The following is a 115,343-nucleotide window of genomic DNA, read 5'->3' as shown; positions in this document are numbered from 1 at the left end:
CACCGTTTTGGCGTAGCACAACGGGCAAAATTATGGCGAAAAAATAAGGTGCCACCACATATTTTAGTGATGACGGCAACACCCATTCCTCGAACCCTGGCAATGAGTCTTTATGGCGATTTAGATATTTCGGTAATCGATGAATTACCTCCCGGCAGAAAACCTATAAAAACCGTGCATCGTTACGATAGCAACCGACTTAAAGTTTTTGCATTTATTAGGGATGAAATAAAAAAAGGTCGGCAGGTTTATATCGTGTATCCGTTGATCCAGGAGTCCGAAAAAATGGATTATAAAGATTTAATGGATGGTTATGAAAGTATTGCACGGGAGTTTCCAGATAAACAAATTTCTATAGTTCACGGCCAGATGAAATCTGACGCTAAAGATTATGAAATGGAGCGTTTTGTAAAGGGCGAAACTCAAATTATGGTCGCCACCACCGTTATTGAAGTTGGCGTGAATGTGCCAAACGCGAGTGTTATGATTATTGAAAGTGCCGAACGTTTTGGGCTTTCTCAACTTCACCAGCTAAGAGGCCGTGTAGGTCGTGGCGCCGAACAGAGTTTTTGTATTTTAATGACGGGTCACAAACTATCAAACGACAGTAAAACCCGGTTAGAAACTATGACCGCCACTAACGATGGTTTTGAAATCGCCGAAGTTGATTTGAAATTACGTGGCCCTGGCGATATTATGGGAACCCAACAAAGCGGTGTTTTAAACTTAAAAATCGCCGATATTGTAAAAGATAACGATATCCTAAAATTGGCACGACATCATGCGATGAGAATTTTAAAAGAAGATCCCAGCCTCTCCCTGGAAAAAAATAAAGTACTTCGGTTTACTTATGGGCAATTGGCAAAGCATAAAAACATCTGGAATTATATTAGTTAAGGTTGAAATTCTCTAAAATATGATGGATTTCCTTGTCAATTCTTTTATTCCCAAATTACTTAAAATAAGGTGTAAAATTAAAATTTGAAATTATGCTAAAACTATTCGTAATACTATCTTTGCCAACTGAAAATATTTAGAGATGAAAATTTCATATAACTGGCTTAAGCAATTTATTAAACTTCCAGAGACTCCAGAAGCAACAGGAGAATTACTCACCGATCTTGGACTCGAGGTAGAAGGTTTACAGAGTTTTCAAAGTGTAAAAGGTGGTCTTGAAGGGATTGTAGTTGGTCACGTACTGGAATGTAAAAGTCATCCTAACGCCGATAAATTACAACTTACCAGCATAGACCTGGGTAATGGGGAACAGGTACAAATTGTTTGCGGCGCACCAAATATTGCCGCAGGACAAAAAGTGCCCGTAGCGACAATTGGAACTACCCTTTATGATGAAAAGGGTGAAGCCTGGCCCATCAAGAAGGGAAAGATTAGAGGTGAAGCCAGTTACGGAATGATCTGTTCTGAAAAAGAGCTTGGTCTTGGCCAAAGCCACGAAGGAATTATGGTGATGAAAGATGACCTTATTCCCGGAACTCCCGTAGCCGAAATTTTTGAAGTAGAAAACGATCAGGTTTTTGAAATTGGACTAACACCAAACCGTGCTGATGCTATGAGCCACTGGGGTGTTGCCAGGGATCTTAAAGCTGGTTATACTCAACAAGGCAAGAACCTGGAACTTATTACGCCATCAGTTAGTAGTTTTCACGTAGATAATAGAAGTCTTAAAATTCAGATACAGGTTAAAGATTCAGCGCTTGCACCACGATATTGCGGGGTAACCATTTCAGGACTTAAAGTTCAAGAATCCCCAAAATGGCTTCAGAATAGATTAAAAGCAATTGGCCTTGGCCCAAAAAATAATGTGGTAGATGCTACTAATTATGTAATGCACGAGCTTGGGCAACCGCTACACGCATTTGATGCCGCTAAAATTGCCGGGAATGAAATCAACGTAAAGACATTAGAAAAAGGAACAAAATTCACAACCTTAGATGATGTGGAAAGAGAGCTTCACGAAGAAGATCTTATGATCTGTGACGCAAATAATCCGCTTTGTGTCGCCGGTGTATTTGGTGGAGCAACCAGCGGAGTATCCCAGACTACAACCCAGATTTTCCTGGAAAGCGCATATTTTAACCCAGTGAGTGTTAGAAAAACAGCAAAAAGACACGGATTAAACACCGATGCTTCTTTTAGATTTGAACGCGGAATTGATCCAAACATTACAGAATATGCTTTAAAACGTGCCGTACTTTTAATTACCGAAATTGCCGGCGGTGAGGTAACCAGCGATATTGATGATCTCTATCCTAAGAAAATTGAAGATTTCCAGGTTTTCTTAACTTTTGATAAGGTAAATAAACTCATTGGAGAGAACCTACAGGAAGAAACCATTAAATCTATTCTTGCCTCGCTGGAAATTAGGGTAAACAATGTTACTGAAACCGGGATGGGGCTCACCATTCCTTCTTATCGCGTAGATGTGCAGCGGGAAGCCGATGTGATCGAGGAGATTTTAAGAGTTTATGGTTACAACAATATTAAGTTTGGTGAAAAGCTGAATGCTTCGGTAGCCAATTCTTCTAAATTTGAAGATTACAAGCTTCAAAATATAATTGCCAACCAGTTGGTGGGACAGGGTTTTTATGAGACTATGGCAAATTCGTTAACCACCCCTAATTATACCAATTTAAGCGAGCAAATTAAAGAATCTCAGAATGTGAAAATGCTAAATCCGTTAAGTCAGGATTTATCTGTTTTGAGACAATCTATGTTGTATTCTGGGCTGGAATCTGTGAGTTATAATATTAACAGAAAGCACAGCGATCTTAAATTATTTGAATTCGGAAAAACTTATCACGATTTTAGCGGAAGTCGCGTAGAAAATAAACACCTGTCAATCTTTATTAGTGGAAACCGAAATGCCGAACGTTGGAATGCAGCTTCAGCCAGAACAGATTTCTTTTTATTGAAAGGAATAATTCAGTCCATTTTTCAAAGATTTGGGATTGAGAATTTAAAGCCTTCCGCAGTTAAATCTGATGTATTTTCTGAAGGGCTTATATTTTCTTCGGCAAAAAACAACTTGGTTTCTTTTGGAGTAATTCGCAAAAAGGTTTTAAAGCATTTTGACATTGACCAGGAAGTACTTTATGCCGATATTAACTGGGATGCTTTACTGGAAGTAGTAAAAACCAGGAAAACCAATTTTAGCGCAATTCCTAAATATCCGGCTGTTAGACGTGATTTTGCTTTATTGCTGAATAATAATATTTCTTACGAGCAAATTGAGGAAATCGCCCAGAAAACAGAAAAGAAACTTTTAAAAGAAGTTGATCTTTTTGATGTTTACCAGGGAAAAAATCTTCCCGAAGGCAAGAAAAGCTACGCGGTGAGTTTTAAGTTTCAGGATGAAAATAAAACCCTAACCGATAAGCAGGTAGATAAGATGATGAAAAAGCTTCAGCACAGGTTTGAAGAAGAACTTCAAGCTGAATTGAGGTAATTATATAAAATTGGCTGTTTAAATAATCCTAACGTCACTCTGAACTTGTTTCAGAGTCTAAGCTAAATCGAACTTAGCTCCAGTTAGAACCTGAAATAAATTCAGGTTGACGTAAAATGGAAGTTTAAACAGCCAATTTTTATTTTTATCAAAGAAAATTATGGGAATTTCTTAAAAATCTCATTCACATAATCTCTTATATCTCTTTCTAATCTTTTTGAACCAATTTCCTCATCGGCGGTTCCACGCCATAAAATTTGATTGGTTCTTCTATCTATTAAATCTATAACAATAGATTTTTCTTTATAAGGAAGTTGCTGAACCTTCTCTGCTGCCGTAATTCGCTGTACGGTAAAATAATTTTCATAAGTATAATCCTCATAATACGGGCCAATATAAAGTCCGGGACGATAATATGAAAAGTTAGTATAAACAGGATCGGCATTTACATCTACTATCCTTTCATCAAACATTGCGTGAATGTACACTAACACATCTGGCCTGCTATTATCTATCGCATAACCTTCGCTAGACATATTATCGTTTATGGTAGTTATAATAAGCTCGTTTATACGATTATTATCATACCCAGTATCTTTAATTGTATCCTTATTAGGCAAATAAGAATAGGTATTGTAGTTCTTTAATTTTTTGGCAGATTCCTTAGAAATATTACTTCCAGAGCCGCAAGACATAATAAAGGCACCTACCATAATTAGTGTAATACATAGTTTTAATTTCTTCATAGTTTTCAATTTTAAATCAAAATAGGCCTTCTTAGGGTATTAAAAAAAAGATAGACTCCATTTGATATTTAATTAACAAAATAAGAGCGGCCATATAGACCGCTCTTAAGCTTTTCTTTTTCAATAGCAATTTATTTCCCTGGCAATACTACGGTATCAATAACGTGAATCACACCGTTTGACTGATTTACATCTGCCTTAGTAACTGTTGCTACATTTCCAGAGGCATCTTTAAGCTTTACTTTACCATCTTCCATCATAGCGTAAATTTTTCCACCTTGAACGGTTTCAAAAGTAGCTTTACCGTCGCCTTCCTTAATTGCGGCAACAACATCTTTTGCTCCAAAATTACCGGCAATTACGTGATAAGTAAGAACAGCCTGCAGTTTTTCTTTGTTCTCTGGCTTCAAAAGGCTCTCTACTGTTCCCGATGGTAATTTTTCGAAAGCTGCATTTGTTGGAGCAAACACGGTGAAGGGACCATCGCCCTGTAAAGTTTCCACCAACCCCGCAGCCTTTACTGCAGCTACCAAAGTGGTATGATCATTAGATCGTGAAGCATTTTCCACAATATTTTTGTTGGGGTACATTTCTGCGCCACCAACCATCGTTGATCCATTTTGGGCCATTAAAGTCCCACCAATAAACAGGAAACAAAGAATTCCTAAATGTTTTAATTTTCTCATAACAATAATTTTTAAGTGTTTTATTAAATAAAAAGATATCTCATATTATTAATTCAGAATATCTGATGACCTAATTTTTGTCTAATTTAATTCTATTTTAGTTAAACACTTTTTAAATTTATCCAATTATGATAGCTTTAACATGAAGTACACCAAAAAAATGGATTGCAGGAATCATTCTAATTACTTAATTTAGTGATAGATGCTAAAGAAAAAGAAAATGAAGTTGAAGTTAGGCTTACGCCGCACTAATCTGGAAGAGAAATTATATAAATCCCGAAAACAAAGAATCTCTTCTGAAAATATTCTGCAACAGGTTCAAGAAATCTTTGAACAGGAAACTACTAAGGACAATAATATTCTAAAAGAGGTTCAAGGTGGAAATTCTGGAAATAATCATTTTAATATTGATTTATTAGAAAGCAATAGAATTTTTCATCTCTCAGATATTGAAAAATTATGTATTGATTATCGCCTACGTTTCTTAGACAGCAATTATTTTAAAGGTAAAATTCCTTATGAAGCAGTGAGTAGAATTAAGGCTATAGAAAAAGAACAACAAATCTCGCTGACAGGTTTTAAAATAGTTGCGCCATCTAAACTCTTTAAACTGGAAAATGCCGACGACCCCTTACTTTTTTCTCCTATGGGGAACGATTATTTTTACCTAATACACAAATGGGGCAACGACCTACATCCCTTGAGAAAATTATTAATGTGGCCATTTAGACATCTCGAAAACTTTATTGGTTTCTTGCTTGTGCTTAGCTTTATAATTGCGCTGCTAATTCCTGACGGACTTTTCTCACCACAGCAAACCACCACCCAATTTTTTATGATCTTTTTCTTTGTATTTAAATGGGTTGCAGGGCTTTCTATTTTCTACGGATTTAAAAAAGGAAAGAATTTTAGTTCGGCTATTTGGCGTAGTAAATATTATAATGCCTAGTGCTGTGTTAAGCCCATTATAGCCACCCTCCCGAATTTTTGGGATTCATTTTCAACTGTCTTGCATTACAAATACTTCCGTGGCTATGTTTTTTCCCCTGGTCAAATAAAAAATAATCGCCGCTTAACCAACACAATAAACTAACACAGCACTATAACGTTAAACTCAGTATAAAATTCCCTTTAAGCTATATTGTTCTTCGTATTTTAGATAGTACTAAAAACTATTAATTATGAGTTCAGACGAATCTTACGAAAGAGTATATACGGGTTCGGAACCCAACGTGCAATACTTGCAGGAGTTATTTGATAAAGCCAATATTTCTTCCCGGGTTAGAAACGATTTTGATTCAGGTTTACGCGCAGGGTTTGGCGGAGGTTTACGAGGGCAGGTGCAGCTTTTTGTAATCAAAAATCATTACGATGAAGCTTTAAAAATTGCTAAAACCACCTTCCCAAAAGACTATACAGATGAGTAACCTCAACGAAGGAGGAAGACGCAATAAATGGTATTTAATACTGGGAATTCTTTTCCTGGTATACGGAGTTTACAGGCTTTACAGCCATTTAACCGCCGAAGAAACCGATAATTTTGGATCAATACTCGCGGTTGGTTTTATAGTTTTTGGACTTTATGATCTATTTCGATATTTCAGAAAAGTTTGATTAATAAATTGGTGGTAGCAATACAAAAATTGCGCCTATCACATTTTGTACATATATTTGTACTTTATAAAATACAATATTATGCAAATAACAACTGTTTCTGATTTTAGAAAAGATATTAAAACTTACTTAGACCGGGTTGTAAAGAACTTTGAGACGTTAATAATAAATCGTGGAAAAGACTCTGCAATTGTAGTTATGTCTCTTCAAGAATACAATTCTTTAATGGCTACAAATTACGAATTGTCTTCTCGAAAGAATGAACTAAGGTTAGATTCTGCAATAGACAAACTAAAAAGTGGAACAACTTTCAACAAAGATTTAATCGAAAATTAAGTGAAGTATATATTCGTTGACGAGTCCTGGGAGGATTATTTGTATTGGCAAAAAACTGACAGGAAAAAGTTGAAGAAAATAAATGAACTTCTGAAAGACATCTCTCGAAACCCTTTTGATGGAATTGGAAAACCTGAACCTTTAAAACATAAATACGCCGGATTTTGGTCAAGACGAATTGATAGCGAACATAGACTGATTTACCAATATAAAGAAGGAGAAATATTAATTGCGAAATGCCGATTTCATTATGACTGAAGAAAGTGCTCCTGCCAACAAAATATAAAAACAGTACTTAAGCCTCTCTCGAATTGAAATTCCGTGCCCACTTGCTGCCCCCGAAGCTTCGGGACAGTTTCACGAAATTATATTTTCTTCAAACAGCTTCTTTTATTTTATTAATTCCTTTACCAGCTAATTACGGCACTTGCCCAGGTAAATCCGCTACCAAAAGCTGCCAGCACCACTATATCTTCATTTTTAATTTTACCCTGTTCCCAGGCTTCGCATAAAGCGATAGGAATAGACGCCGCTGTAGTATTACCAAATTTCTGAATATTATTATGTACCTGCTCGTCACTCAATTTAAATTTTTGCTGAACATATTGTGAAATACGCAAATTCGCCTGGTGCGGAATTAACATATCAATATCTTTCACTTCAAGTCCGTTTGCTTTTAGACCTTCCATAATAACTTCAGAAAAACGCTGAATCGCATTTTTAAAAACAAATTGCCCATTCATATAAGGATAATAAGGAATATCATCTCCCTGCGGGTTTTCTGCAATAATTTCTGGAACCCAATGCTCTGTACTTGGGCCTTTTAAAGAAAGTTCTAATGCGTGTTTCCCTTCAGAATGTAAATGTGTAGAAAGTATACCTTCGTCGTTATGGTCACTTCGGGTTAAAACCACTGCTCCCGCTCCATCTCCAAAAATCACAGAAACCGAACGGCCACGGGTTGTAAAATCGAGTCCGCCGCTATGGTTTTCACTTCCAATAACCAATACGTTCTTATACATTCCGGTTTTAATAAATTGATCGGCCGTAGAAAGTGCATAGATAAATCCGCTACACTGGTTTCTTACATCTAAAGCTGGGCAGGTATCAATGCTAAGCATTTCCTGTACCTGTACACCACAACCGGGGAAATAATAATCTGGGCTCAGGGTTGCAAAAACAATCAGGTCTATATCGTCTTTATCAATTTTAGCACGTTCAATAGCAATTTTAGCAGCTTTTACACCCATAATTGCGGTAGAATTTCCATCACCTTTTTTAATATGCCTGCGTTCTTTGATGCCGGTTCTTTCCTGGATCCATTCGTCGTTGGTATCCATTCTTTTGGCCAAATCATCATTAGTAACAACATTTTCTGGCACGTAACTGCCAACTCCGGCTATTTTAGATTGATACATATTCTATTGTTTAGTATATTTAGACCTTATTCATTTTCAATTTAAGCATTTAATAAAAAATGGGTCCGCAATATACTAAAGATTAGCATGACTGCGATTAAGACGCATTTTTATTTTCATATCCTAAAACCACATTTTTATAATTGAGATTATTTTTAGATAATTGCTGTCCGTAGTTAGCTACTATTATAAAAATAGGAAAAGCGCCATTACCATAGGGACGGTAACAACGCTCTTCCACAACCTAACCAATAAATAAAACCAACAATTATGACATGTAATCGCGGAATTTGTTAACCTCAATTTTCGCTTTGAGATCGTGTAATAAATTATATAACCCAAAAAATGTTCGGTTAATATACAGGAAGTGCTTGCTTCCACGGTTGCCGTTCATCTTTCTTAACTCTGTATCTTTACTGTATTTTTCACTTAAATCAGTTATTGAACTCCAGAATGTTTCATCGGCAAAATCAAAAGTTTCTTCGTGAAACGGGCTGGTAAATAAATTAAGCATTTGATAAAATAATTCTGAGAAATACTTGATTTCTCTTTCGGTATCATCTTCCCTTAAAATTTCAAGTTCGAATAATTTCTCGTTGAAAAATTCAGGATCATTGATATTTTCTTTCTTCGCCAATTCAAAATAAGGCACATAAAAATCGTCAGGAACCTTCTTAACACAACCAAAATCTATCGCGATAAGATTTGCATCTTTATCAATTAGGAAATTTCCTGGATGTGGGTCGGCGTGTACTTCTTTTAGCACGTGCATTTGGTACATGTAAAAATCCCAAAGCGCCTGCCCTACTTTATGTGCCTTTTCCTGACTGGTATTTTCTTTAGCAAATTCACTTAAATGTTTGCCGTCCATCCAATCCATTGTGATAATTCGCTCACTGGACAAGTCTTCATAGTATTTCGGAAAATTTAAGTTTGGAATATGCGCACAAGCTTCAGAAATTTCTTTACTCTGCTTTACTTCCAGTATATAATCTGTTTCTTCCAATAATTTCCCTTCAACTTCCTTAAAGTATTTTTCGGAATCCTTCCCCTGAAGATTAAACATCCTGGTGGCAATGGGCTTTACCATCGCCAAATCTGAACTTATACTATCTGCAACGCCGGGATATTGAATTTTCACAGCAAGTTTTTTCCCATCTTTTTCGGCTCTATGAACCTGGCCAATACTGGCCGCATTCACAGATTGAGAAGCAAATTTATCGTACAAGTCTTCAGGGTAGGCTCCGTTATATTTTTTAAAAGTTTTTCTAACCAAAGGTGCAGAAAGTGGGGGCACACTAAATTGCGCCAGGCTAAATTTTTCTACGTAGGCATTTGGCAAAAGGCTCTTTTCCATAGAAAGCATTTGTGCTACTTTAAGCGCGCTTCCCTTTAAGCTTTTAAGACTATCGTAAATATCATCGGCATTGCTTTGGTCTAATTCATCGCGTGTAAGTTCAGAATTAAAAGCTTTTTTGCTGTAATATTTAAGGTAATTGCCTCCTAACTTCACACCGGTTTGCATCAGTTTTGAAGTTCGGCCAATTTTACCTGTTGGTATTTTATCTATTGTTGAACGAATCCTCCCTATCGGTCGGAAGCCCTACCCGCCTGAACAGCCCAGATAAGATATTCATTTTGTAAAAGTAATAGATTTATTAATTTGTAGCTAAATTTTAAATCTAATCTCATGTTTAAAAAAAAGTAAAACCATTGCTGAACGCGCTTTTGAGGAGGTAGCGGGTTTCAGTACACTTCAAAACAAATTGGAGCAGAGCTTTTCTATTAACGGCAAAGCAAAAAGCACCTTAAACAATTACCTCCGATGTCTGGCACATCTTACTTTGCACTATAAAGAAAGCCCAGAAACGCTCTCGGTGGAAAACATTGAGGCTTACCTTTATTATTGCCAAAAACTTCACAAAACCCCTTCTGAAAGTTTTTTTAAGCACACCATTTTTGGCCTCAGGGCTGCTTACAAAGTAATGGGTATGGAGGCCAAACGCGTAGCCTTGCCCCAGATCAAACGGGACCTTAAACTGCCAACCGTCTTGAGCAAGGAGGAAGTCAGGCGTCTTTTAAAAGCGCCGAAGTACCTTAAACACCGCTTGATCATAGGAATGCTATATGGCTGTGGACTTCGCAGCTACGAACTGTGCAATCTAAAATTGGCTGACATCGATTTTGATCGCAAAACAGTTTTTATTCCCAAGAAAAAAGGTAAGATCGACCGCTACGTCCCTTTGAGTAAACATTTGACCAGAGGACTAAAAAAGTATATCAAAACGGAAAACCCCCAAGTATATCTTTTTAACAGCCAGGTATCCAAAGATGGAGAAGCGCGGGGACTGACTACCAACGGAGTGCGTTGGGTGATCAAAGAGAACCGAAGTAAGATAGGCAGTTCTAAAAAAATAACCGCCCACACGCTGCGGCACAGCTTTGCTACGCATTTGTTGGAATATGGCGTTGACATTGTCAGTTTAAAGGAACTTTTGGGCCATGCCCACATCGAAATGACTTTGACTTATTTGCATGTAGCCAATTTACCTAGTTGTTCGAAGTTTTCTCCTCTAGACAAGCTCTACGATTAATGCGGCCCCAACATAAGGTAGCTGACATTTTAGAGATGGAACAGCTACAGCTCAAAAGCTTGAGCCTAACCTCATGGCATTACCGTGCATTGCAGGCCATAAGGAGGTGCCGAACAGAAGCTATGGGCGGACACATTGATAAATGCGATTGTTGCCACGAGCTGCACATCAGTTACAACAGTTGCAGGAACAGGCATTGTCCAACATGCCAGGGGCACAAACGTGAAGAATGGATTAGGGCAAGGGAAAACGAACTCTTGAACGTTCCCTATTTTCATTTGGTGTTTACCCTTCCAAGTGAATTTAACAGCTATGCCTTGAGCCACGGCAAAATAGTGTACGGCAGTTTGTTCAGGGCCGCCTGGCAGACCTTGCAGCAATTTGGGGAAAACCCCAAACACTTGGGTGGCAGAATGGGCATGATTGCGGTGCTCCATACTTGGGGCCAGAATATGAGTTTGCATCCTCACTTACATTGCATTGTACCAGGAGGTGGTTTGAACAAATCAGGAACATGGAAAAAAGCAAAGAACAATGGAAAATACTTGTTTAATGTAAAATCCATGAGCCAAGTGTTTAGGGCAAAATATATAGCTGAGCTAAGAAAGAGTGAGTTGAAAATTCCTCAAAAAGTTTACGATAAGGTATTCAGTAAAAAGTGGGTGGTATATGCCAAACAACCTTTTAGAAGTCCAAAATATGTCATTGAATACCTGGGCAGATATACCCATAAAATAGCCATTAGCAATCATCGGATTACGGATGTAGATCGCAAAAACAGAAAGGTGACTTTTACTGCAAAAGATTATCGTCGTGCAGGAAAGAAAGTCAACTTAACCTTATCGGGCCAAGAGTTTATCAGGCGGTTTGCCCTGCATATTTTACCCAAGGGATTTACTCGAATACGACATTATGGTATTTTGAGTAGCAGTTGGAAAAAGGAGAAGTTGCCAAAACTACAAGCTGAACTGGCTACGGTAAAGATGGAACCTGTCAGAACCATCCAGCCACTTTTGCACCGCAGATGTTCTACCTGTAAAAAAGGAAGACTGCATACCATTCTGTTGTTTGATGCACGTGGGCCTCCCGCAAATTGGAGAGTTCTATTAAAAGATAAAAAATTAAATAGGAGCAACTAAAAATTAATCTGCAAAGGCGGGCAGACTCTGCTATGCCTTAACTTTAAAATTAAACGATAAAAACCAACTATTGTAAATTGAAACCACTAAAAAAGTCCAGATGACGTTATAAAATAAGTAGGTTCTATACATTTTAGCCACGTAAAGACAGCTTAACCTCCAATTATCCTTCCCTCAATTCATCGTTTTACCCATAGACGGCAAATCAACCGGATTCGTCAACAAAATATTCAGCTCTTGCCTATCGGCGAGCCGAATACTTAGTTATTTTCATTTGTAATTGGGGTAGACTTTATTAAGCCATTCTTTCTTTCCAGAGGAATTTTCCTAAATCTATAACCCGTTCCAACGGGGTATTATCAAACACATCAAAAACAGTGTTTACAGATTTCTCTATTGCAACATCGGTGCTTTCAAATTGGGCAGAATTATCGTCCATCCAAAATTTCATCAGGAACATTAGTTGTACCCAGGCCGCTTCAGAAAATATTCTTTCAGATTGTTGTAAAGCTGAAATCGCTTTTTCTGAATTTTCATCCTGAATAAGATCTCTGGCAAAAGATTTTACTCTTTTTCTTAAACCTTTTAACTGCTCCAAATTTTTCATTTGGCTTTCGTGTTCCTTAAGAGAAAAAAGCACGTAACTTCTATTTGCGGTAAGCATTTCAAAAAAGGTGTAATAAAACGTGAGCATTTTTTCACGATTGGTAAAGGTTTCAAATTCGGGACTTTTATTTAGCATATTAATAGTATGCTCGTAAAATCGCTCCCAAATTCCTTTTTGCAGGCCTTCAAAACTTCCGTAGAAATTATAGAATTCCTCCTCTTTAATTTTATTCTCTTTACAAAACTTATATACGGTTTTAGGTCTCTGCTCATGCTCTAACACATAATCCATATACATTGCAATAAGTTTGTCTTTATCTAAAACCTTTTTTGTGGTTGTTTTCTTAGTTGTAGCCATAATTGTTATTTCTTTTTCAAAGATACAGTTTTGTTTAAGCTTTAATTCATAATATTAAACAAAATGTTTGTTAAAAATATTCAGTGGTTAAATTGTGTTTCAGAAACTTAGACGGGAAACTGTTTTATTAATTACAAGCTATGTCAGTTTGTCAGCAGAGTTTTAATGGTATTTTTTTTGACTGTAGGTAAGCAACATTAAATAGTATTAAAAACAAAAATATATGGCAACCGGAAAAATTAATGTCTCTGTAGAGAACATTTTCCCACTGATAAAGAAATTTCTTTACAGTGATCACGAAATCTTTCTAAGGGAATTGATTTCTAACGCAACAGATGCGACTTTAAAATTAAAACACCTTACCGATATTGGAGAGACAGATGTGAAATACGGCAATCCTGTAATTGAGGTAAAGGTAGATAAGGAAGGAAAAAAACTTCACGTTATAGACCAGGGCGTGGGGATGACCAAAGAAGAAGTTGAAAAGTACATTAACGAAGTAGCTTTTTCTGGCGCTGAAGAATTCCTTGAAAAATATAAAGATTCTGCTAAAGACAGCGGAATTATTGGGCATTTTGGTCTTGGCTTCTATTCTGCCTTTATGGTAGCGAATAAAGTAGAAATAATTACCAAATCTTATAAAGATGACCAGGCTGCACATTGGGTTTGCGAAGGAACAACTGAGTTCACTCTTGGAGACGCCGACAAAAAAGAACGCGGTACCGAAATTATTCTTCATATAAATGAAGAGGATGAGGAGTTTTTAGAAGAAAACAGGATCCAGGAATTATTGGTGAAGTATAACAAGTTTATGCCTATTCCAATTAAGTTTGGAACCAAGGAAGAAACTTTACCACTTCCGGAAGATGCTCCAGAAGATGCCGAGGCTGAAACCAAAACGGTAGATAACATAATCAATAATCCTGAACCGGCTTGGACCAAACAACCAACCGATTTAGAAGATAAAGATTACAAAAGTTTTTACCGCGAATTGTATCCAATGCAATTTGAGGATCCATTATTCCATATTCACCTTAATGTAGATTATCCTTTTAATCTTACCGGAATTCTTTATTTCCCTAAGATGACACAGGATATGAATATTCAGAAAGATAAAATTCAACTGTATCAAAACCAGGTTTATGTAACTGATAATGTTGAAGGTATTGTTCCTGAATTTTTAACCATGCTTCGCGGGGTAATTGATTCTCCAGATATTCCGTTAAACGTTTCCCGTTCTTACCTTCAGGCAGATGGCGCTGTGAAAAAGATTTCCAGCTATATTACCCGAAAAGTAGCCGATAAGCTGAAATCTCTTTTCAACAATAATCGTGAGGATTTTGAGCAAAAATGGAACGATATTAAAATCGTTATTGAATACGGAATGCTTTCTGAAGATAAATTTTTCGAAAAAGCTCAGAAATTCGCACTTTACCCAACGGTAGAGAACGAGTATTATACTTTTGATGAACTTCAGGAGAAAATAAAGGATAACCAAACCGATAAAGATGGAAACCTGGTTGTGCTTTATGCTTCTAATCAAGACGAGCAACACAGTTATATTGAAGCTGCTAAGACCAAAGGTTACAAAGTCCTGTTATTAGATTCTCCGATTATTTCCCACTTACTTCAGAAGATGGAAAGTGAAAAAGAAAAGATCACTTTTGTTCGGGTAGATTCAGATCAGGTAGATAACCTTATCAAAAAAGACGAAGAGAAGATTTCAAAACTTTCTGAAGAGGAAAAAGAGAAATTAAAAGGAGATTTCGAAAAAGTTATTCCGAAGGAAAAATATACCGTACAACTAGAAGCGATGGATAGCGATGCAGCGCCATTGTTAATCACGCAACCGGAATTTATGCGACGAATGAAGGAAATGCAGCAAACCGGTGGCGGCGGAATGTTTGGAATGGGCAATATGCCAGAGATGTATAACCTGGTGGTAAATACCAATCATCCGCTAATTTCTGATATTCTAAATACCAAAACCGAGAAGAAACAGGAGCGCTTAATTAAGCATTCTTTAGATCTTGCGAGATTATCTCAAAACCTGCTTAAAGGGGAAGAGCTAACCAATTTCGTAAAACGCAGTTTTGATATGGTAAAATAATTTCCTTGAAAAGGAAAATTTAGAAAAGGTCTGGAAAGTTGTTTTAATCGTTATCCTGAACTTGTTTCAGGATCTAAGATGTTAGAAGCTGAAACAAGTTCAGCTTGACGGTAACAAGACTTTCCAGGCCTTTTTATTTTATATGATTAAGCTTTAATGCAAAGGGAAAGTTTGCCAACAGACTTTAATTCCTGGAGCTTGTTTCTAAATTTGAACTTAGATTACGTTTTATAATTTGATAGAAACGCTCCACGTCATAGGGTTTTACAATAATATCGTTCATTCCTGCTGCGAAGATTTCATTTCTTACTTCTTCAATTTCTACTGCTGTTAAAGCAACTACCGGAACATCTTTATTGAGATTTCTTATACGTTTTGTGGTTTCCATACCATTAATCCCCGGCATATTTAGATCCATTAAAATAAGTCCAAAATCTTCAGCGGTCACTTTTTCAATGGCTTCCACACCGTTGCCAACAACCACGCATTCAAAGTTTTGCTTTTCCAGGATTCTTCTCGTTACTACCTGGTTAATTCTATTATCGTCTACAATGAGGATTTTTTGTTTTTCCTTTAGATTATCTAAATATACATCGTGAGCAAAGCCCGCTTTTTTACCTGGAGATTTATCTTCTTTAAGACTTAAATTAAAACAAAACACTGAGCCTTCTCCTTCTTTACTTTTTAAATGAATTTGAGATTCAAATAATTGCAGTAAGCGTTTAACTATAGGGAGACCCAAGCCGGTTCCCTGATAATTATAATTGGAAGATTTAAGCTGAGAAAATTCTTCAAAAATTAATTTTTGTTTGCTTTTGGGGATACCAATTCCATTGTCTTTTACTTCAAAATAAATCACCGCTCTATCCTCTACTTCCGCCCGTAATTCAACATTTATATAAATATCACCATTTTCGGTAAACTTCACCGCGTTCCCTACAAGGTTCATGAGAATTTGCGAAAGCCTTACTGGATCACCAATAAGATTTTTGGGTATTTTCTCATCTATACTATAATGTACTTTGTTTTTGTTCTGCAAGCGGGTAAATTCAAACGTGTTTACTATGCTGAGTATTAATTCCTGGATATTAAAAGAAACATTTTCCAGTTTCACCTGGTTAGATTCCATTTTGTTCATTTGCAGCACATCATTAATAAGCGCCAAAAGATAATCGGCTGAGAACTTTAAGGATTTTAGATCGCTTTCGTGCTTCTTCAGGCTTTTATCATCCAGCAATAGCGAAGTAAGCCCTACCACTCCATAAAGTGGCGTTCGTAACTCATGGCTAACAGTAGAGAAAAACTGGCTTTTCAGCATAGATAAACGTTCCGCTTCTTCTTTGGCTGTTAGTAATTCGCTGTTTTTATTTTTCAACTGGGAGATCAGTTTTTTCCTGGTGCCGTTATTTTTAACAAGCAGAATTATAAAAAACAACATCACGATTAATGAAATAATCATGATTATAGAATTCTGCTGAGATTTGGCGATCACCTCATCTTTATACTTCTGCTCTCTTTTAGCTATTTCAAGATTTTCACGATAGCGTTTGGTTTCAAAACGAGCCTGTGCAGCTTCCATTTGTTCCAGCTTTTCTTTTTCATAAAGTTTAGCATCGTATTCTATGTATTTATCTAAAGCATTATAAGCTTCTTCAAATTCTTCGTTTGCAAACAACACTTCAGCATAACCGTCATAACCAGTTACAGCCTCATAATACATGGAATCTTTTTCAGCAATTTTAATAGCTTCTTCGTAATACTCTTTAGATTCTTCGTAATTTTTTTTCCCAAAATGATAGTTTCCAAAAAGGGCAGCAATTTGACTTTGAATGTAAGGATCCTCAAATTCTTCTATAAGTTTCTCCACTTCTATTAGGTATGGATAGGCTTCATCATACTCCTCCATATAAAGATGTGTCCATCCTTTATTAATAAGCGGGGTAGCTTTGCTATCGGGATCGTCCAGGTTGGAGGCTGCTTTTATCGCTTTATCATAATATGCAAAACCCTGATCAATAGTTTCCTTGTTGGCAGTAAACATATTACCCAGGTTGTTGTAGGCCCACCAAAGTAGCGTGTCGTTCTTAACAATTTTAGCATACTTAAGGGCATTTTCATAACTGTCTTTAGCCCTTATGGTATCGTATAATTCGTCATAGGTTATTCCCAGGTTGTTATAACCGTGGTAGAGGTGGTAGTAATCTTTTTCTTCTTCTGCAAGCTCGATTAAATTGAGGGAGTAATCAATCGCTTTATTATAATCATAGGAATACATGGCCTCGGTAGACAAATCCAGGAGTTCTTTAATGCTATCGCAGGATTCACTTTCTTCAGACTGTGAAAAAGCAAGGCCGGATACCAGAAAAACCAATAAAATGGAAACGTTTTTTGTACTCAATCCTATTCCATGTTAAGTTCTAACCTATGGGACAAAAGGTTATGTTAAATTAACTTTTTTTTAATATTTCAGCAATAAATATTTCCTTTAATTCTATTATTCTTCTTAAAACGGTAAAAGTTTTTTAAATTAGGATATTTTCTGAGCTTCTTAAATACTTCGTTTAGAGAATCCTTCAATAAACTTAAGTATCCATCTTTTCAGACTGATATCCAATCAACTTTTCGATAAAAGATTCTCGATTTATTTAGCCTTACTTTTTTAAAACTGAAACTGAGGTGAGTTAATTCAAAATCCACTTTCTTGAGCCGAAAGAAAATTTTGAGCTATATAATATAGAAAATTTGTAGGTAATTATGTTTCAATATCTATTAAGTTAGGCTGTAGATTGGGATGCGAAAATTACTCTATTTTAGTGAATTACACAAGATTATTAGAATTAGACAGTAATATTATTATAATTTTTACCTCTCATGAAAATATATTTTTATCTTTAAATTATGCAATATCCCTGGCACCTTTACCTAATGGGCGCGATGTACATCGTCGCCGGTATAATTCACTTTATAAAACCTAAAATGTATATGCGCATTATGCCGCGTTATTTACCCGCGCATAAAGCCCTGGTTTTTTTAAGCGGACTAACAGAAATCTTCCTGGGATTTTTACTCTTTTTCCCTGAAACCATAGATTTGGCGATCTACGGTATAATCCTAATGCTAACTGTTTTTCTCCTGGTACATTTTTATATGCTTTCTTCTCAAAAAGCCGGTGCGGGAATCCCAAAATGGGCATTAATTTTAAGAATTCCGCTTCAATTTTTTCTAATGTACTGGGCCTGGTTTTATTTACAGTTTTGAAGATGAAGTCTGAAAATTTTAGCTTACCCGATGCAGAATTACAGTATTTCCCAGATTTCCTTAGTAATGAAAAAGCTGATTTTTTATTCGAAAAATTGCTGAAGGAAATTCCATGGCAACAACAAAATATAAAACTCTTCGGAAATGAAATTCCGCAGCCGCGTTTAACCGCTTTTTATGCTGAAAAAGGAATTTCTTATACCTATTCTGGTCTCCAGTTACAACCTGAAACTTTTTCAACTGAAATATTAGGTCTAAAACAACAAACCGAAGAATTAACAAGTATAGACTTTAATACCTGCCTTGTAAATCTTTACCGTGATGGGCGCGACAGTATGGGCTGGCACGCCGATAATGAAAAGGTTTTAGGTAAAAATCCCGTAATTGCCTCTATAAGCTTAGGTGGCGTTCGTAGTTTTCAGTTTAAACATAAAAACAATAAAAATCTGAAGGAAAAAATTGAACTTCAACACGGTAGCCTCCTAATTATGAAAGGCAGTATGCAACATTTTTGGAAACACCAATTGCCAAAAACCAAAAAAGAAGTTTCACCAAGAATAAATCTAACTTTTAGAAAAATTCAATAAAAAAAGCCATTGTGAAGGTTTATCCACAATGGCTTTTTTTTTATATTTACAATCAATTTATCCGTAAATCTCATTAAGTATTTTCGCCAAACGAATGCCGCCCTTTTGCAATTGCTTTAGCACCGTTGGTAAATGATGGTACATATATTCATAACCTAACTTCTCCCCTGTTTCAACAGAATCATATAATTGGTTAGCCATCGCCCCAGATTCGTAAACCCAATCTATAACTTCTCCCGCTTCAATAGCTTTAATTTGGGCTCTGGTTAATTGTTTGGTATTTGCTGCAAGCTCCGTATAGCTCATTTGGTAAGAATCTATCATTTGGCTATCCCAAACACGGTGAATGTTAGACCCTTCGTTATACCATCGCACCTGCACATCATTCCCACCCTTATCGGCTGCTCTTCCCACGTGGAAAGGTTGGTGAAGATCACCCACAAAATGCACTAACATTTTCAGGTAAAACTGCTTTTCTTCTTTTGAAGCATTTTCATCTTTCAAAACCTCTTTAGATTTTAAAATTGCCTGGTAAAGATCACCTTTTGGGTTAGCAGTTTCCTCGTTATATTCGGCTTCACCTTCAGCCAGATTTACATAATGCCAGGGACCGTATTGTCTAAAATCTGGATCACTTTTAATATCATCGGCATAATTTGCCACAAAGGCTAAACCCTGACCGTTTAAAATTTTATCTATCGCTTTTTTAGCTTTTTTATTTAAATAACTCTCGGCGATTTCCCCAGTGGCACGGTGCCCTGTTTTCCCCCAATCATTATCATTCGAAAAACCGGTGTTTCCCATTAACACAACTAAAGTAAGTAGCAATAATTTTTTCATTTATAGAAATTTTAAAGATTAAGAAGATAAAAGTGAATCTCCTTTAGATTTCCGGCAAATATAGTGAAGCCCATATTTTTAATATGTTAAATTTTTCTCTGGTTTAAATTAATGCAATATATTTATGATATCATTTTAATATCAACCAATTTTAAATATTATGACTCAGGAAAAAGATCTCAAAGCTTCAAACGGTTATATCATGCTGTTTGTTTTCTTATTATTATTCTTCGGAAGCATTATTGGGTTTATTGTTTTAAATAATGCGTGGTTTATTTTAGGAATTATTATCGCCCTGTTTATCCTTCCTGGATTAATCCTTGTAAACCCCAATGGATCAAGAGTGCTTTTACTATTTGGAGATTACAAGGGCACTGTGAAAAAGAACGGGCTTTTTTGGGTTAACCCATTTTACACCAAAAAGAAAATTTCATTACGGGCCAGAAACTTTGACAGCGAACGCCTAAAAGTGAACGATAAGCTTGGGAATCCGGTAATGATAAGTACCATCCTGGTTTGGCGGGTGCGCGACACCTACAAAGCTTCTTTTGATGTGGATAATTTTGAAAATTTTGTCGTGGTACAAACCGATGCCGCGGTAAGAAAACTTGCCAGTCTCTATCCTTATGATAATTTTGCCGACGAAGGTTTAGATGAGGATATTACTTTGCGTTCCAGCGTAAACGAAGTAAGCGACGCCCTGGAAAAAGAGCTGGAAGAACGTTTGCATATCGCCGGAATTGAAGTTTTGGAAGCCAGGATTGGATATCTGGCCTACGCCAATGAGATTGCCAGTGCAATGCTTAAACGCCAGCAGGCCACTGCCATTGTTGCCGCCCGTCATAAAATTGTTGAAGGCGCTGTAAGCATGGTAGAAATGGCCCTTCACCAGCTAAGCGAAAAAGACCTGGTAAATCTTGATGATGAAAAACGAGCCGCCATGGTTAGCAATCTAATGGTGGTACTTTGTAGCGACAAAGATGCTACACCCGTTGTAAACGCCGGAACTTTAAATCACTAAGAGCAACTTTATGAGAAATTTAAAGCTCAGCTTATTCTTAATTTTCTTCGGAAGTTTTATCGCTTTTTCACAAGAGCGGGCATTTACTGAAGAAGAAATTGCTGTAGATAAATTTACCGACGGTACGCTCGTTCTTCCATCTAACGCAGACAAACCCCCGTTGGTGATTTTTACTCAGGGTTCCGGGCCTACCAATAGGGACGGGAATCAAAACTCATTAAACAGTGATTTTGCAAAAAAAATCGCTCATAAACTAGCCAATGAAGGCATTGCAAGTTTCAGGTTTGATAAACGCAGCATTAAGAAAAAAGAATTGAATTTAGAAACAATTTCGTTTGATGATTTTGTAACTGATGTTGAAAATATCTTAAGTCATTTTAAGGAAGAAGGGAGCTTCAGCAATTTAATTATCGCCGGGCACAGCCAGGGTTCTTTAATAGGAATTTTGGCGACAAAAGATAATGCCGATGCCTTTATTTCTATTGCCGGCGCAGGAGAAAGTATAAACCATATTCTGGCCGCGCAACTTTCGGCACAATTACCTCAGCTTAAAGATGAAATAAAAACAAGCCTTCAGGAAATTAAAGAAAACGGAAGTACTACTGAATATCCCAAAATATTAGGTTCACTTTTTAGTCCCCAAAATCAGGCTTTTTTAGCTACGTGGATGAAGTATGATCCTTCCCGGGAGATTGCAAAACTGGAAATCCCCGTTTTAATTATAAATGGAACAAATGATGCTCAGGTAAAAGAAGAACAGGCTGAAATGTTGCATAACGCAACTTCTAATTCAGATTTAGTTTTATTGAAAGATATGAACCACGTTTTTAGAGAAATAAGCTCTAAGGATTTGACTAAAAATTATCAGACTTATAACAATCCTGAATTGCCATTACATCCCGAAATAATTCCGGTTTTGACCGATTTTATTAAGAATTTGGAAAATAAATAAAATGAGTAATAAAAAAGCATTCGCCCTTAGAGTCGATGAGAAGATGCTGAAAGCCATTGAAAAATGGGCTGCTGATGAATTCAGGAGTACCAATGGGCAGATCGAGTGGATGCTAAATAAAGCCCTAAAAGAAGCAAACCGCCACCCAAAAAATAAAAAAGAAGAATAATGTATAAGATCGTTTTTTCAGATATAGATGGAACTTTATTAAACCATGACAGGGAATTATCTCCCACAACAATTTCAACAATAAAAAATCTCAAAAATAAGTTGCCTTTTATACTTATTTCAGCCCGAATGCCGGCCGCGATGCGGCACCTGCAAGCCGATCTTGAAATAAATGAGCAACCAATTATTTGCTATAATGGCGGATTAATCCTGGTGAATGGGGGAGCAATAAATTCTACCGAAATTCCTTTAAATACACTTGAAGATCTTTGTGAGTTCAATCAAAAAATGAATTGCCATTTAAGTTTATATAATAGTGACGAGTGGTACGTTCCGCAATACGACCAATGGGCCGCCAGAGAAGAAAACAACACTAAAGTAAAGCCTGAAATCAAGTCGAATAACGAAGTGCTTTCAGCCTGGAAAAAAGACAATAAAGGAGCTCATAAAATTATGGCCATGGGAGACGAAGCCCATATTGATAAAATTAAAGATTATTTATCAGAAAATTTTCCCGGCCAACTTCATTTATACCGCTCTAAACCCACCTATCTGGAAATTGCTAATAAAGAAATTTCAAAACTTACGGCGATTAAATTTTTATTGAAAAATCATTTTAATTTAACTCCGGAACAAAGCATTGCTTTTGGAGATAATTACAATGATGTAGAAATGATAAAAGGCGTGGGAATGGGCGTTGCTGTAGGAAATGCGAGAAAAGAAGTACTGGAAGTTGCAAATATTGTAACCCAAAGTGGTAAAGAAGATGGCGTAGCCAAGAGCTTAAAAGAATTGTTTAAAATCTAATAGAAGGATTCCACTAATTCTTTAAGAAGAGTTTAAGAAAAATTGTATTTTGGCGCCGCTTATAAAATTTTTCTATGGAAGATACTCCCGTTTTTACCAATGATGCTATAGTCTTTGGCCTTTTAATGCTTGCGTTGGGTTTTGTGTTTTATACTTCTTCTAAAGAAGAAGGTTTCTGGAAAAAATTCTACGGCATTGTACCGGCACTTTTAATGTGCTATTTAATTCCAGCAATCTTTAATTCCCTGGGACTAATAGACGATGGTACTTCTCAACTTTATTTTGTAGCAAGTAGATTTCTATTACCGGCTGCCCTGGTTTTAATGACATTAAGTATAGACTTAAAAGCAATTTTCAACCTTGGGCCAAAAGCCCTGATCATGTTTTTTGCCGGTACTGTAGGAATTATTATTGGAGGCCCTTTAGCTGTAATTATTGTTTCTGCTATTTCTCCCGAAACCGTTGGGGGCGTTGGCCCCGATGCTATTTGGCGTGGTCTTTCTACCATTGCCGGTAGCTGGATTGGCGGTGGAGCCAACCAGGCTGCTATGTTGGAAATTTACGAATACAACCCCGATCTTTACGGCGGAATGGTTTTGGTAGATATTGTAGTGGCTAACCTGCTTATGGCGGGACTTTTAATGGGAATTGGTAAAACCGAAAAAATTGACAAATGGCTAAAAGCTGATAATTCAGCTATTACAGAACTTAAAAATAAAGTTTCAAATTACGCTGATAGTGTAACCAGGAACCCCAACCTACCTGATTATATGATCATGCTTACCCTGGCGTTTGTAACCGTGGGAATTGCACATTGGGGAGCCGATGAAATTTCGGTATATCTGTCTTCTAATTTTGAGATTTTTAATGATAGTAAAAGTGCGCTTTCATCCTTTTCATCATCCTTCTTCTGGATGATCACCATCGCTACCGCAATTGGAATAGGACTTTCGTTTACACGATTCAAAACTTACGAAGGTGCGGGAGCCAGTAAATTGGGCAGTATCTTCATTTATATTCTGGTGGCAACCATAGGTATGAAAATGGACCTTGGGATGGTTTTCGATAATCCGGGCCTTATTGGCATCGGACTTATTTGGATGTCTATTCACGTTATTTTCCTATTTGGCACAGCAAAACTTATTAAAGCTCCTTATTTCTTCCTCGCGGTGGGAAGTCAGGCCAATGTGGGCGGAGCGGCTTCGGCACCTGTTGTAGCTGCGGCATTTCATCCTTCTCTGGCTACCGTTGGTGTATTGCTTGCTGTGTTTGGATATGTAGTTGGAACCTATGGCGCAATTCTTACTACTATTTTAATGCAAATCGCAGCCGGGAGTTAGTTTAAAATAGAAAATTATAAGATATTTGCCGCCTAAATCAGAAACCTGAAACCAGCAAGTTGCTGGAGACTAAATATGGGAGTTCACAGTATGAATTATTAGCTTGTGATAAATTCCCGCTACCAGAGAAAATTATAAAACAAATGAAAAAAATTAGCATTCTTTTACTGGCCATTATCGCCCTTACTTCCTGTAATAATAAAGAAAGCAACTTAATAGTAAATGCCAATATTGACGGACTAAAAAAGGGAACTGTTTATCTTCAAAAGATAGATGATACCCTTATGGTAGATCTGGATTCAGTAGAGGTTAATGGTAATGCCAATATTAGCCTGGAAGCTTTTATTGAAAGTCCCCAGGTTATGTATCTCTACCTTAAAAAAGTTGATAATTCTCAGTACGACGATCGTATAGATTTCTTTGCTGAAGAAGGAGAAGTAACCATCAATACAACGTTAGAGAATTTTGTAACAGATGCAAAAATAACCGGAGCCAGAAATCAGGAAAAATTAGAAGAATATCGCAAAATGATGCAACGCTTCAACGATAAGAACCTGGAACTTATTCAGCAAAATTTTGAAGCACAACGGGATGAAAACGAGGAGCAATTGATAGATGTGAATAAGCAATATGAAAGCTTACTTAAAAGAAAATATCTTTATACTGTTAATTTCGCTATTAACAATAAAGACCTGGAAGTAGCACCTTACCTCGCGCTTTCTGAAGTTTTTGATGCAAATATCAAATATTTAGATACCATCTATAATTCTTTAGAGCCAAAGGTGAAAAAATCGATGTACGGAAAAGAGCTGAAAGATTTCTTAAAAGAAAGAAGGGATGAAGAAGAAGCCAGCGAAAATATTGAGCCCGTAGAAACTAAGGAAAATGATGAAGATATAAGTTAATTCAGAATTATCCTGGACAATCTTAGAGCCCGAAATTAATATTTCGGGCTTTTTTTTATTACCTCATTTATAATACTACAGGCATTTCATTTATATTTCCGTAATAAAAACTTATACTTGTTGTTCTATTCAATTTAATAGTCTTACAAACTTGCAAAATCCTTTATAAATGAGTGCTCCAAACAAAAACCGATGGCTTATTGCCGCTTCGGCAGTTTTTATTCATATTTCAATAGGTGCCGCCTATGCCTATAGTGTTTATACCCAACCTCTTGTTGAAACAAAGGGCTGGTCTATGGCTTCTGTTACCACGGCATTTACAATAATGATGGTCCTCGGTGGAGGTTCTGCAGCCTTATTCGGAAAATTTGTAGAGAGAAGCGGCCCAAAGAAATCGGCTATGCTGGCTGCAGTTTTATTTGGTTTAGGCCAGGCCGGCTCAGGATTTGCCATTTCAATGGATTCGTTAACAGGATTCCTACTCTCCTACGGGTTATTAAGCGGGCTGGGGCTGGGAATTGGTTATATAGCTCCCGTTTCAACTTTGGTAAAATGGTTTCCAGACAAGCGAGGTTTAGCTACAGGAATGGCTGTACTGGGATTTGGCACCGGTGCTTTACTCACTGCACCAGTGGCCGCAAGTTTAATAGAATCTATCGGCATCAGTACTACTTTTTATATTTTAGGAGCCTCGTATTTTGTTTTAATGATGCTTGGCGCTTCTTACATCGCACCACCGCCAAAAAACTGGATGCCAGCAGGAATGGAAGCAGCGGTAAAAGCGGGTACAAAAAAAATAAAAAGAGACTTATCTCAAGCTACATCTGGTGAAGCTGTTAGAACCAAGCATTTCTGGATGCTCTGGACAATGATGCTAATAAATACAAGCGCAGGAATTATGATGATTTCTGTAGCTTCCCCAATGGCACAAAACATCGTTGGACTCTCGGCAGGTGCAGCAGCTACTATGGTGGGACTCATGGGAATTTTTAATGGTGGCGGAAGATTAGGCTGGGCTGCGGCTTCAGATTATATTTCACGTCCAAAAGTATTTATTATTTTCTTCATAATTCAGCTTATTGCTTTTATTACCTTACCAATTATTAGCAGTGCTATTATTTTTCAAATCTTTATTTTTCTGGTAGTAAGTTGTTACGGCGGTGGGTTTTCTAACCTTCCGGCTTTTATAGGCGATCTTTTTGGCACAAAAGAACTTGGAGCAATTCACGGATATTTATTAACTACCTGGTCTCTGGGCGGACTTATTGGTCCTACCCTGGTCTCGCAAATCTATACCCGAACCGGAAGTTATATTCCCGTTTTCTACGTTTTTACCGGGCTAATTATCGTTGCATTAATTATTAGTTTACTGCTAAACAGAAGTGTAAAGAAAGTTAGAACCGAGCATAAGGAATTGCAGTATGAAACCTCAACTTCAGATTAAAAAATAGTTAGAGGTTAAATAAATCTTATCAGGTTTAATATTTTATTGGCTAAGATTGGGTTTGTATTTTTCTAAGTTTGAGAAAAACCAGGCTATGAATCAAAAAGTACGCGAAGAAAATAACTACGATCTTATTTGCGTGGGAGGCGGCATAATGAGTGCTACACTCGCATTAATGCTGAAGTTAATAGATCCTAAGATCAAAATAATCATTTTTGAAAAGCTGGGAGAAGTAGCTAAAGAAAGTTCTGGTGCGTGGAATAATGCCGGTACCGGGCATTCGGCACTTTGCGAACTTAACTATACCCCTGAAAATTCTGATGGTAGTATAGATATTAGTAAAGCAATCGAAATTTTTAGTCAGTTTGAAACCAGTAAACAATTCTGGGCCTATCTGGTAGACCAAAAACTTATAAAAGAGCCTCAGAATTTTATTCATTCAGTTCCCCATCACAGCTGGGTTAATGGTGAAGATAATATCAATTTTCTTAAAAGTCGATTTAAAGCGCTTACCCAAACGCCAATGTTTGAAGAAATGAAATTTTCTGAAAACCCAAATAAATTAAAAGAATGGATCCCGTTAATCGCTAAAGGCCGCGAGAATGAGAAAATGGCTGCCACACGAATGGAAATTGGGACCGAGGTTAATTTTGAAGAACTCTCACAACAATATTTTAAAGTCCTGGAAGAACAATTTAATGTTCCCGTTTTAAGAAACACCGATGTTTTAGATGTAGATCCAGATGAAACTCTGGAATGGACAGTAGAAGCTCAAAATTTAGATTCTGGCAAAGTCACTTATTATGATGCTGAACACGTTTTTATTGGTGCCGGGGGCGGTGCCCTACCTTTACTTCAAAAAGTAGAGATAGAAGAAAAGGACGGCTATGGCGGATTTCCTGTAGATGGCCAATGGTTGGTTTGTAAAAACCGTAAAGTTATAGAGCAACATTGGGCTAAAGTCTACAGTAAAGCCGGGCCAGATGCTCCCCCCATGTCTACCCCACACCTGGATACCAGATATATAAACGGCAAAAAAGAATTGCTATTTGGCCCCTTTGCAGGATTTACTACTAAATTTCTAAAAGAAGGTTCAAAAATGGATTTGCCAAAAAGTATAAATAAAGAAAATATCCCTTCTATGTGGGGCGTTTTCTGGCATAATTTACCACTTACGAAATACCTGATGCAGCAGGTAACTATGGATCATTCTGACCGAATGGAAGATCTTAGCGTATTTATTAAAGATGCAAAGCCAGAAGACTGGGAATTAAAAGTAGCCGGAAAACGGGTTCAAATCATTAAAAAAGATGAAGAACAAGGCGGGATTTTAGAATTTGGAACCGATGTAGTTCACAGTAAAGATGGTAGTATCACCGCTTTATTAGGTGCATCGCCAGGAGCTTCAGTTGCGGTTTCTATTATGTTGAATGTAATTAATATTGCTTTTCCTGAAAAAATAGAATCTAAAAAATGGCAACAAAAACTTTCAAAAATGATTCCTTTCTGGAATAAAAAAATCGAAGAAAATATAACTGAATTCAAGGAAATTCAGGCGAATTCTTCTAAAAAACTGGAGTTGGAGGTTTTGCATTAATAGACACAAGTTCAATACAACCCATAATCTTTCACTATAAAAGAGGCTGTATGAAAAACCTTGTTGCGTCAAGCTGAACTTTTTCAGCTTCTAACATGTTTTGATTAGCTACAACCTAGATCCTGAAATAAATTCAGGATGACATTTAAAGGATTCCATGAAAAAACCCACTCCGAAAAGGAATGGGTCTTTACAAAGAGCCGATGGAGGGACTCGAACCCACGACCTGCTGATTACAAATCAGCTGCTCTAGCCAGCTGAGCTACATCGGCAACTAATTTCTATAAAGCGTTTATCTTCACGATTAGGGCTTCAGCTTTTGCTTCCAACTCTTTTTCTATCGCTTTAAAATGTTGCTTTTTATTTTCTACATCTTTTTGATTGATCTTAGTGATCAATTCATCAAATTCTGCAATGGCTTCGTCTACAATCGCTTCAGTTTTAGATGCGTCGTCAGGGTTAGCCATTTGATGTATGTATGCTGCATCAATAATGTCTCCCATTACGTAATTCACATCTCTTTTTAATAATCTCTTACTTGCCATATCACTTAAATTTCGGCTGCGAATTTAGACTATTTTTTAATACAAATTACAGCAGAACTAAAATTATTTTTCCTGAATTTTCTTAAGGGAATTAAGCGCTTCGGGAATATGCTGTGAAGCTCCCATACTATTAAATCTATGTATCAATTTTTTATCTTTATCAAATACAAAAGTTTCCCTTCCCGGAAGTAAACCCAGTAAACCCGGTTTCACGCCAAAAGCCTGACGGGCACGCTTTTCTTTATCTGAAAGTAGCACAAAGGGAAGTTGGTGTTTAGAGGCAAATTTTTTATGAGAACTTTCATTATCGGTACTTATCCCAATTACTTCGGCACCTAAATCCTGGAATTCTTCATAATGATCTCTAAAACTACAAGCTTCTTTGGTACAGCCGGGAGTAAAATCTTTTGGGTAGAAAAAGATTACCAAAGCTTTATCTTCTACTCTAGAAAAATGGTAGTTCTCCCCATCTTGATCTTTTAAAGTTAATCTCGGTAATTTATCGCCAATTTTAAGTGCCATCTATTCTCCTTTATAGGTTACGTAATTTCTAGGAGTTTCATATAAAGTGATCTCCAAATCGAGTTCAGCTTTTAATTTTTCCCTGATTTTATTCCAAATTACTACCGCGATATTTTCAGCTGTAGGATTAAGTTCGTTAAAAGGCGGCACCTCTTCATTCAAGTTCTTATGGTCAAAAGGCACTTCAACTTCTTCGTATATTAGATCTTTGAGTCGTTTTAAATCCATTACAAATCCGGTTTCCGGGTCTATCTCACCGGTAACCTTTACAATAAGATCATAATTATGCCCGTGATAGTGCGGATTGCTGCATTTTCCAAAAACCCGCAGGTTCTTCTCATCACTCCAATCTTTGCGATACAAGCGATGCGCCGCATTGAAATGAGCTTTTCTATGTACACTTAATCTCATTTTTGAATACTTAAATAATATTTATCAAAAATAATCTTGAACCACTCGGTATATACGCCAGGGTTCACTTCCATATCAGATTTTATTGCTTCCAGGCTCATCCATTTCCAATTAGCCACTTCATCGGGATTGGGATTGGGATCATCTTCATAATTTCCAATCATAATATAGTCAAATTCGTGTTCAGTAAGTCCGTTATCAAAAGGAGCTTTGTAAATAAAATTCATAACTTCCTTTAAATCGGTACTAAAGCCCATTTCCTCCTGAAGCCTTCTTTTCCCGGCAGCAACATTGCTTTCTCCTTCGCGCTGATGACTACAACAAGTGTTGGTCCACAATCCCGGAGAATGGTATTTAGAATGTGCTCGCTGCTGGATCATTAACTCGCCTTTCTCATTAAAAACAAAGACTGAAAATGCCCGATGCAGTAAAGCTTTCTCGTGAGCCTCTATCTTCTCCATCACGCCAATTTGCTCGTCGTTTTCGTTTACTAATATTACCTTATCTGTTCCCATTTTTTTCTTTGAGTGCCAAATGTACGAAATGAAGAGGGGGTTTTACAAGTCTACATTTCCTAAAATTATGTTGCATTTCTACCAGGAGAGCAAGAAAACCTTTAAAATTCATTTTTCGAATAAATGTCACAATCTATAGCCAGAATAAATTCTGATCGCCTGTTTTCTTCGTGCCCGGCTTCAGTGCATTTATAGTTATTACCGCAATTATTTAGCAGCTCCGTTTCGCCATAACCTCTCCCGGTAATTCGGGCTTCAGATATTCCTTTTGCTATTAAATACTTAATTGTTGCTTCAACCCTTCTTTCTGAAAGTTGCATATTATAAGCATCATTTGCCCGGCTATCGGTGTGCGACCTTATATCAAGCAATAATGCCGGATGAATTTTCATAAAAGTGACAATACTATCCAATGCCGGTTTATCTCCTGGCCTAATTTCAGATTTATCCAAATCAAAATGAATAGGCTTTAAGCGCAGTATTCCCGTAAGGTCATCACCAACTTTAGCATCGAGCACAGGTTGACCATTCAAATTTCCAAATTCCAGTGCATTCTTTCTTCGTTTAATTTCTGTAGCATAAAAACTCCAGTTAAAAAAAGCTCGCAATGCTGCTATATTTGAAGGTTCTTTGCCGTAAATGCTATGCCCCGCCTGGTACATCACCAATCCATTTTCAGGATTTCCATAAGCGTGGCCGTAAGCGGTCACCACCGCGGTATCCTCAGCAATTTCAGGAATATCTGGCGCATCTTCATCTATCACAATTTTCCTTGTTTCTTTTCGCCACCTATTTATTTTCTTCGGAAGAAAAATTCTTTCAGAACCGTTTAAATGTGCTTTATCTGGCCTACCCATATACTGTGCTACAGGATCGGCAGGTAATAAGTTTTGATAAGGTGGCGTACCGTGCCGATGGTTTTTATAGTGAATTAAACCCGCACTCTGTGCCCCGGGAAAACCTGAACTCAAAAAATTTAACTGAATAAATTCGGTGCTATCTTTATCTTGAAATTTAATATTTCCCGACAGGTTTTCCAGTTTACTTACCGCGTGACAACCGGCCCAAATCGCCCCTTTATATTTACTATTCCAGGTATAAAGATTTTTGTGAGTTGTAAAACCGGGATCGGCATGGGGCATTACAAAAATATCATCGCAAACTCCAAGATTTTCGGGTGACTTCCAGTTTTTACTGCTATTGCCTCCATAAGCTTCTTCAGGAATTGCAGCCGCTTTAAAAAATGGCAAGGCTATGTAACCGTTTTCCCGATCTAAAGTCCAGCGTGGCGCTACCGATAAACTCGAGAAAACCGGAACGCGAATGGATGCTTCTAAATAAAGCCCTACAACTCCTTTTTCCTCCCAGGACGTAATTATTTTTTTAATATCCCCGGTGATATAAGAAACCGGGATAATAAAAGCACTCCCTTTAAAAGCAGTTTCCTTATAGGTGAAATCTGTCCCGTCTTTTTCTTTCTCTGGGCTTATTACCCACTTTACTTCAATCTTCTCATCTTTCAATAAATTATAAATCAAACCATAAGCTTGTAAGGAATTTTCTGCGGTTTGAGGATTCGAGCCCATATTAATTACATAAGCACCGGGAGCAATCACCTGCTCATTTATTTGCCCAACGCAGTTATAGCCGGCACATAGCAAACTCAAAAAAACTATCGATCTTATTAAATACTGCCCCATAATTGTAAAATTAATGAATGTTTTTAAAGCCGAAGATTTTTAACAGGTTTTTGCTAAAATCCTGAAGGAAGTCTAACAAAGGAGCAAATAAATTATCCTTAATTTTCCTCAAAATAATAGTACTTTTGCAGCTCTAAATTATCCGGCATAAAAGCTTGTAATTATCATTTACCATAGAGGGCTTTGTCTCGTAGTAACCGAAGCAAACTACCCAATTAATATTTTTATAGATGAAAAGTTTTCAGAAAGAACTAAAACGAAGAAGAACTTTTGGGATTATCTCTCACCCCGATGCGGGTAAAACAACGCTTACTGAGAAATTGCTGCTTTTTGGGGGCGCAATTCAGGAGGCCGGGGCGGTAAAATCTAACAAGATCAAAAAAGGCGCGACCAGTGACTTTATGGAGATTGAACGCCAAAGGGGAATTTCGGTAGCGACTTCGGTTTTAGCTTTTGAATATAAAGATATTAAAATCAATATCCTGGATACTCCGGGTCACAAGGACTTTGCTGAAGATACTTTTAGAACCTTAACTGCTGTAGATAGCGTTATTGTGGTAATAGATGTTGCAAAAGGTGTAGAGGAACAAACCGAAAAACTGGTAGAAGTTTGTAGGATGCGAAACATCCCAATGATCGTTTTTATTAATAAAATGGACCGGGAAGGGAAAGATGCCTTTGAATTACTTGATGAAATTGAACAAAAATTAAACCTTACCGTAACGCCTTTAAGTTTCCCTATTGGAATGGGCTACGACTTTAAAGGGATTTATAATATTTGGGAAAAGAATGTAAACCTCTTTACCGGCGATCCTAAAAAAGACATTGAGGATACTATTGAAATTTCTGATCTAACTTCTAATAAATTAGATGAATTAATTGGCAATACTGCAGCAAATAATTTAAGGGAAGAACTGGAACTCGCACAAGGCGTTTATCCAGAATTTGATAAAGATGCTTACCTGGAAGGCCGCTTACAACCCGTGTTCTTTGGTTCGGCCTTAAATAATTTTGGAGTTCGGGAATTATTAGATTGCTTTATAAACATTGCACCTACGCCAAGACCTAAAGAAAGTGAAGAACGCCTGGTAAAACCCGATGAAGATAAATTTACCGGTTTTGTTTTTAAGATCCACGCCAATATGGATCCCAAACACCGCGATCGCCTGGCATTTATAAAAATCGTTTCAGGAAAGTTTGAACGTAATAAAGCCTATTTACACGTTAGACACAATAAAAACCTGAAATTTTCCAGTCCTAATGCATTTTTTGCTGAAAAGAAAGAAATTGTAGATGTTTCTTATGCCGGTGATATTGTAGGCTTACACGATACGGGAAATTTTAAAATTGGAGATACCCTTACCGAAGGTGAAAATTTAAATTACCGCGGAATTCCAAGTTTTTCCCCAGAACATTTTAGATATATCAACAACGCCGACCCAATGAAATCGAAACAACTCGCTAAAGGAGTTGACCAGTTGATGGATGAAGGTGTAGCGCAGCTTTTTACATTAGAACTCAACGGACGAAAGATTATTGGAACCGTGGGAGCGCTTCAGTTTGAAGTTATTCAGTACAGGTTGGAACACGAATACGGCGCGAAATGCACCTACGAAAACCTAAACGTTTACAAAGCCACCTGGGTAGAGGCTGAAGATGAAAAAAGCGAAGAATTCAAAGATTTTAAACGATTAAAAGCTAAATTTCTGGCTAAGGATAAAAAAGGACAATTGGTATTTTTAGCAGATTCCCAATTTTCATTACAAATGACGCAGGATAAGTATCGTTCGATTAAATTCCATTTTACTTCAGAATTTTAAGTTTCTGATTCTAAACCAGTAATGCTTAGATTGAAAGAAACCTATTAGTACGCTGTGTTTAATAGGACTTAATTTCATATATTTTCAGCATAATTGAGGTTTTATGAATGAATTAGATGAATTTGTTTCCCAATTTGCTTCGGCGGTTTGGGGACTTCCTTTAGTAATTTTATTAATTGGCGGCGGATTTTACCTGCTTATTTTATCTAATTTTCTTCCATTTCGATACTTAGGTCATTCCTTAGATCTCTTACGCGGAAAATATAATAACCCCAACGATCCCGGGGAAATAAACCATTTCCAATCACTTTCTACTGCCCTCTCCTCTACCGTGGGAATGGGAAATATTGCCGGGGTTGCCGTAGCTATTGCTTTAGGCGGGCCGGGTGCTATTTTTTGGCTTTGGGTAAGTGCGGTTGTTGGTATGGCCACTAAATTTTTTACCAACACCCTTGCCGTAATGTACAGAGGTAAAGATACCCAGGGAAATATTCAGGGTGGAGTGATGTATTTTATTGAAGAAGGCCTTGGCAAAAAATGGAAGTTTATGGCCGTCTTTTTTAGTGTAGCCGGGCTTATTGGAGCCTTACCGGTTTTCAATGTAAATCAACTTACACAGGCTATAAATTTTATTCTTCTAGAACCTAATAATATTCCTACCGGTTTTGGAACAAACCTTATTATTGGGATTATTTTAGTCATTCTCACTTCAATAGTGATCCTTGGGGGATTACAACGCATAAGTAAAACCGTCTCAAAATTAGTACCGGCAATGGTGGCCCTCTATTTTGTGTCGGTAATTATTATTTTAATTGTTAATTACGATGTGGTGCCTTATTATTTTTCCACAATTTTTACCGATGCTTTTGCTGCAGAAAACTATAAAGGCGAACCAATGCTTGGCGGCGTGCTGGGTGGTTTAATTATTCTTGGAGTAAGAAGAGGCGCTTTTTCTAACGAAGCAGGCATAGGGACCGCAACAATGGCTCACGGGGCCAGTAAAACTTCAGAACCTGTTCGGGAAGGATTGGTGGCGATGTTGGGGCCTGCGATTGATACTTTAGTGGTTTGTACACTTACGGCACTATGTATACTGGTAACGGGAATTTGGCAAACTTCAGATGTAAATGGAGTAAGCTTAACCGCAGCCGCTTTTGAAGATTCTATTCCCTATGTTGGAGATTATCTTTTATTACTTTGTATTGCGGCCTTTAGTATTTCCTCTTTGTTTTCATTCTCCTACTACGGAACAAAATGTCTTTCTTACCTGGCAGGCGCAGAAAACAAACATTATTACAACTACTTTTATATTATTAGTATTCTTTTGGGAGCAACGACTTCTCTAAGTATGATGATTAATTTAATCGACGGTTTTTTTGCTTTAATGGCGATCCCAACAATGATCTCTACTTTAATTCTTGCGCCAAGAGTAATGAAAGCAGCACGCATTTATTTTAAGAAGTACAAAGATTAGCTTTTAATTAGCTGAATTACTTTTTTTCATTATCAACTACGTGAAAAACTTCCAGCTTCTTATCGGTTAATTTTTCTAATAAGTCACCTTTTCTTAAAGTTCCCCAAATTTCGAGTTCTGGATCACTATGAGTAGTAATAATTAGTTGAATTTTATTCTTCTTATTGTTGATTTCCAGTTTTTCTACATTTTGATAATGACTTCTATCGAGACCATCGGCAACCCTTAATAATGCAGAAAGTTTCTTAACCCTCTTTCGTGTTTTTTTATTTAACTGCTTGTAATGCTCGTGGCGTTTAGCAGGTGTAGATTTTCTATGATACCTGGCCACATTTGCCATAATATTTATTTCATCTTCCTTAAAACCTAATAAATCTGAATATCGAATAAGGTATAAGGCGTGTTTATGATGTTTTCTATAAGAAATATAATAACCTATATCGTGCATTAAACTCGCGTACTCCAGCAATTCCCTGTCTGATTCTTTTAATTTTAATTCTTCCTTGAATTCATCAAAAAGCTGCAATGCAAAGTTTGAAACGTGCCGGGAATGCTTCTCGGGCCAATTGCATTTTCTTAGCAACTCATAAATACTTCTGCGACGAGGATCTTTAAAATTAGCTACAAGATCCAGGTTAAGTTGTTCTTTTTGATTATTGATATAATTAAGGATCATACCTTCCCGAAGCGCAGCTTCAGAAATTTTAATACTTTCAATCTTAAATTTATCTACGAGAAATTTCACTAAAACCATTCCCGGGTTAATAATATCCACTCGCTTTTCTTCCAGCCCTTTTTCTTTGAGCCGCTCTTTTTTATCTAGTTTAATAAAATCCTTGTATAAATCTTTAAAGTCGGCTGCGCTAAATTCTAATTCGTTAAGGCTTCTTTTGGCAGTTATAGAATTTCTATTTGCTACCATTTCGCCTATATTTTCCATAGTTCCCGAAGAACCAATAATGGTTTTAACCTTATGCTTTTTGGCCAGTTTCAAAACTTCTTCCAGTTCTTTGGCAAAATGTTTTTGTAGCCTTTTAATGTCTTTTTCTTCAATAGGGTCTGAATCTACAAATGCCGCGGCCATTCTCGCCACACCTAGTTTTAAACTATTGTAGTAGATAAATTCTTTTTCGTTACCAATAATGAATTCAACGCTACCACCGCCAATATCGGCCATAAGCACCATTTCTTCTCCTAAAACGATACTATGCCTAATGGCTAAACCAATCATTTCGGCTTCCATTTTTCCTGAAATGGCACGCACTCTTATCCCCACATGCTCTCCCACTTCTTTAATAAAATCACCTCCATTTTTAGCTTCCCGAATAGCACTGGTTGCAAAGGCAAGAATGTTTTCTACCTTATGGCTATCACATAAAAATTTTATTCTTTTTAGAGCTTCCAGACCGCGGTCCAAAGCATCCCGGCTTAAGGTATCTTCCAATCCTTTTTCAGCGAGGATAACCATTTCTTTTAATTTATTTACCGTACGAAAACTGCCGTCGGGATAAATATCCACTAAAACAGCGTGGAATGAATTGGTACCAAGGTCTATTGCGGCGATGCGTTTTTTGGGTTTAGAATTGGAAGCTTTTTTTACCATTGTTTGCTTATTTTAAACTGAAGAATCTTTTCAAGTTGCTATACTTCTAAGTTAGGTAATATTTACTAAAATCTTTTTCGTTATTTTAGGTTCATAAAAAACCCACAGAATTGATTGTTCTGTGGGTTTCAAAAGATATTTTAAGCTGAATTATGCCTGACCGGTTGGTCCAAAATTTAATGGCATTGGGGCCTTTTCGTAATCTCTAATTTCGCCATGGGCTTTTTCAAAACGCTGAATATTATCGTTTAAAGCTTTCAATAACCGCTTCGCATGTTGTGGCGTTAAAATAATTCTCGATTTCACTTTACTCTTAGGCCTTCCCGGCATAATATTCACAAAATCTACCACAAATTCTGAAACTGAATGATTGATAATAGCTAAATTGGAATAAGTTCCTTCGGCTATAGCTTCATCAAGTTCTATGTTTATCTGACCCTTTTTAGGTTTCTTTTTTTCTTCACTCATAATATTAAATTGAATTTTATTTAAAAGATTCCGAAGAAATCATCGGAGCGCTCTATTTATCGCGTAATATAAAAGTACAAAAAATCCCGACTTTAGATCGGGATTCCTCATTTTATAAAAAGAAAAGAGCCGCGTTTGCGGCTCTTTTTATAGGCATTAGTTATAATTAACTTCTTGCTTATGTTCCATCATTTCGTCAAATTCTTCTTTAGAACCAACGATAATGCTATCGTACTCACGCATACCTGTACCTGCAGGAATTCTATGTCCTACAATTACATTTTCTTTCAATCCTTCAAGTTTATCGATCTTACCGCTTACGGCAGCCTCGTTCAATACTTTGGTAGTTTCCTGGAAGGAAGCCGCAGAAATAAACGATTTTGTTTGTAGCGATGCTCGAGTAATACCCTGAAGAACCGGTGTTGCGGTTGCAGCAGTTACGTCTCTTGCCGTTGCAAGGTTCTTATCTTCACGTCTTAACAACGAGTTCTCATCCCTAAGCTCTCTTGGTGAAAGGATTTGACCTGGTTTTAAGTTTTCAGAATCTCCTGCATCTTCAACCACTTTCATTCCGAAAACTTTATCGTTCTCCTCGATGAAATCTGATTTATGAACAAGCTGGTTTTCAAGGAAAATAGTATCTCCCGGATCCTGAATTCTAACCTTACGCATCATTTGTCTTACAACAACTTCAAAGTGCTTATCGTTAATCTTCACACCCTGCAGTCGGTAAACTTCCTGAACTTCGTTAACAAGATATTGTTGTACCGCGTTTGGCCCCTTGATATTAAGAATATCTTCTGGAGTAACAGATCCATCAGAAAGTGGCATCCCAGCACGAACATAATCGTTTTCCTGAACAAGAATTTGGTTAGATAACTTCACTAAGTATTTCTTAACCTCTCCTAATTTAGACTCTACGATAATCTCACGGTTACCTCTTTTGATTTTTCCGAAGGAAACAACACCATCAATCTCACTAACAACAGCTGGATTAGATGGGTTACGAGCTTCAAACAACTCGGTTACCCTTGGAAGACCACCGGTAATATCCCCTGCTTTAGAAGATTTACGCGGAATTTTAACCAAAATCTTACCAACACTAATCTTTTCTTCGTTGTCTACCATAAGGTGGGCACCTACCGGAAGGTTATAAGAACGAATTACTTCATCCTTTTTACCTAAAATATGTAAAGTTGGAATAAGCTTTTTGTTACGGGATTCAGAAATTACTTTTTCCTGGAATCCTGTTTGCTCATCTATTTCTACCTGGTAAGTTACACCCTGTTCAACGTTTTCATATTTAATCTTACCGGCAAATTCTGAAATAATAACCCCGTTATAAGGATCCCACTGGCAAACTACATCACCCGCGGAAACTTCAGCACCGTTATCGATAAAGATTTGAGAACCATAAGGAATATTATTGTTACTCAATACTACCCCGGTTTTCTTGTCTTTTACTTTAAGCTCGGCAGTTCGTGAAATCACAATTTCAGACTGGCTGCCATCTGGAGCTTCTCCTTTTACAACTTTAAGGTCTTCAATTTCGGCAATACCGTCAAATTTAACCTCAACTTTGTTATCTTCTGAAATGTTACCTGCAATACCTCCCACGTGGAATGTACGTAGTGTTAACTGTGTACCTGGCTCTCCAATAGATTGCGCGGCAACAACACCTACAGCTTCACCTCTTTGTACCAATTTATTGGTAGAAAGATTTCTTCCGTAACATTTTACACAAATTCCTTTTTTAGCTTCACAAGTTAGCGGAGATCTTACTTCTACACTTTCAATTGGAGCATTTTCAATTTTCGTAACTATTTCTGAAGTAATTTCTTCGCCTGAAGCTACTAAAAGTTCGTTATCTGAAGGATTAAGAACATCGTGAAGAGAAATACGTCCTAAAATACGTTCCCCCAGAGATTCTACAATTTCTTCATTCTTTTTAAGTGGTCTAACTTCTACTCCTCTTAAAGTTCCGCAGTCTTCTTCATTTACAATAACATCTTGCGAAACATCTACCAATCTACGGGTTAAGTAACCTGCATCGGCAGTTTTAAGTGCGGTATCGGCAAGTCCTTTACGTGCACCGTGAGTAGAGATAAAGTATTCAAGAATTGAAAGCCCTTCTTTAAAGTTAGAAAGAATTGGGTTTTCAATAATTTCACCTCCACCAGAGTTAGATTTTTTAGGCTTGGCCATAAGACCACGCATACCGGTTAGCTGACGAATCTGTTCTTTAGATCCACGAGCACCAGAATCAAGCATCATAAACACAGAGTTGAAACCTTGCTTATCTTCACGAATACGCTTCATCGCCAATTCGGTTAGACCGGCATTGGTAGACGTCCAGATATCAATTACCTGGTTGTAACGCTCGTTGTTGGTAATTAGCCCCATATTATAGTTGCCTACAATACCTTCAACCTGTTCGTTAGCTTCATCTATCATAGATTGTTTCTCTTCAGGGATAATAATATCACCTAAACTGAAGGAAAGTCCACCACGGAAAGCGTACCCATAACCCATTTCCTTAATAGCATCAAGGAATTCACCGGTTTCTGGAACACTGGTTTTAGCCAATACATCACCAATAATATCCCTAAGGTTTTTCTTGGTTAATACTGTATTCACATACCCCACTTTTTCTGGTACAGCCTGGTTAAACAGTACTCTACCAACCGTAGTTTCTATAATTTGGTAAGTTAACTCACCTACTTCATTAAAATCTTTAGCGCGAATCTTGATTTCGGCATTAAGGTCTACTCTCTTCTGGTTGTAAGCGATTACCACTTCTTCATCAGAATAGAAAGTAAGCCCTTCTCCTTTAACCTTTACCTCGTCTGTAGATTTTCTAGATTTGGTCATATAATAAAGACCAAGAATCATATCCTGAGACGGTACTGTAATAGGTGAACCGTTTGCAGGGTTAAGGATATTATGAGAAGCAAGCATTAATAGCTGAGCTTCTAAAATAGCCTCTGGCCCAAGCGGTAAGTGAACCGCCATCTGGTCACCATCAAAGTCGGCGTTAAATGCCGTACAGGCTAATGGGTGTAATTGTATCGCTTTACCTTCAATAAGTTTTGGCTGGAATGCCTGTATACCTAAACGGTGAAGCGTAGGAGCACGGTTAAGCAATACCGGGTGTCCTTTAAGAACATTCTCAAGGATATCCCAAACTACCGGCTCTTTCTTATCTATTATTTTCTTGGCAGATTTTACTGTTTTTACAATTCCTCTTTCAATTAGTTTTCTAATTACGAAAGGCTTGTAAAGTTCAGCTGCCATATTCTTTGGAATACCACATTCGTGCATTTTCAATTCTGGTCCAACAACAATTACCGAACGTGCTGAATAATCTACACGTTTACCAAGTAAGTTTTGACGAAAACGTCCCTGCTTACCTTTAAGAGAATCTGAAAGCGATTTTAACGGACGGTTTGAGTCTGTTTTTACCGCTGAAGATTTTCTTGTGTTGTCAAACAATGAATCTACAGATTCCTGAAGCATACGTTTTTCGTTACGTAAAATCACTTCAGGAGCTTTGATCTCCATTAATCTTTTTAGACGGTTGTTACGAATAATCACCCTTCTATAAAGATCATTTAAATCTGAAGTCGCGAAACGTCCACCATCAAGCGGCACAAGAGGTCGTAATTCTGGCGGAATTACGGGAACCACTTTCATAATCATCCATTCAGGAAGATTTTCACGATTGTTATTGGCATCACGGAAAGCCTCTACAACCTGAAGACGCTTAAGCGCTTCAGTTTTACGTTGTTTTGAAGTTTCGTTATTTGCCTTGTGCCTTAACTCGTAAGAAAGTTCGTTAAGGTCTATTCTTCTTAATATTTCAATAAGACATTCGGCACCCATTTTAGCGATAAACTTATTTGGGTCGCTGTCTTCTAAATACATATTTTCCTGCGGAAGGCTGTCTAAAACGTTTAGATATTCTTCTTCAGTAAGGAAATCCATTTTCTTTATTGGTTCCCCATCTTCGTTTTTAGCAATACCTGCCTGAATTACTACATAACGCTCGTAGTAAATGATCATATCTAATTTCTTAGATGGAAGACCAAGCAAGTATCCAATTTTATTGGGTAAAGAACGGAAATACCAGATATGTGCTACAGGAACTACCAAATTAATGTGCCCAACACGGTCTCTACGTACTTGTTTTTCGGTTACTTCTACCCCACAACGGTCACAAACAATTCCTTTGTAACGTATTCTTTTATATTTACCGCAGGCACATTCGTAATCCTTTACAGGACCAAAAATACGCTCACAAAACAAACCGTCACGTTCGGGTTTGTGCGTACGATAATTGATAGTTTCCGGTTTTAGAACTTCACCACGAGATTCTGCGAGGATAGATTCCGGGGAAGCCAAACCGATAGAGATTTTATCGAATCTCTTTACTGTATTCTTATCATTATTTCTAGCCATAATAACTCTGCTGCTATAATTATTGTGAAAAACCTGTTATTGGGGTGCCGAAACACCCCGTTATAAACAGTATTTTATTCTTCTAATTTAATATCCAAACCAAGACCTTTCAATTCGTGCATAAGTACGTTAAAAGATTCTGGCAGGCCGGGTTCTGGCATAGGCTCTCCTTTTACGATAGATTCGTAAGTTTTAGCCCTTCCTATCACGTCATCTGACTTCACTGTTAAGATTTCACGCAGGGTGCTTGATGCTCCATAGGCCTCAAGTGCCCAAACTTCCATCTCACCAAATCGCTGTCCACCAAATTGTGCTTTACCACCAAGTGGTTGCTGTGTAATAAGCGAGTATGGTCCAATAGATCTAGCGTGCATCTTATCTTCAATCATATGTCCTAGTTTCAACATATAGATTACCCCTACTGTTGCAGGTTGGTCAAAACGATCTCCGGTTCCACCATCATAAAGATAAGTGTGCCCGTATCTTGGAATTCCGGCTTCATCGGTAAGCTCGTTAATTTGGTCTATGGTCGCTCCGTCAAAAATTGGAGTTGCATATTTGTTACCAAGCTTTTGTCCTGCCCATCCAAGTACAGTTTCGTAAATCTGACCAATGTTCATACGTGAAGGCACCCCAAGTGGGTTCAACACGATATCAACCGGTGTACCATCATCAAGGAATGGCATATCTTCCTGACGAACGATTCTTGCAACAATACCTTTGTTACCGTGACGTCCCGCCATTTTATCACCTACTTTTAATTTACGTTTCTTAGCGATGTAAACCTTAGCAAGTTTAAGGATTCCTGAAGGAAGCTCATCTCCAACAGAGATGGTAAACTTCTCTCTTCTTAGGTTACCCTGAAGATCGTTTTCCTTAATCTTATAATTATGAATAAGATCTGCTACCAAAGTATTCAAGTGATCGTCTGTAGTCCAGGTACCGTAAGTTAAGTGCGTATAATCGTCTACTGCGTTAAGCATTTTCAACGTATACTTCTTCCCTTTTGGCATTACCTCTTCTCCAAGATCGTTTTGAACTCCCTGAGCAGTTTTTCCGCCTATAATAGTGAATAACTTATCTACAAGTTCAGCTTTTAAATTGGCAAATTTAGCATCGTACTTTTTCTCAAGTGCTGCAACATCTTCCTTATCCTGAGCTCTCTTACGCTTATCTTTAATGGCACGGGCAAAGAGTTTCTTCTCTATTACCACTCCATTTAAAGATGGAGAAGCTTTAAGCGATGCATCTTTAACATCACCGGCTTTATCTCCAAAGATGGCACGAAGTAATTTTTCTTCTGGTGTTGGATCACTTTCTCCTTTTGGAGTAATCTTACCAATAAGAATGTCTCCAGGTTTAACCTCGGCACCAATTCTAATCATACCGTGTTCATCAAGGTCTTTAGTGGCCTCTTCTGAAACGTTAGGAATATCATTAGTTAATTCTTCGTTACCTAATTTAGTGTCACGAACTTCAAGAGAATACTCATCTACGTGGATAGAAGTAAAAATATCTTCCCTAACCACTTTTTCTGAAATTACAATCGCATCCTCAAAGTTGTAACCTTTCCAGGGCATAAAGGCCACCTTCATATTACGACCAAGAGCAAGCTCCCCTGCTTCGGTAGCGTAACCCTGACATAAAACCTGTCCTTTAGTAACTCTATCTCCAACCCTAACAATTGGCTTAAGGTTGATAGAAGATCCCTGGTTGGTTTTACGGAATTTTATAAGATCATAGCTTTTTGAATCACTATCAAAGCTCACCATTCTATCTTCATCAGACCTATCATACTTAATGATGATCTTTCTTGCATCGACATATTCTACTTCACCCTCACCTTCAGCATTAATCAATACACGAGAATCTGTAGCTACCTGGCGCTCCAATCCGGTTCCAACAATTGGTGAATCGGCTTGTAACAATGGTAATGCCTGGCGCATCATGTTAGATCCCATCAAAGCACGGTTCGCATCATCGTGTTCCAGGAACGGAATTAACGAAGCCGAAATAGACGAAATCTGGTTTGGTGCAACATCGGTATAATTAACCTCCTTGGGGTCTACAACCGGGAAGTCACCTTCCATACGGGCAATTACCCTTTCAGAATCAATGGTTCCATCTTCTTTAAGCGGAATGTTAGCCTGGGCAATTTTCTTGTCCTCTTCCTCTTCAGCACTTAAATAAATAGGTTCTTCTGAAAAATCTAATTTTCCATTTTCAACTTTACGATATGGCGTTTCAATGAAGCCCATTCCGTTCACTTTAGCATAAACTGAAAGTGAAGAAATAAGTCCAATGTTTGGACCTTCAGGAGTTTCAATCGGGCAAAGTCTTCCGTAGTGTGTATAGTGAACATCACGTACCTCAAAACCTGCTCTTTCTCTTGATAAACCACCTGGCCCTAATGCTGAAAGTCTACGCTTATGGGTGATTTCTGCAAGCGGGTTGGTTTGATCCATAAACTGAGACAACTGGTTGGTACCAAAGAAAGAGTTGATCACAGAAGATAAGGTCTTCGCGTTAATCAAATCTATAGGAGTAAATACCTCGTTGTCACGAACGTTCATTCTTTCACGAATGGTACGTGCCATACGAGCAAGACCAACACCAAATTGCTGAGACAATTGCTCACCTACAGTTCTAACACGACGGTTAGATAAGTGGTCAATATCATCAATCTCAGCTTTAGAGTTAATAAGCTCGATTAAATATTTAATTATGGTAATAATGTCTTCTTTGGTAAGCACTTGCTTATCCATAGCCACATCAAGACCTAATTTTTTATTCATTCTATATCGACCAACTTCTCCAAGGCTGTAACGCTGATCTGAGAAGAATAATTTATCGATAATTCCACGTGCAGTTTCCTCATCTGGCGGTTCTGCATTACGTAGTTGACGATAAATATGTTCTACCGCTTCTTTTTCAGAGTTGGTAGGGTCTTTTTGTAATGTATTATGAATAATAGCATAATCTCCGGTAGAATTATCTTCTTTGTGAAGAAGAATAGTTTTGCTTCCGGTTTCCAGAATTTCTTCTATATGCTCTTTTTCAAGTTCTGTATCACGATCTAAAACGATCTCATTACGTTCTATTGAAACTACCTCTCCTGTATCTTCATCTACAAAATCTTCATACCAGGTATTCAATACACGGGCCGCAAGTTTACGACCTAATACTTTTTTAAGTCCTGTTTTTGAAACTTTCACCTCTTCTGCAAGGTCAAAAATTTCTAAAATATCTTTATCGCGCTCAAAACCAATGGCACGGAAAAGTGTGGTAACAGGTAATTTTTTCTTTCTATCGATATAAGCGTACATAACGCTATTGATATCGGTAGCAAATTCTATCCAGGAACCTTTAAAAGGAATTACACGGGCAGAATAAAGTTTTGTTCCGTTTGCGTGGAACGATTGTCCAAAGAAAACTCCTGGTGAACGGTGAAGCTGAGAAACTACCACACGCTCGGCCCCGTTGATACAAAAAGTACCACTTGGAGTCATATAAGGTATAGTTCCTAAGTAAACGTCCTGTACGATGGTTTCAAAATCTTCGTGTTCAGGGTCGGTACAGTATAGTTTTAATCTTGCTTTAAGAGGCACACTATACGTTAAACCACGCTCTATACACTCCTGAATGGAATATCTTGGCGGGTCCACAAAATAATCTAAAAATTCTAGTACAAATTGGTTACGGGTGTCCGTAATTGGGAAGTTTTCCAGGAAGGTATTATAGAGACCTTCATTTCCCCGCTCTTCTGATTTGGTTTCTAATTGAAAGAAATCCTGAAAAGACTTGATCTGGATATCCAGGAAGTCCGGGTAATCAGGTCTGTTCTTTACAGAAGAGAAACTCACTCTTTCAGTTTGCTTTGCTAACATCAATGGACGGATTATAATTTATAAAAAAACGGGCGCGCAAGGAGTTATCCCCTATATACGCAAAAGGGTTTAGACCTTCAGGAACGAATCCTGAGGTCTAAACCTAAATAATATTGCTGCTGGCAAGCTTATTTAAGCTCAACCTCAGCTCCTGCTTCTTCTAGCTGTGCTTTAAGTGCTTCTGCTTCGTCTTTAGCTACTCCTTCTTTAACTGGAGCTGGTGCGCCATCTACTAATGCTTTAGCATCTTTAAGACCAAGACCTGTAAGTTCTTTTACAAGTTTAACAACTGCTAGTTTAGATCCACCTGGAGCATTAAGAATTACGTCGAATTCAGTTTGCTCTTCAACTTCTTCACCACCGGCAGCAGCACCACCAGCAACAGCTACTGCAGCAGCTGCAGGCTCTATACCATATTCTTCTTTTAATATCTCAGCTAACTCGTTTACTTCTTTTACAGTTAAGTTAACTAATTGTTCTGCGAATTCTTTTAAATCTGCCATTTTCTATCGTTTTTAAAAAGTTCTTTAATTATAATTGTTAAAAAGTGCGTACTATTTTATCCTTCCTTTTCAGAAAGTGTTTTAAGGATTCCAGATATTTTACCGCCACCAGACTTAAGTGCTGAAATAACATTCTTAGCAGGTGATTGTAATAGTCCAACGATATCCCCAATAACTTCTTCTTTAGACTTGATGTTAACCAAGGTGTCAAGGTAGTCATCGCCTACATATATTCCCTCATCAACAAACGCGCCTTTAAGAAGTGGCTTTTCGTTTTTCTTTCTGAATTCTTTAATTACTTTGGCCGGTGCATTACCAACCTCAGAAAACATTATGGAAGTGTTGCCTTTTAATACTGAAGGAAGGTCTCCAAATTCTTTATCTGAAGCATCCATCGCTTTAGCAAGCAACGTATTCTTAACTACAGCCAGCTTTACGTTAGCCTTAAAACAAGCTCTACGCAAGTTTGAAGTCGTTCCGGCATCAAGGCCAGATATATCTGCTAAATAAACCACAGAATTATCTGTTAACTGGGCAGTTAAATCTTCAATTACTATTGATTTTTCTTCTCTTGTCATAATCTATACTATTATTGCTCAGTGAACCTTTTAGTATCAACCAGAACGCTCGGGCTCATTGTAGAAGACATGTGTATACTCTTAATATACACACCCTTAGATGCCTGAGGTTTCAACTTCACTAAAGTAGTTAATAATTCTCTCGCGTTTCCAGCAATTTTTTCAGCTTCAAAAGATGCTTTTCCAATTCCAGCGTGAACAATACCGGTTTTATCAACTTTAAAGTCAATTTTACCAGCTTTAACATCAGATACTGCTTTTGCAACATCCATAGTTACTGTTCCTGTTTTTGGGTTAGGCATTAATCCTCTTGGTCCAAGTACTCGTCCCAAAGGTCCTAATTTTCCCATCACGCTAGGCATAGTGATAATTACATCAACATCTGTCCATCCACCTTTTATTTTGTCAAGATATTCATCAAGACCAACATAATCGGCTCCGGCTTCTTTAGCCTCTTCTTCCTTATCTGGAGTAACTAACGCAAGTACTTTTACATCTTTACCTGTACCGTGTGGAAGGGTAACAACACCTCTTACCATTTGGTTGGCTTTTCTTGGATCTACATTCAAACGAACCGCTAAATCCACAGATGCATCGAAGTTTTCGTTAGCAACTTCTTTAATTAAAGCTGAAGCTTCTGCAACCGAGTATGCTTTATTGCTCTCGATCTTAGATTGGGCTTCTTTTTGCTTTTTAGTTAATTTTGCCATTTTTAATTTCTTTTTGGATTAAAACGGTGCATCACCTTTTACAGTTATTCCCATTGAACGAGCTGTTCCAGCAACCATTTTCATTGCAGATTCTACGGTGAAGGCATTTAAATCCTGCATCTTATCTTCTGCAATAGTTCTAACCTGATCCCAAGAAACACTTGCTATTTTCTTTCTGTTTGGTTCTCCTGAACCCTTTTTGTTCTTAGATGCTTCCAACAATTGTACTGCAGCTGGAGGGGTTTTAATCACAAAGTCAAAAGACTTGTCTTTATAAACCGTAATCGCAACCGGCAATACTTTACCTTGTTTATCCTGGGTTCTACCATTGAATTGCTTACAGAATTCCATGATATTTACCCCGGCAGCACCCAAAGCAGGTCCAACTGGTGGTGATGGGTTAGCAGCACCTCCGCGAACTTGTAGTTTTACAACTTTACTTACTTCTTTTGCCATTTTCTAAATTTTTAAGGTGATAGTTTATTAGAGTGGAAGCTTTAAAAAACCATCAAAAAATATGTAACTAAAAATCTTTATACTTTTTCTACTTGCATATAGCTTAACTCTAATGGTGTTTTTCTTCCGAAAATCTTAACCATTACTTCAAGCTTACGCTTTTCTTCATTTATCTTTTCTACTGTACCATTAAAGCCATTAAACGGACCGTCTATAACTTTTATGGTTTCTCCAATAGTAAAAGGTATTGCAACATTATCGGTTTTTACTGAAAGTTCATCTACTTTACCAAGCATTCTGTTAACTTCAGATTTTCTAAGCGGAACAGGATCTCCTCCTTTTGTTTCTCCTAAAAATCCAATAACGCCATTAATATTTTTAATAACGTGTGGCATCTCTCCATCAAGACTAGCCTGAATCATCACATACCCGGGAAAATAAACACGTTCTTTGTTTACTTTTTTCCCATTTCTAATTTGGATAACTTTTTCGGTAGGAACTAAAACCTGATCAAGATAGTCTTCCATCCCAAGATGGTTAACCTCTTTTTCAATATAGTCTTTAACCTTGTTTTCCTGACCGCTAACGGCACGAACTACATACCACTTTTTTTCCTTTCCTTCTGCCATCCTACTATCTTTAAGATTTAATCCATTTGAAATATTCTTCGATAGCCGAGCTAAATACGGTATCTACACCCCAAATAGCCAATGAAAAAATTATAGAAAAAACGGCTACAAGGATGGTTAGCCTCTGTGCTTCGGGCCAGCTTGTCCAGGTAACGTGGTTTTTTAATTCGTTATAAGATTCTGATATATAATTGCCAATTCCTGCCATGTGATTCTTAAGGTATTTGCACGGGTTGAGAGGCTCGAACTCCCGACACCTGGTTTTGGAGACCAGTGCTCTACCAACTGAGCTAAACCCGTAAATATAATATAAAGGAAGGTTTCCCGCCCTGGCGGGAAACCTTTTTATATATAAACTGTAATTAGTCTAAAATTTCAGTAACCTGTCCAGCACCTACTGTTCTACCACCTTCACGGATAGCGAAACGTAGACCAACATTCATTGCAATTGTCTGGATAAGTTCAACAGTAATTGTAAGGTTATCACCAGGCATTACCATTTCAACTCCATCAGGAAGACTAATTGTTCCTGTTACGTCAGTTGTACGTACGTAGAACTGAGGACGGTAGTTGTTATGGAATGGAGTGTGGCGTCCACCTTCTTCTTTTTTAAGGATATAAACCTCTGCCTTAAACTTAGCGTGAGGAGTTACAGATCCAGGCTTAGTAATTACCATACCTCTAGAGATCTGAGCTTTTTCAATACCTCTTAACAAGATACCTACGTTATCTCCAGCTTCACCTCTATCAAGGATCTTACGGAACATCTCAACACCAGTAATAGTAGAAGTAAGTTTTTCAGCACCCATACCAATAATCTCTACAGAATCTCCAGTGTTAGCAACACCAGTCTCGATACGACCAGTTGCAACAGTACCACGACCTGTAATAGAAAATACATCTTCAATAGGCATCAAGAAAGGCTTATCTACATCACGTTCTGGCAATTCAATCCAGCTATCTACAGCTTCCATCAAATCAAGAACGGTTTTAGACCATTTCTCATCACCTTCAAGAGCTCCAAGCGCAGAACCTGAAATTACAGGACCGTTATCACCATCATACTCATAGAAAGAAAGAAGATCTCTAACTTCCATCTCAACTAATTCTAAAAGCTCCTCATCATCAACAAGGTCAACTTTATTCAAGAATACAACGATTCTTGGGATACCAACCTGGCGTCCAAGAAGGATGTGCTCACGAGTTTGTGGCATAGGCCCATCAGTCGCAGCAACTACAAGAATTGCACCGTCCATTTGAGCAGCACCAGTAACCATGTTCTTTACATAATCGGCGTGACCAGGACAGTCAACGTGAGCGTAGTGACGGTTAGCAGTTTGATACTCTACGTGAGAAGAGTTAATTGTAATACCTCTTTCTTTTTCTTCAGGAGCATTATCAATTTGATCAAAAGCACTAGCTTCTGAATATCCAGCATCAGCCATTACTTTAGTAATCGCTGCTGTTAAAGTCGTTTTTCCGTGATCTACGTGTCCAATTGTACCTATGTTAAGGTGCGGTTTGGAACGATCGTATGTTTCCTTTGCCATAATTAATACTTATTTAATCTTAGTTATATATTAGTGTTCAATTTAATACAATCTAGAGCCAACGACGAGAATTGAACTCGTGACCTCTTCCTTACCAAGGAAACGCTCTACCCCTGAGCTACGTCGGCAAGCCGAAAGTTTCTACTTTCAAGGTTCACCGGTTCAAACAAGAATAACCATAAACCAGCAATGGCTTATGGATGTTTAACTTTACTTAAACCGGAAAAATAAATTTAGAAAACAAGAAGATAAACTTCCTGTTCTCTAATTAAGAGCGGGAGACCGGGTTCGAACCGGCGACATTCAGCTTGGAAGGCTGACGCTCTACCAACTGAGCTACTCCCGCATTATCGACTCAGGGCTTATAAATTTAAAGTTCCTGGATTTTCACATCCCTGAATCTTGAACTCTAAACAATTGTTGTGGGGAGAGCAGGATTCGAACCTGCGAAGACGTAGTCAGCAGATTTACAGTCTGCCCTCGTTGGCCGCTTGAGTATCTCCCCAAATTTATTTTTCCACTATTTCATAGAACCGTAGCTGGCGTGCCAGCTAAGCTTTATGACGGTTTGTTTTTTTAACGGCTGCAAATAAACATAATTTTACAGCACCGTCCAAAGCATTTTTTAAAATTTTTCTATAAATTTTTTACTCGTTTAATCTTCAATAGATTAAACTTAAAATACTTTACTTCAAAATTTCAAGAGCCGATGGAGGGACTCCCTTCGACTATCGCTCAAGATAAACTTCTCGTCCCATTTTTCGAAAACCAAAAAAGATTTTCATCCTAAACAATTCACATTTTCAAGAGCCGATGGAGGGACTCGAACCCACGACCTGCTGATTACAAATCAGCTGCTCTAGCCAGCTGAGCTACATCGGCCTTTACGCTACTTTTTCAGCATAAAAAAGTCCGCTATTTCTAACGGACTGCAAATGTATATAAATTATTTCTTTCACAAAACAATTCTGCAAAAAAATAATTAAACGTGAGTACTTAATTTTTCCTTGCGTTTAATTAACTGTCTTTGTAGTGATGAGGCACATTCGTCTACGCATTCTTCAAATTTCTTACATGTTTTTTTAACCATAATATCTCCACCAGGAATACTCAATAAAATTTCAGTTATCTTATTATCCTTTCCGCTGGTATTTTGAACTTTTAGAAAAACATCAGCATAGATAATTTTATCGTAATAATTTTCAAGCCTATCCAATTTACGCTGGATGAAATCAATTAATTTTTGATCGGCGTTGAAGTTAACAGACTGCACATTTACTTTCATCTTCTGTAGAATTTAATTAAACATTATTTTAATTGGTCTTTTTGTTCCTGGGGTGCGCCATTTGATGAACCTTACTGAGCTCTGAAATACTATTATGGGTATATACCTGCGTTGCAGCAAGACTGGAATGCCCAAGCAATTCTTTTACAGCATTTAGGTTGGCGCCCTGGTTCAATAAATGTGTTGCAAATGAATGCCGCAAAATATGCGGACTCCTTTTTATTTTGCCAGACACCTTACTAAAATAATTATTAATAATTCTATAAACAAGGCTTTCGTATAATTTAACCCCTTTTTGAGTAACAAATAGACAAGGTGTCTCCTGTCCTTTCAAAATATCTGCTCGTTTGCTTATATAGATTTCCATATTAGAAATCACTCCAGGCAATAGCGGTATAATTCTCTCCTTTTGTCTTTTTCCAAGTACCTTCACGTACTTCCCGCCCAAATCTACATCCTGAAGTTTAATTTCAATAAGCTCTATTCGCCTCATTCCCGTGGTATAAAAAAGCTCTACAATTAACCGGTCGCGTAAACCTTCAAAATCTGAAGTATCTATTTGTTCTAATACCATGGTTATTTCAGCTTCAGAAAATGGAACCTGAATTTTAGAAGCAGTTTTTAAAGCTTTATGTTTTGCAAGAGGAGAAAATTCTATATCGCCGGTTTTTTGCAGAAAACGATAATAAGCCTTTAAAGAAGAAATCTTTCTATTTATGCTTCTATTAGATACCCCCTGATCTACCAAAGCAACAATCCAGTTTCTTATTTGGGAGTAATGCACCTGACTGAGCTCCTTTTCTTCAAACTCAAATAAAAGAAATTCTGAAAAATATTTTAAATCGGTTTTATAAGCAGTTAGCGTATTGGGAGAATATTTTTTCTCCAACTGCAGGTAATCTAAAAACTGGGAAAAGGGCATAAAAAAACTGTTGATAGACAAAGTTAGCAAACTTTAATCTATCAACAGTTATATTTGTTTTTCCGAATAGCTTCGGAAAAATTCGATTATCCTTTTACTAGATATCTTCCTGATCTCTCAAATGCTGAATGTACTCGGCTTTTTGAACCTGAGCTCTCTTCGCAACAGAAGGTTTCGTGAAATGCTGGCGGCTTCTCAGCTGGCGCATTGTTCCGGTTTTATCGAATTTTCGCTTAAAACGCTTTAGCGCTCTATCTATATTTTCTCCGTCTTTTACTGGTATTATTAACATAGTGTCATCACCCCCTTTCTTTAGGCTGCAAAGATAAATTAAATCTTAGAACCTACAATTAATATTTTAATTATTTCTTTTAAACTACCTTGCTGCAGGTTTATACTCTTTTTTATCAATAATCATTTTAGCGATAATCTCTCTCAAGATTTCAGAAGTTCCACCTCCAATTGGTCCTAAACGGCTGTCTCGAAACATTCTCGCCAAAGGATAATCTTCCATATAACCGTAACCTCCCAGCATCTGCAAACAGTCGTAAATAACTTTATCGGCCATTTTTGTGGAAAGTAATTTAGACATGCTGGCTTCTTTCACCACATACTGTCCGTCGTCCAGGCGCTTAGCGATAGAATAATTGAATTCCTTATTCATTTCTACTTCGCTGGCCATATCGGCTACTGAATGTCTTAAAGCCTGAAATTTATCTATGGTTCTGCCAAAAGCTTCTCTTTCTGACATATAGTTAATTGCATAATCTAAAGCAAATTCAGCACGCGCGTGGGCGTTAATTCCCATAATTAAACGCTCTAAAGCGAAATGCTGCATGATATAAGAAAAACCTTTTCCTTCTTCACCCATAAGGTTTTCAGCAGGAATCTCTACATCGTCAAAGGCAATCTCTGCAGTATCTGAAGCTCTCCAACCTAATTTATCTAATTTTGAAGCCGAAATCCCAGGAGTTTCCCTATCTACAATAAAAATACTCATTCCTTTATTTCCTTTATCAGGATCGGTTTTAGCGGCCACCACTAAATAATCTGAATAAACCCCATTTGTAATAAAGGTTTTAGATCCGTTTAAAATATATTTATCTCCCTTCTTAATCGCGGTACTGCGCATACCGGCAACATCAGAGCCTCCAAAAGGCTCGGTAATGCAGAGGCAACCTATTTTATAACCTTCAATACTTGGCGTTAAATATTTTTTCTTGATCGTATCGTCACCTTCTTTGTTTACGTGCGTCATGGCTAAATAAGCGTGTGCCCACATAGCAGCTGCAAAACCACCGCTGTTTATCTTTTGAAGCTCCTCCAGAAAGATTACGGTGTAGAAAATATCCAGATCCATCCCGCCGTATTCTTCCGGTTGATTAAGGCCAAAATAGCCCATCTCACCAAATTTCTTCCAGATAAAGCGGTCTATAGTTCCGCTTTTTTCCCATTTATCAATATGCGGCACCACTTCTTTCTGCAAAAAGTCCTGAAAACTTTTTCTAAAAAGTTCATGTTCCTCTGTAAAATACAATGTATTCATGCTAATTTCTTTTTTTATTTAGAAAGGAAGCAAACTTCCGGGGCACTAAAATAAAATCAATTTTTATTATAGTAATTAATCCGGCAATAAAAATTTAAGTATGCTATAATTCCGAATATTCAATTTAAGCTCAAATATAATTGAATTCTATCGATTTTATCTGAAGGAAAACTTTCTATTTTTGATAATTCTTCAAAAGAATTGATTTCTTCGTGCAGTTGGCGGTAATCTATAATTTCGCGGGCAAGCTCATATTTAATATAAGGAACCGCTACCAGGTCTAAAACTTTCGCTTTATTAATATTTATTAAGCCCAATTCTTCATCTTTAAAAACCTTAAACTGCTGCTGCAACTTCTCTCGGGTTTCATAATTTAAACCATAAATATCTTTTAACTGAATCTCGCCTCTAAAACCTCCAATTTTAGTCCGGTAATTTACAATTCTATTGGCCAGCACCTCGCCTATGCCACTTATCTTTTGTAAATCTTCTGCTTCTGCTTTATTTAAATCTGAAACCTCGAATCTGGTTTTAGGTTGAGCAATAGTTTTCTTCTTTTCAGCTTCAATCACCCAATCGGGGAATTTAAAATACGGAGAGATTGCTTCTAAAAGAGAATCTGAAACTCCTGTGACCCTTTGAAAATCTTCTGCAGAATTAATCCATTTATTTTCTTCTCTAAATTGTTGGAGTTTATCTATTTCTGCGACACTCATTCCTAAAGTATAGCCTTTAAAATCGGTTATATAATTTGGGTTAAAAGGAAAAATCTTAACCGAATCTGCTTCTGCCCTGGCCTGTTTTATGGAATCTATTTGCGCTTGAAAAGCTTCTATTTCTTCCTGGGATAAAGCTTCAGAATTAGTTTCCGAAGAAAAATCAGCAAAAAAATAAATCGCCTGGAGAATAATTATAATTAGCACCAAAAGAAAAATCCCATTTTGTTGGCTCTTTGTGAACACAAAATGGGATTTTATCGATTTCATATTATTATAAGATTAGCTGGCTTTTGCCTCTCGTTGTTTCTTAAATAATTCCCCTGCTTTTAGCTTTCGGGAATATTCGTTAAGATCTTTTCTCACTTCACCAGACATAATATAGAGTCCTATAATATTAGGGAAGGACATCGCCAGGATCATCATATCAGAGAAGTCTAACACCGCTCCTAAACTAATGGAAGCTCCAACTACAACAAATACAAGGAATAATATTTTATACGCTAATTCTGTTTTTTTACTTTTTCCAAATAGGTAAGTCCATGAACGCATCCCGTAATAAGACCAGGAAATCATTGTAGAAAATGCAAATAAGAAAACTGCCATTGCCAACACATAAGGGAACCAGGAAACTACACTTGCAAAAGCATCTGAGGTTAATTGTACCCCACCTACTCCTTCAACTTCGTGCATTCCGGTAAAAATCAATACTAATGCGGTTAAAGTACAAACCACTACGGTATCTATAAAAGGTTCTAATAAAGCTACAAAACCTTCAGATGGCGGATGATTTGTTTTCGCTGCCGAGTGGGCGATTGCTGCAGAGCCCACACCAGCTTCGTTAGAGAATGCAGCACGTTGGAATCCAACAATAAGCACTCCTATAATTCCACCTTTCATAGCGGTGGCGTTAAAAGCACCATCGTATATAGCTCCAAAAGCAGGACCAATATTTTCTATATTTATTCCTATTACCGTTAATGCACCAAGTACATAAACAATTGCCATAAATGGTACAACTTTACCGGTTACTTTAGCAATACTTTGAATACCGCCAATAATTACAATTCCTACAAGTACTGCTACCCCAATACCAAACCAGAAACCATTACCGATTAAGAAAGAAAACTGTCCGGAAAGGATTTCAAAAGATTGATTGGCCTGGAACATATTTCCTCCACCAAAAGATGCACCGATACCTAAGATAGCGAAAAAGGCAGCAAGGAATTTCCCTAAACCACGCATATTCCTTTTTTCAAGTCCGTAGCGTAAATAGTTCATTGGACCTCCAAAGATTCTACCTTCAGAGTTTATAAAACGATATTTCACCCCAAGGGTACATTCCACAAATTTTGATGCCATACCCAATAAACCGGCAATAATCATCCAGAAAGTTGCTCCTGCTCCACCAAGGGAAATTGCAACGGCAACCCCGGCAATATTACCAAGACCTACCGTGGCAGAAACTGCGGTAGCCAACGCCTGAAAGTGGGTAATACTACCTGGCGCATTAGGCTCGTCATATTTCCCTCTGGCAAGGTCTATAGAATGTCTAAATCCTTTAAAGTTGATGAAGCCCATTCTTATAGTAAAGAATGCTGCTCCAAAAATTAACCAAACTACAATAAAAGGAATATTATGTTTTTGGGGAGTTCCGTTAGGATTAGTTAACATCTGCGGCTCATCATATTGAATTTGAGCCAGCATATGGGCGTTTGTTTCAATAAGGTCTGAACTGTTTTGGTAATCCCATATTGTTCCGCCTTCTTCTACTAGGTAATCTACTGTCCCGGTAGCATTAGCCATAACTTCTAGATCACCACTATTTTGAGAACCTACAATAGCAATAAGGTCACCTTCTTCTACGTGAGTTCCTTCTTCTACTGTCCATTCTTTTAAAGTGAATTTATCTTCTGCATCAGCGCTCCAGCCTGGAGTGGGAACATTCCTTAATTCGGCATATACCTTAGGATCGTAAACACCCATTGCGGTAAATGGATCCCAAAACAGAATAGCAGTCATCGCTTCTACCACAGGAACAAAAGTCCCGTTAAAATGTTCGGTAATGGCTTCGGCCTTAATTTGAAAACTTTTTGTTACAGAATTACCTTCACTGTCGGTTACAGTAACTTCATAAGGAACGCCCTCGGTAAGACCTTCGGCCCTGGATGATTCTAATGAGGTTTCAGGGTCTGACCATTCGTACTTGTAAGGAGGTTCCCCACCTGTTACTTCTAGATCAATAAAACCGTTATTGATAATGTTGGAAGGATTGCCAACTTTGGCCTGTACATCCAGTTCTTGTGCATTAATTGCTAAAATTGAAAACAAAAAGAACATTGAAAGCAGATACTTTCTCATATAGAATATTGGTTGTTTAATTTAGAATGAATATTTCCGCGAAGCAAGATGCTAAAAAAATGGGCCTTTTCAAATTTTTGGGAGTTAAAATGTAAAGGTATTGTTAAATTTAATTTGATTAAATGATGAAGAACCCTAAATCCATTGAAAAAAATGCAGTTAAACCGCGTTTATAAATCAAAAACTGAAGTTCTTTTAGTGTACACCAAATCCTTAAGTTTTAGCCAAAAAGCCAATACTAAATAAACCACAAACCAGGAACCCAGGGTTACAAACGACGCATAGATAAAAAACAAGCGTACACTCTTGGCGCGCATTCCCATTTTATCGGCTACTCGTGAGGATACATAAAAACCACGTCTCTCAAAAAAATAACGAATATTGTGAACCATTTTTGTCATCGTTACAAATATAAGATTTTAAGTCTTTTGTTGCAGTAATTTTACACCAATAGCACAATCAAGGCATTTATTGGTTTCACAATAATTCTTTTTTAATTGCACCATAGCCTGGGAATGCAAAGCATTTTCTGCACTCTCTTTGCTCAGTTTAGTGAAATTTTGAACAATTTTATTATTTTCTGCAGGTATCTTTTCTATTAAATCGAGCAAATCTTCTATTTCATCATAACCTCGAGATCGGGAATAACAAAATCGTAGCGGAATAATAGTATTGATAAGCACTAAATCTTTAAAAGCTATACTTAGTTTTTTCTCTCTTTCTTTATGTTTCTTCGGAAATGAATAATACTCCCGCCAAAATTCAGAGGTTTCTACATCTAAAATTTTATAGATAGATTCTAAAGATTTTGAAGCGATTAATTCTGAAAACAAATTCTTTTGAGTAAAATAAAGAGAAGCTAACTGAGACAGCCTGATATTCGGGAAATTATCGGGCCTTAACCTGAAATATTTAGGAGGAATCACCCCAGAATTTGATAATTTGTATTTATGTTTTAGATATGTATATTCCTGTTGCAAGGTTTTATAATATGGTATTTTTAATTGCAACTTCAACAAACCAGCCTGTCCAAAAAATAAAGCCTCCAACTGTAATTTATTCTGAGAGACTTTTTGAACTACTGAAAAATCCAGGCTTTGTGCCATACTTAAAAGCGCATCGCCGTTAAGATTTAATCCAAAGTTTTTAGCTAGCATCTGGAATAAGACCGCTTCCCAATTATTACCAGACTTTTCTAATAAATCTAGAATAAGTATAGATTTTTCTTCTAAACGCTCTAAATACAGTCGCTCCTGCCAGTGACGCAAGGTAAAATTGTCTATTTCTCTAAAATTCTTCTCGCAATTAATCCAGTTATCAGGAGATGCAAAAAGTTGACGGTAGCCATTAATTAAATCTTTATCTACTAGCTTTTTTAAGCTTAAGGCAGGTATGGAGGTTTTATTATGCCGTTGCACCTCAATATCGTCTTCCCAAACTACGTGTAGAATAACATTATCGTAATTCCTGTCTTTTTCATGTTGATGAAAATACCAATCTGAAGCTTTGATATGCAACTCCACATTTCCGGCCCAAAGCTGGTCTCCAATTTTTAAGCGTGCATTAAAGAAATCGGGGCCCGAATTAAAATTATGAGTTCCGCTATCTATAAGAAGCACTTTTTCTCCCCGCGTTGTTTCAGCATTGGTGAAATCGAATTTCTTGTATTTCCAGAGATAATGTAAAAAGTCTTCGCGCATCTTTTAAAATTAAAAAAATGCGGTTCAAACTTAAGATTTTAGGCTATTGGGGTAACATTTGGGGGATTTCATCTATAATTTCCTCTACCCAATACCGGTACATCAGTCCGCTGGGGTGCAAACCATCTTCGGCAATAAGGGCAGCATCTCTTTCAGCTTCACGTGAAATTGGGGTAATATTATAAAAATCGACTTCAAATTCTAAAGCAACCTGTCTAAAAACTGCATTAAATTCATCTATTTCTTCCCCAATAGTTTCCGCATTTTCCTGTCCAAATGGCGTAACTCCATAATCTGGAATACTTAAAGCAAAAACTCCTTTTTCCCTGCGTTTAGAATGATTTAGTGCCAGCTTAAAAATTTCACGCAGTTCTTCTTCATAATCTTCAATACTTTGTCCCTGGTATTGATTATTAACACCAATTAAAATAGAAACTAAATCAAATTCGCGGGTATAATTCAATTCAGAACGCATTGCCGCTAGTAGGTTTCCCGAGGTCCAACCGGTTTTAGCAATAATTTTAGGCGGGGCAACTTTATAACCTCTCTCGTTAAGTTGAGCCACTAATTGTACCGGCCAGCGTTTATTTTCAGGAACACTTTCACCAATCGTATAAGAATCACCCAATGCGAGGTAACTAAAATCCATTGCAGATGGGTCGTTGGTTTCACTATTTTGGGTCACAGAATTGGAAGTGTTGCAACCAATTACTAAAAATGCTAAAAATATGAAGTAGAAATTTTTCATTCAGAATCTGTTTAAGGCTTTGAATAGTGTATTTTGCAGCAATTTAAAACATTTAGCCCATTTGTAATATGAAATTATACTTCATTTTATTCTTTTTAAGCAGCGCATTGTTCGCCCAGGAAACACCGGCAGAAAGCTTTTGGAACCAACTTAAGCAACACTGCGGAAAATCGTATGAAGGCACTATAACCCAGGGAATGGGCAACGATGATTTTGATGACAAGAAATTACTGATGCACGTGAGATCCTGTGAAGAAAATGAAATTAAAATCCCATTTTTCGTAGGAGAAAATAAATCCCGCACCTGGATTTTAAGATTAAAGGATGGTAAAATTCAACTGAAACACGATCACCGCAAATCCGATGGAAGTGAAGATGAAATAACTCAATATGGCGGCACGGCCTCTAATAGCGGTTTAGCAAATATCCAGGTATTCCCTGCTGATGCGGAAACCGCCGAATTGATTCCCGCCGCGGCAACAAACGTTTGGTGGATTAGTCTTGATAGCGAAATATTTAGTTACAATTTAAAAAGAATAGGCGCTAAAAGTAATTTTACGGTAGAATTTGATCTTTCTAAACCTGTTAAAACTCCCGATGCTCCATGGGGTTGGGAAAAATAATCTTTTAAGATTATTTTATAGGCAATACCTAAATTCCGGTTAAACCCTGCGGAAATAATTCCATTTTGAAAATTTTGTTTATCTTTTTTAGCAAAGTAAACTACCTCGAAGCATCAAATCTCGATTATCGAGTGAACCAGCAACTCATTTATGGAATCTAATCAAACAAATAACAAAAACACTTCTACAAACATAGCTTCAAAGCCAGCGCAGGAAAATGAAGAACCTAAAACCGGTTTTGGGCGTTTCTTTTCTAAAGTTGGATATTCAATTTGGATAGCGGTTATGGTAGTGGGCGGTATAATTGCTTTTTTGGTTTCCCTGTTGGTCTTATGAAAAGTCTAAAAATAGTATTTCTTATATTTTGTTTTCTTTTCGCAATTCTTCAAACGCTTTATTTTTTAGAAATTCCCCTCCCCGATTTTATTAAATTCTACCTGGCAAATTTTCTTTGTATGCCTATTGTATTAAGCATATGTCTTTTCACAGTACAGTATTTAAAAAAAGACAAAAGCTTGCGTTTAGATCTTATAACCGTACTCTCAGTTTTTGTGATGTATGCTATTTATTTTGAAATTATACTCCCACCCTTGCACTGGCGATATACCGCGGATATTATTGATGTTCTTCTCTATTTAACTGGCAGTTTTCTATTTTATTTTCTGCAGAAATCACCTTAGGTAAACTACCTCGTAGCGAGCTCACAAGGCATTCAAAGAGAATAATATTTTTAATTTCGAGACAAGCCTCGTAGCATTAAATCTCGATTATCGAGGCAATTTGTTTCACCTAAGCTGCTTTCCTAAATTTTTCACTTATATAAATTTCTCCCGCTTTAAGCTTATCCAGGTAAATCTTCATATCCTGCCGCACTTCAGAAGACATTATATATAATCCTATGATATTAGGAAAAGACATGGCTAAAATCATCATATCAGAGAAACTAAGTACGGCTCCCAGACTTGTAGAAGCACCAAGAACAACAAATAGCAAGAACATAATTTTATAGACCGTTTCAGATTTTACACTTTTCCCAAAAAGATAAGTCCAAGATCTCATTCCGTAGTAAGACCAGGATACCATAGTTGAAAATGCAAATAGAAAAACGGCAAAAGCGAGAACAGCAGGAAACCAGGATATTACACTACCAAACGCATCTGATGTTAATTCAACACCTCCAAGTCCGTCCACTTCGTGCATACCGGTAAAAATAAGCACAAGAGCCGTCATAGTACAAACTACCATAGTATCTATAAACGGTTCTACTAAAGAGGTGAAACCATCAGCGATAGGATTATTGGTTTTTGAAGCACTGTGTGCAATTGCCGCTGAACCAACCCCAGCTTCACTGGAAAAAGCAGCCCGCTGTAAACCAATAATTAACACTCCGATAAATCCACCTTTAAGTGCATCAGCAGAAAGCGCGCCGTTAAAAATTGCGGAAAAAGCACCTCCTATATTTTCTATGTGGGTACCAATTACAATAGCACATCCAAGGATATATACCATAGCCATAAAAGGAACTACTCTCCCGGTAACTTTAGCAATACTATTAATACCACCAATTATTACCACCCCAACTAATATAGCGAAGCCTACACCAAACCAAAAACCGTGACCCTGTAAAAAAGGCAATTGTTCAGAAACAATTTTAAACGCCTGGTTAGATTGCAGCATATTTCCGCCCCCAAATGAAGCTCCAACTCCAAGAACGGCAAACAGGCCGGCAAGGAATTTCCCTAGACCTTTCATTTTTCTTTTTTCGAGACCATATCGCAAATAGTTCATTGGTCCCCCAAAAATTCTGCCTTCACTATTTATAAATCGGTATTTTACTCCTAAAGTACACTCTACGAATTTTAAGGACATTGCAAAAAATCCTGCTAAAAACATCCAAAAGGTGGCGCCCGCTCCACCTAAAGAAATGGCCACTGCCACCCCGGCGATATTTCCTAAACCAACAGTTGCTGAAACTGCAGTTGCCATAGCCTGAAAGTGAGTAATAGTACCCGGCGCATTTGGGTCATCATACTTTCCCCGGGCCAGGTCTATTGAATGTTTGAACCCGCTAATATTTATAAAACCAAGGCGGAATGTAAAAAAGATACTTCCAATTATTAGCCACATTACAATAAAGGGAATCGCATTCATCTTCACATCTCCATTTGGATGCAATAATGGTTGTGGTTCGGCATAAATTACTTCGGCGAAAATGTGTGCATCTTGTTCTACAACATCACTGGTGCTATTAGGGTCAAAAATTACGTGTCCTTCTTTAATGAGGTAATTTAGTTTTCCTTTTACCGGCGAAAAAACTTCAATATTTTCACCTGTATTGCTTTGGATTATGGCAATTTTATCGCCTTCACTTACCTCGGCATCTTTCGCTATTAACCATTCTTTTATAGTATAAGAATTGTCGCTGGTAGCATCCCAATTGGGAATGGGAATTTGTTTGCTGGATGTATACACTACAGGATCAAATAGCCCTAAAGAAGCAAATGGATCCCAAAATAAAATCCCGCCAAGAAAATCTACGGCGGGTTGCACATTACTATTAAAAATTTCAGTAATAGACTCTGCAGGAATTGTAAAAGATTTAGAAACAGAATTGTTATTCACATCGGTCACCTTAATGGTATGCTCCATTCCTTCAATTAAACCAGTAGATTTACTGGCGTCTAAGGCAGTAGATTGATTGGTCCATTTATACTGATATGGTTTTTCTCCCCCGGAAACAATAACTTCGGCTATCCCATCGTTAATTTCACGCGACGGATTTGAAAGATTTACCTCTACCTGTAGATTAGAATTATGCTGTATATTTTCTTGTGCACCGGTAATGGCTGTTAGTATTAAAAATATACCTGTAAAAAGCCATAAATTCCTCATAAACTAGATTTCTTTTACTATTTAATCTTGTAAATTATTTTCTAAATAAGAAAATGAAAGTATCAAAAATTAAAATAGCTCACCACCATCATAAATCTTTAAACTTTCATCTAAAATATCTCCTGAACCTACAATTGAAAATTCAGAATTGATATAAAACTAATCGATAAAACCTTGTTTTTTCATCCATTCATCGTTAAATATCTTACCAACATAGCGACTACCGTGATCGTGAAATAAAACTACTACCACATCGTCTTTGGTAAAGTGTTCTTTTAGCTGAAGCAAACCTTTTGCAGCTGCTCCTGCCGAATTCCCTAAGAAAAAGCCTTCTTCTTCAGCCAGTTTTCGGGTATAAATCGCCGCATCTTTATCGGTTACTTTCGTAAATCCGTCAATTACGCTAAAATCTACATTTTTTGGAAGGATGTCTTCTCCAATTCCTTCGGTGATGTAAGGATAGATCTCTTTTTTATCAAATTCCCCGGTTTCATGGTATTTTTTAAAAACCGATCCGTAGGTATCAATTCCCCAAACTTTAATATTAGGATTTTTTTCTTTTAAATATTTACCAACCCCAGAAATGGTGCCGCCGGTTCCAACGCCAACTACAAAATGGGTTATTTTCCCATCGGTTTGCTCCCAAATTTCTGGCCCGGTACTTTCGTAATGCGCTTTGGTATTTGCCAGATTATCATATTGATTCACATACCAGGAATTTGGTGTTTCCTCGGCCATTCTTTTAGAAGTCGAATAATAAGATTGGGGGTCTTCTGGGGCCACATCGGTTGGGCAAACTACCACTTTGCAACCTACCGCCTTTAAAATATCTATTTTCTCCTTGCTCTGCTTATCAGAAAGCACGCAAACCATTTTATAACCTTTTACAATGGCAACAAGTGCAAGGCCCATCCCTGTATTTCCAGAAGTTCCTTCAATAATAGTTCCGCCGGGTTTTAAGAGTCCGCTGGCTTCAGCTTCTTCTACCATTTTAACCGCCATACGATCTTTCACCGAATTTCCCGGGTTAAAAGTTTCATATTTAGCGAGCACTAACGCGTCAATTTCACTCGTAATTTTATTCATTTTCACCATTGGCGTATTCCCAATAGTGCCCAGTATATTTTCTACGTAATCCATAGTTTTCATTTTTGAAGTTGCAAAGGTAGAAAATTGAATCTATTTCAACAGAAATACCAAAAACTCCTGATATTTTAAAATTTACTCGATAATCGAGATTTAAATCCTTGAGACTGGTACCTAAATCAAAATGTTTTGGTATAATATCTCGTGAAACAGTTCTAGGGTAGTTTATTCAAATTTAATTGCTCGAGACGGAGAAATCTTTGAAATGATTACTGAAGGAATTATCAGCATCAACATACAAAGAGTCAAAGTACCCAGGTTTACCGCAAGGATATAGTCCCAACTAAGATAAACGGGAACTTCAGTCACATAATAGGTTTCAGGATTTAATGGAATCAGTTTAAAGTACTTCTGAAGCAGCAAAATTCCGAGCCCGATAAAATTTCCCCAAAAAAGTCCTTTAATAATAAGGTAACCGGCATTGTAAAGAAAAATTTTTCTAATACTCCAGTCGTTTCCGCCAAGGGCCTTTAAAATCCCAATCATTTGGGTGCGTTCCAGAATTAAAACTAGCAAAGCGGTAATCATATTAATACCGGCAACCAGGATCATAATTCCTATAATAAGCGCGATATTAAAATCGAAAAGCGCCAGCCATTCAAAAATAGAATAGTATTTCTGGTTTATAGTTTGAGTATCTAAAAACGAACCGGTGTTCTCATAAACTTCCTGCCCTTTTTTATCAATTTCATTAAAATCGTTTAAAAAAACTTCAAAATTTCCTACTTCATTTTCTTCCCAGCGATTAAGGCGCTGAATGTGCCGAATATCGGCCAGCACATATAGCTTATCAAATTCCATAAATCCAGAATCATAGATCCCGGTGACTACAAAACCTCGGGTTAATGGCCTCTCGCTGCCGTCGCGCAGAAAATAAGTTGGTACTTTATCACCCACGTTTAACTGAAGCCTGTTAGCCAAATATGCTGAAATTAAAACCTCATCATTCAGTTTATTATCAAAATCGGGAAGATGGCCTTCAACCAGGAATTCTTCAAAATAGCTCCAGTCATAATCTGTTCCCACCCCTTTTACCACAACACCTTCAAAATCGGTTTCAGTTCTAATAATCCCGAATTTTGTCGCCACTGCCTGCACGTGAGAAACTCCTTCTACCGAATTGAATTCCGGATAAAACTCCTGGTCTTTATCAACCGGTGTAAGCGTGACCTGTGAGCTATTATTATCGTAGTTAGAAATATTAATATGCCCGTTAAAGGCTGCAATTTTATCTCTAATTTTCTCTTGCAAACCAAGACCGGTAGCAAAAGAAACCAACATCATAACCACTCCAATCGCAATTGCTGCAATCGCTATTTTTATAATAGGTGCAGAAATACTACTTTTATGGCTTTTACCGCCTATTAGGCGTTTAACAACAAAAAATTCGAAATTCAAATTATCACGATGCTTAAAAGGTTATTCAAAAGTACATTTTTATTCGCTTTTATAGGTATTCTTTCCTGCGGAAACCAAAATAAGAAAGCGCAATCTTCAGAAGAAATTGCAGTAAATAATCAGGAAGAAAGGCAAGTTGAAGACATTATTCTCGCCGCCAATCGCACTGAAGCTTACCTACCAATGCTTAAAGGTAAAAAAGTAGGCCTTGTAGGAAACCAGACTTCTATTATGAAGAATGAAGCTGGAGAATTTACCCACGTGGTAGATTCTTTGTTGGCATTAAATGTAAACCTGGTAAAAGGCTTTGCTCCCGAACACGGATTTCGTGGCACGGCTGATGCGGGAGAAGCAGTAAAAGATGGTAAAGATGCACAAACCGGATTACCGGTAATTTCACTTTACGGCGATAACAAAAAACCAAAAGAAGCTCAACTCGAAGATCTTGATGTATTGATTTTTGATCTACAAGACGTAGGAACAAGATTTTACACCTACATTTCTTCGCTACATTATGTAATGGAAGCCTGTGCTGAAAATAATGTAAAACTTATTGTTTTTGATCGGCCAAATCCAAACGGGCATTATATAGACGGCCCAATTTTGGAAACTGAATTTAAAAGTTTTGTTGGGATGCATCCAATTCCCACGGTGCATGGATTAACGATGGGGGAATACGCCAAAATGATCAATGGTGAAAAATGGTTAAAAGACGGCATTCAATGCGATTTGGAAGTAATTGAAATGGAAAATTACGATCACTCCAAAACTTATGATCTTCCGGTAAAACCTTCACCAAATTTACCTAATGCGCAGGCTATAAATTTATACCCAAGTTTATGTTTCTTTGAAGGAACCAATGTAAACGCAGGTAGAGGAACCGATAAACAATTCCAGGTTTTTGGCTCACCTTTTTTAGATAAAGATTATTTCGATTTTACTTATACTCCCCAATCCAAAGCTGGAGCAAAAAATCCGAAACATTTAGGTAAAGAATGTTATGGACGGGATCTTAGTGAAATAGATCGCGTAGGGCAAATAAATTTAGAGTGGCTCATTGAAGCCTACCAAAACACCGATAATGAAGATGAATTTTTTAATGCCTTTTTCACAAAACTTGCCGGCACCAAAAAATTACAATCCCAAATAGAAAAAGGTTTATCTGCTAAAGAAATAAGGGATAGTTGGCAGCAAGGTTTGGAAGGTTTTGAGAGGAAGAGGGAGACTTACTTGATTTATTAGTTGTTCTGAGTTTCGGGTTGCGGGATTCGGGTTACGAGTTTCGAAATATTAATTTTTCCAGTTCAATTCTACATATTGAATGAATTTATTAATTTTTGCTCCCAGAATTTCGTAGTCTTCAATTAGGTCTTGATGAGGTCCTATTATAGAAGGATAAAGGTGTAACAACTTATTAAAATGTAAAATGGTTTCATCATTACTGGCGTGAGAATAAGTTAAGAACCTAATGAAATCAGCTTTGTACCGTTTTCATCCATAACCTTCAACAATATTTGTAACTACAGAATCTGCAGATCTTCTTATCTGACTCCCCAATTCTTACAATTCATATTTTGGAAGTTTTAAACTTAGAGAATGAATTTTAAAGAATAAATTCAGGGAAGAATTATAAATATCAAGATCACGGTAACTCGAGCTCATATTATTCGCATTAAAAGTAATTCTCTAATTTAGAAATTTTATTATTATTTAATAAAATCGTGAAACGCGCAACTCCTAACGCGCAACAGTAAAAGAACAATCCAGAAGAGTAACTACACACTTAAAGCCATAACATAAAACACAAGCATTCTAAGCCTTAACACGCCTTTTCATTTCCTCCACGATATTATATGCAGCAGGGCAAATCGCTGTATTTTTAATGGTGATATTAGAGATCTTATGAAAATCCTTCCTATCGGTATGAGGGAATTCACGGCAGGCCTTTGGACGCACATCGTAAATTAAGCAATAATTATCGGCAGCTAAAAAAGTACAGGGCACTTGTTGCAGCACATAATCCTTATCCTCATCTATTCGCAAATACTGCTCAATAAACTGTTGCGGCTTCAGTTTTAAATGTTTACTAATGCGCTCTATATCTTTATTAGTAAAAAGCGGTCCGGTAGTTTTACAGCAATTTGCACAATCCAGGCAATTGGTTCTGGAAAATTCTTCTTCGTGCATTTCCTGCATTTGCCTATCCAGGTCCTTAGGCGGCTTTTTTCTTAGCTTCGCAAAAAACTTTTTATTTTCCTTATGCTTATCTTTGGCCTTTTCAGGGAGATTTTTCAGAATTTCTTCCATTTAGCAAAGATATAAAACCAACCTACACCGCGTTAATGAATCAGCAAACTTCAGTAAAAGACATTTTTGGAAAAGCGATTTCAGCTTACTACCACGAAAAGAACACTACCGATATCCAGGTGCATTCCCCCGATTTTGATGACGATGTAATTCCTATCAATTATTTGTTCCGAAATTATCCTGAAATGCCTCCTTTAGAGCAAAAAGCTTTGCAACTTGCTACAGGCCGGGTTTTAGATGTTGGCTGCGGCGCGGGCAGTCATTCCCTTTATCTTCAGCAAGAAAAAAAACTGGAAGTTACCGCTATTGATACTTCTAAAGGTGCTGCAGAAATTTCCCGGCTACGCGGAATTAAGGATGCTCGAAACATTAATTTTTTCGAATTAAAAGACGAAAAATTCGACACGATCCTAATGTTAATGAATGGTAGTGGAATTATTGGAAAACTTAAAAACCTTGACAAATTTTTTAAAAAAGCTAAAGAACTTCTAAACCCCGGCGGAAAAATACTCCTGGATTCTTCCGATCTAAGCTATTTATTTGATCGCGATGAAGATGGCGGAATTTGGGTAGACTCTGAAGCCGCATATTACGGTGAACTGGAATTTAAAGTGAGTTATAAAGGAGAGAGTTCCGATTATTTTGACTGGCTTTATATAGATTTTCAAACCCTTAAATTTGCTGCTGAAACTAATAATTTCAGTTGTAAACGTATAAAAGAGGGAGAGCACTACGATTATTTAGCTGAACTACAAGCTTTAAAACAATAAATTTATATTTTTACAAAAAATGCTTTTCAATGTTTAAATATAAATACCGTCTTCTACTTCTTTTAATTACTATGTTTAGTTTTTCCTGTTCTTCAGATTCAGATGAAAATGATGATGACGGAATTGCGGGAATAGATAAAACAGCCAATTTGCAAGGCCTGGGCGATTCAGCTCCACATCTTTTAAGCGATGCTGAATTCACTTCTATGAATATTGAAATTGTTTACGTAAACGGATTTGCTCCTAACGAAGCAGCCCTGGCAAATTTCAAAAAATTTCTTGAAGAGCGCACTTTTAAACCCAACGGTATCAATATTAGCTTAAGAGCGGTTTCTTCTTCAGGAAAAGCACCTTTTTCTATAGAAGAAATTGTGGAAATAGAAAAAGAAACCCGTACCCTTTATAACGAGGGCGATGAAATTGCTGTCTATATTTATTTTGCTGACGGAAAAAGCGAAAAAGACGAAGAAAATAAATTCACCCTGGGTTCAGCATTTAGAAATACCTCTATGGTTATTTTCGGCGGAACTATTGAAGATTTTGCTTCACGACCTAATGCGCCTACTGAAAGTGATATTGAAGCCGCAGTTTTGAACCACGAATTTGGGCATTTATTTGGCCTGGTAGATATTGGCACCGAGCCACAATCTGATCATAAAGATGATGATAACGAAGGGCACTGCAATGTTCCCGATTGTCTCATGAGAGCTTCTATAGAATTTGGAAGCGGAATTATTGATGAAATTGAAGGAGGCCGGGTTCCACAATTAGGAATGCACTGCATTAGAGACTTACAAGCTGCAGGAGGTCGATAATTTTCTAAGTTGGAGAGACGGAAAAAAATCTAAAATCGTAACATTTCACTATCAGCCGAAAAAACCTGTTTTAAACGTCATCCTGAACTGGTTTCAGGATCTAAGATGTATTTAATAAAACATGTTAGAAGCTGAAACCAGTTCAGCTTGACGGAAACCATTATTCTTCACCTCAAACTTCTAAAACTTAATTCGCTACTTCACTTATAAATTTGATACGGTATAACCTAAGTTCTTCATCGTCATAATCGCCGTCAAATTCCTGAATAGCCTCATCAATTTTATCTGTTTCAGCTTCCAGGAAATATTCGTGAATTTCTTCCTGTTGGTCTTCGTCTAAAACATCGTCTATCCAGTAATTTATATTCAGTTTGGTTCCGCTGTAAACAATCGCTTCCATTTCCTTAATGAATTCTTTCATCTCCATTCCCTTAGCAGAAGCAATATCATCTAAAGGTAATTTTCGGTCTACATTCTGGATTATATATAATTTTAAAGCCGAATTTGCACCTGTAGATTTCACGACCAGATCGTCTGGCCTTATAATTTCATTTTCATCTACATAACGCTGAATAAGTTCAACAAACTCCTTCCCAAACTTTTTGGCTTTATTTTCCCCTACCCCATAAATATTAGTAAGTTCTTCAATATTCACCGGGTATTTTATAGCCATATCTTCCAGCGAGGGATCCTGAAAAACCACGAAAGGCGGTACTTCGTTCTTTACCCCTACCTTTCTCCTAAGATCTTTTAGCATTTTTACCAGCGTTTTATCTATCCCAGCGCCTCCAGATTGGCTTGCAGTTGGAACAGCTTCAGTAGTACTGTCAAAAATATGATCGTCGGTCATCATAAATGAGGTGGGATTCTTCAAGAAATCCTCTCCTTTAGGAGTAAGTTTTATTACTCCGTAGGTTTCAATGTCTTTTTTCAATAAACCAGCCACCAACGCCTGTCTAATTAAAGCCATCCAATATTTTCCATCTCTGTCTTTACCTTTTCCAAAGAGTGGATGGGCATCGGTTTTATGCGATAAAATAACCGCATTAGATTTACCTACAATTGTTTTTACAACTTCTTTAGATTTATATAATTGCTTGGTTTCTTTTATGGTTCTTAAAAGTAATTTTACCTCTTCGCCGGCTTCGTGCTGCTTTTTAGGATATCTAACATTGTCGTCCATAGAAGCACCTTCCCCGGTTTCGCTGTCAAATTCTTCACCAAAATAATGCAGAATAAACTTTCTACGGGAAACCGAAGTTTCAGCATAGGCAACTACTTCCTGTAATAGCGCATGCCCAATTTCCTGCTCGGCCACAGGTTTTCCGCTCATAAACTTTTCGAGCTTTTCTATATCTTTATAGGAATAAAAAGCAAGGCAATGCCCTTCGCCTCCATCCCTGCCGGCTCTACCGGTTTCCTGGTAATAACTTTCTATACTTTTTGGAATATCATGGTGAATCACAAACCGAACATCGGGTTTATCTATCCCCATCCCAAAGGCTATGGTCGCCACCACCACGTCAATTTCTTCCATAAGAAACTGATCCTGATGTTTACTTCGGGTTTTCGCATCAAGCCCAGCGTGGTAAGGCACGGCGTTTATCCCGTTCACCTGTAAGGTTTGCGCGAGCTCTTCAACTTTTTTTCTACTTAAGCAATAGATAATTCCAGATTTATCGCGATTTTGTTTTATAAAACGAATAATATCTGCATTTACATTTTTTGTTTTTGGCCGTACCTCGTAATATAAATTCGGTCGGTTAAAACTCGCTTTAAATGTATTGGCATCTGGAATTCCAAGATTCTTTAAAATATCTTCCTGAACTTTGGGAGTCGCTGTAGCAGTAAGCGCTATAATAGGAATATTATCTCCTATTCGCTTAATGATACTTCGCAAATTCCGGTATTCCGGTCTAAAATCGTGTCCCCATTCACTTATACAATGCGCCTCGTCTATAGCCAGAAAAGAAATTGTTTGCTGTTTTAAAAATTCAACATGATCTTCCTTAGTAAGCGATTCGGGCGCTACATAAAGCAACTTGGTGACACCGTTAGCGATGTCTTCTTTCACCTGCTTTACTTCGGTTTTATTCAAAGAGGAATTTAGCACATGCGCAACGCCGTACTCTGCCGAAATACTACGAATAGCATCTACCTGGTTTTTCATTAACGCGATAAGGGGCGAAACCACAATTGCCGTTCCTTCTTCAATCAACGCAGGGAGTTGGTAACATAGGGATTTCCCTCCTCCGGTAGGCATTACCACAAAAGAATTATTCTTATTCACTATACTGGTAATCACCTCTTCCTGAAGGCCTTTGAATTGACTAAACCCAAAGTACTTCTTTAGCTGTTGGTGTAAATCAATTTCCGTCAAACTCATTCAATTGTGTTACAATTTTACATACATTTGCATAACTAAAGATACATATTTCTTTAAACTCACAATCCTTAATTTTATCTAAATTTGAAACTGAAGGAAAAAATTCTTATTGCTGCAAAAGAAACGATTTCCATTGAGGCCAAAGCGATTGCAAACCTGGAAAATTTTATTGATAGTGAGTTTGCTGAAGCCGTAGAAAAAATTTACGAAGCAAAAGGAAGGGTAATTGTTACCGGCATTGGAAAAAGCGCCGTTATTGCCACAAAAATTGTAGCTACGCTAAATTCTACAGGTACTCCCGCAATTTTTATGCATGCTGCAGATGCTATTCACGGCGACCTTGGGACCATACAAAAAGACGATGTTGTAATTTGTATTTCCAAAAGCGGCAATAGTCCCGAAATAAAGGTTTTAGTACCTTATATTAAAGATTTTAATAATCTCTTAATAGGCATTACAGCTGACAAAGAATCTTTCCTGGGAAGAGAAGCCGATTTTGTATTGAATTCTTATGTTGAAAAGGAAGCCTGTCCCAATAATTTAGCGCCAACAACAAGTACTACCGCACAAATGGTGATGGGAGATGCTTTGGCCATTTGTCTTTTAAAATTAAAAGGATTTTCACGAAAAGATTTCGCAAAATATCATCCCGGTGGTTCTCTTGGTAAAAAACTTTACCTAAGAGTGAGCGATATTACCGCTCAAAATATGAAACCACAGGTTGCTCCAGAAACTTCGGTTACAGACGCGATTATTGAGATTTCAGAAAAAATGCTTGGAGTAACTGCAGTAATTGAAAATAATGCGATTATAGGTATTATCACCGATGGAGATATTAGGCGAATGCTTAAAAATAATACCGAATTTAAAAATCTTACAGCAAGAGATATTATGAGTCCCAGCCCAAAAACAATAGACCAGGACTCCCTGGCGGTAGACGCTTTAGAAATGCTGGAAGAAAATAAAATCTCCCAGTTACTGGCATTGGAAAACCAAACCTATGCGGGTGTAGTACATTTACATAACCTAATTCGAGAAGGAATTTTATAATGAAGCAAATTGGCACCCCTGAACCAGAGATGTCCTTTTTGGACCACTTAGAAGATTTAAGATGGCACTTAATAAAGGCGGTTATCGCAATAGTTGTTGCCGGTTCCATAGCCTTTTTTTTAAAAGGCTTCATCTTTGACGTATTACTTTTTGGCCCGAGTAGAGGCGATTTTTTCTCGTATGATATTCTCTGTAGAATTTCCACTTCGCTGGGAATGGATGCCGGATTTTGTTTTGACGAGATGCCGTTTAGAATTCAAAGTAGAACAATGGGTGGACAATTTTCTGCTCACGTCTGGACCTCCATAACGGCCGGTTTTATAATTGCATTTCCTTACGTAATTTACCAGTTCTGGCAATTTGTGGCTCCCGCAATGCACGATAACGAGCGTAAACACGCAAAAGGATTTATTTTTATAACCTCACTCCTGTTTTTTATTGGGGTAATTTTTGGTTATTACGTTGTAACACCTTTATCCATAAATTTCCTTGGAAAATATCAGGTAAGTGAAGCAGTTTTTAATGATTTTGACCTGGGTAGTTATATAGGTTTGGTTAGAGCTTCAGTGCTAGCCAGCGGACTTATTTTTGAATTGCCCATCGTTATTTATTTCCTTACCAGGGTTGGTGTAGTAACTCCGCAATTCTTAAAGAAATATAGAAAATACGCCTTAGTGATTGTACTGATTCTTTCAGCTATAATAACACCTCCGGATATTGTTAGCCAGATTATTGTGGCTATTCCGGTATTGATACTTTATGAAGTAAGTATTATTATTTCAAAAGTGATCTATAAACAAGAACAAAGAAAAATTAATAAAAGATAGCTATGATCAACAAAGTTGACGAATTCAATGCTTACCGTCAGCAGATGAACGATAAAATTCTTGGTGAGAACAATAAAGTTCTCAAAAGGATTTTTAATTTAGATACCAACGCCTTTGCAGAAGGTGCTGTAGATAAGAAAACCAAAGAATTACTTGGGTTAGTAGCCTCGCTGGTTTTACGTTGTGACGATTGTGTAAAATACCATTTAGAATCCAGTTTTAAAGAAGGTTTAAGCCGGGAACAGGTTATGGAAACGCTAAGTATTGGCACTTTAATTGGCGGAACTATCGTAATCCCTCACCTTCGCCGTGCCCACGAATACTGGGAAGCTTTAGAGAATGCCAACGAATAGCAGGATGGCATAAAAAATGTAACTTAGCTCTAAAATGCTTGTTGAATGAAATTACGCGCCGAGAATTTAGTTAAAGCCTATAAAGGAAAAGAAGTTGTAAAAGGAATTTCCCTGGAAGTAAACCAGGGAGAGATCGTTGGTTTATTGGGGCCAAATGGTGCCGGGAAAACCACTTCTTTTTATATGATTGTGGGACTTATTAAGCCAAATTCCGGGAAGATCGTTTTAGACCAAGTAAATATTACCAAGTACCCGATGTACAAAAGGGCTCAGCATGGTATTGGATATCTTGCCCAGGAAGCATCGGTTTTCAGAAAACTTAGTATTGAAGACAATATTATGAGCGTACTGGAACTCACCGATCTTTCTAAAGAAGAACGCCACCATAAAATGGAAACCCTTATAGAAGAATTTGGTTTAAGCCATATTCGCAAAAACCGTGGAGACCTTTTAAGTGGTGGGGAAAGAAGACGTACTGAAATTGCCCGCGCTCTAGCTACCGACCCCAATTTTATTCTTCTCGATGAACCTTTTGCCGGTGTAGATCCAGTAGCCGTAGAAGATATTCAAAGAATTGTAGCTCAGCTAAAAGATAAAAATATCGGAATTCTTATTACCGATCACAACGTACAGGAAACACTGGCCATTACCGATAGAACTTACCTAATGTTTGAAGGAAGTATCCTAAAACACGGTCAACCCGAAGAACTCGCTGAAGACGAAATGGTAAGAAAAGTTTACCTGGGACAGAATTTTGAGCTTAGAAAAAAGAAGTTGTTTAGGTAATAAAGTGCAGAAGATAAATGCTGAACTCGATTCAGACTTTATCCCGAATTCCTTTCGGAATCTAACTTAAAACAACTTAGACCCTGAAACCAGTTCAGGGTGACGATATATCCTGAATTAATAATTTCAGAAGGCAATAGCTATTTATATTCTAAGCTAAATCCTCAACCTCACAGGTTTTGAAAACCTGTGAGGCTTTTTTAATGCACATTCTCTACTTCCTCTTTCTTCGGAAAAACTACCGATAAAACCACATAAGAAAAAATAATAAGGGGCACAGCTACAAACTGAAACACCAGGATTAATACCAAACATAATAAAAGAAAGAAATAGCGTAATTTATTATCGGCAAAACCCCAATTCTTAAATTTCAAGGCAAAAAGTTTTATTTCGGCATTTAAGAGATAACAACTTATTAGCGTGATTGCAATTAGAAACCATTCATTTAAAATTAAACCGGTTAAGAAACTTTCTGGTTGATAGTTTAAAATAAGCGGAAAACTCAAAATTAGCAATGCATTTGCAGGAGTAGGAACACCTATAAAAGAGTCGGTTTGGCGATCGTCTACATTAAATTTTGCCAATCTATAAGCCGAGGCTAAGCTAATAAGCAAGCCAATTAAAGCAATGGTATTGAAATTCCAATCCCACCAACCGGGATTAACTTCCCAGCCAGTATTTTCTACTCCCGAATTTCCGGGTAGTGCATTATCCAGCAATTGATACATCACAATTCCAGGCACTACGCCACTAGTTACCACATCAGCCAAAGAATCGAGTTGTAACCCAATATCACTGGAGACTTTTAGGCTTCTGGCGGCAAGTCCATCAAAAAAATCGAAGAAAATTCCGCCGGCTACAAAAATTGCGGCCATAATGAGATTACCCTGCACTGCAAACATTACCGCGATGGTCCCGCAGAGAAGGTTTAAAAGTGTAATTAAATTCGGAATATGTCTTTTTATACTCATAGATTGGTTTTCTGAAATACTAAACTAATCAATTGCGGCCTGTTTCTACAAGTTTTTTCACTTTCTGAAGTAACAATTACAAAAGCTTTAACTTCAAAGAAGTTACCGAAACCTCTTTAAAAAAGAATAGTTTGTTATTTTTGAACAGAATTTCCTAAGTATGAAAAACCTTCTTTATGCAATTTCAAGCGGAGTTTTATTAGCACTTGCCTGGCCAACTTATGGTTTTCCTTTGCTTTTATTTTTTGCCTTTGTGCCGCTACTCTATGCAGAATTTAAAGTTAGAAATTCTGAAAAAAAATATATAAAATGGAAGGTTTTTGCAATGGCTTATTTAAGCTTTTTTCTCTGGAACCTCATCACTACTTACTGGCTCTATTTTTCTACCGCATTTGGTGGTGCTTTTGCCGTCCTGGTAAATTCCCTGTTAATGGCGCTGGTATTTTTGCTTTATCATATTGTAGCAAAACGCACCGGATTTAGCGCTGCATCGGCATTTTTGGTTAGTATTTGGATGGTTTTTGAAAAACTGCATCTCGCCTGGGAATTTTCCTGGCCCTGGTTAAACCTGGGAAATGCTTTTTCTGAATTCCAAAACTGGGTGCAGTGGTACGAATATACCGGCACATTTGGTGGCACACTTTGGGTTTGGCTTGTCAACATTGCTTGTTTTAAAGCCGTATTGCTTTACAAAGAATTCAAGGATAAAGATTTTATTTACCGCGGCATCTTCAAAATCGCAGTATTGATTTTAATTCCGATTGGAATTTCCTATTTCCTGTTAAGCCAAATTGAGGAAAAAGGAGAAACGATGGAAGTGGTAATCCTGCAACCCAACATTAATCCGTATATCGAAAAATATAACACCAACGATACCCGAATTGGAGAATTATTACTGAAACTAAGTGAAGAGAAAGTCAATGAAAATACTAAGCTTATTCTAGCTCCTGAAACCGTTTTTGCCGATGGAACCGTGCTTCCAAATTTTGAACAATCTGAAGCGGCTTTTTTCTCAAGGCAATTAATAAATCGATATCCCCAAACTAATTTTCTTAGTGGGATTTCTTTTTATGAAAGATTCCGGGATCCTGCAAAAGTTCGGGAACAAAGCAATCAATTAGGGCCAAACGATTGGTACGACGATTATAATTCGGCATTTTTAATGAATTCGGAAGATATTCCGCAGCTTTATCATAAATCTAAACTCGTGGTTGGCGTAGAGAACTTTCCTTACCAGGAAATCCTGAAACCTATTTTAGGTGATGTTATGATAGATCTTGGTGGCACCGTAGCGATGAAAACCACACAGGAAGACCGGGAAGCTTTTGCTCTAAATAATAATTCGGCTACAGGCCCAATAATTTGTTACGAATCTGTTTATGGAGAGTATGTAACCGGTTATATAGAAAACGGCGCTGATTTTCTTAGTATTATCACCAATGATGCCTGGTGGGGAAATTCCCAGGGCCATAAGCAGCATCTTAGTTATGCTAAATTACGTGCAATAGAAACCCGACGCGATGTAGTGCGAAGTGCAAATACTGGAATCTCAGCATTTATCAATCAAAAAGGAGAAATTACAAAAAGTCTGGGTTATGAGAAACAAGGCAGCATCAAGGCTAATATTCACCTTAATTCAGAAAAAACTTTCTACGTAGAATATGGAGATTATTTAGCGAGAGTAGCCCAATTTCTGGCTTTATTTATTTTCCTCTTCGCAATAGTGAAGTATAAACGAAACAGGCCTTCATAAAGCTTTTCCTGCTTACTGCTACTGCGCACTGCCAACTGAGAACTGAACTATTGCCCTCGAAAGAAAATAACGGTGCTTAGAGTTTTCAGGATAATATTCAGGTCAAGGAAAATTCCTCGGTGTTTTATGTAATAGAGATCATACTGAAGTTTTACCAGGCTATCGGTATGGCAATTCCCATAATCTGCTTTTACTTGCGCCCAACCGGTTAAACCTGGTTTTACCACGTGTCGTGTTTCGTAAAAGGGAATCACCTCAGATAATTCACGGACAAAAACCGGCCTTTCCGGTCTTGGCCCTATCAGGCTCATTTCACCTTTTAAAACATTATAAAACTGCGGGATTTCATCGAGACGGGACCTTCTCAAAAACTTTCCGAAGCGAGTAGTACGTAAATCGTTCTTTTGGGCATATTGAGGGCCATTGGGCTCAGCATCTTTTACCATAGTCCTCAATTTTAAAATCCTAAAAACTTCTCCATACTTACCAATTCTTTCCTGCCGGTAAAAAAGGGAACCACGGTTGCCAAGGAAGTTGGCTATTAAAATAATAGGCAGCATTAGTATCAAAAAAGTCAATCCTATTAACGCGATAATAATATCAAATATTCTAAAGAAAAATTGATAAAATTTATTCTGATTGCTTCGGCTAAAAGGAAAATATCGGTAAAAATCTTTATCTACGTGCTGCACGGGAATTCGCTGGGTAATTTCCTCATAAACCTGGGTATAATCTTTAATAGGAAAACCTGCTTTCAGCAACACACTAAGTTGATTGTAGAGAGCCAGCATCAAACCTTCTTTGTAACCACTCGCCACCACAATTTCGTTTATATGGTGCTCTTTAATAGCTTCCGTAAGGTCTTTAACCTCAAACCTAATTAGCTTATCTTCATCTATTTCTGAAGAAATACGGTCTTCGGTTTTAATATAACCCACCACCACATAATTGGGATCTGATTTTTGAAGATCGGAACTAATAAGGTTTATATCAAAAGAATTCCCTACCACCAAAACCCTTTTATAAAATCTCGGGGAAGAAATTAAAGTGATATACACAAGACGCCATAAAAGCAGCGGAATTAAAATAGCAAGAAAGAAAAAGAGAATTTGCAACCGATTTTCGGGCAGACTGGGTGTTAAAAAAGGCGTCAGCATATAAAATAAAACTGTAGCCCCGGAGCTTAACATCGAATTTTGTAAAACACTGTCAAAATTTGAAGCTTTTTGAAGATCATAGAGTTCAAAAATACTGGCAAAAAGGTTAAAATAGAGAAGTAATACCAGTGTCCAATACCAGTTTTGGGAAGTTATTCTAAAATAATCGAAATCAAAGATAATTCCTATCAGGCTAAGGCAGGTTAAAATACAAAGCGAGTCTAATAAACGCAGTAATACCTTGCGCTCAGAGATTTCAAAATGTACAAGTGGCCGTTGGGACATAGCTTACTTACTTACGGGTTAAAGATAGAATTTTTTTGATTTCTGCCACTTTTATTACAGGAAAATGAAACAAAAGCATCTCGGCCTCGAATGCACTAATATTTTTCTAAAAAACCCTTAAACTTTCACCCTCTCGCGCAAAATTTAGCATGACGTAAAACATAATTCTACTTCATCTTGAATACAATTCTCAATTTACCGTCCCCTTGAACTTGTTTCAAAGCCTGCTCCGGAATTTATTCGGAGGTCTAAGTTGAAGTGGAATTACTTTCATATTAGATTCCCGAAGTAAATTCAGCATGACCACAAAAGGTCTTTAATTAAAAACCTCAGCGAGGCGGTATGTTTATCGTAAAATTTCTTTCCAATCCTTCTTTACTATCTCCCAATCGAAATTCTCTGCCTGGCGTCGGGCGTTTTGACTTAAACTTTCAGCTAAATTAGGATTTTGAAGAAGTTCCTTAATTGCATTTAGCATTGCTGTTTTTTCATTTAATGGCACCAACAAACCTGTTTTCTTATTCTGAAGTAAATAAGGAATTCCGCCAACATTTGTAGAGACAATTGGGAAACCCAGAGCCATTGCTTCTATTAAACTTACCGGGGTGTTATCTACATTGGTTGTGTTAAGAAAAATGTCGTAATCTTTTGAAAGGGCGGTCCATTCAGATTTAGTCAATTTCCCTGTGAATTTAACCGGCAACTTATTTTTTTCGGCGTAATTCACGCATTCCTTATAAGATTTATCTTTTTCCGGACCAACCATACAAAGTTCGGCATCGGGATAATCAATTAATAAAGCTTCCAGAACTTTTATCGCAAGCATTGGGTTGTAGATTTCAGCAAAAGCACGTACCCAAAACAGTTTTGGTTTTAAATTTTTTCTAAGTTTAAATGGATAATCTTGCAGAAAAATAGAATTTGGAATGTATTTTAAATTAGTAAATCCTGCTTGTTGAAATACTTCAAAAAGATAGCGTGAAGGCACAATATTCAGTTTAGCATTTTTAAATAAAGAGGCTGATAACTGAGGATTTTTTTTTAATCTCCTGGGAAGACCACCACCGTGAAGTAGTAGAATATAATCAAGTTGTAAATTTTCACAAAGTTGGGCCGTTAGCACTGCATACCAGAAATTTCTTGTGCTATATGTATCTATCAACACATAATTTGTCCAGGATTTATTCTTAATTATAGAAGTTAGCATTTCAGATAACCTCAACGCCTGGTTTTTATGAGAGGAAGATGTTTTCACCTCAAAACCTTCATTTCTCAATAAGGGTGATAATTGATCTATAGATGTGGGCGCCCCGCCCCGATCTTCCAATTCATTGCCAATATAAAGCAGTTTTTTCATCTGTTTATATTTTTAACCATAAGGTTGGAATTAGGAACAAATTTATAATTATACTTCGGCTTGTGGCCAATCTCTGGGTCCAGCATCGTGCTGGTTTCATGAATTGAGCACCCTATTCCAGTCGGTCTTTACTTTCTCCCAGGCAAAGTCCTCAACTTTATTTCGGGCATTTTCGGTAAGAGTCCTGGCTTTTCCAGGATCTTCAATAAGTTTAGTAATTTCCGCAGCCATAGTTTTGGCATCGTTTACCGGCACGAGGACACCATCAGAATTATTATTGATTAGCATGGGCATTCCTCCTACGTTGGTAGAAACCACTGCAAGTCCCAGGCTCATGGCTTCTATAACGCTAATTGGCGTATTATCTATGTTTGTGGTGTTAATGAAAAAATCGTAGTCTTTTGATAGTTTTGCCCAGGCTTTTTTCTTTAGTTTCCCCGGAAATTCAATATTAAGCCCATGGTTTACAGCAAACTTTTTACAGGTTTTCATCGTCCCATCTTTATCAGGGCCTACCATGCAAAGTTTAGCATTTGGGTAGTCTTTTTTAAGCAATAAAAGAACTTCCAAAGCCATGACAGGATTATAGCGTTTCTGAAATCGTCTTACCCACAATAATTTCGGCTGAAAATTCTCCCGCTTCTTAAAGGGGTAATTCTCCATCTGGATTGCATTGGGAATAATCTTAGTATTATGAAAACCTTCAGCTTTAAAAATATCATATAAAAATTTAGAGGGCGCTATATTGATCTTCGCTTTTCCGAAAAGACTCTGACTATATTTTTTTGTAGCGCTTAAACGTTCGGGCAGATTTCCGCCGTGAAGAATGGGAATATAATCTACATTATAGGCCTGGCAGGTTTTAGCCACCAGGTAGGCGTAATAAAAATTCATGGCCCCGTAAGTATCGATAAGTACAATATCGGTAGTTTTATGGTAGCGAACAATAAGTCCGAGCATTTCGATTAAGCGTAACGCCTTATTGCTCCGGGTAGAAGCCGTTTTTACCTTGTAGCCTTCCTTTCGCAGCATTTTGCTGAAAAAAGAAATGTAGGTAGCCGTAAAGCTATTAATCTGTAAGTCGTTTCCTATGTACAGGATGCTTTTTGTCATCTACTATATATAATAAGGCCAATCCGTAAACGAAGCCCGGTAAGGCAATTCGCATAGCCGAATGATTAATGGTTAAGAACCAAAATGCTAAGAACGCCAAAAAATAATAATTGTTCTTAAACTTAGTCCAGAAAATTATGGGAACTAAGATAAGAATTAGAATCGCAACCAATCCTAGAAGTCCATGTTCTGAGAGTAACCTGCTAATTTCATTATGGGAAGCAGTGGCTGTTCCCGTCATTTCGCTTCGCATCCCTTTTCCCTTCCCCACACCAATACCAATTACCGGATTATAATAAAAACCCTGCAACTCGGTAATAATAAGTTCTGTTCTTCCTGTGGTAATATCATCTTCCAATCTTCCAGCTGCGTCCCTGTTAGTATATCTATTTACAATGAGCCCTTCAGTTTTAAAAGCTGTAAACAGCCATATCATAACACCTATAATTCCAAAGACTCCCATTTTAAAAACAATCTTGCTTTGCTCTCTACTATCTTGCTTATAAAAATAAACCAATACAAAAGCCATGATGCAAATAACTGCCGTTAAAACCCCACCCCTGGAAAAAGTTATAATTGCTCGATAAGTCATTAAGGCAAGTAATCCCAGGTCAATAAAATTTATTGTTTTATTCTTAATTAGAAAAAAACGGGTAAATAAAATTATCGCGCCCATTCCCATAACTGTAGAAATTTGATTAGGGCCATAACCACCCGAGGTAGCATAATTTGAATTTGTTCCACTCATTAAAGCTTCCCCAATACTTGGGGTGTATAAAAACAAATAAATCATATTAGCTACAAGTGGTAATAAAAGCATCAGCAGCACATAGTTAAATTGTGTTTTTGTTATTTTCTTATAGTAGCAATACAATGCAGAAACCCCTAAAGTCACGGGACCGCTAAGGTTAAAAGCAACAGCTTTTCTAAACACCACATCATAATCTAAAGTAAACGAAGCGACTACCACCCCGGGAAATAGAATAAGTAGGTAAAACCAATAGGAAACAGTTTTTGAAGAAGTTCCTTTATAAAACATTCCGATAAGAAGAAATAAAATAACCGAATACTTACCGGTTTCGTAAAAAACCATCGAACCCGTCATCCGATATAAAACTTCTGCTCCGGAAATATAAGCAGCTGCCATTAATGCTTCGTTGTTTTTATTTTCTTTTAAAATAACATACACCAGCCAGAAACCCAGGGTGCCAAATAATAAAAATTGCCCAGCAGGTCTATATATATATACCACCACCGCTATCAAAAGATGAAGCAATAGTAATTTTAGATAGTTTATGTATTCTAGCTTTTTAATAGGGTTCCTTTTATATATAACTAAGTTTAATAAATCCTAAAACCTCTTCATTTCTTAACTTGTTCCAAAAAGATTTTGCTTGAATAAACTCAAATTCTATTGTAGAATTCCAGTAAATCTAATCTATAGGAATTTTCTCCAAATCGAGAACTTATCCTACTTTTTAGTTCTGCTCCTTTAAGTAAGCAAAGTTCATTATTTTCGGCAAAACTTAAAATTGCCTGAGCAAGTTCTTCGGAGTTGTTCCGTTCCACCAAAATTCCGGCGCTTCCGACTACTTCTGGAATCTGCCCAATATTTGTGCATACAACAGGCAGAGTTGCCATTCCATATTCCAGTAAGGCCAAAGGCATACCTTCTGAACGAGATGATAAAATTCCCAGGTTCGCCTGCTCCAATATTTTAGGGATATTCTTTTGGGTTCCATAGAAAAAGATTCTATCAGCGGCTGCCGATGAAGAAATTTGTTCCAGCACAGCTTTAGAGTGTGCAGTGCCAGGATCTTCCCCTACTAAATGTAAACTAATCATCCGGTTAGAAGCCGCCGCTATTTCGAAAGCCCTCAAGAGATTGAGATGATCTTTTTGCGGTCTTATATTTCCAACACAAATAATCTTAAAACTGCCAATTTCTCCTTTTAATTTTGGAAATGAACTTCTTATTCCATTTTCAGAAATAAAGTTATTTAAATGAATCACTGATTCAGTCTTCAGTGTTTTTTCAGCCCATCTTTTTAGAACTTTATTTACAGATATAATTCCATCAAAATATCCTGAAAGTGGCTTAAGAACTTTTATGCTTCTAGCTTCCAAATTTTCACTTTCTCCATAATGATCGTGCCATACGAGTTTTACTTTACTCGATATCTTCATCAACACTCCCAAAAACCAGGAGGTTCCATGAGCATGAATAATGTCAATTTTATTCTCACGAATATAATTCGTTAGTTTTATAATCGCTTTTGGATCAAGACTGGATTTTTTATTCAAAAACAGATATCCCACCTCAGGTTTTAATTCTTCTTTTAGTAAACCTTCCTGTCGTGTACAACATAAGAAAGATCCTTTCACAAATGGCTCTAACGAATTAGCGGTATTTATCGCCATCCGTTCTGCACCACCGGGTCGTAAACTATCTATTAATTGCAGTATTCTTAAAGGTTCCTGGTTTGGGGTTTGTTGTTCACAGTTGTCGGTTGTGGGTTTTGGGTTTTCAGTTGTGGGTTGTGGGTTTTCGGTTCTCTGTTTGTTTAGAGTTTGTTGTATAGAGTTATCGGTTATAGCTTCTCGGTTGTGAGTTGTCGGTTTTGGGTAACCGGTTGCTGGAATGGATTTTATATTTTGGGATCTGTAGTTTATAGGTGTTTTTCCTAAAATTTCCTGGATTGCCTTTTCAAACCTCTCTAACGTATATTGCTGACTCCATTTCTGAGCCGCAAAAGACATTTGCTTCAATTTTTCGGGATTTTCTAAAAGTCCTGTTATTCTTGAAATCTGCTCTTCCAAAACAAGTGATCTCTCCCCTTTATTTTCGTTTACCCTTTCTGCATTGGGAATTAATATACCACGATCGCCATAATTTACCATCCACGGCACACAAGAAACAGGCGTAGCGACGGGAATACAGCCAAACCACATCCCTTCCGCCAAGGCTTTAGGCCAGCCCTCACTATTTGAGAGTAAAACAACAAAATGTGCTTTTTTATAAGCCTGCTTTAATTCTTCCAGACTTTTACGGCCTCTTAGTTTTACGAGATTTTGGAGTTCTTTCTTTTGAATATACGATCTTAAAGAATTATCCAGTACTCCGTCACCATAGATATCAAGTTCTGAAATCACTCCCTTATTTTTAAGACTTTCAATAAGGTCAATAGCTTCAAAAATTCCCTTGCCATTTACCAGGTTTCCCGTAAAGATGAATTTATAGGGCTGTTCGAAATCTTTTACAATAGATTCCCTTTGCTTTTCTGAAAAACTCGCGGTAAAAAAAGAAATTATATTATCTGACTGGTTTAGGCAATCGCCATACACCAACACTTTGATGTTCCTACTCAAGAACTTATTACCTAAAATCCATTTCTGCAGCCTGTAAGTCCAGGGCTGTTTGGCCTCGGGATCCCAGTTTCCTGCATATTTTACAGATTTAGGTTTGTTTGGAAAAAAGACCTGGGCTATACAACCTAGTAAGCTGATATTGCCAGGGCATCTTAAATGAATATGATCGGCACAACGCATTGTACCCAGTATTCTAAAGAAAATAAACGGAATCTTTATAATCGAATCTAATACCCCCGAAAAATTCAATAAATGAAAAGATGGAACTGTCGTAAAGCTAAGACATACATGCTCATAAGCTTCACCAGAAAAACTCCCCCTCCGGGGGCTGGGGGGATTGGGGGCCAGGGGGGCCACTATTTCAACCTCTCCTACATGCTTAAACCACATATTCATCTCCCTAATATAAGGCGCATAGCTGTAGTATCTATTATTTTGAATTGAGTGTGGAATATATGTGATTACAGCGAAACGCATTTATTGAAAAAGATTATAGATATCTATAAAATTAAATTTTAAAGTTCTCTTATATTGAAATGTCTTTTCTCCAGTTGTATTTCTATCACCATCATATACCATATAATATCCCTTTTCGTTTGACTGTACATCCAGGTGATGCATCCCACGATTAAACCAGGGAATTTCTAGTTGAGGACCGAGATACATGTGGTGGGCTAAAGTTAACTCTAATTGTCCAGAATTACTCTCCAGTTTATGTATTGAAATACCGGTTCCATATCCCAGTGTTCTGTTTTGAACAGGCAAATACCATTCTTCATTTACTTTGAAAAATCGCCCTCCTGGTCTACTCTCATCCCCCCATCTCGATTTATAATTTGGATGTTCTTTCCATTTTCCTTCTAAAGAATCAGCGGTAAAGAAAAATTGTTCAAGATTATCATTTACCCCCACTATAAGGTTCAGTTCTTCACTTAATAAAATAGAAGGGTCTTTAATTAAAGTTTCATGAAGCAGGGTATCTTCAATCTTCCATTCGAATGGAAAATTTCTTGCTTTATATAATAAAACATTTCCGCTTCCCTTAGTTTCCGGGAGCATATAATATTCATGCTTATATTTAAAGACTTGCGGATAAGAAAGATGAAAATCTTCATCCAGAACGATTCCCTGGTATTGATAATTCTTTCCATCCTCTGATGAGAACAAAGCAATATTGGCATTCCCTCTTCCCTTTAACTCGGTAAAGAGATAAAATTTCGACCTATCCTGAATAAAAAAAGGGTCAGCTATATAACAGATATCTTCGGGAATTAAAGCATCAATTTCTTTGTAACTAAAAATGTTTTTTTCGTCCAATTTTGGTGCAGGAAACAACTTTTGGGTTTGCATATAACCAACTGACCAATTTCCGATTGCTGGAGTTATAAAAGGATATCTATAGTTAAAGATCATGAGAACGATCAATCCAAGACAAAATGCGATAACAGCAAACTTAATTATAGGTTTTCTCATTTATCACTTTTCGGTTTATTCCAGAGTAAACTCCACCATCCTGCCACTCGCCCCAGACTCTCGGTCAAAGCCTTTTTTCTTTGTGAAGTTGTAAATACATTACTGAATCGAACTAAAGTTAATAAAAAAGCAGTAGCGTGCCATTTTATCCTCGACTTTAAATCTGGTGAAGGATATTTTACTCGCCATACATACCAACCATTCCTTAATACCATTTTACCGTATTTAAACTGATTGGGACGGCCAGATTCATTGTGATGATGATAAAGTTGTGCTGAGGTATTAACGTATAACTGACCTAATTTTGAAGCTCTCAGGCAAAAATCCATGTCTTCATAAAGGCCATAGCCTTCAAAATAAGATGAAAAATTAATTTTATCAAAAATTCCTTTTCGGTAGGAAGCCACACCCCCCATAAAACTTTCTACTTTATAGCTTTTCCCGGTCGGAGGTAGAAATCCTATGGCATAGCCATTTGAAAAATCGGGCATGTAACCAGGTGGAACATCTGGCTGTAAGCCTAGTTTCTTTCTAAGTAAGTGCCTGCTCGCCAATTTTCTTGAAAATCCATCATATTCAAATTCATCAAATTTTATAACCTCCTTATCTTTTATCCAATCTATTTCATTTTTAATATAACCCCCAACTCCCAGGGCATCAGGAAATTTTCGGTAAGTATTTAAAAGATTTTGGAAATATGTTGGAGTAAGCACAATATCATCATCCAGGAAACAAACAACTTCAGAAGAAGTGGCTACTCTTTCTATACCGAAATTTCTTTGTTTGGTTAACCCTCTATTTTTAGGCTTAACCTTAAAATATTCTAAATTCCTAAAGCTTTCTTTCTTTAGAAGATCTTCGGTTTTAGCATCTGGTGAGCCGTCAATAATTAGTATTTTATTAGGATAAACAGTTTGATTCTCTAAAGATTTTAGCAGCTTAAAAAGCGATTCATGTCTCTTGTAGGTGCAAACTACAAGGCTAAAATTCAATGTTTCAGGGATTTTTTCCATTCTTCAGTTTCTAATAGAATCCTTTATTTCCTGACTCAGTGTTTCGCTTAAACTCCATCGACCTTGCATTGATTTGTAATATGTAAATGGATTTTTGATAGGTTGTTTCTTATAAAATTTAAGAAATAAGTTCATCTTATATCCTTTCTCCATTTTTTCATTAAAATGTTTTTTCACCAATAGCATCATGGTTGGCGAAGGTTTTGGCTGCTTTAAATGACTTTGTTGATTATTTAACTGATGCACCTTCCTAAATCCACCGCGGGAAGCCTTAAGGTGTCTAATCGCTATATCTGGATGATAAATAATATCACATCCAGAATTTCTTAAGCTTATACCATAATCGGTATCTTCTCCAAAACCATTCTCAAATTCTCTGGAAAAACGACAGTTCTTTGCAATATCCGCTTTTACTATTGAGGTTCCTGAGCCAAAAGCACCCCATTGTTTAATTTTCGAAAATACAAGCTTTTCTCCTGGCTGAAGGCAATTTATATTTAGTGCATTTACTTTTAGACGATCTAATTCCCTCAATGCATCACGAAGAACCGCATCTTCAAACCTTATATCATCATCCGCAAAAAATACCCAATGAGATTTTACCTGATCCAGCGCAATATTTCTGGCATTACACGCTCCTAATTGATGGGTGAAATGGTGAACAATCTCAAAAGGCCAGGTTTCAGATTTTAAATAGTCTAATGCTGACTCTGAGTTTACCTCAGGATTTTGCTCTACAATTATGACCCTGGCAGGTAGTAATTTTTGATTTTTCAAATCTATTAAAACATTCTTTAAATATTTCGGCCTACCTAGGGTTGGAATAATAACGTCAATGCTTTCATTATTGATCCATTCCAGGCTTTTCTCTAATTCAGGAAGCTCCACCTGAAACTGAAAAAATGATTTTTTAAAAATACTGGTAAGGAAAGACCAAATCGGGAATTTTTTTTCATATCGAATAAAGCAAAATAATAATATAAGTAATCTTACTTTTTTGTAATGTTGAGCAACAAAGGAAAAGAGATCTTTTGTCTCTGCTTTAACTATACTCAATTTCCTGTTGCTTTTTTTCAACAAAGCCGGATGGCTATAGCAAAATAGGGAGTTCTGTTGCCCTACCTTGGCGATACTATTAATTAGAACACCGAAATTATTGATCCCTTTCAAAGGAGATTTTAATCTTAGTGCAGTTTCCCCATACACGCCCCCAATAGCCACACTCATCCTCCAGGTAGGATATTTCACGTTTTTACTGGGATTAACAAAAGGCAGCTGATCTACATAACCAATAGTATCAGGAATAAAGTATTCCTTAACCGAATAAGAGGCCATAACTAATGAGTGTTGAAATACCTCATCAATAGATTCGGTATTGATCTCTATACCTTTTTCCTTCCATAAAATTAGATCTTTTGGATATTTTTCGCATACCTCCCAAAATGCTTTTACGAGTGATTCAGAAAATCCGGTCTGTGGGTTATCATTCCTAATAACCTGCACTTGCTTTTTTGCATTTATATGAGAAATAATAATCAATTCGAATCAGGTTTTAATACAGAATTATAGAACTTAATATTCTGATCTACCACTACTTCTGTAGAAAATTTCTTTTTTACTCTATTTCTAGCCGCCTTAGCCATTTCAGCCGCCTCACAAGTATTATCTAACAAGTAAAGGATTTTTTCTGCGTAAGCTTTATGATCTTTAGGATCTTCAGTAAATCCAGTTACCCCGTTAAGCATTACTTCTTTTGCCCAACCAATGTTTGAGGTAACCAGTGGCTTTTCCATTGCCATTGCTTCCAGCCAGGTCATCGGCAAAGCCTCAGCAAAACTCGGTAACACAACCACTGCGGAATTGTTTAAAACATCTTTTATTTTCTGGTACGGTATCTCTCCTAGATAAGCAAAATTATTTCGGGCCCTTTTTTGTAATCTGGATTTAAATAGCTTCAGCGTAGACTCATTTTCTTTAATATCAATCACATCTCTTCCTGCTACAATAAGCTGTGCATCCGGTTTTTTTGAAATTATAATATTAAAAATTTCTGGCAGCTCAAGAATTCCCTTTTTTCTAATAAGACTACCAAAATAAAACAATTGATTGGGTTGGGCATTCTTGCCAAAAGGATGAAACTCTTCAATGTCTATTCCGTTTGGAATTATGAAAAAATCTTTCTTCAAATTGAAAAGACTCACCGTTTTATTCCCGGTAAACGCACTTACTGAAATTAGGTGATCTGCATTTTTCAGAGCCTTTTCTTCAAACCACCTGTTTTTCAATTTTTGCTTTCTTTGCTCCAAAGCACAAAAATAAGTATCACTCCCGTGTAGTCTTATAATCAATGGAATATTTATTTGCATAAAAGCAGTAATCCCGGTCCAATCGGCCGCTTCTATAATATCGATATGTTGCTCTTTTGAAAGCCTGTTTAAAAAGTTTTGTAAATACTTTCTGTAAAAATACCAGCCTCCTAGTTTATATTTTTTCTGTTGTATCAGATAGAATTGTATCCCATCTTCTTCAAAATTCCTATCTGATTTCTGATCATATATCACTAAACTCACTTCAACATCATTTTTCACCAGGGAATACGCCAGATTTTTTATACTGGTTCCCAATCCCCCCGAAGCAGTGCAGGCAGTATGAGGATATTCCGGAGTTAAAAAAGCTATGTGCATATAAAACAGGGACTGAATTAGACTGGGATCATCTATCTAAGAGACTTAAATGATCAGCTACCATTTTCTCAAGATAATATTTATTCTCAATTAAGGTATTTACCGGCTGTTGAATTATTTTTTTATTTTGGAGAATATCACAAATAATTTCTGAAAGCTGCTGGATATTCCCGGGCTCAAAAATAAATCCATTTATTTCATTTTCCACTACTTCAAGATTACCACCAACCGACGTGGTAATTACCGGTACATTTGCCGCCATAGCTTCCAATATAGATAGGCTAAAACATTCCATGTAGGTAGGCTGCAATAAAAAAGAATATTCTTGCAACAGATTAGGCAATTCAGAAGAACTACCTTTAAAAGTGGTTTGATTTTCCAGGTGATATAACTCTACTGTCCGTTCTAGTTCCTTTCGCATTGGACCTTCTCCGTATATATCAATTTTAAGCAAGACTTTATTTTCTTCAGGCAACAAATTCACAGCCTCAATGAGATCCTGAATCCCTTTTGATTCTCTCAAATGAGAAGCCACGATCATTTTTCCAAAATTTTCGGATTTTCTTTCTTCATATAAAGAAGTTTTTACTCCGTTATAAACAAGTACCGTCTTCCTTTTTAAATGATTACCGTAATCATCTAAAATACAATTAACAGTATATTTCGATACTCCTACGAAACAATCAATATACTTAGCATATAAAAGCCCCTTGATCTTATTCCTCAGTTTCTTTTTAATAGAAAATCCATTAAGCGGTCTTGGATTATGATCTACCGCAATTATATAAGCTTCCTGTTCATTTTTTAACTTCTGAAAAAAAGGTGTACATAGGGCAACGAAATGAGTAATTACAATATCATACTGTTTTAAATCCTTTGAATATTCAAGAAAGTGATTTTCTGCAGAAATTCCCTCAGAAGCAAAAACCTTTAAATTTTTATAAAAAGAATGAACCTGGCTGTTATTAAAAAACCAATCTATTTCATGACCTTTTTCTTTACAAGCCTGGTTGTAGGCTATAAAGAAGCGATCCATTCCGCCTATCCTTTCCGGTTTTAATTCATAATTGCAAATTACTGCTATATGTTTTGAATTTTTCAAGCTGTGGAAAGTTGTTTTAGGGAAGCGGCAATCCCTGCACTAGTTCCCTTAAGAGGTTTACCTATTTGCAATCGCAATAAAGATTTACGTTCCGGGGAATGCAAGCCTGGTTTTTCTAAATATGTATTTATTCCTGCTATTAATTCCTTTTTATTTTTGGCTATTATAACCGCACCGCTTTCAACAACTTTTTTATAGTGGGCATATTTTAAAAAGCGCTGATCGTTATAAAGCCCGTTATATTCGTTTCCAAACACGGGATTTATTACCGGTTTATCGAAAACCATAAAATCCAGGCTCATTGTAGAACACATATTAATACCCAGGTCTGAAAATTCTAAAATCATCCTAAGGTCTTTAAGATCTTTGGTTGAGGGAATTCGTTGCGACCAGGTTTCAGAATGATCACTTCTGCTTTGTGTCCAGGCGGGATAATTCCACTTTATAAACGGATATTTTTCTCGTAAATAAGTAAATCTTTCAGGTTCCTCTGCTGGGGAAGTTCTTACAAGAAAATTAAGACTTTCCTCAATTTCATTTTTTATTAAAGCCGCGGCTATGGTTTCAATATATAACGGATCGTTTGCACTGGTTGAGACATCTCCACAACTAAAGCAAATAGTCTTCAATTTAGAATCCAGGTCAAACCGATTATGGAATTCATTTTTAGTACTACTGTACTCTGGCATCACATAAGGTTCAAACTGTGGAGTTCCCACAACTTGAACCTGTTCATCCGAAATTCTACCATAAAATTGAAGTAACTCCTCTTTCATCAACCCACTCCATACCAAATAATGATTAAAATTTCCCGCCATTCTTCCTTTAGAAGCAAGATTATCCCAACTGAAGATAAAGCTGCAGGTTTTTATTTTTTCTTTTCCCGCCGCGTATAAAAGTGGCGCGATATAAGGAGGTCTTTGATGAGTAAAAAAAAGAAGACCAGGTTTATACTGACTTAAAAGTTTTCTATAATTTTTAGTTGAAGAATGATTTGCAAAACTTTTTTGTTGAAGCCGGTAGAACCTGTCTATTGATTCTTCAGAATTAAAATGCTCGCTAAGCTTATAAGCGAATCTAACAAGTTTACCCCTTCTTGAATTTGATTGAGTATAATTTGCCCTTAGATTATCCTGAAACCCAAAATTATTCCCAGCATTTTTCTTAAGATGGGCTAGCTCCTTGGTTTTTCTAAAAAACCAGTTAAAACCTGATTCACGATAATCTTCCAGATGCACCAACACACAACCGGAAAGATCAAATTCGTTGAAAACTGAGCTGGGAAGCGCAGAAAAAATAATTATTTGCTGAAATTTCGACTTTATTTCTTCTAAAAAACCGCTTAAAAAAAAGTTCCGAAAACCAACCCCGTCAGTAATCACCAAGCCTAAAGTGTTATCGGAATCCATTTTTTTAGTCATTTTCTTGAATAAGCATTTACACTAATATTAGGCTAAATTCGTGTTCAAATATAATTAGAAATTAACTACAAGCCTAAGCGATTAGTTTATTGGTAAAGCAAAAAACTTGCATTCACCCATTGCCAGATGTGAAAACTACTATGCCGCTCTCCTTCTTTATATTTTAGCCATTCCTTCTGCAATTCATCAAGATCAAACCAATCAGCATATTGGCTTTCCGCTATTCTGTTTAATTGTGCTTCTACCCAAACACTTAATTCGTCACCAAGCCATTCTCGTTGAGGTGTTTGCAAGGGACGTTTTGGTGCATAAGAAATCCCTAAAGGTACCAGTTCTTTTACGAGTTCACGTAACAGGTATTTATGTATACTCCCTTTAATCTTAAAATTTTCAGATTGAGCAAAGGCAAATTCTACTAATCGGTAATCAAGAAATGGCTCCCTGAGTTCGGTACTGGCAGCCATAGATATTCTATCATTGAATCTTAGGGCTCTTGGAATTTTTGTATAGAAGAGGTCTCTATATTGTAGGTTTTGGAGTTGATTATCAAAAGGCTTAGGATAATTTGGTTTTTCGGCAAATTTCATTAATTCTTTACTCAAACAATTTATTTTAAAAGGAGAGAAATTCCTTCTTTGTCCCTGAATATTATTGGAATGATCGCCACCACGGTAATAATCGTATCCAGCCCATTGCTCATCCATCCCCTGACCATCCAGAAGTACCAACACATTATCCTGCCTTGCCTGCCGGAATATTTTTGAATAAGCGATCGTAGGAAATCCCCCAAATGGTTCATCCTGTATAATGCTTGTGGTTCTCGATAATTCTTTAACTTCATTAACATCAAGTCGAATTTTTGATAAAGGATTTCCGGTTTGCCCTATCATTTTTTTTACCCAGGGTAATTCATCATATCGTTCATCATCTGAATAGAATGTATACGCACTGATCTTTTCTTTCTCCTGATATTGATTCACAAGAGCTAGTAAAAGGGAACTATCTACTCCTCCACTTATATTAAAACCAACTTCTACATCGGCTCTAAATCTTAACGAAATGCTGTCCTTTAAGAGGCTAAGATATTTCGCTTTGGCTTCTTCAATATTATCATAAACTTTAACTTTCTGAACATTCTCAACGAAGTCATACCATTGTTGAATTTTCAGCTCACCATTCTTAAAGGTTAGAAAATGCCCCGCCGGTAATTGGAAAATATGCTGATAAAAAGTTTCACTGGGAAGACCATATGATCCATACGCGAAGTAATTTGCCCATACTTTTAAGGATGGTTCATTGTTTCTGAGGATTCCGGTTATACTCTTGATCTCACTAGCGTAGAAAAATTCTTCAGCATTTTTGGAATAATAAAATGGCTTAACTCCAAACCTGTCACGGGCAGCAAATAAAAACTTTTCTTTTGTATCCCATATCGCAAAAGAAAACATCCCATTCAGCTTATCCAGAAAATCTTGCCCAAATTTAATATAAGCAGCCATTAGAACTTCTGTATCAGACTCAGTTTTAAATTCGTAGAATGGTTTTAATTCTTCACGCAGTTCAAGGTAATTATAAATTTCACCATTAAAACTTAATTGGTATCTACCTGAATTATCAGAAAATGGCTGATTTGAAGCATCGTTTAAATCTATAATTGAAAGCCTGTTATGTCCAAGATAAGCAAAGCCACTATCACTAAATTTCCCTGTGTTATCAGGTCCACGATGCTTTTGTAATTCAAGCATTTGCTCCAGATCCCGTTGACGATCAAATGGTGATATAATTCCAGCTATGCCGCACATTAAGACCTGCTTTTTAGTATACTTTCCGCTTTCATCCAGTCGGCTTCGGTATCAAGATTCACATAATCAGTATCTGAATTTTCAATAAATCCAATATTCTCTCCGTAAAGCGAATTTTCTTTGAGTATAATATCTGTTTTGACTAAATATATAGCCCCATCTCTATGAAATGCCTTTGGCAATTCCTGCCGGCGTGGAATAATATTCTTCTCACCCGTAGCGATTTGCAGTGCTCCATTCTGCTCTTCAAACACCCAATGCGGATTGAATTCGTGAGGAACCTCCCGAACGCTTATAAGAGAATCATGATTTCCAAACTCAAATTCTTTGATAGCTTCATCTATTAAGCCTTTTTTTCTAAAAGGAGTTGTTGGCTGAAGAAGGCAAACAGCATCATAATCCTGATTGATTTTTTCAAAATATGATAAAGCGTGCTTTACAACATCAAGAGAGGGAGTATTATCTTCAGCAAGTTGAGAAGGCCTGGTAAAAGGCGCCTCTATCCCTAGCTGTTTTCCTGTATTTATAATCTTTTCAGAATCTGAACTTAAGATACATCGAGTAAGCAGTTTTGAATCTAAAGCTGCCTCGATAGTATATCCTAAAAGTGGTTTTCCTGCCAGAACCTTTATATTCTTGCCAGGAATTCCCTTGCTTCCGCCCCTGGCAGGTATAATTCCAAGAATCTTCATTAGTAATTTATTGTTTTACTAAAGCTGAGTTCTGAGCTTGCCAAAATCTCTGCTATTTTCTTTCCGGCTTCTCCGTTGCCATAAATTTTAGAGACTGGGAATTTATTATAGTTAATAACCTCTTTCATCGCATCATAAATTTCATCCCTTTGAGGCGAAACATCTCTTACGTTCTTCCCTCGTAACCTTCGGTTTTGTCTATTTCCAATATTTACTACCGGTAATCCCAGGTAGGAACATTCTCTTATCCCTGCACTTGAATTTCCAATTAAGGCACTTGAATGCTTTAGGAGTCTCAGAAAATCCAATGGTTCCATATTTTTAAAAAAATGAATGCTTTTTGGCTTAACCATTTCCCTGAAAGTTCTAATTCCATTAGAAGTGCCATCGGAACCGGCATCAACATTTGGCCAAAACCAAAAAACAGGATAGTTTAATTTATTAATAGCTTCAAGGGTTTCAGTAATATGCTCTCGGGATTTTTGATACTCGGTAGTTACCGGGTGCTGCATTACCACGGCATAGCCATCTTTCCAATTGAGTTCTTCTCCTACACCGCCGTATTTTTCAATTGGATCAAAATTCAGTGTCTCTTCAGCACAAATCTCTTTCACTAAATCTATAGAAGGACAACCAGTATTAATAACTTTTTCCGGGTTTTCACCCAATTTGATTACCCTGGCCCTGGCATCATCACTTGAAACTAAATGCAGATCAGATAGTTTGGTGTTGGCGTGTCTTACTTTCTCGTCTATACTGCCGGTAACTTCGCCGCCCTGGATATGAACCAGGGGAATATTCTGATAAGCGGCAGCAATGGAAGTAGCAATGGTCTCAAACCTATCGGCTATAGTCACCACCGCATCAGGCTGAAGATTATAGAAAACATTTGTTAGCTCCATCACACCTATCCCGGTAGTTTTCGCCATGGTAGTAGGATTCTCTCCTTCCAGGACCATAAAAACTTTGGCTGCAATTGTGAACCCATCTTTTTCAATAAAATCCACCGCATTTCCATATCGATCTAACAAGGCGGAGCCGGCAATCACTAGCTGCAATTCCAGTTCAGGATGTTCCTGAATCGCCTTTAGAGCAGATTTTATTCTGCTATAAGAAGGCCTTGCGGTAACAACTACACATATTTTTCTTTTGGGCATTTTAGTTCTCAGTTAGTTTTGCTAAAGTAGGAAATTTGTTTAGGAACTTCATTGGAAGTGATGTATCCCAGAAACCATCCATGCGAAGACGTCATTGCGAGCGAAGCGAAGCAATCCGTTGCAGTTTAGTCAGATCGTGTTAGGAGACAACTTACAGCAGATTGCCACGTCCATCAGCGGCAGAGTCGCAATGATGATTCTCATAACAAATATTTTATTTTAAATCCTCCTCCTGTAAAAAATTCCACTGCTTTAAGTCCTGTTTAATCTTCTTTCCAATCACCTTCTCAAATCCGGAAGCAGGTATTCCAAAGCCTTTAGGCTTTTTTGCTTCCAGATCTTCAAACTGAATAACATGGCCTTCTTTTAGATCTCTATTCACCGCCAGAGACTTTTCAAAAATATCTTTTAAGGAGGCGAATTTTGAATTTTCACTTTTATCAACCGGGTTACTCCTGGCTAATTCGATATTTTTAATAGCATTTACTAAAGCTTTAATTTCCTCTATTTCCAGAGAAGAAGTCGCATCGGGACCAAAACTCTTTCTGGAGAAAACAGCATGAAATTCTAAAATTGAAGCTCCCAAAGCAAAAGCTGCGATACAGGTTTCTACTTTGGCAGAATGATCTGAAAAGCCTATAGTTACATTATACCTATTCTTCAATTCCGCTATAACATTCAACCCGAATTCCTCAGGTTTTGTTGGATATGCAGTAGTGCATTGTAAAATAGAATAAGCGACTTTTTTTTCTTTTAAGAACTTTACAGTATCATCCAGTTCGTTAAATGAACTCATTCCGGAAGATAGAATTACTGGTTTTCCAGTTTCGGCAATTTTTTGAAGCAATAAAAAATTGTTTACTTCTCCAGAACCTATTTTATATTGGGTTACCCCTAATCGCTCTAAAAGATCAACCGCAGTATTACTAAAGGGTGAGGCTAGAAATTCCACCTTATTTTTATCACATTCATTTTTTAATATTCTCCATTCTTTCTCAGTAAACTCCATTCGTTTCCAGTAATCGAATCTTGTTTTATCCTGCTGAGAAAATTCAACCCTAAACGGTTCAAATTCGCTGCTTTCTGCTTCGGCTATATGAACCTGAAATTTGACGGCATCTACCCCCGCTTCAGCGAGTACCCTGATATAACTTAATGCTATACCCAGACTGCCTTCATGCGCCTGACCAATTTCTGCAATTATAAATGCCATTAATACTGCGGTTTTGAGAGTTTATTGAAAGTAACTAGTGTTTCCGGTTTTACCGGTTTTCTTTCTACCCATACTTTACCAAAATTAAATATATTGATAAAAAACGCTTTCCAGAACTCCTTAAAATACCTTTTATCTTTCAATGCATATTTTTTAAAATTAAGAAAATAAAGTCGGGCGATCTTTTTTAATAGCAATGGAAAAGGATAATAGACCATATAAAAATAAGCGGTGTTTTTAAGCTGTTTTCCAAACCTGAAATAATTAGCTCCAATTAATTTTCGCTTTCCCAAATCCACTCGGTGATTCACTTGTATTTTATGGGTGAAAATAATATTGCATCCTCTATTTAGAACTTCTAAAGCCAGGCAAACCTCTTCTCCGTAAATATCTATCCAGGCCGGAAAGCCTTCTGTTTCTTCGTATACATTTTTTCTTACTACAAAACCACATCCTATAAAATCATTCACCAGAAGGTCGGGTCTGGAAATTAGTTGTTTCTGCGGAATATGTTCGTCTCTCTCGAACACTCCTTTAATCTCTTTAAAGGCTAAAATTCCGGTTGATGGATTGCTACGGAACAACTCTTCAGATATCTGGATAAAATCAGCTTGGAGCGGATGAGCATCATCATCAAAACCGAACAGTAATTTACCTCTAGCAGTTCTATAAAGAATATTTCTTGCTTTGGAAGCACCAATACTTTCTTTAGAAGAAAACCAGTGTATATATTCAAAATCGTCTTGTAAAAGTTTAGAATTATCGGTACAACCATCCAAAAAGACCCTTATCTCATGTTTATTATAATCAATATAATTTTCCAGAATTCTCAGCGTTTTAGAGAGTTCTTCTTTTCGATTTTTTGAAACTATGAGAATAGATGCTTCCATTGCCTAATTTAGGATCTTTTCAATTTCAGCCTTTAAATAATCTGCCGAAAGATAGTTCTTAAGATCCTCTCGCTTCATTTGTAAATTCTTTTCATTTTCAAGCCAGCTTTTATATAAGTCTTCCAGAAGTTGTGTTATTTTTTTTTCATTATCAATTTCAGACCAATACGGATATTCTTCGCCCAGTAATCTCCGGGATTCACTTTTCTTAGGCCCCAACAGCAATATAGGTTTTTCCGCAGCGATACAGTGAGGAAATTTACCGGGAAGAAAGGGACTCACTGCTGCTTTGGATTCCAGGATCACATTTACGGAAACCTTTTTTTGCAGCCTTTGAGTTTTTTCATATTCTAAATAATTTCTTACAATAACTGTAGACTTCTTTACTTTTCCCAGTTCTTTTTTATGATAACTGGAATTGCCAATCAATAATAAATGAGCATTTTTTTTAGCTTCCGGTATATTTTCTAAAAATTTCTGAAACGCCCTGATAAGATGAAAAGGAGGCCTTTGTTTCATAAGGTTTCCGGCATGCATTACCGTAAATTTTTCAGTTTCAAAAAAATCGGGCAATTCCTTTGAAATTTGGTTTTCAAAAAGCTGGTGCGGAAGAATTATTTCTTTTCCCTGAAATTTGGAAAACTTTCCTGTCATCCATTCTTTTAAGAGCTCACTGGGAAAAGCAGCCCATTTGCATTTTTCCGCGAGTTCATTAAAAAATTCAATCTTTTTAGTATATCCAGGCTCACTCCAGTTATAAGGTTCCGGATAATAATGAAAAGGATAAGGATCATGAATATAAGCCATCCATTTATCATGAAAATTTGGATAATTGAGCATCGCATAATGAGGCCTAAAACTAGCTCCTTTACTTAAAGTTAAAACAAGGTCTGGATTAAAAACCTTATATTCTTCGAGAGCATTCTTAATACTTTGTACATCGTTAAAGAAGGTAAAACTGAAACCAAATTTGGGCTCTAAATATTTTGCCAGGTTAACTCCAAACCAGTGCTGGATTTTACGCTGTATTCTACTTAAGAAGTAATTAGCGCTAAATTTTTCTTCCTTTATGGCGATACATTTTATGGATGCTAACTGGATCTCCTTACGAGTATAGTGTAATACTAAAAGCTTGAAACCGGATTGCTGAAGATTATGGATCAACGCCACATTAGCCTTTGAGCCGCTACTATCATCTACGTCTATCGATTCAACAACAATCAGGATTTTCTTCTGGAGCACTGCCAAGGAGTTTTCAGTAAAACTATGAATTTTAGTATTTCGACAAGCTCAATGTGAAAGAAAGTTTATTTTAATAGATAACGATGTAAGAATGAGCTCGGTCCATTAATCTTAGGAAAGATTTTTAGAAATCTTTTGTTTTTCTAGAAAATTTACAATCTTTTTAGCTGCATTGCCATCCCCAAAAGGATTCTTCAAATCCTGAAAATTTGGTGGATCTTTTAAAATTCTGAACGCATGGCTCAGGATATTTTGAGAATTTGATCCTGTTAGAATTGAAAAACCGGCTTCAACTGCTTCCTCTCGTTCGGTATAGTCCCGGGTTACCAAAACTGGTTTGTTAAAAGTAGGAGCTTCTTCCTGGATTCCTCCAGAATCGGATATGATAAGATCGCAATTGCTGATGAGCCATACCATTTCAGGATAATTTACAGGTGGTAATAATCTAATATTGGATTGTTCCTTCAGTCTTTCTTCTACGATCATTTTGGTTCCCGGATTTAAATGAACCGGAAACACTATAAGAAGTTCTTTATTTTTCGATAGTTCTAAAAGAGAAGTACATAGTTCCACTATTCCTTTTCCAAAATTCTCTCGGCGATGCCCCGTTACCAAAATCATTTTTTCAAAGTCGGTTAATTTTAATCCCAGGTTATTTGCAATAGTTTCTGCATCCAGTTCACTTTCTATCATTTTCAAAGAGTCTATAACCGTATTCCCGGTTAGAACAATAGCTTCTTTCTTTATTCCCTCTGAAAGCAAATTTCCAGTAGCTTTTTCTGTGGGAGTAAAATGCCAGGTAGCGATTCTACTTATAAGCTGCCTGTTGATCTCTTCAGGAAATGGTGAATATCGCTGATAGGTCCTCAAACCGGCTTCTATATGTCCTACGGCTATCTTTCGATGAAATGCGGCCTGTGCAATAATATTTGCAGTGGTAGTATCTCCCTGAACTAAAACCACATCAGGTTCTTCCTGACCAAATATGCTATCAATTCCTTTAAAAATTTCAGCACTTAAGCTATTCAAAGACTGGCCAGCTTTCATTAAAGCAAGATCGTAATGTGGTTTTAGGTTAAAAACTTTCAGCATTTGATCCAGCATTTCACGGTGCTGCCCCGTAGTGCAAAGTACAGGCTGCAATCTACGACGTTCCATCTCAAGAATTATTGGAGCCATTTTAATGACTTCAGGCCGGGTACCGAAACAGATAAGGTATTTCAAGTTTTTACTTTTTTAGTAGCTTCTTAGTTCTATGGCCTAAAACCAAAACCGGGTAACATTTATAGAAGAACCTGTACTTAAGTTTTTCTATAATAGCCATATTCGATTTAGCCAACACATGCTCTAAAATAGTTTTATTTTTTAAAAACACACTCATTTGAACAAAATGACGAATAAGATATTTTGATAGCAAATCTTTATTCTGCAAATCTTCAATAACCAGTTCTATCGCCTTTTCATTTGAGGCCCTCCTTTTTTTATCTCCTTTCCAAAATTCCCCGGTATTAGAAGCTTGATGCTTTCTATTGAAATAAAGGATTTCATCAATTCCAACTCCCTTATAACCTGCTAATAATATTCTTGTATAACATTCCCACTCCTCGGCGTAATTTAGTGACTCATTAAATCTAATATTGACAAAACATTTCTTACTCCACATCACAGTGCAGGATGCAAGCGCAATTTTGTTCGTTACAACTTTCTCAAATTGATTTGAACCTATTTCATAATGATCTATAGGCCCAGCTATTTCACGATATTTAGGAAAAGTTGTGGTAAAAGATTTTTTACAGTAATGAAAAAAGTCATTGTCAGAATTAAGTAATCCATTCAAACAAATCTCCAAATTTCGGGGGTGAGCAATATCATCATCATCAAAAAAAATAAGATAATCCCCTTTTGCTTTATCTAAGCCATAATTTCTTGAACCTGGCAGGCCTCTTCTATAAGCCTCTGGCCTATTTAGATAAATAAACCTCTCATCATTTTTAATATGAGAAGATACTATTTGTTCAGTATTATCTGAGCTTCCATCATCAATAATAAGGCATTCCCAATTTTTAAAAGTTTGGTCTTTTATAGAATCCAGCATCTTTCCTATAACCTTCACTCTGTTATAGGTGGCCAGTATAATTGTGACTGTTGGTTCGCTTTCTTTCAACATCTAATATTTCTGTTGATTTCAATCCTGTTCTTTTTTCTCCCTATTTCAAATAATTTGAGATTACAAAGAAGAAATAAGAAAGAAATCATATAATAAACTGACAAATTATGCTTTACAAAATCATTAATTCCCCCGGCTATTAAAATGGCTAGGTAGACTACCGGAATGAATAAAATCAAAGTAAATATCAGAATGTCTGGCTTTATAATTCTTTTTTGCCTGAAATCAATAAGACTCAGAAGCAACGCTCCAAAATATATCGGGAGCGCCAGGTAGTTTACAACATATCCCCAAGGAGTCTGGACTACTGTCTTCTCTCCTTCAAAGGACTCTTCTTTACTATAATTTCCCAGATGCTCTGGTTGTGCAGGATTATTGAATAGAAGCCGAACTCCTGAAAAAGCTGTTTTAAAAAATATTTTTGGATTTAATAAATATGTCTTAATAATGTCGATTTGTCCCACTTCTGAATAAAATTCTTCAAAAAGCTCTTTATTATCGATAAGTTCGTTATTGGGGCGCCAGTATCCTCTTTTAACATTCACGAGATATCCCTTCTTATCAAGATGTAAATCAGCTAAAATTTCCTTTTGTTCTTTTGAATTCGCCTCATGCATTAAACCTAAAAAAACAGCCTCATACAAGTTAGCGTAGTTGGTTTGCGCCTGCTCCTTAAAAGTAAAAAACATGAAAAATATAAGTAGAAAACTAATCCCAATCAAATTAAATTTATTTAGTTGTCTATATCTTGAAATTACCAGACAAAACGGAAATATTAAAAAAATTATATTTTGAGATTTAGAAAGGGATAGTACTACTAAAGCAATCAACAATAGATTATAATTGATTGACCGGGCTACGGAAAAAGCAACTACATAAATCGCTGCTATTAGAAATAACGCCTCTTGATAAAAGCTATTAAAATAAGAAACAAACATTATATCTGATAAAATCACTATAGACAAAATCCCAAAAATGATTTTCAATGTATGACCGGATATGTATTGGAAAGAATTCCTAAGAAATAAATAAAAGGCTATAAGATAAAGTGAGAAATATAATGCAGATAAAAAATAGATACTATAGGTGCCTGTATAAAACATATTATTTACACCTACAGAAATTAAAGGAATTACCTGTCCAATATTTACGGGAACTTTAGGAGATCCTATTACGTCATAATAAGGGTTAAAAAAATTAAAGAATTTATCCTGGGAAATTTCTGTAGTATGTGACAATCCTATGCGCGGAAGAATTCTTCCGAAATCAGCACTATCGGCTAAGCCAATCTGTGGTGGCGTAAATAAATAATATCCTACTATCAAACCAAAAAATATGGTGATTAGTAATTCCAGTTTGAATTGAAAGTTGGTTTTGATAATTAAATACTTTTAAAGTTCAAAGATGCATTTTTTAAAAAACTTTCAGTAGAATCATTTTTATTTTATTTCTTTGAAGACATCAAAACTTATGGACCTACTTGAAAAATCAAAATCTGGCCGAAGACACCCCTGGGAGTTAGCAAGGTATGAAGTTGTAAAATCTTTAATCAATACCCACATAAAAAATTATTCAGGAAAGAAAATTCTTGATCTTGGTTGTGGGGACCTTTTCTTCCTTAATAAGTTCTCAGAAGACAAAACTGATACAGATTTTTATGCTGTAGACACCGCTTTTGATGAAGAATACATTAAATCTGAAGGAGTAGTAAGTCATATCAAACTATTTAATTCACTAAGCAACTTACCAAATGAAGATCTGTTCTTTGATATTGTTTTTTTGATGGACGTAGTTGAGCATATTGAAAATGACGTCACTTTCCTTGAAAACCTAAAAAACAATTCTTTCATTACTGAGAAAACAATTATTCTCATTACTGTCCCTGCATATCAAAAATTATTTTGTTATCACGACCATTTTTTGGGGCATTATAGAAGATACACCAACTCAACAATTGAAAACGTGACAAAGAAAGCAGGCTTTAAAACTTTAACCAAGGGCTACTTTTTCACGAGTCTGCTTCTACCGCGTTTTATAGAAGTGATAAAAGAAAATGCAGGTAAAAAAAATAAAATTAGAGGCACCCGCCTTACGCAATGGAATAAGAATAATTTAACCACACAGAGCATCAAGAAAATGCTCCTTTTCGATTTTAAAATAGGACAAATTCTAAAAAAAATCGGCATAAATACTCCTGGACTTTCAAATTACCTGCTTTGCAAAATACGTGCATAATAATCCCCTGCTATAATGAGGATGAGAGATTGGATTCAAAAAAATTTCTTCAATTTCTATCTCAGAATGAATATCATTTCTGTTTCGTGAATGATGGTAGTGAAGATAGGACATACGATTTAATTGTTGCTATCCAGGATGCATTTCCTGATAAAGTGACAATTGTGAATTTATCCCGAAATCGGGGAAAAGGTGAGGCGGTACGACAAGGATTTTTAGATGCTGAAGCTACAGGTAAATTTGATTATATTGGTTATTTTGATGCCGATCTTGCTACACCACTGGAAGAGATTTCTTATTTGAAAGGATATTTTCAAAAAGACTACAAAATAATTATTGGATCAAGAGTAAAGCGTTTAGGAGCTGAAATCACAAGAAATTCTTTAAGGCACTACCTAGGTCGTGTTTTTGCTACAGTCGCAAGTATTCATTTGGGAATAAAAGTCTATGATTCCCAATGCGGAGCCAAAATATTTTCGTGTGATATGGCAAAAATACTCTTCAAAGAAGAATTTGTTACCAAATGGTTGTTTGACCTGGAATTAATATATAGATTAAAAAAGTACAGCCCTAGCGATTTTGAAAAAGATATTCTTGAAGTGCCTCTTAGAATATGGAAAGAAAAAAAGAATTCTAAGATGAAAGTTATAGATTTTATTTTAGCTCCATTTGATTTATATAAAATAAAAAAAGCTAGTTCATAGAAAATATTTCTTTTAGTAAATCTAAAATAAACATTTTAAAATAATTCGAAATCCTCGAGAGCGACTATAACCCATCAAAACTACCGGACGATTTTTTAATATTTCTATTAATGTTCTGATATTTTGATTTTTTTTATAAGTTTCAATATTTCCTCTTAATCTTAAGTCAATATCGGTGACATTGGATTCTGAGTTTATATTTATAGCAGTCCTATAAATCCTTTTCATATCCTTTTCAAAAGATGAATAGTTTTTAAAAAAAGAAAAAACATCAATTCTTCTGTGTTGGTGTAATTTTGAGAATAATTGTGAATACCCTCTTTCCTTCGAAAATTCTAATTTTCTAAAGAATTTAGAATAGGATTTTATTAACCTTGAATTAAAATCGACTTTTGAAGAGGAATGCTTTTGATTCAGGTGATAGGATAAACTATTTTTGTGAATCCTGAAATTGTATAAATAATCGGGTATATGGTTAAAATGACTATGGATGGATGCTTGTAGCCAGAAATCATAATCCTCTACTGTGTGCAACTCTTCATCGTACCCGTTATTTCTATCAAACACTTCTTTTTTATAAAGAAAACAAGCTCCCACAGTGTTACCTAATAAAATGGTGGAACCTTCGTTAAATACAAATTTTCTCTTAAAACCACCATTCTCTTCTATAATATTAAAATTACTGTATGTTATGTCAATTCCGCTTTTCTCTATTTCAACCACCATTCTTTCAATTGCGTTTGGCTCATAAAAATTATCATCTGAAGTCCAGGTTAAATAACTCCCTTTAGCAACCTTATGACCTATATTGAGACTTGCAGGAAGTTGTTTATTTTCCGTATTTTGGATTAGAACAACGCGTTTATCTTTTTTTTGAAATTCTCTAGCGATTTTATAAGAATTATCAGTTGAACAGTCATCAACTATTATTAATTCAATATTTACATAAGTCTGTTCAAGACAACTTTGTATAGATTGATCCAGAAATTTTTCTCCATTATATACAGGAAGTATTATAGAAACTAACTTAGGATCAACTTCAAGTAGATGCTTCATAAATTTCTTTCCATTTTTTTTTGATCACATTTTTAGAAAATTCCTTTTCAACAAAAATTCTAGCATTCTGCCCCATTTGTTGTCTCAAGTGGAGGTTCATTAATACTTGTAGTTTTTTCTCTAGGCAATCCAAATCATATTCCGGACATAAAAATCCTGTTTCACCATCTCTAACGGTAAATTTCACCCCTCCGGAATTAAAAGCTAACACTGGTAATCCACATGCTTGCGCTTCTAAAGTAGCAAGGCCCTGAGTTTCTCTTCTGCCATCGAGTATAGGTACACCCGTAAAAAGATAAACATCACTCTTCCTGAGGATTCCCCTTACATCATTTTGACTTTTTCTTCCGATCATCTCAACGTCATTTTCAAGATTGAATTTGGCTATTTGATTCTTCAAATTCTGATATTCCTGTCCGTCTCCAAGAATGGTAAATTTAATCCCTAAGCCTTTTTTTCGAAGAATATTTATTAAATCAACCGCAACCGCATGTCCTTTAATAGGATCAAGCCTACCTACTGTAATTACCTGAAGCCATTCATCATTTTTAAGGTATTCAGAAGGGGTAAAATATTGAGTGTCTACAGGAACTGGAATGGTCAATAAATTTTTCTCAGGACAGCCCAGTGCTTCAATTTTCTCTGCAAGGTATGGAGTATTGGCTACTATCAAATTATCCCCTGAAAAGAGGTGATCATAATATCCATTGTTCTGAATAAATCCATTAATAGGGAAAAAAGCATCATGACCATGAAAAGAAACTATCAGTTTCCCCTTTAAAAGTCCCGCTTTTTTTAAAATATCTACCGGATGCGAATTGGTCCCATATTGAATATGAATAATATCGGTATTCATAAATTGATTATAAAATGCAAATTCGTAAATCCAGGTAAGGCTAAATTTGGGTTTTAAACGGATGTACTGTTGGATTTTGGACCAACTCCGTCGGTGCTTCCAAAATATTCCAAAGGCTTTAAATAATCGAATGAATTTATTTTTTGGGATACCGTAGTTTTCAATAATAATCTTTTTGCCAATGTCATATTTTTCCAATAAAATTGAATGAGTACTCTTTCCGAAATCCAAAACGTCCTTTACAAGAATATTTATCTCGTATCCTTCCTCTATTGCCATTACTATTTGAGAAATGATAAAGGTTTCTGATAAATGGGGAAACTGCTGGATTTTAAAAAGTATCTTTCTCAAAATATCACCTTTTTTACCAGTGCAAGATACCTTTCTATTGGCAATCTCATTAATTCTTTTCCCGCAACTTTGTGAAGACTATATAATGTCTTCAAATTTTGATGCTCATTATTTCTGAGAATAGTATCTACGCAATCATTAATAATAATTCTCTTAAGCTTAAAAAAAGAAATACCGTTTAAGTGCAACACATGTTTTTCCAGCTTAATAAAAAATGATTTGTTTCTGATAGGATAAATATTTTTAGAATTTCCCGTTATAAATCGGTCAATAAAATAATTAATAATTTTTTCCTTCTCTTCAGAAGAGGATTCACTAAATAAATTCTCATAAAGTAACCTCAAATTTTTCAGAAATTTCTCTCTGAGAAATTCATCGCTTTTCATCCTTTCCGTTAAGCTCAAAGGATGATAACGATAATAATAGAAAGCAGGAATGTCTATTCTCACAAAATCACTATGCTTTAGAGCTCTTAACCAAAAGTCATAATCTTCAACTAAAAAAAGGTTTTCCCGATAACCTCTATTTCTTAAATAGACCTCCTTTTTATATAAAAAACATGCACCCACTACTCCATAAAAGAGGAGAAATTCTAGTGGCTTTAAACGTGACTGCCCTATTACTTCCGAATCCTTATTAATTATCAAATAATCACAATAAACCAGATCGGCCGATTCTTTTTGTAACTTTTTAAACATTATTGCCAGTGCATCCGGATGGAAAATATTATCGTCTGATGTCCAGGTAATGAAATCCCCCTTTGCTTCATTGTGACCAATATTCAGGCATATTGGTAATTTTTTATTTTCTTTATTATCAATGATTCTTATGCGGGAATCACGATTTGCGTAGCTTTTACTTATTTCTAAACTTAAATCATTTGAAGCATCATTTACAATTATAAGCTCCAAATTCGTATATGACTGTGAGAGGCAACTCTCTATGGCTACATTCAAATATCTCTCACCATTATAAACCGGTAATATTATGGAAATTAAGGGTTGAATCATATAAATTTGTAGTACAGAAAATTTTAATTTTTGTAAATATATAAGAATCTTTTAGCTGTATCTATGACAATTCACTATATTATATTAGCCCATAAAAATCCGGAGCAGTTGGAAAGGATGTATCAAAGATTAAATGCTCCTTGGGTGAAATTCTACATCCATGTTGATCGAAAAGTCTCGATTCTTCCCTTCCAGTCCTTATTGAATAAATATGAAAATGCCTATTTCTTAAATGATGACTCAAGAGAAAATGGTACCTGGGGAGATATAGGAATAGTAAAAGGTACAATAAATGCTCTACGTATAGCAGTAGGAAAAGACAATCCGGGATATTACGTCTTATTGAGCGGTCAGGATTATCCTTTGCAGAAAAACGAAACTATTAAAGACATCTTTCGCCAGAATCCTGAAATAGATTATATTACTTCCTATCCGCTGCCCCATTCTTCTTTAGATCAAGGTGGAATACCCAGAATTGAAAAATATAAGGTTAATAAATCAGACAAACGAGGGCACTTCTTATTTTTACCATCTGTATATGAAAAGGAATTTTATTCTCTTGAAACAGCAGGTAAAATCAACTTTCTCCGAAAGAATAACCAGTATGGGGATATCTTAAGAACTTTCAAACGAAGACGTTTCCCTCATTATTTAAAGCCTTACAGTGGCAGTCAATGGTGGGCCATGAAAGAGGAATCTATAAGATATATATTGAATTTTCTGGATGTTAATCCTGATTATTTAAAATACCATACATATAGTTTGCTTCCTGATGAAATGTTTTTCCAGAGCATTATTCAAGCTAATGGCTACAAAACAAAAATAGAATCTTCAAAGACTTACGTCAATTGGGAAAAAACTTCCGGCCCTCTTCCTGTTACGTTTGAATTAAACGATTTTAAAGAATTAAGTATAGCTTCTAAAAACCATCTGTTTGCCAGAAAATTTGATATATATAAAGACAGGGAGATTTTGGATGAAATAGATAAGAAATTATTAAAGTAGTTACCGCCGTTTAGCTTTATTCAAAAAATAATGTCCTTTATTGAAAATAAACCCCATAACCAGAGCTGCATTAAAATTATAATTTGATGTTCTTCCTAACTTGTCTTTTACGATCTGTCCAACATCTTTGAAGTAATTAGATCTTATTCTAAATTTAGATAGATCCAGGCAAATATTCATCATCCCGAAAATTAGTTCTTTTTGTGTATAGGTATCTATGTCGGCTGAAATGTCCTTATATGTAAGTAAACGATTCTCAAGGAGTTCTTGATTAAAAGTCTGAGGATTCTTGGTAAGCTGCTTTTGAATAGACCTGGAATGTAACCTTCTATAAGTTAAGATTTCATCTAAATATTTTCCATTTTCCGAAACCAGCAACATTTTACAGAAATAATTATAGTCCTGCCAGGATTTCATTTTTTCATTCCAACTAATTTTCCTGGCTATTTCCCTTCTAAGCATCACATCATAGGTATACCAGTGAATCTTAAGCAAGATAAAATCTGAAGCTTTAATCCCGTAATCTTTCTTATCATACACATAAGGCTCATGCAATTTATTCCTCTCAAAATTCTGGGTTCTGGCCACCACGAAATCCAGCCTTTCTTCTTCAAGGGCTTCAACTTTTTTTTCAATATGATATGGGGTCAAAAGATCATCACTATCAAACCAGATTATATATTCTCCAGATGATTTTTTAAAACCAAAATTGCGACAGGCATTTGCTCCTTTGTTTAAATCTACAGGTCGTTCAAAATCTCTGAACCTAGAATCTTTCCTTTTAAAAGAATTAATGACTTTTAAAGTTTCATCTGTAGAACCGTCATCGACAATTATACATTCCCAGTTTTCGAAAGTTTGAGTTAAAACTGAATTTAAAGTTTCCCTAATTAAATTTTCTCGATTATATACAGGTATTATTATGGAAACTAACATTTAGAAAGTGTTATTTAGCAAAAGCTTTGGAAATTAAAACATCCCATTTCTCAGCGACATTATCAGGCTCATATAAACTTAATTTATTTTTATCTATTTTCTTTGATTCTAAAAATTGTTTACATCCAAGTTCTAATGCAATAAATACACTTTGTGATAAAAGTGGATCAAATTTAGGAAATTCAAAAAAATCCAGTACTTCGCGAATATTCCCCGTGGAGGGACCAACAATTATTTTATTAAAGCTTATTCCTAAAAATAAAATTCCAGAATTCAGATTATTTATCCGTGAAATAAATACAACATCTGCTGCTGACATCCAAATTGATAAATCTTCAAAATTTTTATGAAAGTAATCCACTATAATTTCGCTCTTTTTAAAACGTGGATTAAACAAATTCTCAATCATCCTTTTGACATCCACCCATGACTTTAATCGATGCCGTCCAGGAAATTTTAAAGGGATTTCCCTGCGATACATATAAGGAACCAATAATTTTTTGTTTGCTCTTTTTAGCTTATCAAATGCATTTAAAACTAACTTTCCTTCATTCTTATTTCTTATTTTTCCAGGGGCAATTAAAACCAGGGAATCTTCTTTTATGCCCAATTTTCTCCTGGCTTCTAATTTATCCATCCTCTTTGCATAGTGTCTATATAATGGGTGAGGGATAATAAAATGTTCTTTTAATGGATATTTTGTAGAAAATAACTTCTGACTAAATAGGCCAAAATGGATCATAATATCACATTTTGTCTCAACAATTTCGTAAAGATGTTTATATTCTATATCGCTGGAAGAATGGCTTTTTTTATTATGGACGATATATATTAATTTAACCTGACTTTTCCATCTTGTTAAAACTTTTTTTAGAAAATTTAATTTCTCCACAGAAGGGTCAACCCAGTCTAGAATACTTTCAGGCCATTGAATAATAATACCATCAAAAATTTTAGAATTAAATTTAGAATAATGTCCATATATAAATTCGTGTTGAGAGTGAATGCTTATTTCCTCAAAGAAAGGGTTTGCATTTTTTTGGCCTGGGATGAATATCTTCATAAGCTAGAAATTTTTTTTTTCAGCAGACCTATCAACTTTGAAATAGCCCTTTTAAATATTCTTTGCAACTTCAAAAAAGGTTTGTATATTTCTGCCAACCGTCTTCTCCTTAGTTGGTCTCGAAAAAACTTTGGATGATTATTAACTAATTCTGGATTCTCCCAAAGAATATTTTGAAATAGGCGATTTTTGGATGCCTCAACATATTTAAAGTTTTGCATTTTAAATTCTTCCAATAAATTAGATTCTATTAAATGCCAGCTCCTCACAACACTATCAACCTTTTCCGAACTAGAGTAAGCACTAACATTATCACCCGTAGAATTCCTATAGTATACTTTAGTATTTTTTACAAAACGTATTCCCTTTGAGCGTAACAGGACTCGAACGAAAAATTCCCCATCCTGGTTATTTTGCAAATCTTCAATCCAACCTCCAGACCTTATAATAATTTCTCTTGGCACTAAATAACAGTGAGGTGGAATATAGGTATTTGCCTCGCCTAAATTTTTAAAAAAATTAAAAGGTGTATATATCTTATCTTCATAGGGTAAAAATTTTTCGTCAAATTCCTTTTCAGGATTAATCGAAAAAAGTCCCCAGCTGCAACATGCCACAATCAACCCTGAACAGCTTTTTAACGCTTGAACCTGGCTTTCAATTTTCTTAGAAGATAGCAGGTCATCAGAATCTAGATAATTAATAAATTGTCCCTTTGAATTTTCAAACCCATAGTTTCTACAGGACGGTGCACCTTTGATATATGTCTCGGGTCTTTTTAAAAATTTAAACCGGTTATCCTTTTTTAAATATCTATAGCTTTGTTCTAAGATGAATATGTCTTATATTTGTGTAAAACTATATAGATATGATACCTTCAGATTTCAGGGATTTTTTCGTTAATAGTCCAGCGACTGTTCAACAAGAGATAGTGGCTTCGTTGCTATCATTGTCTTTGCAAGAAAGTGAAGTAAAGGACAGCAACGAGGCAAAAGCAGTTACCTGTCCTCATTGCTCAGAAAAGCGTGTTCGTGCCAATGGCAAGCTCAAAGGCGTTCAACGCTATGTTTGCAATGGCTGTAAGAAGAATTTCAGTGAGACCACAGGTAAGTTTTGGTATAATATAAAAAAGAAAGAGAAGTTAAATCGGTATTTATACTGTTTGTTGTCGGGCTACAGTATCAGGAAAAGTGCAGAAGAGACGGAGATATCAATTCAAACGTCCTTTGATTGGAGACATAAATTGCTCACGTCATTTTCCAGTGTTTCGGTAGAAGAGTTTCAGGGCATAGTCGAAAGCGATGACCTGTTCTTTGCCTACTCAGAAAAAGGAGGACGTCATTTAGGTAGAAAACCGAAAATGCGAGGAGAAAAAGCAAGCAAAGCAGGCATAAGTGATGAAAAAGTAGCTGTAGTGGCAACTTGTGATAGATCTGGAAACAAAGACTTTAAAGTGGCCACAAGAGGTCGTATCAGTAAAGAGGATCTGAATAGAATACTTAAAGGGAAACTTGATAAAGCTGACGTACTCTGCAGCGACAGCCATAGAAGTTATGGTGCTTTTGCAAAAGCCAACACAATTGCCCATAAAAAGTTCAACACCTCAAAGGGACAGCGAACCGTAGATAAGGTGTACCATGTCCAGAATGTAAACAATATGGATATGAGATTGAGAAAGTTCATGGATTCTTTCAATGGGGTAGCTACAAAATACTTACAGAATTACTTGAATTGGTTCTTGGTACTTGAAAAAATCAAGAACTCAACCAGTAAAATGGCAACAGTTACAGCCATTGCCTTTGCTTCAAATAGCGCATGGTACGAGTACAAACAACAACTATTCAATATGCTAATTAGAACTTAGCCATATCTATTTATAATCAGGCTGGTCTCATCGGTAGAACCATCATCAACTATAATCGCTTCCCAGCACTTATATGTTTGTGCGAGAACAGAATCAAGCGTTTCCTTAATTAAATGAGCCCTGTTATAAGTTGGGATTATAATAGAAACAAGAGGTTTTTCATCTTTCCCGGTCATAAACTCTGGATTCTAAACTTTAAAACGAAAATACATATTTAAGGTACTAAATCAGAAAAATCACTCAGATCTTTCTAGGTTATATACTTTAGAAATTAGTTCATCTAAAACTCTTATATGTCTTTCAAGGGTGAAATTATTTGATATATTCTTTCTCCCCATATCACCTAAGACCTTGGCTTTTGGCACATTCTTAAGGGTTTCAATCATTTTCTGAGCCATTCCTATAACATCGTGTTCCTCCACAAGGTAACCCGTTTCTGCTTCTATAACCACATCGGGAATACCGCCATGTAGAGTCGAAATTACAGGAATTCCGGCCGCATTTGCCTCTAAAATTGCTAAGGGTGTTCCTTCACAATCCCCGTTTTTAGCCTGTATGGAATGTTGGACCAAAGCGATAGATTCAGAGAGATATTTCCGGTAATTTTCAGGAGTTATTATTCCTAAAAATTTAATTGAATTCTCCAAATTATAATATTGTACAAGATTCTCACAAGTTTCTTTCAGAGGCCCTTCTCCGGCCATTAATAATTTTGTGTCCGGAAATTGTTCTAAGACTTTTAAAAAAGATAGGATCAGGTAATATGGCGCTTTTTTATCTACAAACCTGCCTATCGAGATAAACTGGAATTTGGAAAATTCTGGCCTAACTGAAAAGAATTCTTCATCAGGTCCATAAACATTATAAACTAATTTTTCTTCAGGGCAGCCTAATGCCAGGAGATCATTATACATCTTATTCGAAACTGCTATAACATAATTAGCAGTTTTAAAAACCTGCATATAATTGTTACTCTTTTCAATAATATTATTTACAGTTGCATCTCTTCCGTGAAAATGAACTATAAGAGGAAGTTTAAGTTCCCTTATGGGATTGATAAATTTATGTGCCACATCCCCAAATTCAGCAAGAACAACATCTATCTTATTTTTTTTAAAAGAGTCAATGAATAAACGTTCGTAAAACCATTTATAATTATTACTGTAAAGCTTTCGTTTAGCCTTATATAAAATTTTCTTTAGGTTGTAATTTATGGAACCATGATTTTCCAGGTAGAATTCTTCCGGAGTTCCATAATAAAAGAAGATATTCCCTCTAAGTCTTTCCTTGTGAGCCCGAATAAACGTTTCAGAGTAAGCGTTCGTAGAAGGAGAGATGATAGCAATGTTCATTTTAATTGCGGTAGTTATTTAATTTAAATTTCACAAAAGACGTTAAAAAGCTAATATAATCACTCTTTTCTATCACGACTTTATAAAAACCAAAAAAAAAGATCTCGCTAAAGCTATGTAATTGAAACCAGGATTGATATAGTTTATTTTTTTCCTGTGATTGTAGAATAGCCTTTTTGCATAACTTCTTACGAATATAGCTTTCTTCAATTAACCTTCGTTTTTTCAGGTCTCTAGTTTTATGATTTCTTGTGACCGTGGTATGATTTCTGAAATAATTTAAATTTTGCGCTAAAAATCCAACATTCGTATTCGGCAAAATCTGACACCAAAAAAGCCAATCTCCACACATTTTCATATTGAGCATTCTAATTGAAAAAAATGAATCTTTTACCAGAGATTTTTTAAAAACAACTGCGCTGGCATTTGGAATAACATTTTTGGTTTTTAAATAGGTTTCTATAAATTTTCTGCCATATAACGAAAAATCATTTTTCCAAATGTTAAGAACAAAATTGGATGTATAATTTATCCGGCTTTTTATTGAGTTTCCGTTTTCATCTACATCAACAGACTGACAATAAATTAAGCCTAAATCTTTCCGGGAAGAACTTTTTAACTGAAAGATTTTTTCTAAAAACTCTAATTCGCAATAATCATCACTCTCAGCAATCCAAATATACTCTCCTTTAGCCAGTGATATTCCTTTTTGCCATTGTTTAAAAGGACTTCCTAAGTTTCGCTCATTGATCACGAAGTGAGAAACCTTCGAGTTTTCTTTATATTTTTCTAAAATAGAAAGACTATTATCTGAAGAAGCATCATCTAATAATATTACCTCAAAATCCTGAAACGTTTGATTAAATATAGTCTCCAACCGTTGTTCTAAAAATTGAGAGTGATTGAAATTAGGTAAAATTACAGTGACTTTAGGAGAATAATTCATTTAATAAAAATTGATCTTTTTCAGAATTTTATATAAACGAGGTCTAAACAGTTTTAACAATCTCTTTTTTTCTTTTTTATTCAAATAGAAAAAGAACTTATCGTATAAAACTTTATCGAAGAGTTTATCATCATGAATTAATTTATTTCTGTTTAAATTGGTGGTTTGTTGTTTATGAAGTCGAAATTTCACCAAAGGTTTATTAATAATAGCTATTTTTTTAAAGCGTAAAATACGATAGTAAAATTCATAATCTAAAATTTGAACCATATCTTCTCTAAAGTATCCTATTTTTTCTACTATTGACTTAGGGAATAAAACCACACTTGGCTCACCAATTTTGTTATAAGGATATCGCTGAAACTCTTCGCTCTTTAAAAAATCATTTTTTAAAAATGAGATAATATTATCCTGAAATTTAAGGTTAACTTGTAAATCCTTAAACAAGTCGGCCCATTGCAGAATTTCAGTTGAAACATTTTTTTCAATTATAAATTCACGTTTTGAACTAACTAATCCAATATTTTTATAATTTTTGAAAACTTTTATTTGCTCTTCAATACAATTGGGTAATAAAACATCATCCTGAAAAAGAAACTTAATATATTTCCCATTTGCTTTTTTTATACAGTTATTCCAGTTAGCACCAATT

At 36.4% G+C, this 115,343-nt stretch carries 104 protein-coding genes, 6 tRNA genes and 1 pseudogene (2 of these 111 cut by a window edge); 36 read left to right on the top strand and 75 right to left on the bottom strand.

What is annotated here, in order from left to right:
- Both recG and pheT read left to right on the top strand, forming a co-directional pair.
- Nucleotides 1–897 carry the final stretch of an ATP-dependent DNA helicase RecG gene (gene recG / locus B5488_RS15625; protein ID WP_079736103.1) on the top strand. Its footprint begins 1,203 nt before the window's first position, so 897 of the gene's 2,100 nt are visible here — the last part of the coding sequence; its start codon lies off the left edge, out of view; the stop codon is at nucleotides 895–897.
- Between the two features lie 142 nt (nucleotides 898–1,039).
- Nucleotides 1,040–3,466, top strand: a complete 2,427-nt coding sequence (gene pheT / locus B5488_RS15620) for a phenylalanine--tRNA ligase subunit beta (protein WP_079736102.1) — start codon at nucleotides 1,040–1,042, stop codon at nucleotides 3,464–3,466.
- A 158-nt stretch (nucleotides 3,467–3,624) separates the two neighbouring features.
- Here pheT and B5488_RS15615 read toward each other — a convergent pair whose 3' ends face one another.
- Both B5488_RS15615 and B5488_RS15610 read right to left on the bottom strand, forming a co-directional pair.
- Nucleotides 3,625–4,212: a DUF4136 domain-containing protein gene (locus B5488_RS15615; protein ID WP_079736101.1), complete on the bottom strand. Its 588-nt coding sequence runs from the start codon at nucleotides 4,210–4,212 to the stop codon at nucleotides 3,625–3,627.
- Between the two features lie 131 nt (nucleotides 4,213–4,343).
- Entirely contained in the window at nucleotides 4,344–4,898 is a 555-nt protein-coding gene (locus tag B5488_RS15610) for a fasciclin domain-containing protein (RefSeq protein WP_079736100.1), read from the bottom strand.
- 220 nt (nucleotides 4,899–5,118) lie between these two features.
- Here B5488_RS15610 and B5488_RS15605 point away from each other — a divergent pair, with 220 nt between their 5' ends.
- The 5 genes from B5488_RS15605 (at nucleotide 5,119) to B5488_RS15585 (ending at nucleotide 7,106) form a co-directional block, all read left to right on the top strand.
- Entirely contained in the window at nucleotides 5,119–5,847 is a 729-nt protein-coding gene (locus B5488_RS15605; protein WP_079736647.1) for a hypothetical protein, read from the top strand.
- A 232-nt stretch (nucleotides 5,848–6,079) separates the two neighbouring features.
- Nucleotides 6,080–6,325, top strand: coding sequence for a putative signal transducing protein (locus B5488_RS15600; RefSeq protein ID WP_079736099.1), 246 nt, complete (start codon nucleotides 6,080–6,082; stop codon nucleotides 6,323–6,325).
- Complete coding sequence (locus B5488_RS15595; protein ID WP_079736098.1) at nucleotides 6,318–6,512, top strand: hypothetical protein; 195 nt, start codon at nucleotides 6,318–6,320, stop codon at nucleotides 6,510–6,512. Before B5488_RS15600 ends, B5488_RS15595 begins: the two co-directional genes overlap by 8 nt.
- Before the next feature lie 81 nt (nucleotides 6,513–6,593).
- Complete coding sequence (locus B5488_RS15590; protein WP_079736097.1) at nucleotides 6,594–6,848, top strand: type II toxin-antitoxin system Phd/YefM family antitoxin; 255 nt, start codon at nucleotides 6,594–6,596, stop codon at nucleotides 6,846–6,848.
- Complete coding sequence (locus B5488_RS15585) at nucleotides 6,849–7,106, top strand: Txe/YoeB family addiction module toxin (RefSeq protein ID WP_079736096.1); 258 nt, start codon at nucleotides 6,849–6,851, stop codon at nucleotides 7,104–7,106.
- Between the two features lie 149 nt (nucleotides 7,107–7,255).
- On the opposite strand, the gene B5488_RS15580 is transcribed toward B5488_RS15585, so the two are convergent.
- Both B5488_RS15580 and B5488_RS15575 read right to left on the bottom strand, forming a co-directional pair.
- Nucleotides 7,256–8,266, bottom strand: coding sequence for a 3-oxoacyl-ACP synthase III family protein (locus B5488_RS15580; protein WP_079736095.1), 1,011 nt, complete (start codon nucleotides 8,264–8,266; stop codon nucleotides 7,256–7,258).
- Nucleotides 8,267–8,534: 268 nt separating this feature from the next.
- Nucleotides 8,535–9,791, bottom strand: coding sequence for an ABC1 kinase family protein (locus B5488_RS15575; protein WP_079736094.1), 1,257 nt, complete (start codon nucleotides 9,789–9,791; stop codon nucleotides 8,535–8,537).
- Nucleotides 9,792–10,032: 241 nt separating this feature from the next.
- Between B5488_RS15575 and B5488_RS15570 the strand changes: the two genes are divergently transcribed.
- Together B5488_RS15570 and B5488_RS15565 are read left to right on the top strand one after the other, a co-directional pair.
- Nucleotides 10,033–10,860: a tyrosine-type recombinase/integrase gene (locus B5488_RS15570; protein WP_231919753.1), complete on the top strand. Its 828-nt coding sequence runs from the start codon at nucleotides 10,033–10,035 to the stop codon at nucleotides 10,858–10,860.
- The gene (locus tag B5488_RS15565; protein WP_079734452.1) at nucleotides 10,860–11,999 is read left to right on the top strand and encodes an IS91 family transposase; all 1,140 of its coding nucleotides are present in this window, start codon (nucleotides 10,860–10,862) and stop codon (nucleotides 11,997–11,999) included. The genes B5488_RS15570 and B5488_RS15565 overlap by 1 nt, the downstream gene beginning before the upstream one ends.
- 295 nt (nucleotides 12,000–12,294) lie before the next feature.
- Here the strand turns inward: B5488_RS15565 and B5488_RS15560 are convergent, their stop codons facing one another.
- Nucleotides 12,295–12,963, bottom strand: coding sequence for a TetR family transcriptional regulator C-terminal domain-containing protein (locus B5488_RS15560; RefSeq protein WP_079736093.1), 669 nt, complete (start codon nucleotides 12,961–12,963; stop codon nucleotides 12,295–12,297).
- Nucleotides 12,964–13,186: 223 nt separating this feature from the next.
- Here B5488_RS15560 and htpG point away from each other — a divergent pair, with 223 nt between their 5' ends.
- On the top strand, nucleotides 13,187–15,073 hold the full coding sequence (gene htpG, locus B5488_RS15555; protein WP_079736092.1) for a molecular chaperone HtpG: 1,887 nt from the start codon (nucleotides 13,187–13,189) through the stop codon (nucleotides 15,071–15,073).
- A gap of 184 nt (nucleotides 15,074–15,257) precedes the next feature.
- Here htpG and B5488_RS15550 read toward each other — a convergent pair whose 3' ends face one another.
- Complete coding sequence (locus B5488_RS15550) at nucleotides 15,258–17,471, bottom strand: tetratricopeptide repeat-containing hybrid sensor histidine kinase/response regulator (RefSeq protein ID WP_079736091.1); 2,214 nt, start codon at nucleotides 17,469–17,471, stop codon at nucleotides 15,258–15,260.
- Nucleotides 17,472–17,971: 500 nt separating this feature from the next.
- Between B5488_RS15550 and B5488_RS15545 the strand changes: the two genes are divergently transcribed.
- Together B5488_RS15545 and B5488_RS15540 are read left to right on the top strand one after the other, a co-directional pair.
- Nucleotides 17,972–18,331, top strand: a complete 360-nt coding sequence (locus B5488_RS15545; protein ID WP_079736090.1) for a DoxX family protein — start codon at nucleotides 17,972–17,974, stop codon at nucleotides 18,329–18,331.
- A 2-nt stretch (nucleotides 18,332–18,333) separates the two neighbouring features.
- The gene (locus B5488_RS15540; RefSeq protein ID WP_079736089.1) at nucleotides 18,334–18,918 is read left to right on the top strand and encodes an alpha-ketoglutarate-dependent dioxygenase AlkB family protein; all 585 of its coding nucleotides are present in this window, start codon (nucleotides 18,334–18,336) and stop codon (nucleotides 18,916–18,918) included.
- 57 nt (nucleotides 18,919–18,975) lie between these two features.
- On the opposite strand, the gene B5488_RS15535 is transcribed toward B5488_RS15540, so the two are convergent.
- Complete coding sequence (locus tag B5488_RS15535) at nucleotides 18,976–19,758, bottom strand: S1/P1 nuclease (RefSeq protein WP_079736088.1); 783 nt, start codon at nucleotides 19,756–19,758, stop codon at nucleotides 18,976–18,978.
- A gap of 160 nt (nucleotides 19,759–19,918) precedes the next feature.
- Between B5488_RS15535 and B5488_RS15530 the strand changes: the two genes are divergently transcribed.
- From B5488_RS15530 to mqo, 8 genes are all read left to right on the top strand, one after another.
- Complete coding sequence (locus B5488_RS15530; protein WP_079736087.1) at nucleotides 19,919–20,779, top strand: SPFH domain-containing protein; 861 nt, start codon at nucleotides 19,919–19,921, stop codon at nucleotides 20,777–20,779.
- Between the two features lie 10 nt (nucleotides 20,780–20,789).
- Nucleotides 20,790–21,731, top strand: a complete 942-nt coding sequence (locus tag B5488_RS15525) for an alpha/beta hydrolase family protein (RefSeq protein ID WP_079736086.1) — start codon at nucleotides 20,790–20,792, stop codon at nucleotides 21,729–21,731.
- A 1-nt stretch (nucleotide 21,732) separates the two neighbouring features.
- Nucleotides 21,733–21,900 carry an Arc family DNA binding domain-containing protein gene (locus B5488_RS15520; protein WP_070053311.1) on the top strand — a complete coding sequence of 56 codons (168 nt, stop codon included), beginning with the start codon at nucleotides 21,733–21,735 and terminating at the stop codon, nucleotides 21,898–21,900.
- The gene (locus tag B5488_RS15515) at nucleotides 21,900–22,706 is read left to right on the top strand and encodes an HAD family hydrolase (protein ID WP_079736085.1); all 807 of its coding nucleotides are present in this window, start codon (nucleotides 21,900–21,902) and stop codon (nucleotides 22,704–22,706) included. The genes B5488_RS15520 and B5488_RS15515 overlap by 1 nt, the downstream gene beginning before the upstream one ends.
- Nucleotides 22,707–22,780: 74 nt before the next feature.
- Entirely contained in the window at nucleotides 22,781–24,046 is a 1,266-nt protein-coding gene (locus tag B5488_RS15510; RefSeq protein WP_079736084.1) for a DUF819 family protein, read from the top strand.
- A gap of 143 nt (nucleotides 24,047–24,189) precedes the next feature.
- The gene (locus B5488_RS15505) at nucleotides 24,190–24,951 is read left to right on the top strand and encodes a DUF4369 domain-containing protein (RefSeq protein WP_079736646.1); all 762 of its coding nucleotides are present in this window, start codon (nucleotides 24,190–24,192) and stop codon (nucleotides 24,949–24,951) included.
- A 169-nt stretch (nucleotides 24,952–25,120) separates the two neighbouring features.
- Nucleotides 25,121–26,395, top strand: a complete 1,275-nt coding sequence (locus tag B5488_RS15500; protein ID WP_079736083.1) for an L-lactate MFS transporter — start codon at nucleotides 25,121–25,123, stop codon at nucleotides 26,393–26,395.
- Between the two features lie 94 nt (nucleotides 26,396–26,489).
- A complete protein-coding gene (mqo, locus tag B5488_RS15495) occupies nucleotides 26,490–27,992 on the top strand; it encodes a malate dehydrogenase (quinone) (RefSeq protein WP_079736645.1) in 1,503 nt (500 codons plus the stop codon).
- Nucleotides 27,993–28,190: 198 nt separating this feature from the next.
- Here the strand turns inward: mqo and B5488_RS15490 are convergent.
- The 6 genes from B5488_RS15490 to B5488_RS15465 form a co-directional block, all read right to left on the bottom strand.
- Nucleotides 28,191–28,264, bottom strand: a tRNA-Thr gene (locus B5488_RS15490).
- A gap of 9 nt (nucleotides 28,265–28,273) precedes the next feature.
- Nucleotides 28,274–28,537 carry a hypothetical protein gene (locus B5488_RS15485; protein WP_079736082.1) on the bottom strand — a complete coding sequence of 88 codons (264 nt, stop codon included), beginning with the start codon at nucleotides 28,535–28,537 and terminating at the stop codon, nucleotides 28,274–28,276.
- A 63-nt stretch (nucleotides 28,538–28,600) separates the two neighbouring features.
- Nucleotides 28,601–29,059 (bottom strand): peroxiredoxin, encoded by a 459-nt coding sequence (locus tag B5488_RS15480; protein ID WP_079736081.1) that lies wholly within the window; start codon nucleotides 29,057–29,059, stop codon nucleotides 28,601–28,603.
- On the bottom strand, nucleotides 29,060–29,470 hold the full coding sequence (locus tag B5488_RS15475) for a 6-pyruvoyl trahydropterin synthase family protein (RefSeq protein ID WP_079736080.1): 411 nt from the start codon (nucleotides 29,468–29,470) through the stop codon (nucleotides 29,060–29,062).
- Nucleotides 29,467–29,985 (bottom strand): isopentenyl-diphosphate Delta-isomerase, encoded by a 519-nt coding sequence (idi, locus tag B5488_RS15470; RefSeq protein ID WP_079736079.1) that lies wholly within the window; start codon nucleotides 29,983–29,985, stop codon nucleotides 29,467–29,469. The genes B5488_RS15475 and idi overlap by 4 nt, the downstream gene beginning before the upstream one ends.
- A 101-nt stretch (nucleotides 29,986–30,086) precedes the next feature.
- Nucleotides 30,087–31,685 (bottom strand): OmpA family protein, encoded by a 1,599-nt coding sequence (locus B5488_RS15465; RefSeq protein WP_079736078.1) that lies wholly within the window; start codon nucleotides 31,683–31,685, stop codon nucleotides 30,087–30,089.
- A gap of 230 nt (nucleotides 31,686–31,915) precedes the next feature.
- On the opposite strand from B5488_RS15465, the gene B5488_RS15460 reads away from it, so the two are divergent.
- Nucleotides 31,916–33,505 (top strand): peptide chain release factor 3, encoded by a 1,590-nt coding sequence (locus B5488_RS15460; protein ID WP_079736077.1) that lies wholly within the window; start codon nucleotides 31,916–31,918, stop codon nucleotides 33,503–33,505.
- A 103-nt stretch (nucleotides 33,506–33,608) separates the two neighbouring features.
- A complete protein-coding gene (locus tag B5488_RS15455) occupies nucleotides 33,609–34,979 on the top strand; it encodes an alanine/glycine:cation symporter family protein (protein WP_079736076.1) in 1,371 nt (456 codons plus the stop codon).
- A gap of 16 nt (nucleotides 34,980–34,995) precedes the next feature.
- On the opposite strand, the gene B5488_RS15450 is transcribed toward B5488_RS15455, so the two are convergent.
- From B5488_RS15450 to B5488_RS15330, 25 genes are all read right to left on the bottom strand, one after another.
- Nucleotides 34,996–36,582, bottom strand: coding sequence for a Ppx/GppA phosphatase family protein (locus tag B5488_RS15450; RefSeq protein WP_079736075.1), 1,587 nt, complete (start codon nucleotides 36,580–36,582; stop codon nucleotides 34,996–34,998).
- A gap of 150 nt (nucleotides 36,583–36,732) precedes the next feature.
- Entirely contained in the window at nucleotides 36,733–37,050 is a 318-nt protein-coding gene (locus tag B5488_RS15445) for a DUF3467 domain-containing protein (RefSeq protein WP_079736074.1), read from the bottom strand.
- 156 nt (nucleotides 37,051–37,206) lie between these two features.
- Nucleotides 37,207–41,508 carry a DNA-directed RNA polymerase subunit beta' gene (rpoC, locus tag B5488_RS15440; protein WP_079736073.1) on the bottom strand — a complete coding sequence of 1,434 codons (4,302 nt, stop codon included), beginning with the start codon at nucleotides 41,506–41,508 and terminating at the stop codon, nucleotides 37,207–37,209.
- Nucleotides 41,509–41,582: 74 nt separating this feature from the next.
- Entirely contained in the window at nucleotides 41,583–45,395 is a 3,813-nt protein-coding gene (gene rpoB, locus B5488_RS15435) for a DNA-directed RNA polymerase subunit beta (protein ID WP_079736072.1), read from the bottom strand.
- Nucleotides 45,396–45,523: 128 nt separating this feature from the next.
- The gene (gene rplL / locus B5488_RS15430) at nucleotides 45,524–45,898 is read right to left on the bottom strand and encodes a 50S ribosomal protein L7/L12 (RefSeq protein ID WP_079736071.1); all 375 of its coding nucleotides are present in this window, start codon (nucleotides 45,896–45,898) and stop codon (nucleotides 45,524–45,526) included.
- A 56-nt stretch (nucleotides 45,899–45,954) separates the two neighbouring features.
- Complete coding sequence (gene rplJ, locus B5488_RS15425) at nucleotides 45,955–46,476, bottom strand: 50S ribosomal protein L10 (protein WP_079736070.1); 522 nt, start codon at nucleotides 46,474–46,476, stop codon at nucleotides 45,955–45,957.
- 11 nt (nucleotides 46,477–46,487) lie between these two features.
- A complete protein-coding gene (gene rplA / locus B5488_RS15420; RefSeq protein WP_079736069.1) occupies nucleotides 46,488–47,186 on the bottom strand; it encodes a 50S ribosomal protein L1 in 699 nt (232 codons plus the stop codon).
- 18 nt (nucleotides 47,187–47,204) lie between these two features.
- A complete protein-coding gene (gene rplK, locus B5488_RS15415; RefSeq protein ID WP_037316418.1) occupies nucleotides 47,205–47,642 on the bottom strand; it encodes a 50S ribosomal protein L11 in 438 nt (145 codons plus the stop codon).
- 77 nt (nucleotides 47,643–47,719) lie between these two features.
- A complete protein-coding gene (gene nusG / locus B5488_RS15410; RefSeq protein ID WP_057482054.1) occupies nucleotides 47,720–48,271 on the bottom strand; it encodes a transcription termination/antitermination protein NusG in 552 nt (183 codons plus the stop codon).
- Between the two features lie 10 nt (nucleotides 48,272–48,281).
- Entirely contained in the window at nucleotides 48,282–48,479 is a 198-nt protein-coding gene (gene secE / locus B5488_RS15405; protein ID WP_075325997.1) for a preprotein translocase subunit SecE, read from the bottom strand.
- A gap of 19 nt (nucleotides 48,480–48,498) precedes the next feature.
- A tRNA-Trp gene (locus B5488_RS15400) sits at nucleotides 48,499–48,571 on the bottom strand.
- A gap of 62 nt (nucleotides 48,572–48,633) precedes the next feature.
- Nucleotides 48,634–49,821 (bottom strand): elongation factor Tu, encoded by a 1,188-nt coding sequence (tuf, locus tag B5488_RS15395; protein WP_079736068.1) that lies wholly within the window; start codon nucleotides 49,819–49,821, stop codon nucleotides 48,634–48,636.
- A gap of 56 nt (nucleotides 49,822–49,877) precedes the next feature.
- Nucleotides 49,878–49,949, bottom strand: a tRNA-Thr gene (locus tag B5488_RS15390).
- Between the two features lie 145 nt (nucleotides 49,950–50,094).
- Nucleotides 50,095–50,167: transfer RNA gene (locus tag B5488_RS15385), tRNA-Gly, on the bottom strand.
- Between the two features lie 77 nt (nucleotides 50,168–50,244).
- Nucleotides 50,245–50,326 (bottom strand) — tRNA-Tyr (locus B5488_RS15380).
- Between the two features lie 303 nt (nucleotides 50,327–50,629).
- A tRNA-Thr gene (locus B5488_RS15375) sits at nucleotides 50,630–50,703 on the bottom strand.
- Between the two features lie 100 nt (nucleotides 50,704–50,803).
- Nucleotides 50,804–51,106 (bottom strand): ribosome hibernation-promoting factor, HPF/YfiA family, encoded by a 303-nt coding sequence (hpf, locus tag B5488_RS15370; protein WP_079736067.1) that lies wholly within the window; start codon nucleotides 51,104–51,106, stop codon nucleotides 50,804–50,806.
- Between the two features lie 28 nt (nucleotides 51,107–51,134).
- Nucleotides 51,135–52,028, bottom strand: a complete 894-nt coding sequence (locus B5488_RS15365) for a tyrosine-type recombinase/integrase (protein ID WP_079736066.1) — start codon at nucleotides 52,026–52,028, stop codon at nucleotides 51,135–51,137.
- Between the two features lie 97 nt (nucleotides 52,029–52,125).
- Nucleotides 52,126–52,320: a 30S ribosomal protein S21 gene (rpsU, locus tag B5488_RS15360; RefSeq protein ID WP_037316435.1), complete on the bottom strand. Its 195-nt coding sequence runs from the start codon at nucleotides 52,318–52,320 to the stop codon at nucleotides 52,126–52,128.
- 84 nt (nucleotides 52,321–52,404) lie between these two features.
- Entirely contained in the window at nucleotides 52,405–53,574 is a 1,170-nt protein-coding gene (locus B5488_RS15355) for an acyl-CoA dehydrogenase family protein (protein WP_079736065.1), read from the bottom strand.
- Between the two features lie 119 nt (nucleotides 53,575–53,693).
- A complete protein-coding gene (locus B5488_RS15350) occupies nucleotides 53,694–54,536 on the bottom strand; it encodes a ComEA family DNA-binding protein (RefSeq protein ID WP_231919752.1) in 843 nt (280 codons plus the stop codon).
- A gap of 36 nt (nucleotides 54,537–54,572) precedes the next feature.
- Nucleotides 54,573–56,651 (bottom strand): amino acid carrier protein, encoded by a 2,079-nt coding sequence (locus B5488_RS15345; protein ID WP_079736063.1) that lies wholly within the window; start codon nucleotides 56,649–56,651, stop codon nucleotides 54,573–54,575.
- 170 nt (nucleotides 56,652–56,821) lie between these two features.
- A complete protein-coding gene (locus B5488_RS15340; RefSeq protein WP_079736062.1) occupies nucleotides 56,822–57,052 on the bottom strand; it encodes a PspC family transcriptional regulator in 231 nt (76 codons plus the stop codon).
- 18 nt (nucleotides 57,053–57,070) lie between these two features.
- On the bottom strand, nucleotides 57,071–58,351 hold the full coding sequence (locus tag B5488_RS15335; RefSeq protein WP_079736061.1) for a DUF2851 family protein: 1,281 nt from the start codon (nucleotides 58,349–58,351) through the stop codon (nucleotides 57,071–57,073).
- A gap of 43 nt (nucleotides 58,352–58,394) precedes the next feature.
- Nucleotides 58,395–59,099, bottom strand: coding sequence for an SGNH/GDSL hydrolase family protein (locus B5488_RS15330; protein WP_079736060.1), 705 nt, complete (start codon nucleotides 59,097–59,099; stop codon nucleotides 58,395–58,397).
- A gap of 68 nt (nucleotides 59,100–59,167) precedes the next feature.
- On the opposite strand from B5488_RS15330, the gene B5488_RS15325 reads away from it, so the two are divergent.
- Nucleotides 59,168–59,722: a hypothetical protein gene (locus B5488_RS15325; RefSeq protein WP_079736059.1), complete on the top strand. Its 555-nt coding sequence runs from the start codon at nucleotides 59,168–59,170 to the stop codon at nucleotides 59,720–59,722.
- Nucleotides 59,723–59,872: 150 nt separating this feature from the next.
- Nucleotides 59,873–60,058 (top strand): hypothetical protein, encoded by a 186-nt coding sequence (locus B5488_RS15320; RefSeq protein WP_079736058.1) that lies wholly within the window; start codon nucleotides 59,873–59,875, stop codon nucleotides 60,056–60,058.
- A 453-nt stretch (nucleotides 60,059–60,511) separates the two neighbouring features.
- Here the strand turns inward: B5488_RS15320 and B5488_RS15310 are convergent, their stop codons facing one another.
- The 3 genes from B5488_RS15310 to B5488_RS15300 form a co-directional block, all read right to left on the bottom strand.
- Entirely contained in the window at nucleotides 60,512–62,614 is a 2,103-nt protein-coding gene (locus tag B5488_RS15310; RefSeq protein ID WP_079736056.1) for an alanine/glycine:cation symporter family protein, read from the bottom strand.
- Nucleotides 62,615–62,773: 159 nt separating this feature from the next.
- Nucleotides 62,774–63,754 carry a PLP-dependent cysteine synthase family protein gene (locus tag B5488_RS15305; RefSeq protein ID WP_079736055.1) on the bottom strand — a complete coding sequence of 327 codons (981 nt, stop codon included), beginning with the start codon at nucleotides 63,752–63,754 and terminating at the stop codon, nucleotides 62,774–62,776.
- 171 nt (nucleotides 63,755–63,925) lie between these two features.
- On the bottom strand, nucleotides 63,926–65,158 hold the full coding sequence (locus B5488_RS15300; protein ID WP_079736054.1) for an ABC transporter permease: 1,233 nt from the start codon (nucleotides 65,156–65,158) through the stop codon (nucleotides 63,926–63,928).
- Between the two features lie 9 nt (nucleotides 65,159–65,167).
- Here B5488_RS15300 and B5488_RS15295 point away from each other — a divergent pair, with 9 nt between their 5' ends.
- A complete protein-coding gene (locus tag B5488_RS15295) occupies nucleotides 65,168–66,400 on the top strand; it encodes an exo-beta-N-acetylmuramidase NamZ family protein (RefSeq protein WP_079736053.1) in 1,233 nt (410 codons plus the stop codon).
- Between the two features lie 48 nt (nucleotides 66,401–66,448).
- Here B5488_RS15295 and B5488_RS15290 read toward each other — a convergent pair.
- Together B5488_RS15290 and B5488_RS15285 are read right to left on the bottom strand one after the other, a co-directional pair.
- Nucleotides 66,449–66,715: pseudogene (locus tag B5488_RS15290) on the bottom strand (four helix bundle protein).
- Nucleotides 66,716–66,970: 255 nt separating this feature from the next.
- A complete protein-coding gene (locus B5488_RS15285) occupies nucleotides 66,971–67,465 on the bottom strand; it encodes a YkgJ family cysteine cluster protein (protein ID WP_079736052.1) in 495 nt (164 codons plus the stop codon).
- A gap of 35 nt (nucleotides 67,466–67,500) precedes the next feature.
- Here B5488_RS15285 and B5488_RS15280 point away from each other — a divergent pair, with 35 nt between their 5' ends.
- A complete protein-coding gene (locus tag B5488_RS15280) occupies nucleotides 67,501–68,235 on the top strand; it encodes a class I SAM-dependent methyltransferase (protein WP_079736051.1) in 735 nt (244 codons plus the stop codon).
- Between the two features lie 29 nt (nucleotides 68,236–68,264).
- On the top strand, nucleotides 68,265–69,050 hold the full coding sequence (locus tag B5488_RS15275; protein WP_079736050.1) for a hypothetical protein: 786 nt from the start codon (nucleotides 68,265–68,267) through the stop codon (nucleotides 69,048–69,050).
- 187 nt (nucleotides 69,051–69,237) lie between these two features.
- On the opposite strand, the gene recQ is transcribed toward B5488_RS15275, so the two are convergent.
- Nucleotides 69,238–71,436 carry a DNA helicase RecQ gene (gene recQ / locus B5488_RS15270; RefSeq protein ID WP_079736049.1) on the bottom strand — a complete coding sequence of 733 codons (2,199 nt, stop codon included), beginning with the start codon at nucleotides 71,434–71,436 and terminating at the stop codon, nucleotides 69,238–69,240.
- 84 nt (nucleotides 71,437–71,520) lie between these two features.
- On the opposite strand from recQ, the gene B5488_RS15265 reads away from it, so the two are divergent.
- From B5488_RS15265 to lptB, 4 genes are read left to right on the top strand one after another with little or no spacing between them, the layout of a single operon-like run.
- Complete coding sequence (locus tag B5488_RS15265) at nucleotides 71,521–72,486, top strand: KpsF/GutQ family sugar-phosphate isomerase (RefSeq protein WP_079736048.1); 966 nt, start codon at nucleotides 71,521–71,523, stop codon at nucleotides 72,484–72,486.
- Nucleotides 72,486–73,313, top strand: coding sequence for a twin-arginine translocase subunit TatC (gene tatC / locus B5488_RS15260; protein ID WP_079736047.1), 828 nt, complete (start codon nucleotides 72,486–72,488; stop codon nucleotides 73,311–73,313). Before B5488_RS15265 ends, tatC begins: the two co-directional genes overlap by 1 nt.
- Nucleotides 73,314–73,315: 2 nt before the next feature.
- Entirely contained in the window at nucleotides 73,316–73,666 is a 351-nt protein-coding gene (locus tag B5488_RS15255) for a carboxymuconolactone decarboxylase family protein (protein WP_079736046.1), read from the top strand.
- Between the two features lie 45 nt (nucleotides 73,667–73,711).
- The gene (gene lptB / locus B5488_RS15250) at nucleotides 73,712–74,452 is read left to right on the top strand and encodes an LPS export ABC transporter ATP-binding protein (RefSeq protein WP_079736045.1); all 741 of its coding nucleotides are present in this window, start codon (nucleotides 73,712–73,714) and stop codon (nucleotides 74,450–74,452) included.
- Between the two features lie 200 nt (nucleotides 74,453–74,652).
- Here lptB and B5488_RS15245 read toward each other — a convergent pair whose 3' ends face one another.
- Nucleotides 74,653–75,423: a CDP-alcohol phosphatidyltransferase family protein gene (locus B5488_RS15245; RefSeq protein ID WP_079736044.1), complete on the bottom strand. Its 771-nt coding sequence runs from the start codon at nucleotides 75,421–75,423 to the stop codon at nucleotides 74,653–74,655.
- 160 nt (nucleotides 75,424–75,583) lie between these two features.
- Here B5488_RS15245 and lnt point away from each other — a divergent pair, with 160 nt between their 5' ends.
- A complete protein-coding gene (lnt, locus tag B5488_RS15240; protein ID WP_079736043.1) occupies nucleotides 75,584–77,176 on the top strand; it encodes an apolipoprotein N-acyltransferase in 1,593 nt (530 codons plus the stop codon).
- 47 nt (nucleotides 77,177–77,223) lie between these two features.
- Here lnt and B5488_RS15235 read toward each other — a convergent pair whose 3' ends face one another.
- The 20 genes from B5488_RS15235 to wsfD all read right to left on the bottom strand — a co-directional run bounded on the left by B5488_RS15235 (nucleotide 77,224) and on the right by wsfD (nucleotide 102,650).
- Nucleotides 77,224–78,618 carry an exopolysaccharide biosynthesis polyprenyl glycosylphosphotransferase gene (locus tag B5488_RS15235; RefSeq protein WP_079736042.1) on the bottom strand — a complete coding sequence of 465 codons (1,395 nt, stop codon included), beginning with the start codon at nucleotides 78,616–78,618 and terminating at the stop codon, nucleotides 77,224–77,226.
- Nucleotides 78,619–78,964: 346 nt separating this feature from the next.
- Nucleotides 78,965–79,975, bottom strand: a complete 1,011-nt coding sequence (locus B5488_RS15230; protein ID WP_079736041.1) for a glycosyltransferase family 4 protein — start codon at nucleotides 79,973–79,975, stop codon at nucleotides 78,965–78,967.
- Nucleotides 79,976–80,071: 96 nt separating this feature from the next.
- On the bottom strand, nucleotides 80,072–81,088 hold the full coding sequence (locus tag B5488_RS15225) for a glycosyltransferase family 4 protein (RefSeq protein WP_079736040.1): 1,017 nt from the start codon (nucleotides 81,086–81,088) through the stop codon (nucleotides 80,072–80,074).
- Nucleotides 81,045–82,364 carry an O-antigen ligase family protein gene (locus B5488_RS15220; protein ID WP_231919751.1) on the bottom strand — a complete coding sequence of 440 codons (1,320 nt, stop codon included), beginning with the start codon at nucleotides 82,362–82,364 and terminating at the stop codon, nucleotides 81,045–81,047. Before B5488_RS15220 ends, B5488_RS15225 begins: the two co-directional genes overlap by 44 nt.
- A 128-nt stretch (nucleotides 82,365–82,492) precedes the next feature.
- On the bottom strand, nucleotides 82,493–84,934 hold the full coding sequence (locus B5488_RS15215) for a glycosyltransferase family 4 protein (RefSeq protein WP_079736039.1): 2,442 nt from the start codon (nucleotides 84,932–84,934) through the stop codon (nucleotides 82,493–82,495).
- Nucleotides 84,935–85,930, bottom strand: coding sequence for a glucosamine inositolphosphorylceramide transferase family protein (locus B5488_RS15210; RefSeq protein ID WP_146128754.1), 996 nt, complete (start codon nucleotides 85,928–85,930; stop codon nucleotides 84,935–84,937).
- A complete protein-coding gene (locus B5488_RS15205; RefSeq protein WP_079736037.1) occupies nucleotides 85,927–86,943 on the bottom strand; it encodes a glycosyltransferase family 2 protein in 1,017 nt (338 codons plus the stop codon). The genes B5488_RS15210 and B5488_RS15205 overlap by 4 nt, the downstream gene beginning before the upstream one ends.
- Nucleotides 86,944–86,946: 3 nt before the next feature.
- A complete protein-coding gene (locus tag B5488_RS15200; protein WP_079736036.1) occupies nucleotides 86,947–88,482 on the bottom strand; it encodes a glycosyltransferase family 2 protein in 1,536 nt (511 codons plus the stop codon).
- Nucleotides 88,479–89,627 carry a glycosyltransferase family 4 protein gene (locus B5488_RS15195; protein ID WP_079736035.1) on the bottom strand — a complete coding sequence of 383 codons (1,149 nt, stop codon included), beginning with the start codon at nucleotides 89,625–89,627 and terminating at the stop codon, nucleotides 88,479–88,481. The genes B5488_RS15200 and B5488_RS15195 overlap by 4 nt, the downstream gene beginning before the upstream one ends.
- Nucleotides 89,628–89,655: 28 nt before the next feature.
- Nucleotides 89,656–90,729 carry a glycosyltransferase family 4 protein gene (locus B5488_RS15190; RefSeq protein WP_231919750.1) on the bottom strand — a complete coding sequence of 358 codons (1,074 nt, stop codon included), beginning with the start codon at nucleotides 90,727–90,729 and terminating at the stop codon, nucleotides 89,656–89,658.
- The gene (locus tag B5488_RS15185; protein WP_079736642.1) at nucleotides 90,726–92,138 is read right to left on the bottom strand and encodes a hypothetical protein; all 1,413 of its coding nucleotides are present in this window, start codon (nucleotides 92,136–92,138) and stop codon (nucleotides 90,726–90,728) included. The genes B5488_RS15190 and B5488_RS15185 overlap by 4 nt, the downstream gene beginning before the upstream one ends.
- A gap of 98 nt (nucleotides 92,139–92,236) precedes the next feature.
- Nucleotides 92,237–93,952, bottom strand: a complete 1,716-nt coding sequence (asnB, locus tag B5488_RS15180; protein ID WP_079736034.1) for an asparagine synthase (glutamine-hydrolyzing) — start codon at nucleotides 93,950–93,952, stop codon at nucleotides 92,237–92,239.
- Nucleotides 93,952–94,644 (bottom strand): acylneuraminate cytidylyltransferase family protein, encoded by a 693-nt coding sequence (locus B5488_RS15175; RefSeq protein WP_079736033.1) that lies wholly within the window; start codon nucleotides 94,642–94,644, stop codon nucleotides 93,952–93,954. The genes asnB and B5488_RS15175 overlap by 1 nt, the downstream gene beginning before the upstream one ends.
- On the bottom strand, nucleotides 94,644–95,801 hold the full coding sequence (gene neuC / locus B5488_RS15170; RefSeq protein WP_079736032.1) for a UDP-N-acetylglucosamine 2-epimerase: 1,158 nt from the start codon (nucleotides 95,799–95,801) through the stop codon (nucleotides 94,644–94,646). Before neuC ends, B5488_RS15175 begins: the two co-directional genes overlap by 1 nt.
- A 214-nt stretch (nucleotides 95,802–96,015) precedes the next feature.
- Nucleotides 96,016–97,014 (bottom strand): N-acetylneuraminate synthase family protein, encoded by a 999-nt coding sequence (locus B5488_RS15165; RefSeq protein WP_079736031.1) that lies wholly within the window; start codon nucleotides 97,012–97,014, stop codon nucleotides 96,016–96,018.
- The gene (locus B5488_RS15160; RefSeq protein ID WP_079736030.1) at nucleotides 97,014–97,904 is read right to left on the bottom strand and encodes a glycosyltransferase family 2 protein; all 891 of its coding nucleotides are present in this window, start codon (nucleotides 97,902–97,904) and stop codon (nucleotides 97,014–97,016) included. Before B5488_RS15160 ends, B5488_RS15165 begins: the two co-directional genes overlap by 1 nt.
- 3 nt (nucleotides 97,905–97,907) lie before the next feature.
- Nucleotides 97,908–99,146 carry a glycosyltransferase family protein gene (locus B5488_RS15155; RefSeq protein ID WP_079736641.1) on the bottom strand — a complete coding sequence of 413 codons (1,239 nt, stop codon included), beginning with the start codon at nucleotides 99,144–99,146 and terminating at the stop codon, nucleotides 97,908–97,910.
- Nucleotides 99,147–99,257: 111 nt separating this feature from the next.
- On the bottom strand, nucleotides 99,258–100,370 hold the full coding sequence (gene wecB / locus B5488_RS15150; protein ID WP_079736029.1) for a non-hydrolyzing UDP-N-acetylglucosamine 2-epimerase: 1,113 nt from the start codon (nucleotides 100,368–100,370) through the stop codon (nucleotides 99,258–99,260).
- Nucleotides 100,371–100,374: 4 nt separating this feature from the next.
- Nucleotides 100,375–101,313, bottom strand: coding sequence for a glycosyltransferase family 2 protein (locus tag B5488_RS15145; RefSeq protein ID WP_079736028.1), 939 nt, complete (start codon nucleotides 101,311–101,313; stop codon nucleotides 100,375–100,377).
- Nucleotides 101,307–102,650: a glycan biosynthesis hexose transferase WsfD gene (gene wsfD / locus B5488_RS15140; RefSeq protein WP_456114827.1), complete on the bottom strand. Its 1,344-nt coding sequence runs from the start codon at nucleotides 102,648–102,650 to the stop codon at nucleotides 101,307–101,309. Before wsfD ends, B5488_RS15145 begins: the two co-directional genes overlap by 7 nt.
- Nucleotides 102,651–102,783: 133 nt before the next feature.
- On the opposite strand from wsfD, the gene B5488_RS15135 reads away from it, so the two are divergent.
- On the top strand, nucleotides 102,784–103,548 hold the full coding sequence (locus tag B5488_RS15135) for a class I SAM-dependent methyltransferase (protein WP_079736026.1): 765 nt from the start codon (nucleotides 102,784–102,786) through the stop codon (nucleotides 103,546–103,548).
- Between the two features lie 29 nt (nucleotides 103,549–103,577).
- Nucleotides 103,578–104,252, top strand: coding sequence for a glycosyltransferase (locus tag B5488_RS15130; protein ID WP_170065289.1), 675 nt, complete (start codon nucleotides 103,578–103,580; stop codon nucleotides 104,250–104,252).
- A 21-nt stretch (nucleotides 104,253–104,273) separates the two neighbouring features.
- Here the strand turns inward: B5488_RS15130 and B5488_RS15125 are convergent, their stop codons facing one another.
- From B5488_RS15125 to B5488_RS15115, 3 genes are read right to left on the bottom strand one after another with little or no spacing between them, the layout of a single operon-like run.
- Entirely contained in the window at nucleotides 104,274–105,308 is a 1,035-nt protein-coding gene (locus B5488_RS15125; RefSeq protein WP_079736024.1) for a glycosyltransferase family 2 protein, read from the bottom strand.
- A complete protein-coding gene (locus B5488_RS15120) occupies nucleotides 105,292–106,515 on the bottom strand; it encodes a glycosyltransferase (protein ID WP_079736023.1) in 1,224 nt (407 codons plus the stop codon). The genes B5488_RS15125 and B5488_RS15120 overlap by 17 nt, the downstream gene beginning before the upstream one ends.
- Nucleotides 106,512–107,525 (bottom strand): glycosyltransferase family 2 protein, encoded by a 1,014-nt coding sequence (locus tag B5488_RS15115; protein WP_079736022.1) that lies wholly within the window; start codon nucleotides 107,523–107,525, stop codon nucleotides 106,512–106,514. The genes B5488_RS15120 and B5488_RS15115 overlap by 4 nt, the downstream gene beginning before the upstream one ends.
- A gap of 63 nt (nucleotides 107,526–107,588) precedes the next feature.
- Between B5488_RS15115 and B5488_RS15110 the strand changes: the two genes are divergently transcribed.
- Complete coding sequence (locus B5488_RS15110; protein WP_079736021.1) at nucleotides 107,589–108,530, top strand: beta-1,6-N-acetylglucosaminyltransferase; 942 nt, start codon at nucleotides 107,589–107,591, stop codon at nucleotides 108,528–108,530.
- On the opposite strand, the gene B5488_RS15105 is transcribed toward B5488_RS15110, so the two are convergent.
- The 3 genes from B5488_RS15105 to B5488_RS15095 are packed head-to-tail and all read right to left on the bottom strand — an operon-like array spanning nucleotide 108,531 to nucleotide 111,362.
- On the bottom strand, nucleotides 108,531–109,466 hold the full coding sequence (locus B5488_RS15105) for a glycosyltransferase family 2 protein (RefSeq protein ID WP_079736020.1): 936 nt from the start codon (nucleotides 109,464–109,466) through the stop codon (nucleotides 108,531–108,533). It lies immediately after the preceding gene.
- A 10-nt stretch (nucleotides 109,467–109,476) separates the two neighbouring features.
- Entirely contained in the window at nucleotides 109,477–110,529 is a 1,053-nt protein-coding gene (locus B5488_RS15100; RefSeq protein WP_079736019.1) for a glycosyltransferase family protein, read from the bottom strand.
- Nucleotides 110,526–111,362 carry a glycosyltransferase family A protein gene (locus B5488_RS15095; RefSeq protein ID WP_262507362.1) on the bottom strand — a complete coding sequence of 279 codons (837 nt, stop codon included), beginning with the start codon at nucleotides 111,360–111,362 and terminating at the stop codon, nucleotides 110,526–110,528. The genes B5488_RS15100 and B5488_RS15095 overlap by 4 nt, the downstream gene beginning before the upstream one ends.
- A 35-nt stretch (nucleotides 111,363–111,397) precedes the next feature.
- On the opposite strand from B5488_RS15095, the gene B5488_RS15090 reads away from it, so the two are divergent.
- A complete protein-coding gene (locus tag B5488_RS15090; protein ID WP_079733415.1) occupies nucleotides 111,398–112,393 on the top strand; it encodes an IS1595 family transposase in 996 nt (331 codons plus the stop codon).
- Here the strand turns inward: B5488_RS15090 and B5488_RS18295 are convergent.
- The 4 genes in view from B5488_RS18295 to B5488_RS15070 are tightly spaced (at most 60 nt apart) and all read right to left on the bottom strand, a layout consistent with a single transcriptional unit that may run on beyond the window.
- Nucleotides 112,390–112,569, bottom strand: coding sequence for a glycosyltransferase family 2 protein (locus tag B5488_RS18295; RefSeq protein WP_079736017.1), 180 nt, complete (start codon nucleotides 112,567–112,569; stop codon nucleotides 112,390–112,392). The genes B5488_RS15090 and B5488_RS18295 overlap by 4 nt on opposite strands.
- Nucleotides 112,570–112,629: 60 nt before the next feature.
- A complete protein-coding gene (locus B5488_RS15080) occupies nucleotides 112,630–113,745 on the bottom strand; it encodes a glycosyltransferase family 4 protein (RefSeq protein ID WP_079736016.1) in 1,116 nt (371 codons plus the stop codon).
- A gap of 1 nt (nucleotide 113,746) precedes the next feature.
- Nucleotides 113,747–114,691 carry a glycosyltransferase family 2 protein gene (locus B5488_RS15075; RefSeq protein WP_079736015.1) on the bottom strand — a complete coding sequence of 315 codons (945 nt, stop codon included), beginning with the start codon at nucleotides 114,689–114,691 and terminating at the stop codon, nucleotides 113,747–113,749.
- Nucleotides 114,692–115,343, bottom strand: partial view of a glycosyltransferase family 2 protein gene (locus tag B5488_RS15070; protein WP_079736014.1) — the 3' portion only. It continues 209 nt past the right edge of the window; the window shows 652 of its 861 coding nt (coding positions 210–861); the start codon falls outside the window, past its right edge; it ends in the stop codon at nucleotides 114,692–114,694.

The organism is Salegentibacter salegens (assembly GCF_900142975.1).
Classification (GTDB): Bacteria; Bacteroidota; Bacteroidia; order Flavobacteriales; family Flavobacteriaceae; genus Salegentibacter; species Salegentibacter salegens.
Note: the sequence above shows the minus strand (reverse complement) of the source record. Positions and strands in the feature narration are given on the sequence as shown.

Bases quoted from the DNA above. Each gene is read 5' to 3' on its own strand.
- pheT (WP_079736102.1), top strand. From the start codon at position 1,040: ATGAAAATTTCATATAACTGGCTTAAGCAATTTATTAAACTTCCAGAG.
- B5488_RS15615 (WP_079736101.1), bottom strand. From the start codon at position 4,212: ATGAAGAAATTAAAACTATGTATTACACTAATTATGGTAGGTGCCTTT.
- B5488_RS15610 (WP_079736100.1), bottom strand. From the start codon at position 4,898: ATGAGAAAATTAAAACATTTAGGAATTCTTTGTTTCCTGTTTATTGGT.
- B5488_RS15605 (WP_079736647.1), top strand. From the start codon at position 5,119: ATGAAGTTGAAGTTAGGCTTACGCCGCACTAATCTGGAAGAGAAATTA.
- B5488_RS15600 (WP_079736099.1), top strand. From the start codon at position 6,080: ATGAGTTCAGACGAATCTTACGAAAGAGTATATACGGGTTCGGAACCC.
- B5488_RS15595 (WP_079736098.1), top strand. From the start codon at position 6,318: ATGAGTAACCTCAACGAAGGAGGAAGACGCAATAAATGGTATTTAATA.
- B5488_RS15590 (WP_079736097.1), top strand. From the start codon at position 6,594: ATGCAAATAACAACTGTTTCTGATTTTAGAAAAGATATTAAAACTTAC.
- B5488_RS15580 (WP_079736095.1), bottom strand. From the start codon at position 8,266: ATGTATCAATCTAAAATAGCCGGAGTTGGCAGTTACGTGCCAGAAAAT.
- B5488_RS15575 (WP_079736094.1), bottom strand. From the start codon at position 9,791: ATGCAAACCGGTGTGAAGTTAGGAGGCAATTACCTTAAATATTACAGC.
- B5488_RS15565 (WP_079734452.1), top strand. From the start codon at position 10,860: ATGCGGCCCCAACATAAGGTAGCTGACATTTTAGAGATGGAACAGCTA.
- B5488_RS15560 (WP_079736093.1), bottom strand. From the start codon at position 12,963: ATGGCTACAACTAAGAAAACAACCACAAAAAAGGTTTTAGATAAAGAC.
- htpG (WP_079736092.1), top strand. From the start codon at position 13,187: ATGGCAACCGGAAAAATTAATGTCTCTGTAGAGAACATTTTCCCACTG.
- B5488_RS15545 (WP_079736090.1), top strand. From the start codon at position 17,972: ATGCAATATCCCTGGCACCTTTACCTAATGGGCGCGATGTACATCGTC.
- B5488_RS15540 (WP_079736089.1), top strand. From the start codon at position 18,334: ATGAAGTCTGAAAATTTTAGCTTACCCGATGCAGAATTACAGTATTTC.
- B5488_RS15535 (WP_079736088.1), bottom strand. From the start codon at position 19,758: ATGAAAAAATTATTGCTACTTACTTTAGTTGTGTTAATGGGAAACACC.
- B5488_RS15530 (WP_079736087.1), top strand. From the start codon at position 19,919: ATGACTCAGGAAAAAGATCTCAAAGCTTCAAACGGTTATATCATGCTG.
- B5488_RS15525 (WP_079736086.1), top strand. From the start codon at position 20,790: ATGAGAAATTTAAAGCTCAGCTTATTCTTAATTTTCTTCGGAAGTTTT.
- B5488_RS15520 (WP_070053311.1), top strand. From the start codon at position 21,733: ATGAGTAATAAAAAAGCATTCGCCCTTAGAGTCGATGAGAAGATGCTG.
- B5488_RS15515 (WP_079736085.1), top strand. From the start codon at position 21,900: ATGTATAAGATCGTTTTTTCAGATATAGATGGAACTTTATTAAACCAT.
- B5488_RS15510 (WP_079736084.1), top strand. From the start codon at position 22,781: ATGGAAGATACTCCCGTTTTTACCAATGATGCTATAGTCTTTGGCCTT.
- B5488_RS15505 (WP_079736646.1), top strand. From the start codon at position 24,190: ATGAAAAAAATTAGCATTCTTTTACTGGCCATTATCGCCCTTACTTCC.
- B5488_RS15500 (WP_079736083.1), top strand. From the start codon at position 25,121: ATGAGTGCTCCAAACAAAAACCGATGGCTTATTGCCGCTTCGGCAGTT.
- mqo (WP_079736645.1), top strand. From the start codon at position 26,490: ATGAATCAAAAAGTACGCGAAGAAAATAACTACGATCTTATTTGCGTG.
- B5488_RS15485 (WP_079736082.1), bottom strand. From the start codon at position 28,537: ATGGCAAGTAAGAGATTATTAAAAAGAGATGTGAATTACGTAATGGGA.
- B5488_RS15480 (WP_079736081.1), bottom strand. From the start codon at position 29,059: ATGGCACTTAAAATTGGCGATAAATTACCGAGATTAACTTTAAAAGAT.
- B5488_RS15475 (WP_079736080.1), bottom strand. From the start codon at position 29,470: ATGAGATTAAGTGTACATAGAAAAGCTCATTTCAATGCGGCGCATCGC.
- idi (WP_079736079.1), bottom strand. From the start codon at position 29,985: ATGGGAACAGATAAGGTAATATTAGTAAACGAAAACGACGAGCAAATT.
- B5488_RS15465 (WP_079736078.1), bottom strand. From the start codon at position 31,685: ATGGGGCAGTATTTAATAAGATCGATAGTTTTTTTGAGTTTGCTATGT.
- B5488_RS15460 (WP_079736077.1), top strand. From the start codon at position 31,916: ATGAAAAGTTTTCAGAAAGAACTAAAACGAAGAAGAACTTTTGGGATT.
- B5488_RS15455 (WP_079736076.1), top strand. From the start codon at position 33,609: ATGAATGAATTAGATGAATTTGTTTCCCAATTTGCTTCGGCGGTTTGG.
- B5488_RS15450 (WP_079736075.1), bottom strand. From the start codon at position 36,582: ATGGTAAAAAAAGCTTCCAATTCTAAACCCAAAAAACGCATCGCCGCA.
- B5488_RS15445 (WP_079736074.1), bottom strand. From the start codon at position 37,050: ATGAGTGAAGAAAAAAAGAAACCTAAAAAGGGTCAGATAAACATAGAA.
- rpoC (WP_079736073.1), bottom strand. From the start codon at position 41,508: ATGGCTAGAAATAATGATAAGAATACAGTAAAGAGATTCGATAAAATC.
- rpoB (WP_079736072.1), bottom strand. From the start codon at position 45,395: ATGTTAGCAAAGCAAACTGAAAGAGTGAGTTTCTCTTCTGTAAAGAAC.
- rplL (WP_079736071.1), bottom strand. From the start codon at position 45,898: ATGGCAGATTTAAAAGAATTCGCAGAACAATTAGTTAACTTAACTGTA.
- rplJ (WP_079736070.1), bottom strand. From the start codon at position 46,476: ATGACAAGAGAAGAAAAATCAATAGTAATTGAAGATTTAACTGCCCAG.
- rplA (WP_079736069.1), bottom strand. From the start codon at position 47,186: ATGGCAAAATTAACTAAAAAGCAAAAAGAAGCCCAATCTAAGATCGAG.
- rplK (WP_037316418.1), bottom strand. From the start codon at position 47,642: ATGGCAAAAGAAGTAAGTAAAGTTGTAAAACTACAAGTTCGCGGAGGT.
- nusG (WP_057482054.1), bottom strand. From the start codon at position 48,271: ATGGCAGAAGGAAAGGAAAAAAAGTGGTATGTAGTTCGTGCCGTTAGC.
- secE (WP_075325997.1), bottom strand. From the start codon at position 48,479: ATGGCAGGAATTGGCAATTATATATCAGAATCTTATAACGAATTAAAA.
- tuf (WP_079736068.1), bottom strand. From the start codon at position 49,821: ATGGCAAAGGAAACATACGATCGTTCCAAACCGCACCTTAACATAGGT.
- hpf (WP_079736067.1), bottom strand. From the start codon at position 51,106: ATGAAAGTAAATGTGCAGTCTGTTAACTTCAACGCCGATCAAAAATTA.
- B5488_RS15365 (WP_079736066.1), bottom strand. From the start codon at position 52,028: ATGCCCTTTTCCCAGTTTTTAGATTACCTGCAGTTGGAGAAAAAATAT.
- rpsU (WP_037316435.1), bottom strand. From the start codon at position 52,320: ATGTTAATAATACCAGTAAAAGACGGAGAAAATATAGATAGAGCGCTA.
- B5488_RS15355 (WP_079736065.1), bottom strand. From the start codon at position 53,574: ATGAATACATTGTATTTTACAGAGGAACATGAACTTTTTAGAAAAAGT.
- B5488_RS15345 (WP_079736063.1), bottom strand. From the start codon at position 56,651: ATGAGAAAGTATCTGCTTTCAATGTTCTTTTTGTTTTCAATTTTAGCA.
- B5488_RS15340 (WP_079736062.1), bottom strand. From the start codon at position 57,052: ATGACAAAAATGGTTCACAATATTCGTTATTTTTTTGAGAGACGTGGT.
- B5488_RS15335 (WP_079736061.1), bottom strand. From the start codon at position 58,351: ATGCGCGAAGACTTTTTACATTATCTCTGGAAATACAAGAAATTCGAT.
- B5488_RS15330 (WP_079736060.1), bottom strand. From the start codon at position 59,099: ATGAAAAATTTCTACTTCATATTTTTAGCATTTTTAGTAATTGGTTGC.
- B5488_RS15325 (WP_079736059.1), top strand. From the start codon at position 59,168: ATGAAATTATACTTCATTTTATTCTTTTTAAGCAGCGCATTGTTCGCC.
- B5488_RS15320 (WP_079736058.1), top strand. From the start codon at position 59,873: ATGGAATCTAATCAAACAAATAACAAAAACACTTCTACAAACATAGCT.
- B5488_RS15310 (WP_079736056.1), bottom strand. From the start codon at position 62,614: ATGAGGAATTTATGGCTTTTTACAGGTATATTTTTAATACTAACAGCC.
- B5488_RS15305 (WP_079736055.1), bottom strand. From the start codon at position 63,754: ATGGATTACGTAGAAAATATACTGGGCACTATTGGGAATACGCCAATG.
- B5488_RS15295 (WP_079736053.1), top strand. From the start codon at position 65,168: ATGCTTAAAAGGTTATTCAAAAGTACATTTTTATTCGCTTTTATAGGT.
- B5488_RS15285 (WP_079736052.1), bottom strand. From the start codon at position 67,465: ATGGAAGAAATTCTGAAAAATCTCCCTGAAAAGGCCAAAGATAAGCAT.
- B5488_RS15280 (WP_079736051.1), top strand. From the start codon at position 67,501: ATGAATCAGCAAACTTCAGTAAAAGACATTTTTGGAAAAGCGATTTCA.
- B5488_RS15275 (WP_079736050.1), top strand. From the start codon at position 68,265: ATGTTTAAATATAAATACCGTCTTCTACTTCTTTTAATTACTATGTTT.
- recQ (WP_079736049.1), bottom strand. From the start codon at position 71,436: ATGAGTTTGACGGAAATTGATTTACACCAACAGCTAAAGAAGTACTTT.
- tatC (WP_079736047.1), top strand. From the start codon at position 72,486: ATGAAGCAAATTGGCACCCCTGAACCAGAGATGTCCTTTTTGGACCAC.
- B5488_RS15255 (WP_079736046.1), top strand. From the start codon at position 73,316: ATGATCAACAAAGTTGACGAATTCAATGCTTACCGTCAGCAGATGAAC.
- lptB (WP_079736045.1), top strand. From the start codon at position 73,712: ATGAAATTACGCGCCGAGAATTTAGTTAAAGCCTATAAAGGAAAAGAA.
- B5488_RS15245 (WP_079736044.1), bottom strand. From the start codon at position 75,423: ATGAGTATAAAAAGACATATTCCGAATTTAATTACACTTTTAAACCTT.
- lnt (WP_079736043.1), top strand. From the start codon at position 75,584: ATGAAAAACCTTCTTTATGCAATTTCAAGCGGAGTTTTATTAGCACTT.
- B5488_RS15235 (WP_079736042.1), bottom strand. From the start codon at position 78,618: ATGTCCCAACGGCCACTTGTACATTTTGAAATCTCTGAGCGCAAGGTA.
- B5488_RS15230 (WP_079736041.1), bottom strand. From the start codon at position 79,975: ATGAAAAAACTGCTTTATATTGGCAATGAATTGGAAGATCGGGGCGGG.
- B5488_RS15225 (WP_079736040.1), bottom strand. From the start codon at position 81,088: ATGACAAAAAGCATCCTGTACATAGGAAACGACTTACAGATTAATAGC.
- B5488_RS15215 (WP_079736039.1), bottom strand. From the start codon at position 84,934: ATGCGTTTCGCTGTAATCACATATATTCCACACTCAATTCAAAATAAT.
- B5488_RS15210 (WP_146128754.1), bottom strand. From the start codon at position 85,930: ATGAGAAAACCTATAATTAAGTTTGCTGTTATCGCATTTTGTCTTGGA.
- B5488_RS15205 (WP_079736037.1), bottom strand. From the start codon at position 86,943: ATGGAAAAAATCCCTGAAACATTGAATTTTAGCCTTGTAGTTTGCACC.
- B5488_RS15195 (WP_079736035.1), bottom strand. From the start codon at position 89,627: ATGCACATAGCTTTTTTAACTCCGGAATATCCTCATACTGCCTGCACT.
- B5488_RS15185 (WP_079736642.1), bottom strand. From the start codon at position 92,138: ATGGATTCCGATAACACTTTAGGCTTGGTGATTACTGACGGGGTTGGT.
- asnB (WP_079736034.1), bottom strand. From the start codon at position 93,952: ATGTGCGGCATAGCTGGAATTATATCACCATTTGATCGTCAACGGGAT.
- B5488_RS15175 (WP_079736033.1), bottom strand. From the start codon at position 94,644: ATGAAGATTCTTGGAATTATACCTGCCAGGGGCGGAAGCAAGGGAATT.
- neuC (WP_079736032.1), bottom strand. From the start codon at position 95,801: ATGCCCAAAAGAAAAATATGTGTAGTTGTTACCGCAAGGCCTTCTTAT.
- B5488_RS15165 (WP_079736031.1), bottom strand. From the start codon at position 97,014: ATGGCATTTATAATTGCAGAAATTGGTCAGGCGCATGAAGGCAGTCTG.
- B5488_RS15160 (WP_079736030.1), bottom strand. From the start codon at position 97,904: ATGGAAGCATCTATTCTCATAGTTTCAAAAAATCGAAAAGAAGAACTC.
- B5488_RS15145 (WP_079736028.1), bottom strand. From the start codon at position 101,313: ATGTTGAAAGAAAGCGAACCAACAGTCACAATTATACTGGCCACCTAT.
- B5488_RS15135 (WP_079736026.1), top strand. From the start codon at position 102,784: ATGGACCTACTTGAAAAATCAAAATCTGGCCGAAGACACCCCTGGGAG.
- B5488_RS15125 (WP_079736024.1), bottom strand. From the start codon at position 105,308: ATGAAGCATCTACTTGAAGTTGATCCTAAGTTAGTTTCTATAATACTT.
- B5488_RS15115 (WP_079736022.1), bottom strand. From the start codon at position 107,525: ATGATTCAACCCTTAATTTCCATAATATTACCGGTTTATAATGGTGAG.
- B5488_RS15110 (WP_079736021.1), top strand. From the start codon at position 107,589: ATGACAATTCACTATATTATATTAGCCCATAAAAATCCGGAGCAGTTG.
- B5488_RS15105 (WP_079736020.1), bottom strand. From the start codon at position 109,466: ATGTTAGTTTCCATAATAATACCTGTATATAATCGAGAAAATTTAATT.
- B5488_RS15100 (WP_079736019.1), bottom strand. From the start codon at position 110,529: ATGAAGATATTCATCCCAGGCCAAAAAAATGCAAACCCTTTCTTTGAG.
- B5488_RS15090 (WP_079733415.1), top strand. From the start codon at position 111,398: ATGATACCTTCAGATTTCAGGGATTTTTTCGTTAATAGTCCAGCGACT.
- B5488_RS18295 (WP_079736017.1), bottom strand. From the start codon at position 112,569: ATGACCGGGAAAGATGAAAAACCTCTTGTTTCTATTATAATCCCAACT.
- B5488_RS15080 (WP_079736016.1), bottom strand. From the start codon at position 113,745: ATGAACATTGCTATCATCTCTCCTTCTACGAACGCTTACTCTGAAACG.
- B5488_RS15075 (WP_079736015.1), bottom strand. From the start codon at position 114,691: ATGAATTATTCTCCTAAAGTCACTGTAATTTTACCTAATTTCAATCAC.